At 59.6% G+C, this 113,870-nt stretch carries 111 protein-coding genes and 1 tRNA gene (2 of these 112 cut by a window edge); 41 read left to right on the forward strand and 71 right to left on the reverse strand.

Annotated elements, in window-relative coordinates; all coding sequences use genetic code 11:
• Positions 1–199, reverse strand: the start of a protein-coding gene (locus tag GSF27_RS06180; RefSeq protein ID WP_160966732.1) for an acetyl-CoA C-acetyltransferase. The gene continues 1,010 nt to the left of window position 1, outside the view; the window shows 199 of its 1,209 coding nt (coding positions 1–199); its start codon is at positions 197–199; its stop codon lies off the left edge, out of view.
• Between the two features lie 258 nt (positions 200–457).
• Here GSF27_RS06180 and GSF27_RS06185 point away from each other — a divergent pair, with 258 nt between their 5' ends.
• Positions 458–1,483 (forward strand): AraC family transcriptional regulator, encoded by a 1,026-nt coding sequence (locus tag GSF27_RS06185; RefSeq protein ID WP_160966734.1) that lies wholly within the window; start codon positions 458–460, stop codon positions 1,481–1,483.
• Positions 1,484–1,667: 184 nt separating this feature from the next.
• Positions 1,668–2,054, forward strand: coding sequence for a hypothetical protein (locus GSF27_RS06190; RefSeq protein ID WP_160966736.1), 387 nt, complete (start codon positions 1,668–1,670; stop codon positions 2,052–2,054).
• 118 nt (positions 2,055–2,172) lie between these two features.
• On the opposite strand, the gene GSF27_RS06195 is transcribed toward GSF27_RS06190, so the two are convergent.
• The 7 genes from GSF27_RS06195 to GSF27_RS06225 are packed head-to-tail and all read right to left on the reverse strand — an operon-like array spanning position 2,173 to position 9,979.
• Positions 2,173–3,498 (reverse strand): DUF58 domain-containing protein, encoded by a 1,326-nt coding sequence (locus tag GSF27_RS06195; RefSeq protein WP_160966738.1) that lies wholly within the window; start codon positions 3,496–3,498, stop codon positions 2,173–2,175.
• On the reverse strand, positions 3,495–4,490 hold the full coding sequence (locus GSF27_RS06200; protein ID WP_160966740.1) for a MoxR family ATPase: 996 nt from the start codon (positions 4,488–4,490) through the stop codon (positions 3,495–3,497). The genes GSF27_RS06195 and GSF27_RS06200 overlap by 4 nt, the downstream gene beginning before the upstream one ends.
• Positions 4,487–5,929 (reverse strand): DUF4350 domain-containing protein, encoded by a 1,443-nt coding sequence (locus tag GSF27_RS06205; RefSeq protein WP_160966742.1) that lies wholly within the window; start codon positions 5,927–5,929, stop codon positions 4,487–4,489. Before GSF27_RS06205 ends, GSF27_RS06200 begins: the two co-directional genes overlap by 4 nt.
• Positions 5,919–7,529: a hypothetical protein gene (locus GSF27_RS06210; RefSeq protein ID WP_160966744.1), complete on the reverse strand. Its 1,611-nt coding sequence runs from the start codon at positions 7,527–7,529 to the stop codon at positions 5,919–5,921. Before GSF27_RS06210 ends, GSF27_RS06205 begins: the two co-directional genes overlap by 11 nt.
• On the reverse strand, positions 7,519–8,472 hold the full coding sequence (locus tag GSF27_RS06215; protein ID WP_160966746.1) for a stage II sporulation protein M: 954 nt from the start codon (positions 8,470–8,472) through the stop codon (positions 7,519–7,521). The genes GSF27_RS06210 and GSF27_RS06215 overlap by 11 nt, the downstream gene beginning before the upstream one ends.
• Positions 8,469–9,164, reverse strand: a complete 696-nt coding sequence (locus tag GSF27_RS06220) for an RDD family protein (RefSeq protein WP_160966748.1) — start codon at positions 9,162–9,164, stop codon at positions 8,469–8,471. Before GSF27_RS06220 ends, GSF27_RS06215 begins: the two co-directional genes overlap by 4 nt.
• 26 nt (positions 9,165–9,190) lie before the next feature.
• Complete coding sequence (locus GSF27_RS06225) at positions 9,191–9,979, reverse strand: hypothetical protein (RefSeq protein ID WP_160966750.1); 789 nt, start codon at positions 9,977–9,979, stop codon at positions 9,191–9,193.
• Between the two features lie 456 nt (positions 9,980–10,435).
• Between GSF27_RS06225 and GSF27_RS06230 the strand changes: the two genes are divergently transcribed.
• Positions 10,436–11,338, forward strand: a complete 903-nt coding sequence (locus GSF27_RS06230; RefSeq protein WP_160966752.1) for a glucosaminidase domain-containing protein — start codon at positions 10,436–10,438, stop codon at positions 11,336–11,338.
• 67 nt (positions 11,339–11,405) lie between these two features.
• Here the strand turns inward: GSF27_RS06230 and GSF27_RS06235 are convergent, their stop codons facing one another.
• Both GSF27_RS06235 and GSF27_RS06240 read right to left on the reverse strand, forming a co-directional pair.
• Positions 11,406–12,263 carry a PA4780 family RIO1-like protein kinase gene (locus GSF27_RS06235; protein ID WP_160966754.1) on the reverse strand — a complete coding sequence of 286 codons (858 nt, stop codon included), beginning with the start codon at positions 12,261–12,263 and terminating at the stop codon, positions 11,406–11,408.
• Between the two features lie 330 nt (positions 12,264–12,593).
• Positions 12,594–13,556, reverse strand: a complete 963-nt coding sequence (locus tag GSF27_RS06240; RefSeq protein ID WP_160966756.1) for a 2Fe-2S iron-sulfur cluster binding domain-containing protein — start codon at positions 13,554–13,556, stop codon at positions 12,594–12,596.
• A gap of 645 nt (positions 13,557–14,201) precedes the next feature.
• Here GSF27_RS06240 and GSF27_RS06245 point away from each other — a divergent pair.
• Positions 14,202–14,519: a hypothetical protein gene (locus GSF27_RS06245; RefSeq protein ID WP_160966758.1), complete on the forward strand. Its 318-nt coding sequence runs from the start codon at positions 14,202–14,204 to the stop codon at positions 14,517–14,519.
• A gap of 86 nt (positions 14,520–14,605) precedes the next feature.
• Here the strand turns inward: GSF27_RS06245 and GSF27_RS06250 are convergent, their stop codons facing one another.
• On the reverse strand, positions 14,606–14,953 hold the full coding sequence (locus GSF27_RS06250) for a hypothetical protein (protein WP_160966760.1): 348 nt from the start codon (positions 14,951–14,953) through the stop codon (positions 14,606–14,608).
• Positions 14,954–15,371: 418 nt separating this feature from the next.
• Complete coding sequence (locus GSF27_RS06255) at positions 15,372–16,172, reverse strand: helix-hairpin-helix domain-containing protein (RefSeq protein WP_160966762.1); 801 nt, start codon at positions 16,170–16,172, stop codon at positions 15,372–15,374.
• Positions 16,173–16,383: 211 nt separating this feature from the next.
• Here GSF27_RS06255 and GSF27_RS06260 point away from each other — a divergent pair, with 211 nt between their 5' ends.
• Both GSF27_RS06260 and GSF27_RS06265 read left to right on the forward strand, forming a co-directional pair.
• Positions 16,384–17,331 carry an endonuclease/exonuclease/phosphatase family protein gene (locus GSF27_RS06260; RefSeq protein WP_202410274.1) on the forward strand — a complete coding sequence of 316 codons (948 nt, stop codon included), beginning with the start codon at positions 16,384–16,386 and terminating at the stop codon, positions 17,329–17,331.
• Between the two features lie 205 nt (positions 17,332–17,536).
• On the forward strand, positions 17,537–17,884 hold the full coding sequence (locus tag GSF27_RS06265; RefSeq protein WP_160966764.1) for a DUF5329 domain-containing protein: 348 nt from the start codon (positions 17,537–17,539) through the stop codon (positions 17,882–17,884).
• A gap of 51 nt (positions 17,885–17,935) precedes the next feature.
• Here GSF27_RS06265 and folK read toward each other — a convergent pair whose 3' ends face one another.
• The 5 genes from folK to GSF27_RS06290 form a co-directional block, all read right to left on the reverse strand.
• The gene (gene folK, locus GSF27_RS06270; RefSeq protein WP_160966766.1) at positions 17,936–18,358 is read right to left on the reverse strand and encodes a 2-amino-4-hydroxy-6-hydroxymethyldihydropteridine diphosphokinase; all 423 of its coding nucleotides are present in this window, start codon (positions 18,356–18,358) and stop codon (positions 17,936–17,938) included.
• On the reverse strand, positions 18,358–19,128 hold the full coding sequence (locus tag GSF27_RS06275; RefSeq protein WP_160966768.1) for an SDR family NAD(P)-dependent oxidoreductase: 771 nt from the start codon (positions 19,126–19,128) through the stop codon (positions 18,358–18,360). The genes folK and GSF27_RS06275 overlap by 1 nt, the downstream gene beginning before the upstream one ends.
• 49 nt (positions 19,129–19,177) lie before the next feature.
• The gene (locus tag GSF27_RS06280) at positions 19,178–20,194 is read right to left on the reverse strand and encodes a GTP-binding protein (RefSeq protein WP_160966770.1); all 1,017 of its coding nucleotides are present in this window, start codon (positions 20,192–20,194) and stop codon (positions 19,178–19,180) included.
• Positions 20,195–20,300: 106 nt separating this feature from the next.
• Positions 20,301–21,515: a multidrug effflux MFS transporter gene (locus GSF27_RS06285; protein WP_202410275.1), complete on the reverse strand. Its 1,215-nt coding sequence runs from the start codon at positions 21,513–21,515 to the stop codon at positions 20,301–20,303.
• 47 nt (positions 21,516–21,562) lie between these two features.
• Entirely contained in the window at positions 21,563–22,537 is a 975-nt protein-coding gene (locus GSF27_RS06290) for a sensor domain-containing diguanylate cyclase (RefSeq protein ID WP_160966772.1), read from the reverse strand.
• Positions 22,538–22,834: 297 nt separating this feature from the next.
• Here GSF27_RS06290 and GSF27_RS06295 point away from each other — a divergent pair, with 297 nt between their 5' ends.
• The 12 genes from GSF27_RS06295 (at position 22,835) to GSF27_RS06350 (ending at position 35,980) form a co-directional block, all read left to right on the forward strand.
• Positions 22,835–23,497 (forward strand): type II secretion system protein N, encoded by a 663-nt coding sequence (locus GSF27_RS06295; RefSeq protein WP_160966774.1) that lies wholly within the window; start codon positions 22,835–22,837, stop codon positions 23,495–23,497.
• 196 nt (positions 23,498–23,693) lie between these two features.
• The gene (gspD, locus tag GSF27_RS06300) at positions 23,694–25,514 is read left to right on the forward strand and encodes a type II secretion system secretin GspD (RefSeq protein WP_160966776.1); all 1,821 of its coding nucleotides are present in this window, start codon (positions 23,694–23,696) and stop codon (positions 25,512–25,514) included.
• Positions 25,514–27,022 (forward strand): type II secretion system ATPase GspE, encoded by a 1,509-nt coding sequence (gene gspE / locus GSF27_RS06305; RefSeq protein WP_160966778.1) that lies wholly within the window; start codon positions 25,514–25,516, stop codon positions 27,020–27,022. The genes gspD and gspE overlap by 1 nt, the downstream gene beginning before the upstream one ends.
• 2 nt (positions 27,023–27,024) lie before the next feature.
• Positions 27,025–28,248 (forward strand): type II secretion system inner membrane protein GspF, encoded by a 1,224-nt coding sequence (gspF, locus tag GSF27_RS06310; RefSeq protein ID WP_160966780.1) that lies wholly within the window; start codon positions 27,025–27,027, stop codon positions 28,246–28,248.
• A 35-nt stretch (positions 28,249–28,283) separates the two neighbouring features.
• Positions 28,284–28,703, forward strand: coding sequence for a type II secretion system major pseudopilin GspG (gspG, locus tag GSF27_RS06315; RefSeq protein ID WP_160966782.1), 420 nt, complete (start codon positions 28,284–28,286; stop codon positions 28,701–28,703).
• Between the two features lie 4 nt (positions 28,704–28,707).
• Complete coding sequence (gspH, locus tag GSF27_RS06320) at positions 28,708–29,301, forward strand: type II secretion system minor pseudopilin GspH (protein WP_160966784.1); 594 nt, start codon at positions 28,708–28,710, stop codon at positions 29,299–29,301.
• On the forward strand, positions 29,298–29,666 hold the full coding sequence (gene gspI, locus GSF27_RS06325; protein WP_160966786.1) for a type II secretion system minor pseudopilin GspI: 369 nt from the start codon (positions 29,298–29,300) through the stop codon (positions 29,664–29,666). Before gspH ends, gspI begins: the two co-directional genes overlap by 4 nt.
• The gene (gspJ, locus tag GSF27_RS06330; protein WP_160966788.1) at positions 29,666–30,340 is read left to right on the forward strand and encodes a type II secretion system minor pseudopilin GspJ; all 675 of its coding nucleotides are present in this window, start codon (positions 29,666–29,668) and stop codon (positions 30,338–30,340) included. The genes gspI and gspJ overlap by 1 nt, the downstream gene beginning before the upstream one ends.
• On the forward strand, positions 30,337–31,383 hold the full coding sequence (gene gspK, locus GSF27_RS06335) for a type II secretion system minor pseudopilin GspK (protein ID WP_160966790.1): 1,047 nt from the start codon (positions 30,337–30,339) through the stop codon (positions 31,381–31,383). The genes gspJ and gspK overlap by 4 nt, the downstream gene beginning before the upstream one ends.
• Positions 31,380–32,711, forward strand: coding sequence for a type II secretion system protein GspL (gene gspL, locus GSF27_RS06340; protein WP_160966792.1), 1,332 nt, complete (start codon positions 31,380–31,382; stop codon positions 32,709–32,711). The genes gspK and gspL overlap by 4 nt, the downstream gene beginning before the upstream one ends.
• Positions 32,712–32,716: 5 nt before the next feature.
• Positions 32,717–33,232: a type II secretion system protein GspM gene (gene gspM / locus GSF27_RS06345; protein ID WP_160966794.1), complete on the forward strand. Its 516-nt coding sequence runs from the start codon at positions 32,717–32,719 to the stop codon at positions 33,230–33,232.
• 228 nt (positions 33,233–33,460) lie between these two features.
• On the forward strand, positions 33,461–35,980 hold the full coding sequence (locus GSF27_RS06350; protein ID WP_160966796.1) for an EAL domain-containing protein: 2,520 nt from the start codon (positions 33,461–33,463) through the stop codon (positions 35,978–35,980).
• 92 nt (positions 35,981–36,072) lie between these two features.
• Here the strand turns inward: GSF27_RS06350 and GSF27_RS06355 are convergent, their stop codons facing one another.
• Both GSF27_RS06355 and GSF27_RS06360 read right to left on the reverse strand, forming a co-directional pair.
• Positions 36,073–37,014, reverse strand: a complete 942-nt coding sequence (locus GSF27_RS06355) for a GGDEF domain-containing protein (RefSeq protein ID WP_160966808.1) — start codon at positions 37,012–37,014, stop codon at positions 36,073–36,075.
• A gap of 210 nt (positions 37,015–37,224) precedes the next feature.
• Positions 37,225–37,707 carry an FAD-binding oxidoreductase gene (locus GSF27_RS06360; RefSeq protein WP_370462569.1) on the reverse strand — a complete coding sequence of 161 codons (483 nt, stop codon included), beginning with the start codon at positions 37,705–37,707 and terminating at the stop codon, positions 37,225–37,227.
• A 138-nt stretch (positions 37,708–37,845) separates the two neighbouring features.
• On the opposite strand from GSF27_RS06360, the gene GSF27_RS06365 reads away from it, so the two are divergent.
• Positions 37,846–38,175, forward strand: coding sequence for a hypothetical protein (locus GSF27_RS06365; protein WP_160966810.1), 330 nt, complete (start codon positions 37,846–37,848; stop codon positions 38,173–38,175).
• A gap of 141 nt (positions 38,176–38,316) precedes the next feature.
• On the opposite strand, the gene GSF27_RS06370 is transcribed toward GSF27_RS06365, so the two are convergent.
• From GSF27_RS06370 to GSF27_RS06380, 3 genes are all read right to left on the reverse strand, one after another.
• Positions 38,317–38,859, reverse strand: coding sequence for a hypothetical protein (locus tag GSF27_RS06370; protein WP_160966812.1), 543 nt, complete (start codon positions 38,857–38,859; stop codon positions 38,317–38,319).
• A gap of 192 nt (positions 38,860–39,051) precedes the next feature.
• On the reverse strand, positions 39,052–39,420 hold the full coding sequence (locus GSF27_RS06375; RefSeq protein WP_160966814.1) for a DUF2513 domain-containing protein: 369 nt from the start codon (positions 39,418–39,420) through the stop codon (positions 39,052–39,054).
• Positions 39,421–39,567: 147 nt separating this feature from the next.
• Positions 39,568–39,654: transfer RNA gene (locus GSF27_RS06380), tRNA-Leu, on the reverse strand.
• Between the two features lie 312 nt (positions 39,655–39,966).
• Here GSF27_RS06380 and GSF27_RS06385 point away from each other — a divergent pair.
• From GSF27_RS06385 to GSF27_RS06400, 4 genes are all read left to right on the forward strand, one after another.
• The gene (locus tag GSF27_RS06385) at positions 39,967–41,421 is read left to right on the forward strand and encodes an NAD-dependent succinate-semialdehyde dehydrogenase (RefSeq protein WP_160966816.1); all 1,455 of its coding nucleotides are present in this window, start codon (positions 39,967–39,969) and stop codon (positions 41,419–41,421) included.
• Positions 41,422–41,631: 210 nt separating this feature from the next.
• Entirely contained in the window at positions 41,632–42,561 is a 930-nt protein-coding gene (locus tag GSF27_RS06390) for an adenylate/guanylate cyclase domain-containing protein (protein WP_160966818.1), read from the forward strand.
• A gap of 360 nt (positions 42,562–42,921) precedes the next feature.
• Positions 42,922–43,425: a hypothetical protein gene (locus GSF27_RS06395; RefSeq protein WP_160966820.1), complete on the forward strand. Its 504-nt coding sequence runs from the start codon at positions 42,922–42,924 to the stop codon at positions 43,423–43,425.
• Between the two features lie 58 nt (positions 43,426–43,483).
• Positions 43,484–43,936: an RDD family protein gene (locus tag GSF27_RS06400; RefSeq protein WP_160966822.1), complete on the forward strand. Its 453-nt coding sequence runs from the start codon at positions 43,484–43,486 to the stop codon at positions 43,934–43,936.
• 18 nt (positions 43,937–43,954) lie between these two features.
• Here the strand turns inward: GSF27_RS06400 and lptG are convergent, their stop codons facing one another.
• Together lptG and lptF are read right to left on the reverse strand one after the other, a co-directional pair.
• On the reverse strand, positions 43,955–45,019 hold the full coding sequence (lptG, locus tag GSF27_RS06405) for an LPS export ABC transporter permease LptG (protein ID WP_160966823.1): 1,065 nt from the start codon (positions 45,017–45,019) through the stop codon (positions 43,955–43,957).
• Positions 45,012–46,133, reverse strand: a complete 1,122-nt coding sequence (gene lptF / locus GSF27_RS06410; protein ID WP_160966825.1) for an LPS export ABC transporter permease LptF — start codon at positions 46,131–46,133, stop codon at positions 45,012–45,014. Before lptF ends, lptG begins: the two co-directional genes overlap by 8 nt.
• A gap of 199 nt (positions 46,134–46,332) precedes the next feature.
• Here lptF and GSF27_RS06415 point away from each other — a divergent pair, with 199 nt between their 5' ends.
• The 4 genes from GSF27_RS06415 to GSF27_RS06430 all read left to right on the forward strand — a co-directional run bounded on the left by GSF27_RS06415 (position 46,333) and on the right by GSF27_RS06430 (position 50,019).
• Positions 46,333–47,817 carry a leucyl aminopeptidase gene (locus tag GSF27_RS06415; protein WP_160966827.1) on the forward strand — a complete coding sequence of 495 codons (1,485 nt, stop codon included), beginning with the start codon at positions 46,333–46,335 and terminating at the stop codon, positions 47,815–47,817.
• A gap of 14 nt (positions 47,818–47,831) precedes the next feature.
• Positions 47,832–48,263: a DNA polymerase III subunit chi gene (locus tag GSF27_RS06420; protein WP_160966829.1), complete on the forward strand. Its 432-nt coding sequence runs from the start codon at positions 47,832–47,834 to the stop codon at positions 48,261–48,263.
• An 18-nt stretch (positions 48,264–48,281) separates the two neighbouring features.
• Positions 48,282–49,178, forward strand: coding sequence for a hypothetical protein (locus GSF27_RS06425; RefSeq protein WP_160966831.1), 897 nt, complete (start codon positions 48,282–48,284; stop codon positions 49,176–49,178).
• A gap of 94 nt (positions 49,179–49,272) precedes the next feature.
• The gene (locus tag GSF27_RS06430) at positions 49,273–50,019 is read left to right on the forward strand and encodes an endonuclease (RefSeq protein WP_160966833.1); all 747 of its coding nucleotides are present in this window, start codon (positions 49,273–49,275) and stop codon (positions 50,017–50,019) included.
• A gap of 20 nt (positions 50,020–50,039) precedes the next feature.
• Here GSF27_RS06430 and GSF27_RS06435 read toward each other — a convergent pair whose 3' ends face one another.
• The 21 genes from GSF27_RS06435 to trmJ all read right to left on the reverse strand — a co-directional run bounded on the left by GSF27_RS06435 (position 50,040) and on the right by trmJ (position 73,331).
• Positions 50,040–50,807: a transporter substrate-binding domain-containing protein gene (locus tag GSF27_RS06435; RefSeq protein ID WP_160966835.1), complete on the reverse strand. Its 768-nt coding sequence runs from the start codon at positions 50,805–50,807 to the stop codon at positions 50,040–50,042.
• Positions 50,808–50,833: 26 nt separating this feature from the next.
• Positions 50,834–52,246 (reverse strand): ribosome biogenesis GTPase Der, encoded by a 1,413-nt coding sequence (gene der / locus GSF27_RS06440; RefSeq protein WP_160966837.1) that lies wholly within the window; start codon positions 52,244–52,246, stop codon positions 50,834–50,836.
• A gap of 96 nt (positions 52,247–52,342) precedes the next feature.
• A complete protein-coding gene (gene bamB, locus GSF27_RS06445; protein WP_160966839.1) occupies positions 52,343–53,476 on the reverse strand; it encodes an outer membrane protein assembly factor BamB in 1,134 nt (377 codons plus the stop codon).
• Complete coding sequence (locus GSF27_RS06450) at positions 53,473–54,189, reverse strand: tetratricopeptide repeat protein (protein WP_160966841.1); 717 nt, start codon at positions 54,187–54,189, stop codon at positions 53,473–53,475. Before GSF27_RS06450 ends, bamB begins: the two co-directional genes overlap by 4 nt.
• Positions 54,190–54,355: 166 nt before the next feature.
• Positions 54,356–55,621, reverse strand: coding sequence for a histidine--tRNA ligase (gene hisS / locus GSF27_RS06455; protein WP_160966843.1), 1,266 nt, complete (start codon positions 55,619–55,621; stop codon positions 54,356–54,358).
• A 50-nt stretch (positions 55,622–55,671) separates the two neighbouring features.
• Entirely contained in the window at positions 55,672–56,784 is a 1,113-nt protein-coding gene (gene ispG, locus GSF27_RS06460; protein WP_160966845.1) for a flavodoxin-dependent (E)-4-hydroxy-3-methylbut-2-enyl-diphosphate synthase, read from the reverse strand.
• A gap of 31 nt (positions 56,785–56,815) precedes the next feature.
• The gene (locus GSF27_RS06465; protein ID WP_160966847.1) at positions 56,816–57,730 is read right to left on the reverse strand and encodes a RodZ domain-containing protein; all 915 of its coding nucleotides are present in this window, start codon (positions 57,728–57,730) and stop codon (positions 56,816–56,818) included.
• Positions 57,731–57,748: 18 nt separating this feature from the next.
• On the reverse strand, positions 57,749–58,546 hold the full coding sequence (gene pilW, locus GSF27_RS06470; protein WP_160966849.1) for a type IV pilus biogenesis/stability protein PilW: 798 nt from the start codon (positions 58,544–58,546) through the stop codon (positions 57,749–57,751).
• 61 nt (positions 58,547–58,607) lie between these two features.
• On the reverse strand, positions 58,608–59,774 hold the full coding sequence (rlmN, locus tag GSF27_RS06475; RefSeq protein WP_160967550.1) for a 23S rRNA (adenine(2503)-C(2))-methyltransferase RlmN: 1,167 nt from the start codon (positions 59,772–59,774) through the stop codon (positions 58,608–58,610).
• A gap of 55 nt (positions 59,775–59,829) precedes the next feature.
• Positions 59,830–60,255 (reverse strand): nucleoside-diphosphate kinase, encoded by a 426-nt coding sequence (gene ndk / locus GSF27_RS06480; protein ID WP_160966851.1) that lies wholly within the window; start codon positions 60,253–60,255, stop codon positions 59,830–59,832.
• Between the two features lie 229 nt (positions 60,256–60,484).
• Positions 60,485–64,123 carry a bifunctional proline dehydrogenase/L-glutamate gamma-semialdehyde dehydrogenase PutA gene (gene putA / locus GSF27_RS06485; protein WP_160966854.1) on the reverse strand — a complete coding sequence of 1,213 codons (3,639 nt, stop codon included), beginning with the start codon at positions 64,121–64,123 and terminating at the stop codon, positions 60,485–60,487.
• A 196-nt stretch (positions 64,124–64,319) separates the two neighbouring features.
• Positions 64,320–64,730 carry a SufE family protein gene (locus GSF27_RS06490; protein WP_160966856.1) on the reverse strand — a complete coding sequence of 137 codons (411 nt, stop codon included), beginning with the start codon at positions 64,728–64,730 and terminating at the stop codon, positions 64,320–64,322.
• A gap of 224 nt (positions 64,731–64,954) precedes the next feature.
• Complete coding sequence (gene sufT / locus GSF27_RS06495) at positions 64,955–65,488, reverse strand: putative Fe-S cluster assembly protein SufT (RefSeq protein ID WP_160966858.1); 534 nt, start codon at positions 65,486–65,488, stop codon at positions 64,955–64,957.
• 35 nt (positions 65,489–65,523) lie between these two features.
• Positions 65,524–65,883, reverse strand: coding sequence for an iron-sulfur cluster assembly accessory protein (locus GSF27_RS06500; RefSeq protein ID WP_160967552.1), 360 nt, complete (start codon positions 65,881–65,883; stop codon positions 65,524–65,526).
• A 28-nt stretch (positions 65,884–65,911) separates the two neighbouring features.
• Entirely contained in the window at positions 65,912–67,147 is a 1,236-nt protein-coding gene (locus GSF27_RS06505; RefSeq protein ID WP_304627205.1) for an aminotransferase class V-fold PLP-dependent enzyme, read from the reverse strand.
• On the reverse strand, positions 67,144–68,388 hold the full coding sequence (sufD, locus tag GSF27_RS06510; RefSeq protein ID WP_160966860.1) for a Fe-S cluster assembly protein SufD: 1,245 nt from the start codon (positions 68,386–68,388) through the stop codon (positions 67,144–67,146). Before sufD ends, GSF27_RS06505 begins: the two co-directional genes overlap by 4 nt.
• Before the next feature lie 12 nt (positions 68,389–68,400).
• Positions 68,401–69,165 carry a Fe-S cluster assembly ATPase SufC gene (gene sufC / locus GSF27_RS06515; RefSeq protein ID WP_160966862.1) on the reverse strand — a complete coding sequence of 255 codons (765 nt, stop codon included), beginning with the start codon at positions 69,163–69,165 and terminating at the stop codon, positions 68,401–68,403.
• A 36-nt stretch (positions 69,166–69,201) separates the two neighbouring features.
• Positions 69,202–70,638 carry a Fe-S cluster assembly protein SufB gene (gene sufB / locus GSF27_RS06520; protein ID WP_160967556.1) on the reverse strand — a complete coding sequence of 479 codons (1,437 nt, stop codon included), beginning with the start codon at positions 70,636–70,638 and terminating at the stop codon, positions 69,202–69,204.
• A gap of 120 nt (positions 70,639–70,758) precedes the next feature.
• Positions 70,759–71,910, reverse strand: a complete 1,152-nt coding sequence (locus GSF27_RS06525; protein ID WP_160966864.1) for an aminotransferase class V-fold PLP-dependent enzyme — start codon at positions 71,908–71,910, stop codon at positions 70,759–70,761.
• On the reverse strand, positions 71,907–72,380 hold the full coding sequence (iscR, locus tag GSF27_RS06530; protein WP_160966866.1) for a Fe-S cluster assembly transcriptional regulator IscR: 474 nt from the start codon (positions 72,378–72,380) through the stop codon (positions 71,907–71,909). The genes GSF27_RS06525 and iscR overlap by 4 nt, the downstream gene beginning before the upstream one ends.
• 162 nt (positions 72,381–72,542) lie before the next feature.
• A complete protein-coding gene (gene trmJ / locus GSF27_RS06535; protein ID WP_160966868.1) occupies positions 72,543–73,331 on the reverse strand; it encodes a tRNA (cytosine(32)/uridine(32)-2'-O)-methyltransferase TrmJ in 789 nt (262 codons plus the stop codon).
• Between the two features lie 260 nt (positions 73,332–73,591).
• Between trmJ and GSF27_RS06540 the strand changes: the two genes are divergently transcribed.
• The gene (locus GSF27_RS06540; protein WP_160966870.1) at positions 73,592–74,389 is read left to right on the forward strand and encodes an inositol monophosphatase family protein; all 798 of its coding nucleotides are present in this window, start codon (positions 73,592–73,594) and stop codon (positions 74,387–74,389) included.
• Positions 74,390–74,639: 250 nt separating this feature from the next.
• Positions 74,640–74,828 carry a hypothetical protein gene (locus GSF27_RS06545; RefSeq protein WP_160966872.1) on the forward strand — a complete coding sequence of 63 codons (189 nt, stop codon included), beginning with the start codon at positions 74,640–74,642 and terminating at the stop codon, positions 74,826–74,828.
• Positions 74,829–74,901: 73 nt separating this feature from the next.
• Here GSF27_RS06545 and GSF27_RS06550 read toward each other — a convergent pair whose 3' ends face one another.
• A complete protein-coding gene (locus tag GSF27_RS06550; RefSeq protein ID WP_160966874.1) occupies positions 74,902–75,348 on the reverse strand; it encodes a hypothetical protein in 447 nt (148 codons plus the stop codon).
• Between the two features lie 365 nt (positions 75,349–75,713).
• Here GSF27_RS06550 and GSF27_RS06555 point away from each other — a divergent pair, with 365 nt between their 5' ends.
• Complete coding sequence (locus tag GSF27_RS06555) at positions 75,714–76,655, forward strand: EamA family transporter (protein WP_160966876.1); 942 nt, start codon at positions 75,714–75,716, stop codon at positions 76,653–76,655.
• 53 nt (positions 76,656–76,708) lie between these two features.
• Here GSF27_RS06555 and GSF27_RS06560 read toward each other — a convergent pair whose 3' ends face one another.
• From GSF27_RS06560 to GSF27_RS06595, 8 genes are all read right to left on the reverse strand, one after another.
• A complete protein-coding gene (locus tag GSF27_RS06560) occupies positions 76,709–77,293 on the reverse strand; it encodes a nucleoside deaminase (RefSeq protein ID WP_160966878.1) in 585 nt (194 codons plus the stop codon).
• Between the two features lie 65 nt (positions 77,294–77,358).
• The gene (gene yghU, locus GSF27_RS06565) at positions 77,359–78,210 is read right to left on the reverse strand and encodes a glutathione-dependent disulfide-bond oxidoreductase (RefSeq protein WP_160966880.1); all 852 of its coding nucleotides are present in this window, start codon (positions 78,208–78,210) and stop codon (positions 77,359–77,361) included.
• Positions 78,211–78,458: 248 nt separating this feature from the next.
• Positions 78,459–79,082: a 2OG-Fe(II) oxygenase gene (locus tag GSF27_RS06570; protein ID WP_160966882.1), complete on the reverse strand. Its 624-nt coding sequence runs from the start codon at positions 79,080–79,082 to the stop codon at positions 78,459–78,461.
• Between the two features lie 345 nt (positions 79,083–79,427).
• Positions 79,428–80,288 carry a pirin family protein gene (locus tag GSF27_RS06575; protein ID WP_160966884.1) on the reverse strand — a complete coding sequence of 287 codons (861 nt, stop codon included), beginning with the start codon at positions 80,286–80,288 and terminating at the stop codon, positions 79,428–79,430.
• Positions 80,289–80,441: 153 nt separating this feature from the next.
• The gene (gene recQ / locus GSF27_RS06580; protein ID WP_160966886.1) at positions 80,442–82,565 is read right to left on the reverse strand and encodes a DNA helicase RecQ; all 2,124 of its coding nucleotides are present in this window, start codon (positions 82,563–82,565) and stop codon (positions 80,442–80,444) included.
• Between the two features lie 81 nt (positions 82,566–82,646).
• Complete coding sequence (locus GSF27_RS06585; protein ID WP_160966888.1) at positions 82,647–83,183, reverse strand: DUF2058 domain-containing protein; 537 nt, start codon at positions 83,181–83,183, stop codon at positions 82,647–82,649.
• A gap of 161 nt (positions 83,184–83,344) precedes the next feature.
• Positions 83,345–83,785 carry a DoxX family protein gene (locus GSF27_RS06590; RefSeq protein ID WP_160966899.1) on the reverse strand — a complete coding sequence of 147 codons (441 nt, stop codon included), beginning with the start codon at positions 83,783–83,785 and terminating at the stop codon, positions 83,345–83,347.
• Between the two features lie 137 nt (positions 83,786–83,922).
• Positions 83,923–84,960: a ketopantoate reductase family protein gene (locus tag GSF27_RS06595; protein ID WP_160966901.1), complete on the reverse strand. Its 1,038-nt coding sequence runs from the start codon at positions 84,958–84,960 to the stop codon at positions 83,923–83,925.
• A gap of 158 nt (positions 84,961–85,118) precedes the next feature.
• Here GSF27_RS06595 and GSF27_RS06600 point away from each other — a divergent pair, with 158 nt between their 5' ends.
• The 4 genes from GSF27_RS06600 to GSF27_RS06615 all read left to right on the forward strand — a co-directional run bounded on the left by GSF27_RS06600 (position 85,119) and on the right by GSF27_RS06615 (position 89,378).
• Positions 85,119–86,078 carry a MoxR family ATPase gene (locus GSF27_RS06600; protein ID WP_160966903.1) on the forward strand — a complete coding sequence of 320 codons (960 nt, stop codon included), beginning with the start codon at positions 85,119–85,121 and terminating at the stop codon, positions 86,076–86,078.
• A gap of 6 nt (positions 86,079–86,084) precedes the next feature.
• Positions 86,085–87,434, forward strand: coding sequence for a VWA domain-containing protein (locus GSF27_RS06605; RefSeq protein WP_160966905.1), 1,350 nt, complete (start codon positions 86,085–86,087; stop codon positions 87,432–87,434).
• 86 nt (positions 87,435–87,520) lie between these two features.
• Positions 87,521–88,012 carry a hypothetical protein gene (locus tag GSF27_RS06610; RefSeq protein ID WP_160966907.1) on the forward strand — a complete coding sequence of 164 codons (492 nt, stop codon included), beginning with the start codon at positions 87,521–87,523 and terminating at the stop codon, positions 88,010–88,012.
• Positions 88,013–88,022: 10 nt separating this feature from the next.
• Positions 88,023–89,378, forward strand: coding sequence for a GAF domain-containing protein (locus GSF27_RS06615; protein ID WP_160966909.1), 1,356 nt, complete (start codon positions 88,023–88,025; stop codon positions 89,376–89,378).
• Here the strand turns inward: GSF27_RS06615 and GSF27_RS06620 are convergent.
• Positions 89,361–90,029 carry a hemerythrin domain-containing protein gene (locus GSF27_RS06620; RefSeq protein ID WP_160966911.1) on the reverse strand — a complete coding sequence of 223 codons (669 nt, stop codon included), beginning with the start codon at positions 90,027–90,029 and terminating at the stop codon, positions 89,361–89,363. The two genes, GSF27_RS06615 and GSF27_RS06620, sit on opposite strands and share 18 nt — an antisense overlap.
• A 397-nt stretch (positions 90,030–90,426) precedes the next feature.
• On the opposite strand from GSF27_RS06620, the gene GSF27_RS06625 reads away from it, so the two are divergent.
• Positions 90,427–91,206 (forward strand): transporter, encoded by a 780-nt coding sequence (locus tag GSF27_RS06625; RefSeq protein WP_160966913.1) that lies wholly within the window; start codon positions 90,427–90,429, stop codon positions 91,204–91,206.
• A 106-nt stretch (positions 91,207–91,312) separates the two neighbouring features.
• Positions 91,313–92,119 (forward strand): hypothetical protein, encoded by an 807-nt coding sequence (locus GSF27_RS06630; RefSeq protein WP_160966915.1) that lies wholly within the window; start codon positions 91,313–91,315, stop codon positions 92,117–92,119.
• A gap of 112 nt (positions 92,120–92,231) precedes the next feature.
• On the opposite strand, the gene GSF27_RS06635 is transcribed toward GSF27_RS06630, so the two are convergent.
• Positions 92,232–92,870 (reverse strand): hypothetical protein, encoded by a 639-nt coding sequence (locus tag GSF27_RS06635; RefSeq protein ID WP_160966917.1) that lies wholly within the window; start codon positions 92,868–92,870, stop codon positions 92,232–92,234.
• A 478-nt stretch (positions 92,871–93,348) separates the two neighbouring features.
• Here GSF27_RS06635 and GSF27_RS06640 point away from each other — a divergent pair, with 478 nt between their 5' ends.
• Complete coding sequence (locus GSF27_RS06640) at positions 93,349–93,690, forward strand: DUF1508 domain-containing protein (RefSeq protein ID WP_160966919.1); 342 nt, start codon at positions 93,349–93,351, stop codon at positions 93,688–93,690.
• A gap of 391 nt (positions 93,691–94,081) precedes the next feature.
• On the opposite strand, the gene GSF27_RS06645 is transcribed toward GSF27_RS06640, so the two are convergent.
• From GSF27_RS06645 to GSF27_RS06655, 4 genes are all read right to left on the reverse strand, one after another.
• Positions 94,082–95,473 carry a (Fe-S)-binding protein gene (locus tag GSF27_RS06645; RefSeq protein WP_160966921.1) on the reverse strand — a complete coding sequence of 464 codons (1,392 nt, stop codon included), beginning with the start codon at positions 95,471–95,473 and terminating at the stop codon, positions 94,082–94,084.
• A 16-nt stretch (positions 95,474–95,489) separates the two neighbouring features.
• Positions 95,490–96,041 (reverse strand): flavodoxin, encoded by a 552-nt coding sequence (locus tag GSF27_RS06650; RefSeq protein WP_370462570.1) that lies wholly within the window; start codon positions 96,039–96,041, stop codon positions 95,490–95,492.
• Between the two features lie 212 nt (positions 96,042–96,253).
• Positions 96,254–96,688 (reverse strand): hypothetical protein, encoded by a 435-nt coding sequence (locus GSF27_RS17725; protein WP_202410277.1) that lies wholly within the window; start codon positions 96,686–96,688, stop codon positions 96,254–96,256.
• Between the two features lie 132 nt (positions 96,689–96,820).
• Positions 96,821–97,918: a hypothetical protein gene (locus tag GSF27_RS06655; RefSeq protein WP_160966923.1), complete on the reverse strand. Its 1,098-nt coding sequence runs from the start codon at positions 97,916–97,918 to the stop codon at positions 96,821–96,823.
• Between the two features lie 117 nt (positions 97,919–98,035).
• On the opposite strand from GSF27_RS06655, the gene GSF27_RS06660 reads away from it, so the two are divergent.
• Positions 98,036–99,874, forward strand: coding sequence for an SLC13 family permease (locus GSF27_RS06660; protein WP_160966925.1), 1,839 nt, complete (start codon positions 98,036–98,038; stop codon positions 99,872–99,874).
• A 196-nt stretch (positions 99,875–100,070) separates the two neighbouring features.
• Positions 100,071–100,550 carry a NifB/NifX family molybdenum-iron cluster-binding protein gene (locus GSF27_RS06665; RefSeq protein ID WP_160966927.1) on the forward strand — a complete coding sequence of 160 codons (480 nt, stop codon included), beginning with the start codon at positions 100,071–100,073 and terminating at the stop codon, positions 100,548–100,550.
• Positions 100,551–100,578: 28 nt separating this feature from the next.
• On the opposite strand, the gene GSF27_RS06670 is transcribed toward GSF27_RS06665, so the two are convergent.
• The 6 genes from GSF27_RS06670 to GSF27_RS06695 all read right to left on the reverse strand — a co-directional run bounded on the left by GSF27_RS06670 (position 100,579) and on the right by GSF27_RS06695 (position 104,651).
• Positions 100,579–100,998 (reverse strand): DUF2007 domain-containing protein, encoded by a 420-nt coding sequence (locus tag GSF27_RS06670; RefSeq protein WP_160966929.1) that lies wholly within the window; start codon positions 100,996–100,998, stop codon positions 100,579–100,581.
• Positions 100,999–101,003: 5 nt separating this feature from the next.
• Entirely contained in the window at positions 101,004–101,807 is an 804-nt protein-coding gene (locus GSF27_RS06675; protein WP_160966931.1) for an SDR family NAD(P)-dependent oxidoreductase, read from the reverse strand.
• Positions 101,808–101,889: 82 nt separating this feature from the next.
• Complete coding sequence (sigJ, locus tag GSF27_RS06680) at positions 101,890–102,774, reverse strand: RNA polymerase sigma factor SigJ (protein ID WP_160966933.1); 885 nt, start codon at positions 102,772–102,774, stop codon at positions 101,890–101,892.
• A 2-nt stretch (positions 102,775–102,776) separates the two neighbouring features.
• Positions 102,777–103,319, reverse strand: coding sequence for a carboxymuconolactone decarboxylase family protein (locus tag GSF27_RS06685; protein ID WP_160966935.1), 543 nt, complete (start codon positions 103,317–103,319; stop codon positions 102,777–102,779).
• On the reverse strand, positions 103,312–103,698 hold the full coding sequence (locus tag GSF27_RS06690) for a hypothetical protein (protein WP_160966937.1): 387 nt from the start codon (positions 103,696–103,698) through the stop codon (positions 103,312–103,314). Before GSF27_RS06690 ends, GSF27_RS06685 begins: the two co-directional genes overlap by 8 nt.
• A 95-nt stretch (positions 103,699–103,793) precedes the next feature.
• A complete protein-coding gene (locus GSF27_RS06695) occupies positions 103,794–104,651 on the reverse strand; it encodes a class I SAM-dependent methyltransferase (RefSeq protein WP_160966939.1) in 858 nt (285 codons plus the stop codon).
• Between the two features lie 346 nt (positions 104,652–104,997).
• Here GSF27_RS06695 and glpK point away from each other — a divergent pair, with 346 nt between their 5' ends.
• Complete coding sequence (gene glpK, locus GSF27_RS06700; RefSeq protein WP_160966941.1) at positions 104,998–106,488, forward strand: glycerol kinase GlpK; 1,491 nt, start codon at positions 104,998–105,000, stop codon at positions 106,486–106,488.
• 17 nt (positions 106,489–106,505) lie between these two features.
• Here the strand turns inward: glpK and GSF27_RS06705 are convergent, their stop codons facing one another.
• Positions 106,506–107,294: an SDR family NAD(P)-dependent oxidoreductase gene (locus GSF27_RS06705; RefSeq protein ID WP_160966943.1), complete on the reverse strand. Its 789-nt coding sequence runs from the start codon at positions 107,292–107,294 to the stop codon at positions 106,506–106,508.
• Between the two features lie 454 nt (positions 107,295–107,748).
• Between GSF27_RS06705 and GSF27_RS06710 the strand changes: the two genes are divergently transcribed.
• The gene (locus GSF27_RS06710) at positions 107,749–109,347 is read left to right on the forward strand and encodes an ABC-F family ATPase (protein WP_160966945.1); all 1,599 of its coding nucleotides are present in this window, start codon (positions 107,749–107,751) and stop codon (positions 109,345–109,347) included.
• A 96-nt stretch (positions 109,348–109,443) separates the two neighbouring features.
• Here GSF27_RS06710 and GSF27_RS06715 read toward each other — a convergent pair whose 3' ends face one another.
• From GSF27_RS06715 to GSF27_RS06730, 4 genes are all read right to left on the reverse strand, one after another.
• Positions 109,444–109,962 carry a porin family protein gene (locus GSF27_RS06715; protein ID WP_160966947.1) on the reverse strand — a complete coding sequence of 173 codons (519 nt, stop codon included), beginning with the start codon at positions 109,960–109,962 and terminating at the stop codon, positions 109,444–109,446.
• Positions 109,963–110,564: 602 nt separating this feature from the next.
• Entirely contained in the window at positions 110,565–112,106 is a 1,542-nt protein-coding gene (locus GSF27_RS06720; protein ID WP_370462572.1) for an acetyl-CoA hydrolase/transferase family protein, read from the reverse strand.
• 462 nt (positions 112,107–112,568) lie between these two features.
• Positions 112,569–113,288: an ABC transporter permease gene (locus GSF27_RS06725; RefSeq protein WP_160966949.1), complete on the reverse strand. Its 720-nt coding sequence runs from the start codon at positions 113,286–113,288 to the stop codon at positions 112,569–112,571.
• Positions 113,281–113,870, reverse strand: partial view of an ABC transporter permease gene (locus GSF27_RS06730; RefSeq protein WP_160966951.1) — the 3' portion only. It continues 124 nt past the right edge of the window; only the last 590 of its 714 coding nucleotides appear in the window; its start codon lies beyond the right edge, outside the window; its stop codon occupies positions 113,281–113,283. The genes GSF27_RS06725 and GSF27_RS06730 overlap by 8 nt, the downstream gene beginning before the upstream one ends.

Here is a 113,870-nt window from a genome sequence, read left to right on the forward strand (position 1 = left end):
CGCCCTGCTCACCGGCCGGGGTAACACAGCCCATGATCACGTCGTCTACGTAGCTGGTGTCCAGGTTGTGGCGCTGTTGCAGCTCGGTCAGCAGGCCGGCACCCAGGGAGACGGGTTTGACTTCGTTCAGGGAGCCGCTTTGCTTGCCGGCACCCCGGGGGGTTCGAATCGCATCGTAGATGTATGCAGTGTGTGGCATCTCGGTGTCCTGTTGTTATGAGTGGAGAACGCGCATAGGCGAAGGCCGTCAGGAGCAGCCCCATGGGCAGAGGCGTGATTGTGACTCGGCCCACCACCCTATGCAATACGTGCATTTTGGGCACTATTCTGCCGCCAGATCGCCACAAAACAAGGATATTAGCGGACAAAAATTGACATTTTATCCCTCAGGAACCAGCATTGGCGTGTGAATAGACTGACTTTTTGACCCTTGGTGACCATTTACAGGTACTAGCCGATGCAGGAAATCTCCATTGCCCGCGACTTCCTGGAAGATATCCTCCTGCATGCCCGCCGTCAGGGGCTGGATACCCAGCGGCTGCTGCAGCGGGCAGGTATCGCCCCGGGGATGATGCAGCAGCGACAGGCACGCTTTACCGCCGAGCAATACACCAGCCTGCAAACAGTCACCATGCGCGAGATGAACGATGAGATGCTGGGCTACTGTCGCCGCCCCAGTAAAATCGGCACCTGGTCGGCGGTGTGCCACTGGATGATCCTGTGCCGCAACCTGAGCCAGGCGCTGAAGCGTTTCTGTTACTTCTACAGCATTTCCGAGTGTGCTTTTCAGGTAACGGTGAACAGTCGTGATGAAGAGCTGCACATCACCATTACCCCCTGGCATAACGACGACGTGGTTGGCCCCTACGGGTACATCCACTTTATCTACGCTCTCTACAAAGTGCTCTGCTGGCTCAGCGAGGAGCAGCTGCCCATGCTGGCCGTGCACCTCCCCTACCCGGCCCCCAAGGCACACAAGGAGTACCGGGCGATCTTTCCCGGCGCGCAACTGCTGTTCGATCAACCCGCAGGCGTTCTGGTGCTGCCGAGGCGTATCCGCGAACTGCCCATCAAGCAGACACCGGAGAGCCTGGTGCGCTTTCTTCGCAACCCCCTGCTGAATATCGTCATCAACGACTACAGCCAACAGACCTGGACCGGCCGCACCCGGGCGCTGCTGCAGGACCAGCTCACCAACATCCCTACCCTGGAGCAGGTGGCGGGAGAGTTGGGCGTGCACTCGAAAAAACTGCGTCGCGAACTGGAGCAGGAGGGCATCAGTTACGGAGAACTCAAAAGCCAGTTACGACGCGACATGGCCATCCGCCTGCTGACCCGTACCAGGACATCCGTGGAGCAGATCGCCTACCTGACCGGCTTTGCCGAGACCAGCACCTTTACCCGCGCCTTCAAACGCTGGACCGGCACCACGCCCTTCAGTTATCGCAAACTGGGCAGTCACTCCCAGGCCGGAGAGCGCTGACCCGTGACCAGCGATTAAGGTCCTACGCACAACACCACCGTCGCAGTTTCCCGTACAACAGGAAGATAACGGGCCGGTGTCCCAGTCTCCCGCACACTGCCTTGCACAACAAATCCCTTGCGATACTATTGGCCTCCCATGTCAGGTAACGACATTATTTCCAACAACAAAAACAGGGATAACTATGAATAAACTGGTTCTGGGACTGACTCTGGCTTCACTCTCCGCGGCGGCAAACATGGCAACCGCCAACAACCTGTGCCTGCTCTCCGGCACGCCTGGTCCCGAGCACGGCTACGACGAGATCAAACGCGTAAAAGTGGCAAAGCGTGGCTATGGCAGCGTCAACGAGATGATTCCCCAACTTCTCAACAAGGCCCGGGGATTGGGGGCAGATGCCGTTATTAACTACAACGGTTCCCAGCGTTTCGGCTTCTGGCCATGGCAGTTTGTACGCCCAACCGCCACCGGCACCGCCATCAAGTGGAAGCAGGCCGCCAACGTGGATTGTGAAAGCATGGGGGGGACCTACAAAACCCAGCTGAACGGGCCTCTCACCACCGACGTCTGATAACCGGCGCCGCAGGGTCGCCGGTGCGAGCTGTCGCGCCGCTGATCCTGCAACAACACCAACATCCGATAACCCACCACGGATTAACTACACAAGCTACGCGGATTAGCCAGCCAGGCTATAAGCGGTGGGATTTTTTCAAGCGCAGGTATTCACTGGCCAGTTGAATCGGCAAGCTGCCCGGCAAGGTGTCGATCACCGAGACGCCACTGACCACCAACTGCTCCATGACCTTGCGACGTTCAGCCAGGTAGCCGTGAGTGGCGGCGTAGCCGAGGGCATCGTCAAACGTCGCAACCGGCGCTGCCATGACCTGGTCAAGAAATTCCTCGCGCATGGAGGCGACAACCACCTCGTGACGACGGGAAAGCAGCTTGGTGGCCGCCAGCAGATCCCCGTAATCTTCATCTCGCACATTGCTGACAATCACCACCAGCGCACGCTTGCGATGACGGCTGGAAAAATCTTCGGCCGCCTGAATAAAGTCGCTGTGAGCCGGTGTACTCTGCAGGTCGTAGACCCGGTTAAGCAGGAGCTTGATACCCTGGTCGCCCTTCACCGGACTGAGCCAGCGCTCACGCCCGGCGAAGCTCAGCAAGCCCACCGCGTCACCCTGGCGGAAGGCGATCCAGGAGGTCAGCAGTACCGCATTCAGGGCATGATCAAAGTGGCTGAGTTCCCCGTCCTTATGCCTCATGCGCCGACCGCAATCCAGCAGGAAAAAGATATCCTGATCGCGCTCGTCCTGATACTCGCGGGAGATAGGTTTTCTGTGTCTGGCGGAAGCCTTCCAGTCCACCTGCCGCAGGGCGTCTCCCTCAATGAAATTGCGCAGTTGCTTGAACTCCATGCCCTCTCCACGCGCAAGAGCCTGGTGTATACCCAACTGACGCATCCGCTGCTCCATATCGATCTCGGCGAGATAGCGGACAGGGGCAAAATCGGGATAGATTTTCAGTTCCAACTCATCCCCGGGGCGCACACGGTGCTGCCACAACCGCAACCGCGACCAGATCCTTGCCACCGGCCTCGCCAGCAACAGGTCGCCGCGCAACACCGGTGTCACGGTGTAGCTGAGGGTCTGTTCGGTACCCGCAGGCAACACCAGCCGAGCCGGCATGCCCTCGATCTTCAGCGCCGCCACCGGCGCCTCACTGATGTATAAATCCAGCTGGCGCGACAACGGGTTGGCAATGGTCATGGAGACGTGTGAAGGCACCCCCAGCGCCAGGGATCCCGGCAGCTGACGATGCACGGCAACAGACGCCAACGGGCCCGGCCGCAGGGCATCCACCGCAGCGACAAGCAGCAGCAACAGCCCGGCGATCCACCAGCCAGACACCCACCCATCCGGCAGCTGGCCGGCGTAACGCAGCCCGGCCAACACAGCCGCCGCCAGCACCCAGGTAGCTGCCGCGGCAAGGAGCAGTAAGGCTGGCCTCATTTCCTGGGGGCATCCACAGTATTGAACAGCTGCTCGAGCACCAGGTCTTCAGACTGCCCGTCAATTTCCATTTCCGTCGCCAACTGGATGCGGTGGCGCATGACCGGCCAGGCCATCTTCTTTACATCATCCGGCAAGACAAAGTTGGAACCACGCAGCAAGGCGTTGGCCCGGGCTGCCCGCAACAGCGCGATAGAGGCCCGGGGCCCGGCGCCACGCTGGATAGCCATACTCTCGCGACTGGCCCGCACCAGGCGCACGGCATAGTCGAGCACCTGATCGTCAATCTCTACCGACGCTGCCGCCGCCTGCAACGCCACCACCTGCGCGGCATCAAGAATGGCGTCGCCGGCGCCCGCGCTGAGCGAATCGGAAATATGGCCGGTAGTGATGGAACGAGCCAGTTGTACCTCGTCCTCGTGGCTGGGGTAGTCGATAAAAATTTTCATCAGGAAGCGATCCAGCTCCGCCTCCGGCAGCGGGTAGGTGCCCTCCTGCTCCAGCGGGTTCTGGGTAGCCAGTACCATAAACGGCGCTTCCAGTGCGCGGGATTTGCCCTCAATGGTCACCTGACGCTCCTGCATCACTTCCAGCAGTGCCGCCTGGGTTTTGGCCGGCGCCCGGTTGATCTCATCGGCCAGTAACAGATTGGTAAACACCGGACCGGCGCGCATACGGAAGGCGCCCTCCTTCATATCGTAGATAGCGTGACCGGTGATATCCGCAGGCATCAAATCAGGGGTGAATTGAATACGTTTAAAATCGCCGCTGAAGCACTGAGCCAGGGTTTGCACCAGCAGGGTCTTGCCCAATCCCGGCACGCCTTCGATCAGGATATGACCATTGGAGATCAGCGCGGTCAGCACCTGATCCACCACCTCCGTCTGCCCCAGGAGCACACTATTGAGGCGATCCTTCAGCCGGTTAACCACCTCGACAGCCTGCTCGAAGGTCATGGGTTCAGTCGCGGTGGGTGGGGATAAATCCATCATAATGTTGACCTGATTTTCTGTAGGGATTGAATCATGAGGGTGAACTGTTCCGCCTGTCTCACATCCCTGGCGGAGAGGGCAAACAGCACATGCTGCAAATCCACACCGCTGTGGGCGGCCAGGATACGGGCCCTTTCGGACTCGTTTGAGCTGGCATAGTGACGCAGCGTCATGGCGGCACGCCTGTCAATTTCAGCGCGGATGCTGGCCACCAGGGTGCCACTGTCATGGCGCTGCCAGTGGAAGCGGGCCACCGCATTGATATGCTCTGACAGTGAGCGCCTGGCGCTGACAGTGGCGGGAACAGGAGGCAGGAAGCGCCGCCCCCTGTAGATAAGCCACAGCGTAAGCCACACACAGAATGCGATGATCAGTTCGCTGGCCGAGCGCCAGGCCAGGGTAAACAGCGTCGGCATGCGATTGCCGGAGAGAAACCAGACGCTGCCCCTGTCGCCTGCCAGTATGCTTAACAGATAGGCGTTATCGAACGCCCCGATCTCGTCCGAATGCCAGAGATAGGCATCCGAGGTCACAGTGATCAATCCACGGCCCAGCTCAAACTGCATAAAGTGCACGCCTTTGTGGCTGCCAGCCCAGTAGAGGGGAACCATGCCCTCATACTCATTCTCAGCGGTACCGTCCAGGTACGGGTGCCTGAGACCCCGCCCGGGTGAAAAATGAATCCTCAGTCCTGCGTCGGCATCATCAAAGTAGAGCGTAGTGAGATGATCAGGATCCACATCCTCGTCAGGGGACAGGTCATCTTCCTTGGGCAACCCGGAGCCCTCCTCACTCCCGCTCTCGCGCCTGAGCAACCAGTCGCCAAGCGGGCGGTGATCTTTATGCCCGTGCGTAACACCGCCTGCACTGCTGTTGTCGGCAGTTGTCGCGTCCCGGTTCTGCTCTGCCGTTACCTGATCACTGACGTCGTGATGCATTACGGCATCCGTAAGGGAATCACCTTCCTGTGTCTGCCCCTCAGGAGCGCCACCCTCACCATCTGCCGCAAGCTCATCTTCGGCAGCGTGTTTCTCCGCGCAACCACAACCGGTCTCTTCGGTGGTAACGTCCAGCATCAACAGCAGCGGATCCGCCTCTTCATACAGGTTGCCACCGGCGCCAACCACCAGGTTGCCTCCGGCTTCCACCCAGGCCAGTAGTCGCTCCGCCTGTTGCGACGTCAGCAGCGCCCGCCCTTCTTCAATAAACAGCGTGTCCATCTCTTCCAGCGACACTGTGTCGTTGAGACTGTACAGGGAGTGCGCCGGAATACCCTGCCGCTGCAGGTACTGCTGCGCCGCCAGATACGGGTTGCGGATAGCTTCCGGGCCCCAACCACCATCCCGCTCCGTGCTGTAGCGCTCAAACAACGCGAGGAAGAGATAGACACATCCCAGCAGCGCCAGCCCGTTCACAATCCACAGGCTCTTACTCTTCATCGTCGAAAAGCTCCTGCCAACGGATACAAAGATGATCAACGACCTGAGCGCCAGGTTCACGGTGACCGTAGGCGAGGCTCTGCCAGAAACCGGTCAGCTCCTCGGTGAAACTGCTGAGAGCCACGTTGCCGCCCACCCGGACCAGGGCAACGCACTCGCCTTCTGTATGGCTGTCGTTGAACACAAAGCCGTGGTTATGCATTAACCCGGAGAGGGTGGAACGATAGAGCAGGCTGAGGGCCTGGCGAAAGTCACCTTCACGACTGTAGTGCCGCACCAGCCCCGGAATATCGTCGGGCAAACTCTCACGGCTCACTTCCAGGCCGAAGAGCATCTGCGGCGTCTCCGGACGCGGCTGGCGCTTATCCCGATAGGCGATTACCGCGTTGCGGATCTCACGGCGATAGAAGAACAGAAACAGCACCAGCAGCAGAGCCATTGTGGCCCACAGGAACACCTCTATCACCGCTGCCAGCCACTCCAGGTCCGGCTCGTCACTCTCCTCATCGGCTGGAGCCTCCACCGAGAGCACCCTGTCCAACCACTCAACCAGGGTCACAAACCACTGTGGCAGGACCGCATTCCCCTCTTCACTCTCCGCCGGCTTGAGCCGCCAGCCGCTGGTTTCCACCACCTCATGGAAATCTTCACCGGCGAGGGTCTGGTTGATTAGTGTCTTTGCCTCTGCCGCGCTGCCGACGATTGCCGGTGGCTTGCTGTCATTCGTTCTGTCAATGGTTCTATCAATGGTTGTCTTACCCGTCGCGGCTTCACCGGCCCCGGCAACCGCAATCTCCGGCACAGCCACCGACGCAATGCACAGAACCAGCAACAGCAGTGAAAGCAACGACGATAGCGGCCGGGCGAGATATTTTTTAACCAGGTGACGGAAGCGGATCTCTATATCCCACGCCTCCAGTTCAATACGGCGACTGATGTACAGGGCAAAGCCTGCAGCGATGTAGAACGGCGCCACCAGCGCCATGGCCAGCACCGCCAGGGCAAAAAATGCCCAGTCGGTAACCTGCTCATGGGCAAAGACGAACTTCATCACCCTCCAGGTGAACTCGTCCGGCACCATCATCTTCAGCAAGAACACCAGACCGCAGACAATCAACAGCTCCACGCCCAGGCCGATCACCGTGAGCCAGAACGCCGCCCCGGTATTCTGCCGGTGCAGCACACTCAAGCGCTGGCGTCCCCGCGGGCCGGAGAGTCCCTCAAGCAGGGTTACCGGCATATCAAAGGAACGATTGAAATTGAAGCGACGCCACAACAACCAGGGGATACAGCCCTTGCGCCAGAGCGAGAACAGGCCCGCCAAACACTGCCTGATGGTGATGGGCTCATCAAACAGCGCCTGACTGAGAAAATAGAGCGGCGCACGGTCCAGCAACGGCTTCAACCACCAGACAAGCAACACCGCATAACCCGGGCTGCCAGGCAGCAGCGCCACCGCCAGCGTCGTCAGCACCAGGCAGGGCAAGGCCCAACAGGCAAACAGGGGCCAGTACCAGCGCCGCGCCATCAGAAAGCCCAGGTCGATGGCTTCCCAGGAGGTGCGTAGCCGCGGCGCTATGGCAATGCGATCAAGTTCCAACGCGACGCCCCGCAAACAGCAAATAAGCGCCCAGGAGCAACCCCATCAAAGCACCAACGCCATACTTCAATAACAATGGCAGCTCCCGGCTGGAGGACCAGAAGGCTTCAATAAACGCGGCCACCACCAGCATCAGGGCTGCGCCATAGACAATCAGCACCGCCTCACGCCCCGCCATGCGTATGGCATCAGCCCGGCTGTGCGGGCCCGGCGCCACCAGCGAAAAGCCCAGCTTGAGGCCGGCGGCCCCGCAGAGCACGATGGCAGTCAGTTCAAACGCAGCGTGCCCACTGACAAACCCGTAGAAAGTCTCGATATAACCGAGCTGTGTGAGATACCCGGCGATGCTGCCGATGGAGAGCCCGTTAAACACCAGAAAAAAGATGGAACCGAGGCCAAAGAAAATACCCGCCGCAAAAGTGCGGAAACCAATGCCGATATTGTTGTAGATATAAAAGCCAAACATGGCGACATCGGTTCCCGATCCCCGCTCCCGCCCGAGCACCGGGGACTCGGGGTTATACATGCTTTCATAACTGTGTACCGAGGCGCTGTCTGCCACGCTGTAAATGAGCTCACTGTTGCTGTAGCAGCCAATGCCCATTACCAGTAACGGCAACAGGAAAAGTGCGGCGGCGATAAACACATAGCTGCGGTTACTGCGCACCACCGACGGGAACCCGGCCACCAGGAACCAGAGCAGGCTGCGGCGCAGGTTATTGTGATGGCGATAGAGTAAACGATGACCTTCCACCACCAGGCGATTCAGGTAATTGATGAGATACGGGGTATAGCGGCGCCCCTTGGCCACAGACAGGTGCTGGCAAACGGCCCGGTACCGGGCCGGAAAATCCGCCGTCAGCATATCCTCCGGCGACGCCAGCATTGCCTCAAGCTGCCGCCACTGTTCGGCGTGCTGATCCTCGAAGACTTGTTGTTTCAATCCCTGTCACCCAAAAGCCAATTACCAATACCATGCAGCCGTCCCACCGCTTCGTCACCCGTCACCGACGTGACCGGTGCCAGGATATCTGCCAGCTCCTTTTGCCGCTCTGCACTGATGTCGCCATGCCGCTGTGAGAAACCGATGACCGCGATCTGGTCTTCGGCCTCCAGCGGAAAATCAGGTGCCCTGCCCACCACCTTCGACAGTGGTTTCTGTGGGCGCTGCATGTCCTTGTAGATCACCAGGGTACCAGCAGCCAGATCGCCAAGGCGCCTGAATCCGGGAGTGACCACCATGGCAATGATCCCGCCCAGATACATAAACGGCAGGAAATCGGCAGTGCGTAAAAGATTGCGAATGATTGAGCTGTTCCAGGTGACAGGCGTCAGGTCATCGTTAACCACAACGATATTGAAAACCTGTTTTCCCGGCGTCTGCCCGCCGCGCATCACTTCAAAATAGACGGGGTAAAACCACTCAACCATAAAGACGAGAAACAGGAAAATACCCATGCCCGCCTCACCCAGAACGGCCAGCACGATGAAGATCACCAGGATGGCTGTAAAGCGGATCGCCAGGTCAAGCAGATAGGCCAGAACCCGGGGTACCGGGCCGGCCATCGAGGCTTCGAGATCGATACCCTCAGGGGTCTCCACCCGGTAACGGGTATCGATTTTCTCCGTCATCATCAGGAATAGTGCGCGGGAATACGGAGTTAAATAAGAACGGTGTCCTTCTCCGACTCAACACCGAACATATTGCGGTAGGCTATGCCGAGGGCAATCATCAGCAACGGGTAGGTCCAGATCAGCCCGATGCCGAGCGGGATCATACCGATCAGGTTGAACAGCGCCAGCACAAACATCAGCCCGAACATCGGGAACCAGTGTTTGGTAACTGCCTTGCGCGAGGTCTCCAGCGCTCGCCAGGGGGACATCTTTTTATCCACAACCAGATAGAGCGCCATGGAATAGGCAATGGACAGGTAAATGCCCGGAATTATCAGCAGCAAAAAGCCGATTACCAGTAATACATACATGAGGATCATGGTAATGCCCAGCGGCACTATCGCACGGTAATACTGCAGAATATCGGTGCTTTTCAGGGGGCCATCCACCGCTCGCCTCACCCCCATCATTCCCAGGCCAACCCAGAGCGGCGTGGTCACGAACATCAGTATCATCGATTCAATAAATGTTCCCGCCAACATGATCTCCAGCATGCCCGGGGCCCCGGCCGCTTCAGAGTAAATACCGGAATCGAGTCCGATGGCATGGAAGACAAACCGGAGCCCCACCACAACGGCGACATAGATAAGCATATAAATGAGCAGTGCCAGCTGAAACTTCCACTTGGTGCCGGACACACGCGCCCAGGCCTCACTGATGACTTCACTGGTCTGCAGGGAGTACTCCCCACGCAATGCGCTCTCGACCGAGCCCCGGGTTATATCCTGGGGTGCATCTGTCAATTGGGCTTGGGGGGCTTGGTATATCTCACTCACCAGGGATCTCCTTTTTATCCTTGTGATCTGAAGCAGAATTCGCGCGTCGACATGGCCACTGTCCAGGGGTCATGAAGTCCAGCCTGCTTCTATTGATTTTATGGGCTGGTGTGACTAACGGCCGCCTATTATGCACAATATCCACGTCGATAATGAGTGATACAACGCAATAAATTTCACTTTGAACGCCACAGTCCGTCCCCTGCCGCCCGTGCTGTTATCCGTTGAACCCCGGTCAGTCACACCCTGGCTTCAACGCACACTCTCATCCCCGGTTTCCCCTGTACCGTTGTATTGAGCTATCTTTAGTTTCAGATTCCAAACCAGCGGCTGGCCGCAGACGAAGCAGTAATGCTGGCTTGCACCTGCCGCCACACAGAATACGCACATTTCTGACCAAATTTTAACCAAGGCGTCTCGCGGCGAACCGACACTTACCTCAAGGAACACGAGAAGATGAAACTACAACACCTGCTTGGAGCACTGCTGCTGACCTGCGCCTTTCACACCCATGCTGACGACCACAGCCGCACCGTCTCGGTCAGTAACTATCACGATGTGCTGAACCTGTTTAACGAGATCGGTTATACCGCCAAGCAGTGGCAGGCCGGGATTCGGGAGGTACCCCGGGTCGAGATCATGTCCATTCCCGCTCGCTGGCAGACAGAATCCCAGCATATTCCTGTAAAAGAAAAGAAGACCATCTTCTTCCGCCTCGCCGGCTCGGGCGTATTACTGGCCAATGAGAAGATCGCCGCTGAGCGCAAAACCCTGCAAAACAAAATTAAACAAAAGAGCGCCGCCTCTGACCCCTGGACACTGGAACTGGCCCGCAAGTACAAGGTGGCCAAGGATGAAACGCAGTCACTGACCCCCGAGCAACTGGACAAACTGCTGCTCCGGGTCGATACCGTGCCGCCATCACTGGCCCTGGCGCAAGCGGCCGAAGAGAGCGGCTGGGGAACGTCACGGTTTACCATTCAGGGCAATGCACTGTTTGGCCAGTGGGATTTCAGTGGTAAGGGGATGAAGCCCAAAGAGCAACGGGCCGAGCTGGGGAATTACGGGCTGGCCAGTTTCGACAAGCCACTGCTTTCCGTAGAGGCCTACCTGCTCAACCTGAACACCAACAGGGCCTATAAAAAACTGCGGGACAAGCGCGCCGCCATGCGCAACAGCGGCAAGAAACCCAGCGGCTGGGAGCTGGCCAAAACCCTGGACAAGTACTCCGAACGCGGCACTGCCTATATCGACACGCTGCACACCATCATGCGGGTCAACAAACTGGCTGCCACCGATGACGCCTATCTGTGGGAGAAAGGCACAATCCGGGTCGAGCCAACCCCGGACCAGCAATAACACCAACCAGCACGAATCGGCTCCGCCTGTGGTGCCAGACTACTGACCCACAGGCGCAGCCGCGAGTTTATTCCGACTCGTCCGCTTCCCGCAGGCGCGCCTGACGCGCCGCTTCTTCCGCCAGCACCGCCCGAATTTCCTGCAGCACGCTGTCGGTATCCGCCGCCTCTTCCGGATCGGTAAACTCACCACTGAGTTCACTGTCGGGATGCAGGTCACCACTTTCGAACAGATCCCAGATCTCATCGGCGTAACGACTGAATTTTAACTGTGGCGCAAATTGGGCGTAGTAGTTGGTCATGTTATCGACGTCGCGTTGCAGCATGCGTCTGGCGTTGTTGTTATCGGCCGCAAACACTGCCTGGGGCAGATCAATAATCACCGGCCCGTACTCATCCACCAGGACATTGAATTCAGACAGGTCGCCGTGCACCATGCCGGCACAGAGCATAAGCTTGATGTAGTGCATGACCAGTTCGTGATCTTCGATGGCCTGCTCTTCACTCATCATCACATCGTTGAGACGCGGTGCCGGGTCGCCCTCTTCATCGCGGATCAGCTCCATCAACAGCACTCCGTCAAAACAGCCGTAGGGCTTGGGTACGCGTACACCCGCCTGCGCCAGGCGGTAGAGGGCATCTACCTCGGCGTTTTGCCACAGCTCTTCCTGCTGCTGGCGGCCATACCTGGAACCCTTTTCCATGGCCCGGGCACGACGACTGTTACGGGTCTTGCGTCCCTCCTGGTACTGGACGGCTTTTTTAAAACTGCGCTTGACCGCGTCCTTGTAGATTTTGGCGCAGCGGGTCTCTGCCCCGCAGCGCACCAAAAACACGTCGGCCTCCTTGCCACTCATCAAGCGTGAGAGCACTTCGTCGATAATGCCATCTTCAATCAGCGGCTGGAGCCGTTTGGGAGCTTTCATACAGGCCTTACAGAAAAATACCGGAACCGCGGGAAACCAAAAATCGGAGTGAAAAGCTGTCGACCCCGGACTGTGGGACCAGCAGTGAGGGAGCCCCGGCACCGGCCTTCAAGAGTCGATAAGGATAAGGGATTGCAGTATCACCGGATAAGGATTGTATGCCCGGCCCGAACATTAACAGCGACTGACAATACCGCTCCTGCCGCTTTCACTCCAGGTCGCCATCTTACAATACATCCCCATGCGCTTATACGTCTGTGACCAGCCGGCCCCTCGTAAAGGGAACGGGACTGACATAGGAAGTGCGATCAGGTTAGGCCGCCGCTTGCGTTACCCCCCGGGTGAGAAGGTCTTGATAAACAGGTCCCCATCCATGACGCCGTTGAAAAAGCAGTGGTCCTTGAGCATATCCACCATATTCTCGGCGCCACAGAGGTAAACCAGAAAACGCCTCAGTTTGGGATGGCGCTGGGGAATCAGCTCTACCAGGTCCCCTTCCAGAATACCGGGGTCCTGGCTGGTATTGCGATGCACCACCGGGAAGTAGTGCAAATCCCGGTGTTTGTCTGCCAGCGCTTTCAGCTCATCCACCATATAGAGCTGCTGCGGTTCACCGGCGGCGGCGTAGAGATAGATCTCGCCGTGATGACCATCGTTCAGTGCCTGCCGCAGGATGCCGGAAAGCGGCGCCAGTCCGGTGCCGGTGCCCACCAGTAGCACCGGCTGTCCGGGCATGGCGGGACTGTAAAAGGTATCCCCGGTGGCCGGGCTCAGCTGGCACTGTTCCCCAACCTGCAGCTCATTTTCCAGCCAGTGGCTGACCAGGCCGTCCGGGCGACGCCGCACATGAAACTCCAGGTACCCATCTTCGGTGGTGCTGGCGATGGAATAGGTTCGACCGCGGGTCTCGGTGCGCCAGATGATGATGTGCTGGCCGGCACGCCAGTCCATCTCGGCGCGAAAGCGCGCCAGCAATACCCGCTGATTGAGTACCCGCTTTTCGATCAGGGTGGCCTGGCTGCGGGCTTCGAGGTTGCTGGCGAGGGTGAAATGCAGGTCAGTTTCCGGGTAGCACTGGCAGGTAAGAAAATAGTTGAGGCGGCGTTGGTTCAGCGTCAGTCCCTGCTGGGCCGCAAGTGGCAGGTCGCCTTCCAGCGCCTGGGCTATGCAACCCTGGCAGATGCCTGAGCTGCAACTGCAGGGCACCTTGAATCCCGACTTCTCCAGCCCCTCCAGCAGGTTTTCGCCGGCGTCCAGGTCAATCTCATGGTCTTCATAGGTGATTGTGGGCATACATCTACCACTCACAAATAGTTGACTGAGCTCCCGCAAGTTTTGCGCCAGAAGATCAGCCTGTCCGGTCACCATTTAACGATTTGCCAACTGGAGCCGGGATACAAGCCCCCGATATTCCCCACAGGTATCGTTAATTCCCTGAATTCAATTTAGCGGAGGCTTCTGCTGCTCCCCGAGGTATCCATAAAGGCGGTTTACCAGTCATCCGCCGCGACAATCGCCACCACCCTGTTCAGCGGAACCTAAAAACGTACCAGTGTGGTGCAGCGGTTGCTGTAACCCACCCGAGGCCCCGGCACCTGCCCCAACAGGGCCGCCCCCGGTCTGGTGCTGGCCGCCAGCGTGTTGCCCAACCCACCCGAAGCATTGTTCTGTTAGAAACAGAAACCGCAAAAAAATCGACAATTGTCAGTCGGAAGCCGGGCGACCATACACGCTCCCCGCCCCGACAGTCGCCCTGACCGCCCCCATAACCAACTGTTTTTATTTAAAATTCCAACCGGGAAACAACGTCCTCACCTGAGCACCCCCAGGCATCTGGCACGGAATATGGATAGCCCTTGTTAACAGCCTCTGTGGACATCCCCACAGAGTTCACCAACCCCGATTTCACACCACAACCCCGGGACGTTGCAGCCAACCATGTCCGAGATCATTCAGTTTCCCGTTACCAATACCAAACACAAATCCGACGTCGATTCGGTCATCGACAAGGCGCTCAGCTCCGTTCCAAAACCGGACCGGGAAAAGTTGCGTTTCGAACTGATAAAGACCATCGACAGCTACGATGCCTTTTTTACCGAGTGGAGCCTGGATGTGCCCCTGGACAGCAGCGAGATCCTGAAAAAGCAGATCTTTGACATTGCCCGGCAGGAACACGAGCGCAAGATGTTGATGCTGAAAGACATCATCCGCCTGAAGATCAAGGTGCTGGTGACGGAGTACCACCAGCGACGCTAGCTGACGGTCTCCAGAAACCCCTTCACAAACAGGCTCCCCACCCGGCCCTCACGCCACAGGGACCGGGCGCAATACCCGCCTACCGTCTAGCGGGCAATCCCCACCTGCCGCAGGCTCTCTTTCCAGCCCGCCGGATTGAACAGGCGCCCCCGATCCGCGAAGTAATCGGTGGCGTTGTCGAACATGTCTTCCAGTACCAGCGACACAAACTCACCGGCCCTGGAGGACTCCAGCAAATCCTCCGGTACGGCGCGCTCGAAGTAGAGGGTGTTTTCCTGCTCGGTGTAGCCGCCCATGCGCATACCGGTAAAGCCGGGGTTATCCGCCTTGTAGGTGAGCATAAAGGTGATATCCAGCGAAGGGCCCGGCGGCAACTTGCCCTTGCGATCGTGCTGGGTCAGCACGGCGGCGGCATTGGTGATAGCTTTGCTCATTTTGCTCTCCATCACCTCTCGGGCTGGAGATTTAATGCTGATCGATAGGCCCACTGTCGGATTCTCCTTTATCTCTGCTGTATTGATGCAACACATACAGAAGGTGGGCTGCAAGTTTCACTCCAGTCGCGGCTATCCATGGCCGCTTACGATTTGAGGGGAACGAAATCAAAGACTTAACGCGCAGACATTACCGTCGGTGCATGGTTACAAACAGCGTGTCTGTTGTCGCATTTACCTCACGCGACAGACAAACACTCTGAGCACCCACGATTCAGACGACAAAAGGGGCGGAAGTACTCCGGAAGGCTGAACATCATTAAACGACTAACAACGACGCTGCCGCACCGAACGACTATCCGACAGCCAACAGTTGGGGCCACTCCCCTTCCGGCGAGCTGCCCCATCCAGGGTCCAATCAGTGCTTGCTGTGTTTAGCCAGCTTATCCAGCAGCTTTTGTCCCATCCCTTTAATCTCAAGCAGTTCTTCATGACTTTTATAGGGACGACCATCTTCGATAGTGCGGGCCAGCTTTTTGGAAACACCCTTGATGTTTTCAAGTACAGAGCGGGAGGCGCTATTGACCAGCAGCAGTACCTGATCCCACTCCCCCGCCGGCTTGCCGGGCTGCTTGCTCTTCTTCTGCTTTTCCCCGGCCTCAGACTGAGCGGCCTTTTCCAGGGAGGGCTTGACTGCGGTTGCCGGTACCAGCTCACGGGGGTCGGCGGCATCCGCGTCTGCAGAGCTTTCCTTAAACGCCACGGTGATTACATTGCTGCTCTCACGGCGTGAAACCTCCACCTCCGGTCGCTCGTCAATAGCGGCTGTGTAAGGTGTAGAAAAGTTCACCGCATCGCGGGTCACGTAGCCAGCACCATCCCACTCCCGCAGCATCAGGCAGAGGTGCCAGCTGCCAGTCAGCGGCGCAAAAAAATTGAGATCGTAGTGGCAGCCTCGCAGGCAGTGCTGGCCGGTGAGTTGGCCGACCTGCGTCGCCGCTACCGCCAGACCATTGAAGTCGCCGCCCTGCCAGGGCTGGGAGAGCGCCCACAGCTCCAGCGACAAGGTGCCGCTGATATTGGCGACGTCACGGTTGTTGGCAATCTCATCGATGGTGACGATGACACGATCGCCCTCAATGCGATAACCGCAGTTACCTCCCATAACCAGGGAGGATGACAGCTGCCGGACAGCAGCAGGAGACGAAATCAGGTGCATGGGCTTTATCCTTTTATGGCTGGCGGGTTAAACACCACCATTGTAAAAAGCGCCATATGACAAAACGGATACACCCTGATGGCAGTGGCATGACAGGGAGTCGTTGCGGGCCCCCGGGGCTGCAGGTGAACAAATCCAGCTTTACCCGGTCCAATGCCCCCGACCCTTTCTGTATAATCGTCGACCACATTGGTCAACCCTGGAGCTTCTTTTGTCGCGCCTCATGTCGCACGCCAGACCACTTTCCCTGATTCTTGCCGTTGCCCTGAGCCTGTCCGGGCTGGCGGCCTGGTCGGGAGCAGAGTCGCTGCAATCCAACGAGCAAGTCGTGGTGGCCGGCCAGGCCATGACACCCGCCAGCTGTGTACAGCAGCTGCAATTAACCCGGCAACATGCTTACCCGGATCAGTATCGCCTGCCGCAGGAGCTCTCCCTGATCAGCTGGAACATCTACAAAGCCCAGCGCGACAATCTGCAAAGCGACCTGCAACACCTGAATGCCGAGGCCGATATCCTGCTGCTGCAGGAGGCCCTGCTGGACAACAACCTGCTGGAGCTGAAGCCCTACTGGCGCTTTGCCCCCGGCTATAAGGAAGGCGCCCAGCAGACCGGCGTTCTGACCCTGAGCCGCTGGCCTGCGGTTCTACACTGCCATTTCGAGCACACAGAGCCCTGGCTGCGCACCCCCAAGGCCACCAATATCGTCCAGTACCTGCTGCACGATGGCCGTCAATTGCTGGCCATCAACCTGCACGCCATCAATTTCTCACTGGGTTTGGAGGATTACCGCCAGCAGCTGGACGATGCCCTGGCGGTGGTGAATGAGCATCAGGGACCGGTGATTTTTGCCGGCGACCTGAACAGCTGGAGCCTGCGGCGGGGCAAACTGCTGGATCAGCGGCTGCAGGCGCTGGGATTGCAGCCAGCAACCTTTGCCGACGACAACCGCACCCGTTTCCGCGGCCAGCCGCTGGATCACGTGTGGTTGCGGGGGATCGCTATCCAGCACACCGCAGTGCCGGTGGTATCCAGCTCCGATCACAATCCACTGCTGGTCAGCTTTAACCTCCGCACGCCGGAGGCGAGTGCCCCGGCTGAATCGTTGGCGGTTGTTGGCCCCGCTCTCCCCCGAGACGCACAACCGCTGCAGGTCCAGTAAAATGCTGACACCCACCTGCTCACAAGTCATGTCCTTCCCGGGCAGAAACCGGTCATACCCGCGCGAACCCGGGTCATTCCCGCGCAGGCTGGAATCCACTGCTGGTACTGCTGACCTGGACTCCCGCCTGCGCGGGAGTGACGCCCTTGGGGTATCGGCCAGGCCTCTCAAGTTATTTCAGACATATCTGTGGTTGCTATTGGCCATGCTCGTCAGCAGCCACGCAGCAACAGCCGCCGACCAGCAGACAGAAGCGGAGCGGGAGATTCAATACCTGATTACATTTGTCGCAGACAGCGGCGCCTCGTTTGTCCGCAACGGGACAGCTCACGACGCCAAAGAGGCAGCGGGTCACCTGGCGATGAAATACCGCAATGCCTCGCGCTACGCCAAAACCGCGGATGATTTTATCGACAACCTGGCCAGCAAGAGCTCCATCACCCGCAGGCTCTATACCGTCACCACCGCCGATGGCCGGGAACTGACCGCCAGCGAATGGCTACATAGTGCACTGGATGAGTACCGCCAATCGGTCAGCGCTTCCAGCCCATGATTCCACAGCACGTAAACTCCAGTGGCTGCGCCGTGCAAATTCCCGCAACCGTTAGCCCGCAGCGTTCAGCGTCAGCGCAAATTGCCCAATCAGCTGATCCACCGGAATGGTGACGTAGGACTTGTGGTAGTAGTCGTTGTGCACCACATGCCCATCGACAGTGATAATGTCCAGGTCCATGGTTCGCGGCCCTGACTTGATCGGCCCTTTGACACGACCGAGTCGCTCTTCCACGGCTTTCAGGTAGGCCTTGAAATCGTCATGGGCCAGTGGCGAGGCAATGTAGTAAGCACCGTTCACAAACCAGGGCTGATCCTTGAAGCCGTCCGGTTCGGTATCGATATAGTCCGCGATGCCCAGCAGTTGAGTCTCTGCCGCCAGAATGGTTTCGCACTCGGCCAGGTGTTTGCGCGGTTCGATATTAGAGCCCACCGACACCAGGTAGTGATGCAGTTTTGTGTGTTCCACTGCCATCAGCGCTCATCCCCACCCTGCTGTGCCGCGTAGGTCTCAGCGTTACGGCCAATATGGTTAATGCCTTCGCCGCCATCCACAAACAGGCACTGCCCGGTGACAAAATCGTTATCGATCAGGTAGCCCAGCGCCTGGCACAGGTTATCGGTCTTGCCCTGATGTTTGAGGGGAATGCCGTCAATACGCCAGTCAATATAGTCGCTGGTGCGCACCACGCCCGGCATGACCACACCCGGCGCTATACCGTTCACACGGATGCGGGGCGCAAACTCCATGGCCGCCATGGTGGTGAAATCAGCGAGAGACTTCTTCGACAACAGATAGGCGCTGTAGTGGTACTGCTGGTAGGCAATCTTGTTATCGAGAATATTGATCACCTGTCCCTTACCGACTTTTTCGGCAAAGCGGGCGGTGAGCAGGAACGGGGTAAAGCAGTTCACCTTGAATTGCTGCTGCAGCAGTTCGAGGGTGGTTTGGCCGGTGGGTGCCGCATCGTAGACCGAGGCGCTGTTGAGCAACAGTTGCAGATTCGGGAAGGCCTGCAGGGTGGCATCCAGCAGGGCCGCGGGATCATCGCTGGCGAGAAAGTCCCACTGCAGCAAGTCGCAGCGGCGGCCGCGGGCGACGATATCCGCCTGCACTTGCTGCGCCTGTTCCCGGGAGCTGTTGTAGTGCAGCGCCACGTCGAAGCCCTTCTCCGCCAGGTAGAGCGCAAAGGCGGCCCCGAGGCGTGTGCCGCCGCCGGTAACCAATGCTGCGGGAGTGGTCATAAGCGTTCCTGTAACCTGTAATCTGGTGCGTATTATAACGACTGAGCTCTCAGGCGTCGCTGCGACAGGCAAACAGCTGCGCTTCCAGCGGCTGCCAGTCCATGGCCTCGGTGTGGATCATCTCCAGCCGGCTCTCCCGGGCTTCGGCAGTGGGCTCAACCGAGACGGTGGTGCGCATGCGATTAAACAGGAACCAGCCGCCGTCACAGCGCAATACCCCTTTTACCCGTGGTACAGGCACATTGCGCAGGAAGGCCAGCAGCGCGTCTTCGTTGAAGCACCAGTCCACCGGCAGGCGCCAGCCACAGCTGCTGCCAAACTCCGCCTCGTTTTCCAGCCGCAGGGGCTCGGTCACTGGCGGAGCCTCCGCCGCTTCCGTTACCTCGTTGAGCGCCGCCGCTGACGCCGGGCGCAGGCGATGTGAGGCCGACTGCACCTCCACCGCTGGCGTCTTGCGCTGGTGATCCTCACACAACCACTGCCAGGGCAGCTCACCATTGCGGATGGCCCCTACATGGGTTTTCTGCCCCCGCCAGGGCTCACAGTACTGTTCGAAAGCCGCGCGCTGCGCCTCATCGGCCTCATCGGCCTTGGTCATGATGAGGGCATCCGCCAGCTCTACCTGGCTGCGGAAGTTGGGCAGGCTGTTAATCTGCTCCTGGGTCACGCTCCAGGGGTCGATCAGGCACACCATGGTTTGCATGCGCAGCAGGCTTGCGTACTCGTCGCTGGTGAACTGGGTGAGGATCTGCTGCGGATGGGCCAGCCCGGTGGGCTCAATGAGGATACGGTCGGGGCGATGCTGGCGGACCAGCTGATTGAGGGCAACCCTGGATGGGATGCCCACGGCACAGCACATGCAGCCGCCGGGCACCTCCTTCACCGCAATGCCATCGGCCTGCAGCAGGGCACCGTCGATACCCACTTCGCCAAACTCGTTGACCAGTACGGCCCACTTTTCATCCACCGGCTTGCTCTGCAGCAGGTGGCGAATCACCGTGGTTTTACCGGCGCCGAGAAAGCCGGTGATGATATTGGTGGGTATATTGGCCAGTACTGCTTTCATAAATCCGGACTCGTCCCGTACTACGTGGTGTCATCAGCGCGCCATTGTAACGGAATGACAGCGGCTGTTGCGCACCCAAATCAAGCTTCGCCCAGGTTCGGCTGCATCAGGACTGGTGGGCATGAGGGTCGGATTTAACCGTCCAGATCAACAGCAGGCACAGCACCGAACAGGCCCCCTGGGCCAGAACGATATAGAGGACACTTGCCGGCAGCAGCGACGACAGCGCAGCAATCCCACCGGCGATGGCAAACTGACCCGCTCCCATCAGGGCAGCCGCAGTGCCAGCGTTTTGAGGGAAGTACTCCATAAAACAGGCCTGGGTATTGGAACCCACGCCCCCCAGGGCCCCCACCGTAATCATCATCGCCGGCAGGAACAGCCACAGACTCGGGGCAAACACCAGCACCAGTATCAGCAGCACAATACCGGCCGCCTGCATCGACAGCGCCGCCCGCAGCACCACCACCGACGTCACCGATTTCAGCAGCCAGCGGTTGATCAGGTTGATGACCAGCATCAGCACGATATTGGAACCGAACAGCATGGAGAACTGGGTCGGCGAGGCACCGAAGTGCTCCTGATAGATAAACGAGGCGTGACTGATAAACAGCAGCATCACCGAGAAGGCCAGTGATTGCAGCAACAGGAAACGCAGGGCCTGGGGTACCGCCAACACCTGCAGGTAGCGACGCAAGGCTGGTACCGGCTCACCGGTTGGCACCTCGGCCCCACCCTTGAACACGACCAGCCGCAGCATCACCATCTGCATCAACGCATAGACACCCAACATGGCAAAGATACTGCGCCAGCCCAGCAGCTCCAGCAGCAGGGTCCCCAGGGATGGCGCCAGCGCCGGGGCCGCCATCATGATCAGGCCGATCAGACTGAAGAAGCGCGCCGCCTCCTGTCCGGAGAGGCGATCCCGCACCAGTGCCGGCACCCCGACGATGGCCCAGCCACCGCCGAAAGCCTGCAGGGCCCGCAACAACAACAGTTCCCACACACTGGCCACTTGCGTCAGCATCAGGCTGGCAAACGCGAAGATTCCCAGTCCCACCAGCATCACCTGCTGGCGGCCACAGCGGTCAGACAGAGGCCCAGCCACCAGCTGGCCAATGGCCAGTGCGCCGATATAGACAGCAATACTGAGGGAGACAGCGTGAACCGTGCTGCCCAGACTTTCGGCAATGGCAGGAAAGGCGGGCAGATAGGTGTCTATCGCCAGGGGGCCAAGCGCGGTGGTCATCGCCAGCACGACGGCGAAACGAAAATGGGAGGGAGAAGAGCTGTTAACAGGGCTGTTCACAGGGGCATTCACAAGGGACTCCGTACAGGCTGGTCAGGTGGCCCGGTTATGGGCGGCGGCTATTGTGCCATACAGGAGCGGTTACGGCCCTCGCTTTTGGCCCGCAGGCAGGCGTGGTCCGCCAGGTTCACCAGTCGGTCCAGCAACACTTCGTCGGCGCCACTGCCCCAGCCCGCCAGCGCATCAGCCGGGTTAAAGCTGGCCACCCCGAGGCTGACCGTAGGGTTGACCTCGGCGTCTTCCACCGGGAAGTGCATCTCCTCGATGGCGAGGCGCAAACGCTCGGACATCACCCAAGCCTGGGCTGCGTCCGTGTCAGGCAGGACAATGGCAAACTCCTCCCCTCCCAGACGCCCTAACAGATCCGACTCCCGCACCGTCGCCCGGCAAACATCCGCCAGGCGGATCAGCACCTCATCCCCCGTGGCATGCCCCCACTGGTCATTCACCCGCTTGAAGTAATCCAGGTCAAACATGATCACAGATATGGGGTGCGGGTTGCGCAATGCCTGCTTGAGCAACAGGTTACCGAAGCGGAAAAAGGCCCGGCGGTTGTTGAGCCCGGTGAGCTCATCGGTATCGGCGAGGCGTTCAGCCCGCTCTTTCGCCTCCTCCAGCTCCAGCTCCATACGTTTGCGGTCGGTTATATCAGTGGCAATCTCCAGTCGCACCAGCCGGCCATCGGGCCAGCGAATCACCTGGTCATGGCACTCATACCAACGCTGGTTGCGGGTGTTCTGGAACTCCCAGATATGCACGCCGGCAGGCTTGCCATCCTCATCCAGCAACAGATGGTTGGTACAGAAGGCACAGGGGCTGGACTGCCCCTTCTGCAACAACTCGAAACAGCGCTTATTGGAGGATTTTCCCCACACACGCATGCCGTAGTCATTGATAAACAGCAACTCATAGGTATTCAGGTCCGCCACATAGACCAGGGCATCCAGACTATTGAGTACGGTAGCGATCGCCTCATAGCTGTAGGGCTCACCAGGTACGCTATGGGCAGATTCCGACGGAGGTTGCTGATTCATACAGGGGGACTTGTTAACGGCTGTCAGGCAAAGCATAGCACTAATGCAAGGCCCGGCCCCGAGTAATTATGCGCCACCTATCACCCTATTCCTCTAACGCCAGAGAGCCTTGCCGACATGCGAGCCCTCCGCCCAAGGCCCCTTCCAGCGGCACCCCAGCCCACTGACAAAAATCTTAAACATTAGGCGTGCAGAATTGCAGGATTAAGCGCTATCAGCGTGACCGCCCCCAGCCGGATACCCATTTGTCATGGATTAGAGCGGGCGCAGCAGCACAGGGAGTGAAGATCTGCAACGATGGAAACCGCAACGCAACAGCACCGGCTATGGCCACGGCCAACGCCTCCTCAGCTGGCTGCTGGTGCCTGCCTGGCGCTGTCTGCCGGCAGCATCGTGGTTCTGCTGACATGGGGTTGGCAGGACTGGCAACTGCTCCGCTCGGTCACACCTACTCCGGTTAACCTGACCACCGCCCGACCGCCATCAGCTGGTGCGCGCACACAATCCGCAGAGGTAAGCGCCCCAGCCACACACCTCTTCGGTAAACCCGGAGGGACTCCTGTAGCAGAAACACAGGAGGCCCCCGAAACCCGCCTGCAACTCGAGCTGCGTGGCATTTTCAGGAGCAGCGATGCGGATCGAAGTGCGGCCCTGATCGCCCAACAGGGCCAGCCTGCAAAACTGGTGTACGTGGGTGATGCCCTGCCCGGTGACGGCACGCTCTATACCGTGCAGGAGTCGCGGGTGCTTATCCGTCGTCAGGGTCGTATGGAGTCACTCAGCTTCGCCTCCGAGCGGGACGCCAAACCACGATCACCTGCGCCCCAGCCTCTCCCAGCCAGCAGCGCCAAACTGGAAACCGCTGCGGTGCCGATAGACACCGACACGTCCTACGAATCCGACTCCATCAAGGAGCGGCTGCAACAACTGCGAGAGATGCAGCGGGACAATCGTCCGTAATATGAGAAAGCTACAACCTTTATGGCAAACCATCGTTCCACACCTGTCACTGTTGATACGCCGGACCAATATTGTTACGGGCCAGGCATACCCACGCGAATCTGCGGGTTCACTTATGCTGTGTAAAGTGAATCGCGTCTGCAGAGTAATACTGTGCCTTGTGCTGTTCTGCGGTGGCCTGGTGCCTCAGCAGTTGATGGCACAGTCCACCGGCAAAAGCCAAACCGGAACATCCACAGGCCGCATCACCCTGGCACTGGACAACGCCGACATCCTCGACCTGATCCAGTGGGCCCGGGACGCCACTCAAAAAAGCATTATTGTTCACCCCAATGTGCAGGGTCGTGTCACGGTTATGGCAGGTACGTCCATGACTCCGGAAGAAGCCTACGACGTATTTCTGTCGGTGCTGCAGGTGCACGGCTTCGCGGTTATTGAAAGTAACAACACCATCAAAGTCGTGCCGGATGCACTGGCCAGACAATCTTCCGTACCTATCGCCAGTGCCAGTCGCAGCGGCACCCCCGAAGACGTGGTTGTACAGATCGTGAAGATCAACAACATCTCCGCCACCCAGCTGGTGACCCTGCTGCGACCGCTGGTGCCGCAGGTGGGACACCTGGCCGCCTACCCCGCCACCAACACCCTGATCATTGCCGACCGCGCCAACAACATCGCCAAGGTGATGGGCATTATTGCGGAGCTGGATACGGTGGGCGTGGTGGATATCGAATTGCTGGAATTGCAATTCGCCAGCGCCCGGGAGATGGCGGACATTATCGGCAAGCTGTTGCCGCGGCAGACCAAGGAGAGCGATGGCTCGGGGCTGGAGCTGGCAGTGGATGAACGTTCCAACAGCCTGCTGATTACCGGCGACCTGGCCATCCGCACCCAGATCCGCCAGCTGGTGCAGCGTCTTGACCAGCCCCTCTCCGGCGACGGCAACACCCAGGTGTTTTACCTCAACTACAGCAACGCCGAAGAGCTGGTGCCGATTCTGGAAAGCGTTGCCGGCAACCTGAAGAAGCAGCAGAAAGACAAGGAAGCCATCGACAGCGATGTAGGCATCCGCGCGGTGAAATCCCTCAATGCGCTGGTGATCACCGCCAGCCCCGCCACCCTCAACACCATGAAAGGTGTGATCGCCAAGCTGGACCAGCGTCGCGCCCAGGTGTTGGTGGAAGCACTGATTGTGGAAGTGAATGAGGACCTGGGTAACGACATCGGCATTGAGTGGTTTGGCAAGAACAGCGATACCAGCGGCGGCTTCCGCGACTTCCCGCGCACACCGGTACTGGACCTGACCCAGAATGCACTGGGCCCCACCGGCAGCGGCCTGGCGCTGGGCTACTTCCGCGGCGGTGAGCTGCGGGCGCTGATCAACGCCCTGGCGGCGGAGTCCAATGCCAACATTCTCTCCACCCCCACCATCATGGCACTGGACAACGAAGAGGCGCAGATACTGGTGGGTTCCAACGTGCCGTTTATCACCGGCAGTGAAGCCCGCGATAACGACGACCCCTTCCAGACCATCGAGCGTCAGGACATCGGTATCACCCTGAAAGTGAAACCGCGGGTCAACAACAACGAATCAGTCACTCTTGAAATCGAACAGAGTGTGGAGAGCATCAGTCCCGCTACTGATATCGGTGCCTCGGACATCATCACCAACAAACGCGAGATCAAGACCCGGGTGCTGATCGACAACAACGAAATCCTGGTACTGGGCGGCCTGATCCGCGACGAGGTGGAAGAGACAGAAAAGAAAGTGCCGCTGCTGGGGGATATCCCAGGGCTCGGCCGCCTCTTCAAGAGCACCAGTACCAGCACCGTCAAACGCAACCTGATGGTCTTTATTCACCCCAGTATCCTGCAGGACGCCAAGGCCAGTTACGAGATCACCCGCGAACGCTACCAGCGTATTCGCGAAGACCAGCAACAGTTCCGCGGCAAGATCGAACGCTACTTTGCCCCCGACCCGCTGCCGCTGCTGCCCGAGGTGGAGTCGGTGCGGTAATGAGTGACTCCTCGCCCCTGTCGCCACCACAGGATAACAACGCCGTCACGCGACTGCCGTTCGGTTTTGCCAAGCGTCATCAGGTGCTGTTGCGTGGCGGCGATGCGCCCGCCCTGCTCTGCACCCAACTGCCAGCACCCAACATCGTTGCGGAAGCGCAGCGAGTCACCGGTCAACTGCTCAACTGCGAACTGCTGCCCACCGAAGAGTTCCAGAAGCAGTTGCGCCTGGCCTACGAGCGTGATTCCAGCGAAGCCATGCAGATGGTAGAGGACCTGGGCGAGCTGACCGACCTCACCAGCCTGGCCAACGCTGTGCCGGAAACCGGCGACCTGCTGGAGCAGGAGGACGACGCCCCCATCATTCGCCTGATCAACGCCCTGCTGGCGGAAGCAATTCGCCAGAACGCCTCCGACATTCATATCGAAACCTTTGAGAAACGGTTGCTGGTGCGCTTCCGCGTCGACGGCGTATTGCGCGAAGTGGTGCAACCCAAGCGCGAGTTGGCGCCGCTGCTGGTGTCGCGCATCAAGGTGATGTCGCGACTGGATATTGCCGAGAAGCGGGTACCGCAGGACGGCCGCATCTCCCTGCGCATGGGCGGTCGTGAAGTGGACGTTCGTGTGTCCACCCTGCCCTCCAGCAACGGCGAGCGGGTGGTGATGCGCCTGCTGGACAAACAGGCTGGGCGGTTGACACTGGACAACCTCGGCATGCAACCGGACGAGCGCCGCCGTTTTGAAACCCTGTTGCACCGCCCCCACGGCATTATCCTGGTGACCGGCCCCACCGGCTCCGGCAAAACCACGTCGCTCTACGCCGGGCTGTCGAGCATTAACCAGCAGGACAAGAACATCCTCACGGTGGAAGACCCCATCGAGTACAACCTCGAAGGCATCGGTCAGACCCAGGTCAACACCAAGGCCGACCTCACCTTTGCCCGCGGCCTGCGCGCCATGTTGCGACAGGACCCGGACGTGGTGATGGTGGGTGAGATCCGCGACCTGGAAACCGCCGAGATTGCCATCCAGGCCAGCCTCACCGGCCACCTGGTACTCTCCACCCTGCACACCAATACCGCTATTGGTGCCGTTACCCGTCTTACCGAAATGGGTGTGGAACCCTTCCTGCTCTCCTCCAGTTTGATCGGTGTGATCGCCCAGCGGCTGGTGCGCCTGCTCTGCCCCCACTGCAAGACGCCCTATCAGGCGGATGCTGCCGAGTGCGAACTGTTGCGGGTGGATAACGCTGCGACTCCCCCCACCCTCTACCACGCCGCCGGATGCGAGCACTGCAACCAGCAGGGCTACCTGGGTCGCACCGGTATTTACGAAGTGATTGCGGTGAACGACAACCTGCGCGCCCTGATTCACCAGCGCGCCCCGGAAGCAGAACTCATCACTCTCGCCCGCCAGCGCAGCCCCGGCATTCGTGACGATGGCCGCGCCCGCATCCTCGCCGGCGACACCACGGTGGAAGAGGTGTTGCGGGTGACCCACGAGGATTAGCCATGGGAGCCTACGACTATCAGGCGTTGACGCTGGAAGGCAAAATACGCCGCGGCGTTATTGAAGCCGAGAGCAGTCGTCACGCACGGCAGTTGTTGCGCGAGCGCGGCCTGACACCGCTGGCACTGGACCGCAGTCACCAGGCGCAACCGGCCACCTCCCGCTGGCCACTGAACCTGTTGCTGAGCCCGCGACTGCCCGCCAAACAGCTGGCACTGGTCACCCGGCAATTGGCCACCCTGATCCAGGCGGGGCTGCCGCTGGAAGAAGTACTGCAGGCGGTGGCCAAACAGAGCGACAACCGCAAGCTGCAAACCATTTTGCTGGCGGTACGCAGCAAAGTGCTGGAGGGGCACACGCTGGCCGCCAGCCTCGCGGAGTTTCCCCGCGCCTTTCCCCATCTCTACCGCGCCACCGTGGCGGCCGGCGAACACTCGGGCCACCTGGACAAGGTGATGAACCGCCTCGCCGATCACACCGAAGAGAACCAGCAGTTCCAGCAGAAGATCACCATGGCCATGATCTACCCCTGCCTGCTCACCCTGCTCTCCATCGCCATGGTGAGCGGCCTGATGGTGTATGTGGTGCCGGATGTGATCGAGGTGTTTATCAACAGCGGCCAGGCGCTGCCCACCCTCACCGTGGCACTGGTGGCGCTGAGCGATTTTATCGGCGCCTATGGCGGCTGGCTGTTACTACTGCTGGCGCTGCTGGCCATTGCCACTAACCGTTTACTGCAACAACCGCGGGTGCGACTGCGCTTTCACCGCGCGTTGCTGCACTGGCCCTTTGTGCGACGTTTCAGCCGCGGCGTCAACACCTCCCGCTACGCCAGCACCCTGGCCATTCTTACCAGCAGTGGCCTGCCCTTGGTCGAAGCGATGCACATCGCCGGTGATGTGATCGGCAACGATCACCTCAAGCAGCAACTGCAACTGGCCACCCAGCGGGTGAAGGAAGGCGGCAGCCTGCACCAGTCGCTGGAGGCCTGTGGTTACTTCCCTCCCATGATGCTGCACATGATCGCCAGCGGCGAAGCCAGTGGCGAACTGGACCGCATGCTGGAGCGCACCGCCGATTACCAGTCCCGCGAGCTGCAGAACCTGATCAGTATCCTGGTGGCCCTGTTCGAGCCCGCCATGTTGTTGCTGATGGGATTGGCGGTGCTGCTGATTGTGATGGCGATACTGCTGCCCATCCTGAACATGAATCAACTGGTCAGCTAACCGGTAACAGACAGAACACGTACGAGGAACACACAATGAACAAGGCACGACAAACGGGCTTTACCCTGATTGAAATTATGGTGGTGGTGGTCATCCTCGGTGTGCTGGCAGCGCTGGTGGCTCCCAACATTCTTGGCCGCACCGGCGACGCCCGCATCACCGCCGCCAAGGCGGATATCAACAGCATTGGCAATGCGCTGGCGCTCTACAAACTGGACAATCACAGCTTCCCTTCCACCGATCAGGGACTGGAAGCACTGGTCAGCAAACCTGCGGGCTACCCGGAGCCGGCCAACTACAACCCCGACGGTTACCTGAAAGCCGTACCCAGGGATCCCTGGGGCAACGACTACCGCTACCTGAGCAGCGGCCAGGGCCAGTACGAACTCTACAGTTTGGGCGCCGATAAGCGTGAAGGCGGCGAAGGCGAAAACGCCGATATCGCCAGTCAGTAACATCATGTCCCTCCGCTCCGGTTCTGCACGCCACCATTCACACGGCTTCACCCTGTTGGAGGTGATGCTAGTGGTGGTGATTATTGCGGTGCTGACCGGACTGGCGACACTGGCACCGGGTGGCAACCAGCAACGCCAGTTGCAACAGGAGGCACAACGCCTGCAGCAGGTACTACAACTGTTGCGGGATGAAGCGGAGCTGCGACAGGTGGAGCTGGGGCTGCGATTCACCGCCGACGGTTATGAGTTTGTGCAACTGGACCCCGTCGCCCTGCGTTGGCAGTTGCTGCAGGAGGCACCGTTTACCCCCTACCACTTTCCACTGCCCATCCAGGTTGACCTGCAACTGGAGGGCAATCGTTTTACCGCCACAGCCACTCAACACGACAGCTTGCTGTCAGGCGCCGGGCAATCCGGCGCCGGGACATCCACCTCAATGCAACCGCAGCTGATGTTTTTAAGCAGTGGCGAGAACAGCGCCTTTGCCTTGAGCCTTTACCTGAACAACAGCCGTATTGACAGCAACACCACAGCGGTATGGCTGCAGTGTGATGGCTTTGGTCCGCTCACTTTGTCACAACAGGCGGTGACACCATGAACGCCGCTCGCCATCGCGGCTTCACCCTGCTGGAAGTGATGGTGGCACTAACCATCTTTGCGGTCTGCGCCGCGGTGTTGCTGCAACAGAGCGGTCGTTCGGCGCAACAGGCAGCAAGACTGGAAACCCACACCGTGGCGTTGTGGCTGGCGGGCAATCAGCTGGAGTTGTTACGCCTCGACGGCGACTTACCTGCACCCGGAAACCAGGAGCAACAAGTGGAGTACGGGCAGCAGACCTGGCTGGTCTCACAAGAGGTGAGCAATACCAGTAACCCGGACCTGCGCCAGGTCACCGTCAGTGTGCGGCCACTGGCGGCGGAAAAAGGCGGCACCCGCCTCTCCACCTTCGTGGGGCGTTACTGATGACAGCGTCGGCTTACCTCACCAACAGATCAGCCACACACGCCACGGACAGAGGCTTTACCCTGCTGGAAGTCATGGTTGCACTCGGCATCTTTGCCATCCTCAGTCTCGCCTCCTGGAAACTGTTGTCGCAAGAGCTGGACAACCAGCGCCGCCTGCAATCCCACAGCGAATCACTTAACCACTGGCGGCGGGCCATGGGTCGGCTGACCGAAGACCTGCAACAGGTAAGCGAGCGCTCAATCCGGCTGGAGTACGGCGAGCGACAGGCAGCGCTGGTTGGCGACAGCGATGCCCTGACCTTTACCCGGCGCGGCTGGAGCAACCCCTTGCAGCTGCCCCGCAGCGACCTGCAACGGGTCAGCTATCAACTGGAGTGGATTGACGGCCAACGCTGGCTGACCCGCCACTTCTGGCCACAACTGGACCGCGCCCCCGGCAGCGAGGCGGTGAGCCAGCGCCTGCTGCCGGATATCGAGCAGTTGCAGCTGCGCTACTTCGACACCCGGCAACAGCGTTGGCTGCCACAATGGGATGCTCGGCAGAACGCCAACAGCGCCCTGCCCCAGGCGATAGAGATCACCCTCCACAGTGTTGCCATGGGCGAGGTAAGCCGGGTCGTCACCCTGCGCCCCGGACCCGTGTCTGCTGCCAGCAGCGGGAGTGCCCCATGAGCGTGACGGCTTGCGGCAAATCCCAGCGCGGGGTAGCGCTGATCAGCATGCTGCTGGTGTTTACGCTGGTGGTGCTTTTGGTAGCAGGCGTAGTGACCCGCAGCAGCTTTGATATCCGCCGCACCAGCCAGCAACTGCAACGCGAACAGGCCTGGCAATACGCCCTCGGCGCCGAAGCACTGGCGCGGCAGATACTCCATCAGGACTGGCAGGATGACCAGCAACAACAGGACGGCGACAGCCTGGCAGAACCCTGGGCGCAGCCACGCCGCTTCGAGCCCGACGACGGCGAGATGCGCATGGTGGTTGAAGACCTGCAGGGACGCTTTAACCTCAACAGCCTGGTAAACGCTGGCGGCAATGCCAATGCAACCCGGGGAGCCGTCTGGCAACGGCTGTTGCTTCTGCTGGGTGTCAGCGGCGATACCGGCGCCCTCACAGATTGGCTGGATCGGGACACCACCCCCACCGCCAGCAACAGCGAAGACAGCTTTTTCCTCAGCCAGTCCCCCGCCTATCGCAGTGCCGACGGCGCGCTGGATTCGGTGCTGGAACTGCAGGCACTGCGCCAGTTTGATCAATCACAACTGGCAGCGCTGTTGCCACATGTAGCCGACCTGCCCCCGGCCACCAGCGCCATTAACCCCAATACTGCCAGCGCCGAGGTGCTCTCCAGCCTTAACCCGCGACTGGACGGCACGGCGCTGGTGGCGGCACGCAATAACAATGACGGCTTCAAGAACGTCGCCGAGTTGCTGCAACACCCGGTCACCGCCGGGGTGGAGCTGGACCCGCAACTGTTTACCGTGCAGAGCGAATATTTTCTGGTGTGGGTAGTGGCCCGCTACCAACAGCAGCACGTTTACCTGCGCTCACTGTTGCATCGGGACCCGGCCACCGGCGCCCTGCAACTGCTGTGGCGCAACCGGCAGCCACCCTCCAACGTCCACAACCCGCTACAGGCCGCCAGCGGCTATTACAGCGCCGCCATTGGCAATGAAAGTGGCAAAGGCAACCATCAGCAGGAATACCGTTCACCATGAGCAGCACACGCTATCTTCACCTCCGGCAGCTGCCAGAGAACCTGGCCGACAACCCAAACGGGCTTCTGCTTGCCTGCAGCGAGTCTCTGTCGGGGCCATTGTCGGGGCCATGGCAACAGCTCACACTGGAAACACTGTCCGAACAGCACAGCGACCCATCGTTGCAGTGGTTGCTGTTTATCCCGGGCCAGCTGGTGCTCTCCACCACGCTGCAGGTACCTGCCAAACAGCAGCGTCACCTCACCCGCATCCTGCCATTCCTGTGTGAAGAGTCACTGGCCTGCGACCCCGCTGACGTTCACATCAGTGCCGGGCGTCCGCAGGGCAGCGCGGTGCCGGTGCGCATCATGGATCGGCAGCTGCTGACCACATTGCTGGCACTGTTGCGTCAGCACGGTATCGAACTGGCGGGACTCTACAGTGAAAGCGAACTGCTGGCGGCCAGCGTACAACCGCCACACGCCCTGCTGTGGCTGGCTGATAACGCCTGCCACTGGTTGCATGAAGGCAACGTCCTCACCACCGCCGCTGCCAATGCCCCCCCGCTGTTGCAACAACTGCTGACCGAATCGCCCGGGACAACCGATAACGAGCGGCAACTGCGGGTGATCAGTAATAGCACCCTGCAACACCCGGTGACGGAGCAGCTCAACCTGCTGCGGAGCTCCGGCTGGCAGGTGCAGGAATCCATCATTGCGGCTGAGCTCCCGTCGCTGCTGCCACGAGTGCCTGCCTGTGCAGACACAGGCGGCAGTGATAGCGATACGGACAAAACAACGTCGGGTATCGAGCAAAACCTTTCGGCCTCATCAGCGATTAACCTGCTGAGTGGCGCTTTTGCACCACCACGCCGACACTCGCAAGGCCCACTACCCCTGCGGGCACTGGCCACCGCCGCAGCGCTACTGCTGACCCTGACCTGCGCTTACCAGCTGGTGAGCGGTTGGTACCTGCACCATCGCGCGGCGCAGTTTGCCCAGCAGAGCGAAGCGCTCTACCGGGAGTACTTCCCAGCCGACCAGCGCATTATCGACATCCGCCGCCAGACCGAGTCCCATTTGCGCTCGGCCAACACCACCGGCAGCGGTAGCTTCTTCCAACTGCTGGATGGCGTACGCCGCAGCTGGGATACCCACGGCGATCAGGTCAACCTGCGCACGCTGCTCTATCAGCGCCAACGCCAGGAAATGTTGCTGGATGTGGAGGCAGCATCCATTGCGCAACTGGATCAGCTGCAACAGAGCCTGGGTAGCCGGGCAGAGTTACTCTCGGCCATCGAAGTGGAACAGAATGGCGTCCGCGGACGCATCCGGATGAGCGGGGAGTAGATACCATGTTGAAACCAGTAGTGTTGCGCCTCCACGCCCTTTGGCAGCCACTCCCCCAACGGGATCGCACCGCCCTTGCCGGGCTGGCGCTGTTCGCGGCCGGGCTGTTGCTGGTCTTCGGGGTGTGGCTGCCCATCACCCACTTTCACCAGCAGGCCCGTGCGGAGTTTGACAGCCAGCACTCACTCTATCAGTGGCTGCAGAGTCAGGAAGCCATACTCCGTCCGTTGCAGGCATCCCGCGCCGCCAACAAACCTGCAACCAGTAACAGCCCTCCACTGACTATCGTTAACACCAGCGCCAGAGAGTTGTCGCTGACCATCAAACGGCTTCAACCGGAAGCCAACGGCGACCTGCGGTTGTGGTTGGAGAACGTCACCTTCGATGCCGGCTTGCACTGGCTGTACCAGCTCGAGAGCCAGGGGTTGACCATCAAGGATCTGCAGGCCGACCGCCAGCAAACCGGGGTAGTCAACTTGCAGCTCACCTTGCAAACCAACAAATCGGCCGCCACCTACTGACCATTTTGCCAACCAGAGCAACTATCCGGTCCCCGTAAGATGCTGCCGACGGCTCATTGCTGATGTTAGTATGATTAACAAAGGGCACTGACAGGCATGGCGAATGTTGAGAATCATCTGCATTCGGGCCTCCCCTACTCAATTGATCCCACGGGTCTTCCCCTGTCGGTGAACGCGCTCACCGGTTCCAGGGTTGTGTAAGGCAGTTGGCAGTACGGATTTGGCAATATGCAGGTAGACATCATTTCACTACAGGGTGGTGAATCCCCCGACCTGAGCGTCATCAATCGCTTTCAGGCATTTGACTCTATCCTTATCCAGGTCTTCTCATCCCTGCCCCGGCAAGAGCAGTTAATTGAAGTGCTCGACCTGCTGGCAGAACGGTTACCCCAGGCGGTCATTGTCGGCGCCTCCAGCGATGCCGTCGTCACCAACTCCACCATCCTCGACTACGGTTCTCTCAACCTGACCATCATCGGCTTTGAGAGCACCACACTGAAGTTCGCCTACCTGGAAAATGCCCCTGACAGCCATAGCGCCGGCGAGCTGCTGGCCCGCGAGCTGGGGGCGGAGAACGCCCGCCTGTTCATCACCTTCTGCGATGCCGAATCCATCAATGGCGAGGAGTACATCAAGGGTATCCATGCCGTTGCGCCCGACGTTTTAATCGCAGGCGGTGTGGCAGCCACGCCGACCTTTACCGATACCTTTGTGGTGGCGGGCACCCGCGTAATTCCCAACGGCGCGGTCATGATCAGCCTCAGCTCGGACAGCCTGCAGGTCTATACCGACCAGTCCTTCGGCTGGCAACCGGTCGGCCAGGAGTATGTGGTTACCAAAGCGACCGCCAACCGGGTGGATGAGATCTCCTACCAGACCCCCGCCGCCCTCTTCCGGCACTACCTGGGTGATGGCGTGGTGGACGCCATGCCCGGCGCCGGCTCGGCCTTCCCGCTGATGCTGAAACGGGGTAACGACCTGATCGCCCGGGGCATTATTGGAGTGGAGGGTGAATCGTTTGTGGTGTCGGGCAATATCTGCGAAGGGGACAGCGTCTATATCGGCTATGGCAACCCCAAAGCCATCGCCAACGAAAACCTGCTGACAGACCGCTTGCGGCAGAACTTCAGCCAGCCCGATATTATCTTTGCCTACTACTGCATCGGCCGAAAACTTTTTCTCCCCCGTAATGTGGTGGAGTATGAGATCGACAAGCTTGGCACCGTAGCCCCGACAGCGGGCCTGTTTACCCTGGGTGAGTTTTATACCCGGGATCAGCCACACTTGCTGAACTTCAGTTCAACCATCGTCTCGCTGCGGGAAGGCGCAAACCATCAGGAATACGTAGCTACCGGCGAGCGCCTTGAGCCCCCCATGCCGGACGTGTATGAGCTGGTGGCCGACGGCCTGTTTACCTTTATCGATGTGCGTACCAGGGAGCTGTCCAGCCTCGCCTATTACGATGACCTCACCGGCCTGCCCAACCACCGGTCGTTTAACAATGTCCTAAGTGACGCTATTGCCCGGGCCAGCATCAAAGCTACCCAGTGCGCGGTTCTGGTCATCGGTATCAACAAGTTCAGCCAGGCCCATGAACGGGGCGGCCACCAGGCGGGCGATGCCCTATTGCAAAGTGCCGCCAGGGCCCTGCACGAAGCCATCGGCGAGCAATGCGTACTGGCGCGACTGGAACACAGCAAGTTCATTGCCCTGCTGGAAAACATAACCTCCCTGCAGGACATTCAGGGCGTGATCGACCGGGTGGCCACCTTGCTGTCGGAGCCCATTAATGTAGGCAGCTCGGGCAAAAACAAATTTTACCTGTCCGTCAATATCGGCGCCGCTGCCTACCCGGATAACGGCCAGGATGCAGACACCATCATCAAGCATGCCACCATTTGCCACGGGGCCATCCGCGATGAGAGCAAGAACAACTTCAAGTTCTTCTCCCCCGCCATGCTGGATGACATTACCCGCCGCAGCCTGATTGAAGATGGTATGCGCGAAGCGCTGGAAGACGACCAGTTCCATCTCTGCTATCAGCCCAAGATTGACATAAAAACCGGTGAGCTGACCGGTGCAGAAGCGCTGATCCGCTGGGATCACCCAACCCTGGGCCCCATCCCTCCCACAGAATTTATCCCTGTGGCAGAAGAGTGCGGGCTGATAGAACTGCTGGGCACCTGGGTACTGCTGGAAGCCTGCCGACAGGCCAAGGTTTGGCAAGACGCCTATAAGGCCGGGTTAAAGATTGCCGTCAACCTTTCCGCCCGGCAACTGGACAGCAAATTCCTCTACCAGAAAGTGATGCAGGTGATCGATGCCACCGGCCTGCCGCCGGAGCTGCTGGAGCTGGAAGTCACGGAGTCCATGCTGCTCAACAATATCGAGCAGACCATCGAGTGTTTCGATAACCTCAGGCGCCACGGCATCACCATCTCGCTGGACGATTTCGGCACCGGCTATTCATCACTCTCGTACCTGAAGCGGCTGCCGGTTGAACACCTCAAAATCGACCGTTCCTTTATCAGCGAACTGGAACAGAATGAGAATGATGCATCCATTGTGTCGGCCATCATCCTCATGGGGCACATCCTCGGGCTGCGTATTATCGCCGAAGGTGTGGAGAATGAAGTGCAGTTAAACCTGCTGAAGCAGAACGGTTGCGATGAGTTCCAGGGCTACCTCTACAGCCCCCCGATTCGGCCGGAAGCGTTCGAAGCCTTTATCAAAAACAACAGGGCGTGAGTGTTGCAGGAAAGGGGATATCAACGGGCCCGCAAGGCGGATAGGGGTAATAACTTTACCGGGATTGGCCAATGCAACGGCAATCGGCAGACTTACCCTTCCACCGGCTCGTCACTGATCTCATAGAGATGAAAGTCGTTTTTCCCTGACTCTTTCACCCGGTACAACGCCAGGTCAGCACAATGCATCAGGCCATCCACATCGCTGGCATTGTCCGGGGCCACGGCGATACCAATACTGATGCGCAAATTCAGCATTGTCTTATCACCCAGCGCAATCGGTTGCTGATTGGCCTCCAGTATCCGATTTGCCAATTCAGCCAGGTCATGGGGCAGGTTAACCGGGTCCTGGATAAGCACAGCGAACTCGTCCCCCCCCAGCCGGGCCACCCGATCGATACTGCGTACGGACTGCTTCAGGCGCCGGGCCACTTCCGCCAGCACCCTGTCCCCCTGCAGATGGCCATAACTGTCATTGATGCTCTTGAAGTCATCCAGGTCGATCATCATCAGGGCCACCCGCCGGTTACCCTCTGACAGTTGCGCGATCGCTGTCTCGATGTTGTGCATAAACGAGAAGCGATTGTCGATCTGCGTCACCGTATCGGTATGGGCCAACCTGCGGTACTTGAGCTCTACCTTCTTGCGCTCGGTAATATCGAGGATGACCCCCACCAGGCCGGACAGGTTTTCGGTAAGGGCATTAAAGGTGGCCTTATGGAACATAACGTCCCGCAAAGAACCGTCGGCGTACCTTACCTGGGCTTCATAGATCTGCTCGCCATTGTTATCGAGCAATACCTGATCAGCTTCGGCATAGACACGAGCCAGCTCAGGGCTGAACAGCTCAAAGACCGTACGCCCCACCAGCTTCTGGCGGGTAAGGCCTATGTACTCTTCAAAGGCTTTATTGCAGCCGAGATAGCGCCCATCGATGTCCTTGTAGAAGATCGGCGCTGGCACGGCGTTAATAACCGCCTGCAGCAAGGTCTGTTCGGTTTTGGCATACCGAATTATTGATGAGTTATCCGCCATGAATACGCCGCAAACGTCACTGTTCCGGGTTGAGATGGGTGATGGTTGATCAAATTGGTCGCGCAGTATAAAGCATCAGGAGCGGAAAGGTGTGATAGCTGAATCAATCTTTACCGTTGGCCTGAGCCTTCAGGAGAGTGAGGCACTAAATGGCAGCAAGCGGGCTATCGGTGACGATACGGCAATGGCGTGCCCGGGGTAAGTAACCGTTTACTCAGCCGCCTCACCAGTATTGGCAGCCTCATCCCCTGCCCCACCCACCCGCACAGACAACGCCTGAATCTGGGCCAGCTCGTCAGCCGTCAGCTCGCCATACGCCCTGGGGTAAGACCAACCATAACCCCACCTGAAACGGGTGGGCAGATACGGTGTCCCCCCAACCCGCACCCCGGCCAGCATCAGCACCGCAATCTGCGGCTCACCCACCCGGGCCACACAGCTCTCCAGCGCCTTATCCGCCTCCAGCCGCTGCTCGTAGGTGCCGCCCTGCCAATAGGCATAATCGTGCTCATGGCAGCAGGACAGCCACAGTTCATTTTGCGCGAAGGTACCGTCGGGAAAGGCACTGCAGCCGTCGCTTGCGAAGGGTTGCAGTGTGTCAGCACTGACCAACATTGGTAGCAGGGCCAAGCCGGTGAAGAGCAGGCGTAATTTCATAAACAGAGTAGTGGCGAATACAATGGGCAGTTTCACAAGCGTCGCAGCATAATGGCCGGACAGAGGTTCAGGCAACCCACTGATCCCCACTCCTACCCGGTATCGAGCCCGGATTGAGTAAACTGGAGGAGCTGGCAAGCTACCCATAATTCAAAGAGACCGGAATTAGCCTGGATGAGAAAGAGTGACAAAAAAATCGAAAACGCCATCAGGACGGTACTGACCGAGGCCTGTGAAATAGCGCAACAGCAATCCCCGGGATTTCAGTGGTTAACCCACTTCGTCAACTATGACCAATTTCCGGGTTCGTTATCTGTGGTGTGCGTTTACGACACCAACGCCAATTTGGATATGGCAGATCTGGACGGCATGCGTACTCTGATCAAAGACAGCCTGGCATCTATTGATATCAAACTGAAAGATATTCGTCGGCAGGTCAGGTTTGATACTGAAGAGAATTGCGCGCTTGGGAATAATGGTAGGTGGGGTGAGCGTTTTGGATAGTCTGTAGCGGGAGAAGCCAGATACCCAAATGCCTCAATCAAAGACTCTGACCTCATTGATCCCTCAAAATCACGCCATCCGCCTGTACTTGGCGCCACTCTTTCACGGGCATGGGACAGTGAGCGGCCCGATCTAAAAACCTCAGTTATCGAATATTTCGTAGAGAGTGCCACCTAACGCCTCATAAGCCGAGGAAGACCCTGCCTTTAACTTCTCAACAATTTCGTCCGCTGTTGGTACAACTGTTCCGCAAACCTTGGCCCTATCTCCCGCCAGGTCTTCGCCATCCATCATGCTGGATAGCTCATCTAGATCTGTCATTGTGTCGCAAGCAAACTTAACATCCATAGCTGTTACACCCACGATAAACGCCACACCAACGAACGGTATAGCCTCTGCCGGGATCGACGCTACATTAGCAGAAACAGCACGTACTGCTCGTTTTGAGATATTGTTGGAAACCTTTCTGGTCTTAGCAATAATCCGTTTCTGCTTTGCGACCTGACTCTTCAGAGCCTTGTTTTTACTGGTAGGGCTGCTTTTAAGAAACTCAGAAATTGGAAGCCGGTTCAACAACCCATACAGCGCATCATGTACCGCTGAGCTGGTCAGCGTAAGTACATTCGTTACAAGCAGGCCCAAAATCAGTATCGTGTTTAGCACTTTCCGTAATGCAGCAATCATAGAATCCCCTAAAAGACACCTTATAAATATCCCAGCAATTCCAAGACTATTGGCCGGGGCGACAACCATTCTGCCTGAGGCTGCCAAACATCCACGGCTGGTAAACTCTACTTATGCATTGAGCACTGGCAGAGTGGGTAACAAAGGATAAGAAGAGTTAGGGAAACACTATTAAACGCATGGCTGATCCCTTCATTGATTAATAATTTGCTGAACTTTCCTTTTGGCCCAACCTTCGGCCAGATCCTTGGCAACGCTTACCACTGTACTGAAGCTGGCATCTTTAAACTCAGATTTGATGGTGTTCCAGACTTGGCTTTGCCTGACCTCATCAATGAATTCATGACCTTCCCAGGTGAGCTTATGGATGTGCACAATGTCTGGAACTTCTGTCGTGTTGTGGAGGTAGCGCTGGAAGCTGCCGTCTAATAGTCCAGCTTCTATGAGTAACGCTTGGTGGTACCTGGTCTGCTCATCGGTCGCACCATCGATTCTGTCGGGATCAGCCCCCTCCTCTACCGCCAGCAATATGGATCGGATTATCTCCATGTCCCGCTTCACACTTCACTCCCTGAACGCAAGTTATGGTGGCAGACGCTTTTATACGTCATGCATCAAGTTATATCACACGGCGCGCGCGAGACGGCAATAAATGGAAAGGCTTAATGGGGGTTAGCGCTATGACGAGCGTCATAGCGCTGAAGGAGATGGTACCAGAGGCCGGACTCGAACCGGCACGCTTTTAAGGGCGGGGGATTTTGAATCCCCTGTGTCTACCAATTTCACCACTCTGGCACAGGCGACAGGCTGAAGCTGTCGGCAAGCAAGGCGGCGATTATAGCAGGAGCGCCTGCTCCGTCAACTGATGCCGTTGCGCTTGTTTATCAAAGGCTTAGGGTTCCACCCTGGCCTCGCTGCTCCAGCTCGGATGTTCAATTTTTTTTACACCTGCAACACACTTCCGTACCACTTCCCCGGTCGGAGGTGGTAGTATTGCCGGTTTCTGTAATCCGGGGATTCTCCCGGGGGCCCTGAGGGTGCCAGCGGTTTCGCCGGCGTCCCGCTGGCAGGCATTTTGTACCACCCGATTATCAACAGGAATTCGATATGCTGAACCTTGATCGCCCTGATCTTCTGGCCAAAGGCTCCTATATTAACGGCCAGTGGTTGAACGAAAGCGATGACATGCTGCCCGTGTACAACCCCGCCACCGGTGAGCTGATTGTTGAAATCGCCAGCCACGGTGCTGCCGAGACCCGCGCGGCCATTGATGCGGCCGAAGCGGCCATGCCTGCCTGGGCGGCCAAGCCTGCCAAAGAGCGCGCCAATATCCTGCGCAAGTGGTTCAACCTGATTATGGAGAACCAGGCCGACCTGGCGAAAATCCTCACCGCCGAGCAGGGCAAGACCCTGGCGGAATCCGCTGGCGAGATCGCCTACGGCGCCAACTACATCGAGTGGTTTGCCGAAGAGGCCAAGCGTATCGACGGCGACATCATCCCTGCCCCGAGCAAGGACAAGCGTATCCTGGTGATCAAGCAGCCTGTGGGTGTGGTGGCCTCCATCACTCCATGGAACTTCCCCAACGCCATGATTACCCGTAAAGCCGCCCCGGCACTGGCCGCTGGCTGCAGCTTTGTGGGCAAACCTGCCAAGGAGACCCCGCTGTCTGCTCTGGCCCTGTGTGTGCTGGCTGAAGAGGCCGGTATCCCTGCGGGTATCTTTAATATGGTGTCCGGCAAGAGCTCCCGTGACATTGGCGGCGAGATGACCAGCAACCCCAAGGTGCGCAAGCTGACCTTTACCGGCTCTACCCCTGTAGGCAAGACCCTGATGGAGCAGTGCGCCGCTACCGTGAAAAAGACCTCCATGGAGCTGGGCGGCAACGCGCCGTTTATCGTGTTTGATGACGCCGACCTGGACGCGGCCATCAGCGGCCTGCTGGCCTCCAAATACCGCAACTCCGGCCAGACCTGCGTCTGTACCAACCGCGTACTGGTGCAGGACGGCATTTACGATGCGTTCGTTGAGAAGCTGACTGCTGCCGTATCCGAGTTCAAGCTGGGTAATGGTACCGACGACGGTGTCACCCACGGCCCACTGGTCAACGCCGGTGCGGTTAAGGACGTAGAGGCTCTGGTAGCCGACGCCATGGAGAAAGGCGCCAAAGCCTCTATCGGCGGCAAGGTGTCCGATCTGGGCGCCTGCTTCTATGAGCCCACCGTACTGGCCAACGCCACCCCGGACATGCGCGTCTTCCGCGAGGAGATCTTTGGCCCGGTAGCACCGGTATTCCGCTTCAAGACCGAAGAGGAAGCCATCGCCCTGGCCAATGACACCGAGTTTGGCCTGGCCTCCTACTTCTACACCCGCGATATCGGCCGTATCTTCCGCGTCGGCGAGGGTCTGGAGTACGGCATCGTCGGTATCAACGAAGGTATTATCTCCAACGAGATGGCGCCGTTTGGCGGTGTGAAGGAGTCCGGCAGCGGCCGTGAAGGCTCCAAGTACGGCATGGACGACTACCTGGAAATCAAATACATGTGCCTGGGCGGCATCTAAACGCCCTACACAGGCCCCTGGTTTTCCCGGTAAATAACTGATTTGCCGGGAAACCAGCAGGGGTTTTGCTTGTCAGACTGGTGTTATTACACCACGGGGAATCCCGGACGACCGGGTCATCCGAATAGATATAACAAATTCCCCTCCAATTTCTGTTAGTATTTCATGCGTCACGCCAAGCCCGACGGCACCCCTTACAAGGCAGGATTAATGACCCCCACGAGCCAGACCAAAGCCATCCTGTTCGCTGATATCAGCGGCAGCTCCGGTCTGTACAAGGCTCTGGGGAACGAGGGGGCGAAAAAGAAGATCGACCAGACGCTGCGCTCCATGACCGAAATGTGTGAGCATTTTGATGGTGTACTGGTTAAAACCATTGGCGACGAAATCCTGGTGACCTTCGACAGCGCCATGCTGGCCACCGACTGCGCCCAGTCACTGCAACAACAGGCCCCCCAGTTTGCCGCCCGCCTGCCCCTGCGCATTGGTATCGCCTACGGCGAGGTACTGGTAGACCAGTCAGATGTCTTCGGCGATGTGGTTAATGACGCCGCCTGCCTGACCCGTATTGCCCGCTCCGGCCAGGTCCTGATCAGTGATACCACCGCCGAGGCCATTGGTCATAACGTGCGCAGCGACTGCCAGCAGTTTGACCAGCTGCACCTCAAGGGCGATGCCGATTGCCGCACCATCTACCGCCTGCTGTGGGAGACCGTCACCCAGGTACAGCACGCCACCCGCGTCCTGACCCTCGACACCCCCATCAGCCACAACGGGTTGCTGCACATCACCCTGCGCTACGGCGATGACACCATTGCCATCATGCCCCAGCAGACCCCCTACGTATTGGGCCGCGACCACAACCGCGCCAATCTCTGCATCCGCCACCCGCTGGCCTCCCGCGAGCACTGTGAAGTGGTGTTCCGGCGTGGCAAGTTTGTGCTGGTGGACCACAGCACCAACGGCACCTACATCACCCAGCCCAACCAGAGCGAGATCTACCTGCGTCGCGAAGAGCTGCCACTGATCGGCGAGGGCACCATTGCCTTTGGCCAGCCAGCCCAGCAGAACGCCTCCGAGGTGGTGCACTTCTCTGCCAAGGCGCTGGACGAAGCGGAAGCCGCCTCCGAAATTGCCTAGGGCACTTAAACCCCCTGCCTTTATAAACAGCCAACGATAACGCCTGTTGGCGCCGGGCCGTTCCGGCCTGATTTTCAGATAAATACCTTCTAAGCAATTATCGCCAAATAACAGTTGGCGATCAGAAACCCTCCGGGTTGGCTCTCGGGACTCTTAATGGCTCGCCCGGAGGACCAGGCTCCTACGACGCTACCCCACGTCACTGTAGGAGCCCGGTCCTCCGGGCGAGCCTTTATGGTGGTAATTGATTTACGCCCCATCCTCATGGCCTCAAATGACTTCTCTTCCGGAAAATGGGAATTCTGCCCGCGTGGGCCATACTTCAGAGCAAAGGGAATTGAATTTATAAGGAGCGCTGTTGTGCTGCATAAGGCTGGTGCCCGCTTTGCGCTGACTGTCGTCGTTATGGCCGGGACTCCTCAGTTTACATACGCGCAGGAAAACACCGTAGTGCCGCCGCCCACCTATATTCCCGACCGCCCCAACTACTACAACCCCCTCAAGCACGCCCGCAGCAGCAGGCAGCACTACGACTCCGGCGCCAAAGGCATGAGCAACGAGCAACTGGCCACCATGGCGGAGTACATCCGCAATAACGAGATGAGCGCCGAGCAGAGGGCGCTCAACCATCAGTGGCTGGAACAGGAGCACTACAACGACGATATCCGCGTGGGCGGCAAGGTACTCTCCTACCTGTTTCGCATGGGCTTTCGCACTTACTGGGACGGGCTGCGCAACAAGCATTACAACAACACCAACCTGGTGCCCGATGGCGATGGCAACGGCCAGATTACCGAGGAGGTGGAGTACAAGCTGCGCCTGTCAGAGGATGAAGCCAGGCTGCTGGTGGAGTACGAATTTTAGCCCCCGCCAGCAGGTGAGTTTGGTACAATCCGGCCCGCACTCTCAGCGGGCTTTTTTTATGCAGGCAGATTACCCTAACGCCAGCCTCTTCAAACGTCTGGCCGCCCTGGTCTATGACTCACTGGTACTGACAGCGGTGGCCATGGGCTACGGCGCGGCGTTCCTGGGCGTCAAATATGGATTGTTCCACACGCCACTGGCCACCGACGAGCGCGCCTCCATGGGCACGGCTGGCTTTGCCGGGCTGGTACTGGTGATCGAGGCGTTCTACTGGTTTTTCTGGTGCCGCGGTGGCCAGACCATCGGCATGAAAGCCTGGCGATTGCAGCTGCGGCACGACGGTCGGGCGGCAACCATTTCCCTGCCGCAGGCACTGGTACGCGGTTTGGTGGGACCCTTCAGCTTGCTGCTGGGCGGGCTGGGCTACTGGTGGGCGTTGCTGGATCCAAAGCGCCGTAGCTGGCACGACCTTGCCAGCAACAGCCGGGTAGTGCAGCTGCCGAAGGGCTGATGGGCGGATTGCTGCGGCTTACTGACGCCGCAGCAGCAGCACCCCGAACACGACACACACCCCGATGGGCAACAGCACCGCAATCAGGGGCGAGAAGCCGAACACCAGGCTTGAAGGGCCCAGCAGGTCCTGCGACATGCGGAACACAATCCCCACGATCACACCCATAAAGATGCGATAGCCGGTAGTCACCTCCCGCAGCGGGCCGAAGATAAACGACACCGCGATCAACACCAGGCTGGCGGTGGCCAGCGGCTGCAACAACTTCTTCCAGAACGACAGCCAGTACTGCTTGCTGTCGAGCCCCTGCTGCTGCAGGTAGCTGGCGTAGGAGTAGAGGTTGCGGATCGACAGCGCATCCGGCTCCAGCACCAGGATATTGAGCAAACGTGGCGACAAACCGGTATCCCAGCGACGCTGGTTGTAGGTGCGGGTGGTGATGGTCTCCTGCCCTTCACCCATCAGCGTCTCGCGGCCATTCTCTTCCAGCCAGTAGTCACGCTGATAGATAGCGGTGCGGGCGAAACTGGCGGCACGCAGCTCACCCTCTTCGTCAAACCGGTAGCGGGTCACGCCGTAGAGACGACCGTTGGGCAGTACGGCGTTGAAGTGCATGAACTCATCGCCTTCCCGGTTCCAAAGACCGTGACGGGACTCCAGCGCTTTCTTGTCCCCCTGGGCGATGGCACGTCGGCTTTCGGCGAACTGATCCGTCAGCGGCGTGACATACTCTCCCAGCGCCAGGTTAAGCAGGATAAACACCAGCACCGGCTTCATCACTGCCCAGGTGATCTGCGCCACCGACACCCCGGCGGCACGCATCACCACCAGCTCGCTGGAACTGGCCAGCAGGCCCAGGCCGATCAGGCAGCCCACCAGCGCCGAGAAAGGAATGTTTTCGTAGATGCGCCCGGGCAGGGTCAAACCCACGTAGATCAGCGCTTCAGTGAAATCGTAGTTGGCTTCCAGCTCGCCCAGCTGATCCACCAGCGCGGCGATGGCATCAAGGGACACGATCACCAGCAGCACCATGATCACGGCACCGCTGACACTGCGGGCAATGTAGTGGTTGAGTTTACGCATGGCTGAGCTCCTGCAGGCGACGGGCGCGCAAGCGGCGCTTGACCGATGGCCACAGCCACAGTGCAGAGGCCAGCACCAGGGCCACAACGTGCACCAGCCAGATACTGCTCCACGGCGACGCGTCGCTCTCCTCCACCGCACCGCGGGCGGCGTTGAGCGAGACCAGGTAGATAATGTAGATCAGGATCGCAGGAATCATCTGCACATAGCGCCCCTGGCGGGGATTGGTTTTACTCAGCGGCACCGCCAGCAGGGTCACCACCACCACCAGCACCGGCAGCGACAACCGCCAGTGCAGGGCCGCTACCCCCTCGGAATCGTCGGCAGTTAACAGCTCACGGGTTGGCCGCGAGTCCGCTCGTTTGGAGCGCTTGCTGCTCTTGCTGTTAACCTCCAGCAACTGCCGGTAGTGATCAAAGTGCACTACCCGGTAATCAGCATCGCCGGGCTGGCCGCTGTAGCGATACCCGTCTGTGAGCTGCAGGTAACGCTGGCCAGTCGCCTCATCAATTACCTGTTCACCACTGGCCGCCCGAATCACTGCCAGGTCGATTGCTTCGCCCTCTTCGGCAGTATCCATCTCGGCAATAAACACCTTCAGCATCTGCTTGCGATCACTGCTCAGCTCGTCGGCGTAGGTAACGCTGGCACCGCCCTGGGTCTTCTGGAAACGGGCGGGGGTCAGGTGATCGAATTCACTGCGCTGGCTCTGCTGCAGGAAAATCGCCTCGGCGCGGGCAACCCCCAACGGGCTGATCACCAGGCTCAGGGAGGCCACCAGTAAAGCAACCACCAGGGCCAGGGAGAGGCTGTAGTACATCAGCCGTCGTGGGCTCATGCCACAGGCGGACAGTACCACCATCTCACTCTCCATGTAGAGGCGGCCATAGGCGAGCAGGAAGGCGATAAACAATCCCAGCGGCAGGATCAGTTCCAGGAAACCGGGCAGGCGAAAACCGATAATGGCGAATAGCACACCGGGGTCGAGTTTGCCGGCCGCTGCATCGGCGAGGTATTTAACAAAACGGCCGCTCATAATGATCAGCAACAGCACGCCGCTGACGGCGAACATACTGACCAAAACTTCCCGGGCGAGATAGCGGAAAATAATCAACGCTGGCTTCCTCTGAGTACTTGCTCTGCCGCAGGCATAACGTACACTGTGGTTATTATTTGCCATCGGTCTGCAGGCTGGATGCACGCATCCTCAGCAGGACAAACCGCCAGCAATCTGACCGAATTTCAGACACACGGGCCGTGCCGGTTGCGAGGCATTATCCCGTAATCCATCTTTTTTGTCTTGGGGAAGCACTATGGAATTTCAGGCTAAAACCTCCTCGCCTGTAGCACTGCGCAGCGGTTTTCTGGTTCTGCCGGTTTTTGAAAAGGGCGAACTACCCGCCGTTACCGCCGCTGTCGACAAAGCCTGTGGTGGCCAGATCAGCAAACTGATCAAGCAGGGCGACGTGGAAGGCACCCTGGCTGAAGTGTGCAGCCTGCCACAGCTGGAAGGCTGTGCTGCCCAACGCATCCTGCTGCTGGGCTTTGGCAAGAAGAAAGAGGCCATCAGTGGCGATGACTTTGACAAGGCCATCAAAAAAGCCGCCGCCAGCGTCAAATCCTCCCCCGCCAAGGACGTGGCGGTGGCCATTGCCGAGGTAGCCGTCAAAGACCGCGATGAAGCCTGGAAAGCCCGCCACACCGCCAAGCTGTTCGGCGACGCGCTCTACAAGGTCAACGCGCAAAAGAGCGGTAATGGCAAAGTGATCGCGCTCAAGAAAGGTTTCTACTGCTGCGACAGCAAAAAGACCAGCGCCATCAACAGCGCACTGGCTACCGGCACCGCCATCGCCAAAGGTATGGCGCTGTGCAAGGACCTGGGCAACCTGCCCGGCAACATCTGTACCCCCACTTACCTGAGCAACGAAGCGCGCAAGCTGGCCCGCGGCAACAGCAAGCTGACCGCGAAGATTCTCAACGAAAAGCAGATGCGCGAATTGAAAATGGGCTCCCTGTTGTCAGTTGCCGCCGGCAGCGACGAGGAAGCACAACTGATCGTACTGGAATACAAGGGCGGCGCTAAAACTGCCAAACCCACTGTACTGGTGGGCAAGGGCATTACCTTCGACTCCGGCGGTATCAGCCTCAAGCCCGGTGCGGCCATGGATGAGATGAAGTACGACATGTGCGGTGCCGCCAGTGTACTGGGCACGCTCAAGACCGTGGTGGAGCTGGCCCTGCCCATCAACCTGGTGGTGATTGTGGCAGCCGCCGAGAACATGCCCAGCGGTCGCGCCACCAAGCCCGGCGATATCGTTACCTCCATGTCCGGCCAGACCATCGAAATCCTCAACACCGATGCCGAAGGTCGACTGGTACTGTGTGACGCCCTCACCTACGCCGAGCGCTTCAAGCCCAAGGCAGTGGTGGATGTAGCGACCCTCACCGGTGCCTGTATTGTGGCGCTGGGCAATCACACCAGCGGCCTCTACAGCAACAGCGACGAGCTGGCCCAAAAGCTGTTCGACGCCGGCATCAAGGCTGGCGACAAGGCGTGGCACATGCCCCTGTGGGACGAGTACCAAAAGCAGCTGGACAGTAATTTTGCCGATATCGCCAACATCGGTACCCCCGGCGCCGGCAGTGTCACCGCCGCCTGCTTCCTCTCCCGCTTCACCAAGAGCTACGACTGGGCCCACCTGGATATTGCCGGTACCGCCTGGACTGGCGGCGCGGCCAAAGGTGCCAGTGGCCGCCCGGTATCCATGTTGGTGGAATACCTGTTGCAGCACGCCTGAGACCAGGTTCCGCCATGACCCGGGTTGATTTCTATATACTGCCGCAAACCGACACTGCCGATCGCCTCGACTTTACCTGCCGCCTGGTGCAGAAAGCCCAGGCGCTGGGCAGCAGTGTCTATGTGGCGGTTAACGACCAGACAGAAGCACAGCAGCTAGACCAGCTGCTGTGGAGCTTCCGTCCGGAGAGTTTTATTCCCCACGACTGTGAGGGCAGTGAAGAACGTCAGGCGCCGGTACTGATCGGTTACGGCGAGGATTGCGGCCAGCACCACGACCTGCTGATCAACCTGAAGCAGCAGATACCGGCCTACTTCAGCCGTTTCCAGCGCCTGGCCGAGGTGGTGTGCCAGCAGCCGGACGTGCTGGAAAGCACCCGCCGCAACTACGCGTTTTATCGCGACCGCGGCTACCCGATTCACTCCCACAATCTCCGCCGGGATTAACTTCATCGGACCAAAGGCATGAGCAGGCGAGGCGATACCAAAGACAAGTTGCTGGGCGAACTGGAGTCCATCAAGGCGTTGCTGAATGAAGACGAGTGGGACGATATCCCCCTGCTCAACGATGTCATTCAGCCCAACTCCGACACGCCTGCCGCAGCCGCCCCCGAAAGCACCCTGGAGGAGCTGGCACAGGATATCCTGCGTGAGCAGGAGGCCCCTGCAACGCCAGCCCCTGACGCTGCCATCACCGGCAACCGCAAGAACGCCAACAACGACATCGCCAAAGCCATTAACTCCCTCAACATGGATCTGGACCTGGATGAAACCGATCCCGGCCTTCCGGCGGTGGAACCGGCCCCTGCCGACACAGAGCCGGAGTCGGGGCTGGATGACGAAGCTGACGAAGAGACCGAAGGCGAGCTGGTTGATGAGGCCACAGACGAGACCGATGATGACTACGACATCGACGAGGAGACCCGGCAGGCGCTGCTGAGCATCGACGATGAGTGGGAAGAAGAGGACCGCCTCGCCGAAGCCAACCAGGTACTGCCGCCAGGTGTACTGCCCGGCCAGCGCAGCCTGTTTGAAAGCCCTTCCCAGGGGAGCCCCTACCAGGCAATTCCCAGCGAGGAAAGCCCCGGCAAACCGGCCACCACCCGCAAAGCCAGTGGTGAAAACCCCTTCCTGCCCCAGCACATTCGCGAGCGACTGCACATCAACCGCTCGCTGGTGGACGAACTCAAGGCCGGCACACCTTTCCAGCCCGATGCCAGCGCCGACATCCTCAGTGCCGTGCGCTTGCAGCAACTGGTGGATCAGGTGATTGCCACACACCTGCCCCGCATCGAAGCCGACCTGCGCGAACGCCTGTTCCGGGAGCTGCAAAACAATCCGCCGCGCAAGGATAAAAACTGACGGCGGGCGGCAAATCACATTCCGCGCAAGCTCGCTTTGTTCTCATACTAAAGTGCGACTATGATGCCCCTGTATCCATTTTTCAGGGGAATCTGTGGTGTATCCCACTCGCTGGTTACTGCTTTTGTTACTGGTTGCCAACGCCGCTTTTGGCCAGGGCAACACCCAAATCGACAGTTTTCAGAGCGCCAAACGCCTGCTGCACGAGCAGGTACACGTGCAGCATCGCTCTACCCTCTACTGCAACGCCAGCTACAACGACCGCAAGCAGGTCACTGCACCCAGCGGTTTCATCACCCCCGGCCATGAAAAGCGCGCTGGTCGAATCGAATGGGAACACGTAGTTCCTGCAGAGAACTTTGGTCGCACCTTCAGCGAATGGCGCGACGGCCACCCCAGTTGTGTTAACAGCAGCGGCAAGAGTTACAAGGGCCGTCGCTGCGCCGATCGGACATCCGCCGAATACCGCCTGATGCAGGCGGATATGTACAACCTCTACCCGGCCATCGGCGCAGTCAATGCGTATCGCAGCAATTACAACTTCACCCTGCTGCCCGGCAGCGAAGTGGACTTCGGCAGCTGCGCCATGAAAATCGACCAGCGCAAGGCAGAGCCACCGGAATCCGCCCGCGGCACCATCGCCCGCACCTATCTCTATATGGCTGAAAGCTACCCGCGCTTTCGCCTGTCGCCCGCGTCACGCAAGTTGATGGAAGCCTGGAACCGGCAGTATCCGCCGCAGGCGTGGGAGTGTCAGAGGGGGGAGAGTATTCGCGGCCTGCAGGGCAACGAAAACCGTGTGCTCAGCAGCGCCTGCAACCCGCAGGTGGCACAGCATTAAGGCGTAAGACGAAAACCCGATCAGGGATTGCAGTCGGAAGGCTGGTGCTGCTCCGCCAGCTGCGTGTAGCGGCCCTGCCGGTGGATACGCTGCAAGCCTTCGTCCAGCATCTCCGCATGGGCTTGTGACTGTTCATCATCACGGCGGAAGGCCACATAGATGTCACTGACGTGATTAACCGCACCGCGTTTCAGGGCGTCGGCAGGTAACTCCATTTGCGTCAGGGTACACTCCAGTACCTCATCGAACATGATGGCCATGTCGACGCGTCCGGCGAGCAGCATTTTGATAATCTGGCGCTGGCTGGCTACGCGATACTCCAGCAGTCGCAGGCGTTCCTGCTCGTAATCGTTACCGTATTCGTAATCAAGGATCAGGGCGATGCGGGTACCGGCGGGGATCTGCGCCGGGCTCTCAACGGGCAAGGCTTTGCCGGGTGCAAAGTAATAGGAGGCGGAAGCCTTCAGCAACGGCTCCTGGCCGAACAGGAAACGGGCCTCGGTGCTGGCCTGGCGGGTGACATTAAAGCCCCCGTCCAGCAGCCCGGACTCCACATCGCGCAGTACCCGGGCATAGGGCTTCACCACAAACTCAACCGGGTGTTCCACTGCCTCCATGGCGGCCTCCACCAGGTTGCGACTGATGCCCTGTCCCTTGCTATTGGCGTAGGGTGGCCAACTGTCTTCGATACCCAGTGTCAGGGGCTGCTTATCGGCAAACGCGGGTGTGGCCCAGAGAGCCAGCGCTGCCAGGGTGGCGAGAGTCCTGATTACGACCTGGTACACCACGGCATAACGCCTCCTGTATCCCTGGATTATTTGTTCTTGCTCTTCTTTTTCTGCTTCTGGTGGAACTGCGCCAGGCGCTGCTTCTTCTGCAGCTGTCGGTCGGTTAGTTTGTTCTTGCGTCCCTCGAAGGGGTTCTCTGTGGTCCGGTACTGTATACGCAGTGGCGTTCCATGCAGATCCAGTGCGCGACGAAACGTTTTCTCCAGGTACTTGGTGTAGTGACCAGGAAGCTTGTCGGTCTGGTTACCGTGAATCACAATAATGGGCGGATTCTGGCCACCGGCGTGGGCGTAACGCAACTTGATACGACGACCGTTATGCATGGGGGGCTGATGCACCGCCACAGCGTCTTCCAGAATACGGGTGAGCTGGTTGGTGGAGAGCTTGTCGGTGGCCGAGCTGAAGGCCTTTTCCACGGACTCATAGAGATGGCCCACACCGGTACCGTGCAGCGCCGAGATAAAGTGGACATCGGCAAAGTCGATAAAGCGCAGGCGCCGTCCCAGCTCCGTCTTGATGTACTCCTTCTGCTCCGCCTCCAGACCATCCCATTTGTTGAGCGCCACCACCAGTGCGCGGCCGCTGTCGATCACCTGCCCCATCAGGTGCAGGTCCTGATCCACAATACCCTCGCGCGCATCCATCACCAGGATCACCACATTGGCATCTTCAATGGCGCGCAGGGTCTTGACGATAGAGAACTTCTCCACCGTCTCACGGACATTTTTGCGCCGCCGCACACCGGCGGTATCAATGATGGTATAGGGCTGTTCGTTGCGCTCGTAGTCGATATAGATACTGTCCCGGGTAGTGCCGGGCTGGTCATAGACCACCACCCGGTCCTCACCCAGCATGCGGTTTACCAGCGTCGATTTGCCCACATTGGGACGGCCGACGATGGCCATCTTGATGCCGCGCTCCCGCTCTTCGTCAGAGGGCTCCTCCTGCGACGGGAACTCGTCCAGCACCGTCTGCATCAGGCCCTTCACGCCTTTACCATGGGTGGCCGTGGTCGGGTAGAGCTCACCCAGGCCCATCTCGTAGAAAGGCGCTACCGCCATATCGTAGTTCTGGCCGTCGACCTTGTTGGCCACCACGTAGGTGCGCTTGTGATTAACCCGCAGGTGGCGGGCAATCATCTCGTCGGCGGCGGTCAGGCCAGCGCGGCAGTCCACCAAAAACAGTACGGCGTCCGCCTCGTTGATTGCCTGCAGCGACTGCCCGGCCATGGCCTCGTCGATACCCTCCTCGTCACCGCTGATACCGCCGGTGTCGATGACCACAAACTTCTTGCCGAACATCTCGCCCTGACCGTACTTGCGGTCGCGGGTGAGGCCGGCGTAATCCGCCACCAGCGCGTCACGCGAGCGGGTGAGGCAGTTGAAGAGTGTGGATTTGCCCACATTGGGCCGCCCTACCAGGGCAATTACAGGAATCATTGACTGTCTCATGCAAGTCCGGGAGCCAGGACGGCCGCCCAATAAAAAAGCCAGAGCATACTGCCCTGGCTCCGAGTATACCCCATAAGCGGGATGTTAGCGGATGTTCAGCGCTTCCAGGTCACCACTGTTGCCGTAAACGTAGAGGGTATCCCCCAGCCCCAGCATGGGTGTCCTGACACCGTCACCATCCACTTTGCGGCGGGCCACAAACTGGCCATCCGACTGATTCATAATGTGCACATAGCCCTCAAAGTCGGCCACCGCCACAAAACTGCCAAAGGTTTGCGGGGCTCCCAACTTGCGGCGCACCAGCTGGTCGTTGCTCCACACCAGTTGGCCGGTGGCGGCATCGTAGGCCTTGACGCTGTCGTCGGCAGTAGCGATGAATACGTACCCTGCCGCTGCCGACAAACCGTTAAAAGTAGATTCCTGCTGTGCCCAGACTCCGCGACCGTTGTTGCGGTTGATGGCGACCAGCCGGCCCTGATAGCTGCCTACGTAAATCAACTCACCCACCAGCAGTGGCGCGGCATTGATATCAATAACCCGCTCCAGCTCGGAACGCCCCTGGGGTACTGCGACCCGCTGTTCCCACAAAGGAATGCCTTCGAGAGCGCTGAGCGCCACCACTTTGCCGGTATCAAAACCCGCATACACGGTCGAGGGGGTCACCAGCGGCGTCGATGTACCACGCAGGGTAAGGGCTGGCACCGCAGTATCATGCATCCACATCTGGCTGCCATCATCGGCACTGAAGGCGTAGAGGCGGCCGTCCAGTGTCTGTACCACCACTTCACTGCCATTGCCCTGGGGTGGCGCCAGCACTTCACTGCTCACCTTCGCCCGCCAGCGCTCTTCACCGGTTTCCGCGTCCAGGGCAATAACATCGCCTTTCAGGGTGCCGAGAAACACCAGGTCACCGGCGGCGCCAATACCACTGGCAACCGGCTGCTTAACATCCGCATCCCACACTTCCTTGCCGCGATCGGCGGTGTAGGCAATGACATCACCATCACTGTCGACGGCGTAGATGCGACCGTTGAGTGACGCCATCGGCAGCAGCTCATAGGTCTCACCTGCGCCACTGCCAACATCGTCTGACCATACCACTTTCACCTTGCGGGGCTTTTCAATGTCCACCAGCTCCGCCGGCGACAGATCCACCTCGTCATTGGATGAACAGGCAGCCAGCAAGGCGGCCATAGCGACGACAATCAGCCGCTTCATGAATCGGCTCCTGCCGGGGCACTCTCACCTTCGCTACCTGCCGGCGCAACCGGAACCGCGGCCTGCAGGTCCTGCAGTTTCATTTCCAGCAAGGGACGACGGCTTTCCAGATCCTGTACCAGGTAGTCGAGAGCCAGCTGATAGGCCGCACGGGCGTCACTGGTCTTACCCTGGGCAACCAGCACATCACCACGCACTTCGGCAAACGCACCCTTGTAGGAGATATCATCGGTATCCGCAACGGTCTGCAGAGCCGCAGCGTACTCTTCAGCAGCCATCTGCAGGCGCGCCAGACGCATTTTTGCGGTGTTGGTCAGCGCCGCATCGGTATTGCGGTCGATTACCCACTGCAGCTCGGCAGCGGCGGCTTCGGCTTCACCGCTCTCCAGCAGCGCCTTGGCCTTGACCATCGCGCCGAGGCTGGCGTAGAGACTGCCGCCACTGGCACTTTTCAGCTCATCGGCCAGGTGTTTGGCCGTGGCGAGCTTCTCTTCCGGCAATTTGGTGCCTGGCTGCACCTGCACGGCTTCCAGCAGCATCTGGTATTGGGCTGAGGCGGCCTCGGCACTGACCTGCTTCTGGTCCTGCCAGAAGTTCCATCCCAGGTAAGCCGCTACGGCCAGCACAACGCCGACTACGGTGGATTTACCATTCTCGGCCCACCAGCGTTTGAGGGTCTCAAGTTGTTCTTCTTCGGTGAGATGTACTGCCACTGCAACTCCTCGTTGTTATGGTTTTGTGCCATTCTGTGGGATCGACAGTCACTGCCAATCCCGGACAATTCTTATGGGTCCGTCAGCCCCTCCGGCCTGACGAAGTTATCGACCCGGCGGCGCCATGAAGGTTCACAGACCTGGCGCCGCTGCGGTCAAAGGGGCGTCAATCTTGCAACGCCCGCAACAGTTCTTCAACTGCCAGTGTCTGTTGGGGGCGATCTTCCCGCAGGAACTTGAGCGTCGCCTGGCCCTGGGCCACTTCATCCTCACCGAGGATAACCGCCACATCGGCGCCACTGGCGTCGGCTTTTTTCATCTGCTTCTTGAAGTTGCCACCACCGCAATGGCTCATCACCCGCAGGTGTGGCAACCCATTACGGATCTGCTCTGCCAGGGCAAACGCCTGTGGCTGCACGTCACCCATGGCCACCACATAGACATCCACGCTGCGATCCAGACCTTCCGGCAGCACCTGCAGCTCCTGCAGCAACAGCACCAGTCGCTCCACGCCCATAGCGAAACCCACCGCAGGCGTCGGCTTGCCACCCAGTTGCTCCACCAGGCCATCGTAGCGGCCACCGGCGCAGACTGTGCCCTGGGCACCCAGTTTGGTGGTGACCCACTCAAACACGGTCTTGCTGTAGTAATCGAGACCACGCACCAGGCGCGGGTTCACCTCGTAGCTGATGCCGGCGGCATCCAGCATGGCCTTGAGGCCATCGAAGTGTTCGCGGGACTCATCGTCCAGGTAGTCGTGCAGCGCCGGCGCACCGTTCAGCAATGCCTGGGTATTGGCATCCTTGCTGTCGAGAATGCGCAGCGGGTTGCTGTCGAGACGGCGCTGGCTGTCCTCATCCAGCTGATCCTTGCGCTCGGACAGGTAGGCCACCAGCGCATCGCGGTAGGCGGCGCGGGCGGCACTGCTGCCGAGGGTATTGAGCTGCAGGGTCACCGCGTCGATGATGCCCAGCTCACGCCACAGGCGCGCGGTCATCAGCAGCAGTTCGGCGTCGATATCCGGACCAGACATGCCAAAGGTTTCAATACCAATCTGGTGAAACTGGCGCAGACGGCCTTTCTGTGGCCGCTCGTAGCGGAACATGGGGCCCTGGTACCAGACCCGCTGGGTCTGGTTGTAGAGCAGGCCGTGCTGTTCACAGGCGCGCACACAGCTGGCGGTACCTTCGGGGCGCAGGGTGACGCTGTCACCGTTGCGATCGTCAAAGGTGTACATCTCCTTTTCAACGATGTCGGTCACTTCACCGATAGAGCGCTTGAACAGCTCGGTGGGCTCCAGCATCGGGAAGCGCATCTCCTGGTAACCGTAGCTCTGGACCACATCGGCAACCGTCGATTCGAGGTACTGCCAGAGGCCGGAGTCGGTGGGCAGCAGGTCGTTCATGCCGCGAATGGCTTGCAGTTTTTTCAAGCTCTGTTCCTTAACGGGTTGTGCAATTTGTCTGTCAGTCGGCGCCGGCTTCAGCCGCGGGCGATGAGGTCTTTTTCCTGCTCCGCCTTGGCAGCTGCCTTGGCGCGAATCAGGGCTTCCAGATCATCCACCAGGTTCTCTTTACCCAGTTTCTGGTTGGGCTCGCCGTCCACGTAGATCAGGTTATTGGGGGTACCACCGGCCAGGCCGATGTCCGCCTCTTTGGCTTCGCCGGGACCGTTCACCACACAGCCAATCACCGCCACATCCAGCGGCGTGGTGATGTCCTCGAGGCGGGTCTCCAGCTCGTTCATGGTCTTGATTACGTCGAAGTTCTGGCGTGAACAGCTTGGACAGGCAATAAAGTTGATGCCCTTGCTGCGCAGGCGCAGGCTCTTCAGCAAGTCCCAGCCTACCTTCACCTCTTCCACCGGATCCGCCGCCAGGGAGATACGCAGGGTGTCGCCGATGCCGTCCATCAGCAGCGCACCGAGGCCCACCGCGGATTTCACAGTACCAGCACGCAGGCCACCGGCTTCGGTAATGCCCAGGTGCAGCGGCTGCTCAATCTGGCGTGCCAGCTGGCGGTAGGCTTCCACCGCCATAAACACGTCAGAGGCCTTCACGCTGACCTTGAAGTTGTGGAAGTTGAGATTGTCGAGAATTTCAACGTGGCGCAGCGCCGATTCCACCAGTGCTTCCGGCGTGGGCTCGCCGTACTTTTTCTGCAGGTCCTTCTCCAGCGATCCGGCGTTAACACCAATCCGGATCGGGATATTGAGATCGCGGGCCTTTTCCACTACAGCCAGGATGCGCTTTTCACGGCCGATGTTGCCGGGGTTGATGCGTAGGCAGTCAACACCCAAGTCAGCCACACGCAGGGCGATGCGGTAATCAAAATGAATGTCTGCCACCAGTGGCACGGTCACCTGCTTGCGGATTTCACCAAAGGCTTCGGCAGCCTCCAGTGAAGGCACAGAGACACGCACGATGTCCGCACCGGCATTCTGCAGGCGCTGAATCTGGCCTACGGTGGCTGCAACGTCAGTGGTTTCCGTATTGGTCATGCTCTGTACGGAAATGGGTGCATCACCGCCAACCGGGACATTGCCCACCATGATCTGGCGGGACTTGCGTCGTTTGATGGGCGACTCGAAATGCATAGCGACACTTACCTCTTAATTGGATGCCACGTTACTCAGCGGCTGCAGCTGCGCCTACTTGCGTGCGCAGGGTCTTGCGACCAGGCTGCACCGGCAGCTGCACAGCGCTACCATTCAGTTCGACTACCGCGGCCCGCGCATTGCCAAGCATGACGTCAAACGGGGTGCGGCCCTGCAGGCTTACGGACTGACCGGGCTGGTAGAGGTCCGCCGCCAGCACATCACCGCGGGCATCGGTCACCTCCAACCAGCATTCGCTGCTGAACGTAAATGTCAGGGTATCCAGCGCCGCGGGTGCTTCCTCTGCCGGCGACCAGGCTTCCTCAGCCAACTCGTCGGCCGCTGCCTGCTCAGTGCCGCTTGCAGCCGCTTGCACTGTCTCTTCCACTACAGCATCTGCAACTGCGGCGTCAGCCACCGCATCGGATTCTGCCGCTGGCTCTTCAACACCAGCCGCCGCTTCGGCTGCAGCGGCTTGCGCTGTATCGGTATCTGCAGGGGAGACAGCTACATCTGCCTGCGGCGTTTGTTGCTCACTGGCCACATCCGGTGTCTCGCCTTTCTCCAGCAAAACGGTGCTCAAGCCCCACACTGCCAGCAGGGCGACAATAACAACCGGCACCATCAGTTTGCGCAGACCAGCGGAGCGTTTGGCAGCCGCTACCCGCTGCTCTTCATCAGCCACTGACTCCGGAGTGGATTGGTTCTGGTAGCTGGCCACCAACGGATCGCCGTCAAGACCCAGCAGGCGTGCGTATGCACGCAGGTAACCAATCACATAGGGTTTGGATGGCAACCGGTCGACGTCATTCTCTTCCAGCGCTTTGACATAGGTCGCGGAGATACGCAGCTGCTCCGCCACGTACTGCAGGCTGAAACCTGCCTGTTCGCGATGTTCCCGCAGAAATTCTCCGGGGGCGAGGAAGTCGGTGTTGAGATCATTCATGACAATTGCGGGTTAGCTCTATTTTTTCAGGGACTGCTTGTACTGCAGGTACTCTTCGGAATAGGGATAGAGGTTCTTCAGCGCCAGGCTGTAGCTTGCCTCCTTATCCTTGTCCCCGAAGACCCGCTCCAGACGAATTCCCAGCCACAGGCTGCGGGAACTCTGGCGCGACACCATTTTGATGTATTGACCGTAATGGAACCGTGACAGGGCATACTCCCTGCGGGTGTAGTAGATCTCCGCCAGTTCGATGTGTGCTGCCGGCAGGCGATAATGAATACTGACCGCCTGCTTGAGTGAGCGCACTGCCTCATCGGTCTGGCCCATTTTCAGCTGGGTGATACCCATGTTCGCCAGTGCCGCATGGCGGTTGGGATACTCCACGTCTTCAGCGGCAATACGCAGCTGTTCGATGGCTTCCGGGTAGCGCTGCTGGCTGTAGAGAAACAGGCCGTAGTTGTTGCGCGCCTGGGCAAATTTGGGATCGGCGCGCAGCGCCCGACGAAAGTGCTCCTCAGCCAGACTCCACTCCTGCTCCAGCTGGTAAACCAGCGCTATGCCGTTGTTGGCACCGGCGGAGTTGACGTCGTAGGTGAGGGCCTTGCTGAAGTGCCGGCGGGCAGAATCCTTGTCGCCACGACGCAGGTAGCCTTCACCAGCGGAGATGTGGGTTTGCTCGGCTTTCTTGAGATCCGCGTTTTGCTCCGGCGCATTGGTGGTTGTGACACACGCGGCCGTCAGTAACAGCGTGCCGACCAGTACTGCCCGCGTGGCTTTGGACAGCAGCTCTGACAGCAGCCCTGACTGATTTCGCACAGATTTCTCCTCCGGCTTATTGCTTATCTGTTTCTTCTCTGTCGGCTGCAGCGCAAGCTGCTCAACCGATAATACGCACCGGCTCGGCCTCGGTAGCGGCTGCACGGGCATTGCGGTAGCGCTCGCTGCGACGGGTGCGATCGTTAACAGCACCGGCCAGCTGACCACAGGCCGCATCAATATCATCGCCACGGGTGGTACGAACCGTGGTAATCAAACCCGCCTTCACCAGAATTTCCTGAAACGTCCGCAGGGCGTTGTTACTGACACGGCGGTAATCGGATTGGTCAAAGGGGTTAAACGGAATCAGGTTGATCTTGACCGGCACATCGCGCAGCAACCTCGCCAGTTCATGGGCGTGGTGAGGACGATCGTTTACCTGGTTGATCAGGGTGTACTCGATAGTGATCTTGCGGTGATTGTCCGGCAGTCCTTCGATGTAGCGCTGGGCGGATTCCAGCAGCATGGCAATCGGGTACTTCTTGTTGATCGGTACCAGCTCGTTACGCAGTTCATCGTTGGGCGCGTGCAGGGAGATGGCCAGGCAGACATCGGTGTACTGCCCCAGGCGATCCAGTTCCGGCACCACACCGGAAGTACTCAGGGTAACGCGACGCTTGGAGAGACCGTAGCAATTGTCATCCAGCATCAGGTTCATGGCATCGACCACATTGTCGAAGTTGAGCAGCGGTTCGCCCATACCCATCATCACCACGTTGGTGATAATGCGCGGACGCTTTTCGCCAAACTGACCGTAGGATTTGGCCGTCAGCCACAGCTGGCCAATAATCTCGGCGGCGGTCAGGTCGCGGTTAAAACCCTGCTTGCCAGTGGCGCAGAAGCTGCAATCCAGTGAGCAACCCACCTGCGAGGAGACACACAGGGTGCCACGGTCGCCATCGGGAATCAGTACGGTTTCAATCGCATTGCCGCCAGCCACTTCAATCAGCAGCTTGCGGGTACCGTCGGCGGAGTCCAGTTGTTTCAGGACCTTGGGCAGACGGATTTCAGCAACGGCCTTGAGTTTTTCACGCAAGGCCTTGCTGATATTGCTCATTTCATCGAAATCGATCACGCCCATCTGGTGAATCCACTTGAGCACCTGAGTGGCACGGAATTTCTTCTCACCGATAGATTCGAAGAACGCTTCCATACGCGCCTGTGTCAGGCCCATCAGGTTGACCCTGGTGGTTTCGACGTCGTGCTGTTGCACTTGTTGCTCGTTCATGGCTTCTTTCTCATTCATGGAAAGCACCTGCATTCACCAGATGGCGGCACGCGTATCAGCGTGGGCAGATCTCGCCAGCGGCGAAGAAGTACTCGATTTCGCGCGCAGCAGAAGCGGCGGAATCGGAACCGTGTACGGCGTTGGCATCGATGGTTTCGGCAAAGTCGGCGCGGATGGTACCAGGCGCAGCTTCTTTCGGGTTGGTGGCGCCCATCAGGTCGCGGTTGGCAGCGATGGCATTTTCACCCTCCAGAACCTGTACAACCACAGGACCGGAAGTCATGAAGGACACCAGATCCTTGAAGAATGGACGCTCCTTGTGCTCGGCGTAGAAACCACCGGCTTTCTCGTCGTCCAGGTGCAGCATTTTCATGGCTACCACAGTCAAACCGGCTTTTTCAAAGCGGGCAACGATGTCGCCGATGGCATTTTTGGCAACAGCGTCTGGCTTGATAATGGACAGAGTACGTTCAACGGCCATTTTAAGAATATCTCCGAGTAGGTTTTTCAGGGTTTTCAGTCCCCGGCAAGCGGGGTCGACAGACCATCAGGGCCCGGCCAATGCAACAAAAATGCCGCTGTCCGCGCCCGGATTGCCCGCCGAAAGGTTAAACCGCGGGATTATACGCAGGTTCCGGTCAATTTAACACGCAGACAACCATAATTTTGGCGGTGCCGCGCACATCCCCGGGAGCCCCGCCACACGGGGTTCAGGGGCCGCTCAGCAGGGCCAGATTACCCCCTGCCGCTGCCGTGTTAACGGAGACGGTTTTCTCGCTCAGGATACGCGCCAGCGCCAGCCCGTCGTCGCTGCAAATCAGGGGAACTCGAATGCGCTGGTGGCGACTCAGGGCCTGCCGGAAAGAACGCACCCACGGACACCCATCCACCCCCAGCAACAGGCGGCACAACTCAGGGTCCGGACGCGGCAGATAGCCATAGCAGGCCACCAGCAGCGGCCGGAATCCCGCCCGGTGCAAACCCTGCAGCAGCCGCTCCGCGCGACGGTGACAGGACTCGGACACCAGCCACTGCACCGTGTTCCCGGCCAGCAGGGCCAGCAGCAGCTGCCGCGCGGTGTAGTCGAGGTCCGCAGGGCGGGAACAGATCACCATCGCCAGCCCGCGGGCCTCCGCCTGCCAGCGGTTCTCCTCCCCCGTGGGCCCCGGCAGCAGCAACTGCCAGTGCACCATGGCCGCCTGCCGGGCCAGCCAGTCGCCACTGCCCACCGACTGCCAGCGCTCATCGGTCTCCAGCATTTTTTGCAGACGCTCACAACGGGACGCTACCGCCACAGGCCACTGCCCCGCACTACTCACGGGCTTCGGCCCTGCCCCGCCTGCCGCTGTCACCAGTGCCCTGAGGTAGTGAGGGCCGCCGGCCTTGGGGCCCGTGCCCGACAGCCCGCGCCCCCCGAAAGGCTGTACTCCCACCACAGCGCCCACCATATTGCGGTTGACGTAGACATTACCCACCGGTGCCTGCTGCGCCAACGTCTCGCAGCGCTGATGAATGCGGCTGTGTATCCCCATGGTCAAGCCGAAACCCAGCGCCCGAACCTGTCCCATAAGGGTCGGCAGGCTGGCGGTGCGGTAGCGCACCACGTGCAGCACCGGGCCGAACACCTCCTCCTGCAGCAGGCTGATGGCGGGAATCTCCAGTAGCTGCGGCGCAAAGAAATAACCGCTGTCACACGCCCGCGGCAGGCTGCATTGCGCCACCCGCCGCACGCCCGGCTGGCCCAGCACCCACTCCAGATGGGCCTGCAAGCGCTGGCGGGCCCCGGCATCAATTACCGGCCCCACATCGGTGGCGGGATCCGCCGGATCCCCCACCACCAGCGCCGCCATGGCACCGCGGAGCATTTCCAGCAGGGCATCGGCAACCTCTTCCTGCACCAGCAGTATGCGCAGTGCCGAGCAGCGCTGCCCGGCACTCTGGAAGGCTGAGCGCAACACGTCGTCGGTGACCTGCTCCGGCAGCGCGGTTGCATCCACCAGCATCACATTCTGGCCTCCGGTCTCGGCGATCAGCGGCACGGCAGGCCCCTGGCGCTGCGCCAGGGTCTGGTCGATGCGCGCCGCCGTCGCCACCGAGCCGGTAAACAGCACCCCGACAATACGCTCATCCGGTAGCAGCCAGGCACCGGCTTCCGCCCCCCGCGCCACAATCAGCCCCAGTAAACCCCGCGGCAAACCACAGGCCGCCGCCAGCTGGCACACGTATCGCGCTATCAGGGGAGTCTGCTCCGCCGGCTTCGCCAGTACCGCATTGCCTGTCACCAGCGCCGCCGCCACCTGACCGAGAAAAATCGCGAGAGGGAAATTCCAGGGACTGACACAGAGCACCACGCCCAGCGGCTGGCAGCCTCCACCGGCTTGCAGGCCTTCCGCCTGATCGGCGTAATAGCGGCAGAAATCCACTGCCTCACGCACTTCTGCCAAAGCATCATCCCAATTTTTACCCGCCTCGCGGATGCAGAGATCCATCAGTACCGCCCTGTGCTGCTCCAACGCATCAGCCAGTCGCCGCAGCCAGTCACTGCGCTCAGCCACCGGCCGTGCCAGCCAGGCGATCCGGGCCTCACAGGCATCGACCAACAGCTGCTCCACCTCACTCCCGGAGGTGCGGCGCACATGCCCCAGGGGCTCACCAGTGGCCGGATTAATGACCGCCACATCACCACCGGCTTCATCCAGCGGCAGCGCCGCAGGCATGGCCTGCTGCAGCTCCTGCAGAAAGGCAGGATCGTTGAGATTACCGCCACGGGAGTTGCGCCGTCGGCCCGATTCACTGGCAGCCCCCAGCAAAATATCAGCCGGCAGCGGGATGACTGCTGACGGCTCTTCCAGTTCTGCCAGGGGATTGCGCAGCAGCGCTGCCACCGGCACCCGGTCATCCTCCAGGCTGTGGACAAAGGAGCTGTTGGCGCCGTTTTCCAGTAACCGGCGCACCAGGTAGGCCAGCAGGTCGGCCTGCTCCCCCACCGGGGCGTAGATACGGCAGGCCACATCTTGCTGGCGCAGCAGTGGGTCATAGAGCGCCTGCCCCATGCCATGCAGCCGCTGGAATTCATAGCCCTGCCGGCGCCGGCCCGGATCGCGCTCATCCATTGCCAGGATGGCCGCCACCGTCGCGGCGTTGTGGGTGGCAAACTGCGGGTAGACCCACTCCCGCATCCGCAGCAGCTCATGGGCACAGGCCAGGTAGGAGGCATCGGTAGCCGCCTTGCTGGTAAACACCGGGTAGCCCTCCGCCCCCTGCTCCTGCGCCCACTTGATCTCGGAGTCCCAGTAGGCGCCTTTGACCAGTCGCACGGTAATGCTCTCGCCGCGCTCCCGCGCCAGCGCACAGGCCCAGCGCACCACCCACAACGCCCGTTTCTGGTAGGCCTGCACCGCCAACCCAAAGCCGTCCCAGCCCTGCAGCTCCCGCTCGCTCAACAGCGCTTCGATCAGGTCGAGGGAGAGATCCAGCCGCTCCGCCTCCTCCGCATCCACCGTCAGTCCGATACCGGCGTCGCGAGCCGCAAGCGCCAGCTGCCGCAGGCGCGGCAATAGCTCCGCCATCACCCGCTGCCGCTGGCGACCGCAGTAACGGGGATAGAGGGCAGACAATTTGACGGAAATCCCGGGGGTCCCGGCGGTGTCGCTGCTGCGATGGGCGGCGAGAAAGGTGATGGCCTGATGATAGAGCTGCAGGTAGCGATCCGCTGCGGTCTGGGTGCGGGCGGCCTCCCCCAGCATGTCAAAGGAGAGCCGATAGCCGCGACGGCGGGCACTGCGGGTATTACGCCACGCGGACCGGATGCCGGAGCCCATGACAAACTGGCGTCCGAGGGTGCGAATGGCGAGCCGTGTGGACTGGCAGACCGCGGCTTTCAATCGACAATCCAGCCAGCGATACCAGCGGGCGTGGTGCGGCGCGGCGTCAGCACTGGCCAGCACCTTCACCGCCAGACGAATTGCCAGGTGAGCCGCTGACTGCAACAGCGGCCGCTGCGCCGCAGAAACCTCCCAGCTGATGCCCTGCAGGTGGCTGCGAATCAGCTCTTCCGCCGTGGCCCGGTCCGGCACCCGCAACAGCGCTTCGGCGAGACTCATCATGGCCCGCCCCTGGGGGGAAGAGAGGGGAAACGCCTGCAACAGGCCTGCGACACCGCCGAAGCTGTACTTCTGGCGCAGGCGGTTGATCAACTCCGTCCCGCGGGCTTCAATCCATTGCTGCTCTGACTCACTGAACGTGGCCAGCGGCCGCAGCAACCCGAGTACTGTCTCGTCATCCTGCCGATAGCATTCCACCATCGCCTGGCGACAATGCTGCAAAGAGATCAAGTCCACATCGGTCATACGTCTGACTCCGCATTATGGAGACCGCTGTTACGACACCAAACCATTACCCGACAGCAACGGCGAAAACTGTGGAATTCAGACTACACCATAGCAGTGACGGGCCGGAAGCGCCGCCAACGACTCATCAGCCGGCACAGGGGGCGGCGAAGCAGGAGAAGAATAAAAAGGGGAAAACTGCCGGAAAGCAGTGCGTTCAGCGCACTGCCTCGGCGATGGTACGAATACGGCCAACAATGGCGCGCAGGCCGTTGCCGCGAGTGGGGCTCAGGTGCCGCTCGAGGTCGAGCTGGCGGAAGTAATCGTCAATATCAAAGGCGCAGATCTCCTGCGCCGTCTTATCGTGGTAGGCCGCCAGCACCAGTGCCAGCAGACCGCGCACAATGACCGCGTCGGAGTCGACGATAAACTGCAGCCGGTCAGCCTCCTGCTGCACATCCAGCCACACATTGCTCTGGCAACCTTTCACCAGCCGCTCGGGAGTGTGCAGAGATTCGTCCATGGGCGGCAGCTCCTTGCCCAAGTCGATGATGTATTTGTAGCGCTCTTCCCAGTCGTCAAAGAAGGCGATGTCGTCGAGAATTTCTGCGGTGTTGGCTAAAGACATAGTTACCCGGAAAATAGATATCGGTATTCAGGACTCAGTTAATGTTACTGACGGAGTTAATTCAGCCGTCATTGCGAGAAGCGCTTTTCAGCGCCGAAGCAACCCATGTCTGGCACTCTGTCCGTACCGGGCTTGCAACCATGGATCGCCGCGCTGCGCTCGCGATGACGGCATGAGAACCTGCAGCTGCGGGGCCACGCGATTATCCTGCGTTACACACGGGATTAAAAGAACAGGCCGGCTTCCAGCTGTGCTTCTTCCGTCATCATCTCACGGGACCAGGGCGGATCGAACACCAGTTCCACCTGCACACTCTGTACGTTGGGCACCTTGGATACACGGTACTCCACGTCGCTCACCAGTACCGGGCCCATCCCGCAACCGGGGGCGGTGAGGGTCATGCGGATAGCAACGGAACCACTGCCCTGCTCTACTTCGACACCGTAAATTAGTCCCAGCTGCACCAGGCTGATGGGAATTTCCGGGTCAAAGATGGAATCCAGTGCTTCCCACACCTGCTCTTCCGAGATCTTGCCACTGCCATCGTCAGCAAATTCCGGCAGATCCACCTGCTGGCCAATGGCATCGGCGTCGGTGCCATCAATACGGTACATGTTGCCCTGGAAGGTCACCGTAAAGTTGCCACCCAGACTCTGGTTGATGGTGAGAAACTGGCCAGCCGGGAGCACAGCCCGCTCGCCGGAGGGCACGCGCCGGGCCGGGCAGTCACGACTGGTGACAACCATGGATTGTTGCATAAGGGCTTTCCGTCGGATTCTGAAAGAGCGAGCCGTCAGCTGACGCTGAAACTCTCGCCGCAGCCGCACTCGGCCACAACATTGGGGTTGTTGAACTTGACCACCCGGTTAATGCCTTCGGTCACCATATCGATCTCGGTACCGCGCACCAGTTGCAAGGCATCGTCAGCAATAGCCAGGGTGACCTTGTCACCGGGGTGCAGCACTTCGTCGCTGGCTTCCGGCGCATCGGCAAAATCCAGCCGGTAGGCGTAGCCGGTACAACCACTGGTCTCTGTAAAGAGCCGCAGGATCTTGCCCGGCTGGGCAGCCAGCTTGCTTTCAAAATGGCGCAGGGCCGCCGCGGTGAGGGTCACCGCCGGGGCACTGGGGTCAAACACTTGAGGCGCATTCATATCTGTCACGATTATCACCTTGCTCGCATCAGGCCAGCATCATCTGGACCTTGCGCAGACCTTCAAACAGAACGTCCACTTCTTCCAGTGTGTTGTAAATGGAGAAGGACGCCCTGGCCGTGCCGGGCACGCCCAGGCGGTTCATCAGCGGCTCGGCACAGTGGTGGCCGGTGCGGATGGCAATGCCCTGGCGATCCAGCAAAAATCCAATATCGGCCGGATGTCCGCCGGCCATTACAAAACTCAGCACACCTACTTTATGTTTGGCCGTGCCGATCAATTTCAAGCCTTCGATGGAAGCAGCCAGTTCGGTGGCCTTCTGCAGCAGCGCCTGCTCGTGGGCAGCCACAGCCACCATATCCAGCTGCGAGAACCAGCGTACCGCCTCACCCAAACCAATAGCACCGGCGATGTGGGGCGTGCCCGCTTCCAGGCGGTAAGGCAGCTGGTTCCAGATGGCATCCTGGTAGGTCACGGTGGCGATCATCTCACCGCCGGTGATCCATACCGGCCACTCGGCCAGCAATTCCTGACGGCCCCACAACACACCAATGCCGGTGGGACCAAAAATTTTGTGGCCGGAGAAGGCGTAGAAGTCACAACCCAGCGCCTGCACATCCACATTGCCGTGGGCCACACCCTGGGCGCCATCCACCAGCACCAGCGCGCCGGCCTGTTTGGCCAGTGCGGTCAACTCGGCCACCGGGTTCACAGTACCCAACGAGTTGGAGACGTGGGGAAAAGCCACCAGTCTGGTGTTGCTGTTCAGCAGGGATTTAAACGCTTCCAGATCCAGCGATCCATCGTCGAAAATCGGCGCGATTTTCAGGGTGGCACCAGAGCGTTTGCACGCCTGCTGCCAGGGCACCAGGTTGGCGTGGTGCTCCATCTCGGTCACCACCACCTCGTCACCGGCCTTGAGCATCTGCGCCAGGCCGTTGGCCACCATATTGATGGACTCGGTGGTACCGCTGGTCCAGATCACCTCTTCGCGAGCGGCGGCGTTGATAAACCCGGCAACGATGTCACGGGCACCTTCGTAGCGTTGGGTGGCCTCGTCCGCCAGCTTATGGGCGCCACGGTGCACGTTAGAGTTGCAGGTGCTGTAGTAGTCCACCAGCGAATCGATCACGCACTGGGGCTTCTGTGTCGTCGCGGCGTTATCCAGATACACCAGCGGCTTGCCGTCCACCTCGCGGGACAGCACCGGGAACTGCTCACGCAGCGCCTTGATATCCAATGAAGGCATGACACTCATATTCATTTGACCTCCATCGCCGCAAAACGCTCACGCAGTTGCGGACGCAGCCAGTCGGCCAGGGCTTCGTTGGGCATCTCTTCCACCAGCTCATTGATAAAACCGAAGCTCAGCATCACCTGCGCCTGGGAACGGCTGATACCGCGGGACTGCATGTAATACAGTGCCTTCTTGTCGATGGCCGCCACGGTGGCGCCGTGGGCACAACGCACGTCGTCGGCGTAAATTTCCAGCTCAGGTTTAGTGTCGATCTCGGCGCGATCGGACATCAGCAGGTTGCGGTTATTCAGCTCCGCCAGGGTCTTCTGGGCGTTGCGATGGATATGAATACGACCGTTAAACACCGCACGGGAGTTGTCCGCCACAATGCCGCGCACGTTCTCTTCGGTGGTGCAGTTGGGCACCGCGTGCTCAATGGTACTGTGCAGGTCAAACAGCTCCTTGCCGTCCAGCAGGTAGATGGCATTGAGCTTGGCATTAGCCTGCTCGCCGGCGTGAATCACGTCCACGTCGAGACGCGACAGCTGACTGCCAAAGCCCACCAGGGTGCTGTTCAATTGCGCCTGCTGCTGCAATTTGAAATGAGCACCACCCACATTCACCGCCGCACTGCCCTGCAGGGCGAAGCGGTAGTGTTCCAGCGACGCACTCTCTTCCAGCAGATATTCAGCGTAAGCGGTGTTGCGGCTGGGGCCCTGCCCCAGCGACTCTTCAATCACGCTGACACGGGCACCTGCGCCAACGCGCACCAGCACACGGGTGTGAGCTTCTTCACCGGCGGAAACCAGGTTGACGATGCGCAGCGGTTGCTCGATGGCTGCACCGGCAGCCACCTGCACCAGCAGGCCGTCGGTGGCCAGCAGGTCGTTGGCCAGGCCGAACACATGGCGCCCCGGCTTGATCTGACCAAACAGCTCCGCAATCGCCTGCTGGCTGTCGGCATCCGCAAAGGTGGTGATGGTCAGTCCCGCGGGCAGTGACGCCGGCAGGTTTTGCAGACGGCCATCCACAAACACCAGGTCGATGCTGTCTACGCCTTCGATGGCCTGCAGTTGCGGCGTAGGGTTAGCCGGCGCGTCCAGCTTGATCTGTTCCCAGACATTAACGGGCAGGTATTTCCAGGCCTCGGTCTTGCGGGTGGGCCAGCGTGCGCCCTGCAGCAGTGGCAGCGATGCCTGCCGCCAGGCCGGCATCTGCTCGCCGAGGGCCTGCGCCTGCTCGACGGCGGCGCTTAACCAGTTACTCATGCTCTCGCCCTCTTACGCGGTTTCGTCGGCAGCACGCTGCTCTTTCAACCAGGCGTAGCCCTGCTCTTCCAGCTCCAGCGCCAGCGAGGCATCGCCACTGCGTACGATCCTGCCTTCGGACAGCACGTGCACATAGTCGGGCTTGATGTAGTCCAGCAGGCGCTGGTAGTGAGTCACCACGATAAAGCTGCGCTCACCGTCGCGCTGGCTGTTCACGCCTTCCGCCACCACCTGCAGTGCGTCGATATCCAGACCGGAGTCGGACTCATCGAGGATGCACAGCTTGGGCTGCAGCAGGATCATCTGCATGATCTCGTTGCGCTTCTTCTCACCGCCGGAGAAACCTTCGTTAACACCGCGTTTGAGGAAGTCCGCCGGCAGGTTCACCTGCTTGCAGGCCTCACGGGCCATCTTGAGAAAATCCTTGGAGCTGACGGCCTCTTCGCCACGGGCGGCGCGCTGGGCGTCCACCGCCGCTTTCAAAAATTCCAGGTTGCTGACGCCAGGGATTTCCACCGGGTACTGGAACGCCAGGAACAGGCCGGCACGGGCGCGCTCTTCGGCTTCCAGCTCCAGCAGGTCAACACCGTTCAGCTGTGCAGAACCGGACTCCACTTCATAACCATCACGACCGGAGAGCACATAGCCCATGGTACTTTTACCGGCACCGTTGGGGCCCATAATGGCGTGCACTTCGCCCGGCTTGATGTCCAGGCTGAGGCCCTTGAGAATCTGCTTCTCTTCAACGTTTGCGTACAAATCTTTAATCGACAACATCTGTGTGTTTCCTCAATTCTCTCTGCGCCTGCGGGCTTAACCCACCGAGCCTTCAAGGCTGATTTCCAGCAGTTTGCCCGCTTCCACGGCAAACTCCATCGGCAACTCTTTGAACACCTCTTTACAGAAGCCATTCACAATCATGGACACCGCTTTCTCCGGGTCGAGTCCACGCTGACGACAGAGGAACATCTGGTCGTCGGACACCTTGGAGGTGGTGGCCTCGTGTTCCACAATCGCGCTGGGGTTGCGGCTCTCCACATAGGGGAAAGTATGGGCACCGCACTGGTCACCGATCAGCAGCGAGTCACACTGGGTAAAGTTGCGCGCACCTTCGGCGGTGGCGGTCATGCGCACCAGTCCGCGGTAGGCGTTGTTGCTGCGCCCGGCGGAGATCCCCTTGGAGATGATGGTGGACTTGGTGTTCTTGCCCAGGTGGATCATCTTGGTGCCGGTATCCGCCTGCTGCTTGCCGCGGGTCAGGGCCACCGAGTAGAACTCACCGATGCTGTTGTCACCCTTGAGAATGCAGCTGGGGTATTTCCAGGTCACCGCCGAGCCGGTCTCTACCTGGGTCCAGGAGATCTTGGCGCTGGTGTGACAGATACCGCGCTTGGTTACAAAGTTGAAAATACCACCACGACCCTCTTCATCACCGGGGTACCAGTTCTGTACGGTGGAGTATTTGATCTCGGCATTGTCCAGCGCCACCAGCTCTACCACCGCAGCGTGCAACTGGTTTTCGTCCCGCTGCGGTGCGGTACAGCCTTCCAGGTAACTGACGTAACTGCCTTCGTCGGCAACGATCAGGGTGCGTTCGAACTGGCCGGTGTTCTGCTGGTTGATACGGAAGTAGGTGGACAGCTCCATGGGGCAACGGGTGCCCTTGGGGATGTACACAAACGAACCGTCGGTAAACACCGCGCAGTTGAGCGCAGCGAAGTAGTTATCCCGCTGTGGCACCACGCTGCCGAGGTATTTCTTCACCAGCTCCGGGTACTTGTGCAGCGCCTCGGAGATGGAACAGAAGATCACCCCTGCCTCTTCCAGCTTGTCGCGGAAAGTGGTCACCACCGATACAGAGTCAAACACCGCATCCACAGCCACACCCGCCAGCATCATCTGCTCGTGCAGCGGAATGCCCAGCTTTTCGTAGGTGGCAATCAACTCCGGGTCCACTTCATCGAGGGACTTGGGCTTGTCTGCCATGCTCTTGGGCGCGGAGTAGTAGGAGATCGCGTTATAGTCGATCTTCGGGTAGCTGACGTGGGCCCACTCGGGCTCGTCCATCTCCAGCCAGGCGCGATAGGCCTTCAGACGCCACTCCAGCATCCACTCGGGCTCACCCTTGAGGGCGGAGATACGGCGGATAACATCCTCATCCAGCCCGGGCTCAAAAGTATCCGACTCGATGTCGGAGACAAAGCCGGCTTCGTATTCCCGCGCCAGGGTTTGGTTGATCTGCTCTGTCATCATTCAACTCGCTAATCACCAGCGTGATTGTTGTGCCGTCCCCGGGGCTATCGGTCCGCGGGCCGGCTCTGCGTTGGACGCTCTGCATGGCGTCTTTGAAATTCTGTGTCCGGGCCAGGCTCAGCCTGCGCCGTGGAGCTTCTGTACCACTTCGCGAATGTGCGTCACCGCGCGCTCGATATCCGCGGCCGTGGTGTAACGGCCCAGCGACATGCGCACTGAACTGTGGGCATCGGCATCCGCCAGCCCCATGGCTTTCAGCACATAGGAGGGCTCCATGCTGGCCGAGGTACAGGCCGAGCCGGAGGAGACCGCCACCTGCCGCAATGAGAGCAGCAGGGTCTCGCCGTCCAGGCCACCAAAACAGACGTTGAGGTGGTTGGGAGTTACCTCACTGTCGCTGCCGTTGCGGCGCACCGCTGGCAGCTCTGCAATACCGCTCCACAGCTGTTCACGCAGCCCGGCAATACGCTCGTGCTCGGTGGTGGCCAACTCAGCGGCCAATTGCGCGGCCTCACCCATGCCCACCAGCTGGTGTGTGGCCAGGGTGCCGGAGCGCAAGCCACGCTCGTGCCCGCCACCGTGTATCTGCGCCACCAGCTGGCTCTGCACCGGGCGCCGTACATAGAGCGCGCCCACACCCTTGGGGCCGTAAAACTTGTGTGCCGACAGGCTCAACAAATCCACATGCAGATCGCCCACGTTAACGGCGATCTTGCCGGCGGACTGGGCGCCGTCGGTGTGCAGCAAGATGTCGCGACTGTGGCACCAGGCACCGATGTCGGCGATGGGGTTTACCGCACCCACTTCGTTGTTCACGTGCATCAGGCTCACCAGCCGGGTCTCCGGCCGCGTCGCTTCCTGCACCTGCTGCAGGCTGATACGCCCGTCAGCACCGGGCGTGAGCCAGGTCACGGCCACGCCACGCTTTTCCAGCCACCTGGCCGGATCGATGATGGCCTTGTGCTCCACCACCGAGGTAATCAGGTGACCCTCATAGTTGAGGGCCTCAAACACGCCTTTGAGGGCCAGGTTGTTGGCCTCGGTGGCGCCACTGGTCCAGACGATTTCGCGGGCGTCAGCGCCAATCAGGTCAGCCACCTGTCGTCGTGCCAGCTCCACCTTCTCCTCCGCCTGCCAACCATAGATGTGGGAGCGTGAGGCCGGATTGGCGAATACGCCATCCATGGTGAGGCATTGGCTCATGGCCTCTGCCACCTGCGGGTCAACCGGCGTGGTAGCAGCGTAATCAAGATAGACCGGCAGGCTCACTGCACCCCCGACACATCCAGCAGCCCCAGCTCCCGCGCGCTGTTCTGACGTACGGACACCTCCTGCACCTCATCCTGCTGCACCAGGCTGGCCAGGCTGATACTGCTGAGGAAGGCGTGAATACGATCACTCAGGTCAATCCAGAGATGGTGCGTCAGGCACTGCTGGCCCTGCTGGCAGTTGCCCTGACGCTCGCAATTGGTCACATCGAGGGACTCATTCACCGCATCGATAATCTGCGCCACCGAGATGGCTTCCGGCTCGCGGCTCAGTTTATAGCCGCCACCGGGGCCACGCACACTGCTGACCAGCGATTGCTGCCGCAACTTGGCAAATAACTGCTCCAGGTAGGAGAGCGAGATCTCCTGCCGTTTGGAAATATCTGCCAGGCTAATAGGCCCCTTTTCAGCGTTCAGGGCCAGGTCCAGCATGGCGGTTACGGCATAACGTCCTTTGGTAGTCAGGCGCATAAGCTAATTCCTTCAGAGGTTTAACTGAGCGTCAGGCTGCAAAACAGATACCACCGTGCCAGCCCGGCTGGGCGGCGATTATGGTAAACCCGACTAGTTTAGTCAAGTAAATACCCTACCACGACAGTGGGATATTTGTTAGTGGTATTTGTCAGCCTGGCGTCACTCTCCGTCCTGCTCCTTTTCCAGCGCCTTGATGCGGTTGTCCGTGTGGTAAATGTAATTCTGTACCGAGGTGAGAACCCCGCGCAGGATGCTCAGCTCCATCTCGTCCAGGCGGATACGACTGTAGAGCCGGCGCAGGCGGGTCATGGTCTGACGCGGGTTACCCGGCTCTATAAAGGAGAGGGTCTCCAGGGTCTGTTGCAGGTGGTCAAAGTACAACTCAAGGGCCTTGTGATCCGCCGGCGGCTGGTCCCAGTCGTCGAAATGGGGCAGCTGTCCCTCTTTGGCGGTCAGCCACGCCACACGCATCTCGTAGCAGAGCACCTGCACCGCGGTGGCCAGGTTGAGGGCCGAATACTCGGGGTTAGCCGGAATGTGCACATGGTAGTTGCACTTCTGCAGCTCTTCGTTGGTCAGGCCCCGATCTTCACGGCCGAAGACAATGGCCACGTCGTGGTGCTGTGCCTCCACCATGGCGCGCTCCCCGCACTCCCGCGGCGTCAGCAACGGCCAGGGGATGCGGCGCTCACGGGCACTGGTGCCTACCACCAGGCCACACTCGGCCACGGCCTCATCCAGCGTCTCCACCACAATGGCGTTTTCCAGTACATCCTGTGCACCGGCAGCCCGCCACACGGCCTTGTCCGCCGGGTATTCCCGCGGCTCCACCAGATAGAGCTGGGACAGGCCCATATTCTTCATGGCGCGAGCCGCCCCACCGATATTGCCCGGATGGGTGGTATTCACCAGAACGATGCGAATGCGTTGCAGCAGAGAGTCGAGCATGGCCAAAATCGGTACCTTTGGGTTGGGCTGGATAGCCACTAAAAGCGGAGTAGCGCGACACCCCGGACACGCCGACCATCGCAAAAGGCGCGCAGTTTACCAAAGTCCGGCTGCGGGTGTCACAGCGGAGCGGCCGGCAACGCCGCGAAACTGTATCCCCGATCAGAAGACGCTGGTATACTCTGCGACCCTTTCGCACCGCTGCTCCTCTGCCGGTGCCTGCTCTTTACACATTGTTTTTGCTGAACGGTTGGAATCCCATGGAACCCATGCTGAATATTGCCCTGCGCGCGGCGCGCAAGGCGGGCGAGCTGATTGAACGCGCCCTGGAACGTGTCGACGTTGTGGCGTTTGAAGAAAAAGGCCGCAATGACTTCGTTACCGACATTGACAAGGCCTCCGAGAAAGAGATTATCTTTCACCTTCGCAAGGCCTACCCCGACCACACCATTGTCGGTGAAGAGACCGGCCGTTCCGGCACAGAGAGTGACTACGAGTGGATTATTGATCCCCTCGACGGCACCACCAACTTTATCCACGGCATTCCCCACTTCGCCATCTCCATCGCCTGTGTCTACAAGGGCCAGCTGGAGCATGCCGTGGTATTGAACCCGGTTACCCGCGAAGAATTTACTGCCAGCCGCGGCAAGGGTGCGGCCCTCAACGGCCGCCGTATCCGCGTTGCCCCCCGCAATGGCCTCAAAGGCGCGCTGATCGGCACCGGGATTCCGTTTAACGGCTATTCGCTGGAGAACATCACCCCCTACCTGGCCGCCATGCAAGAGATCGCCGGCCAAACCGCCGGTATCCGCCGCCCCGGCGCCGCCTCCCTGGACCTGGCTTACGTGGCCGCCGGCCGCTTCGATGGCTTCTGGGAGATGAACCTGCAACCGTGGGACATCGCCGCCGGCCTGCTGCTGGTGAAAGAGGCCGGTGGACTGGTCAGCGATTTCCGCGGCGGCAACACCTGCATGGAAAAGGGCAACGTCGTTGCTGCCTCTCCCAAGGTGTTCAAGCCCCTGCTGCAGATCGTCGGCAAACACATGGGCAACGTCTGATGACAACCCTGCAGCGGGCATCCCAACGCCCGCTGCACCCCTCCCGACTGCGCCCCTGCACCGACAGGTAGCCACTTCCGGCCACGCCACACAATCCCCAATCCCCCGGCAGATCATCCCCCAGGCGTGACAGACCACTCAACACCACCCTGCTGACATCCCATCTATACTATTCCTTGCGCCAGATCATGTTGTAAAACGATGGCGACGCAGTACTATCGGGTCAGGTAGTCGAGAATGAGGTGGAGAGATGTTGCTCAAGGTGTTACAGCAGTGGCTGGATGAAACCTTCGTCAGCATGGCCCGCGCCCAGGGTCCGGAGCAGCGGCAAACCATTACCCCCACACTGCAGCGTGAACGCCAGTGCCCACTGCGACGGCTGCTACCCGCCAGTGAGTCAGAGCGCCTGATGGAGCGCCCGGCCGCCCCGGGCCAGTAACCGCTGCCACACCGGAATCCGCCACCACACCTTGGTGGCGGTAACTCCTCGCACCGCCGCAGTGCCAGCCGGATTAATCCTCGATCAATACACCGCGGTAATAGCGTTTTTTCTTTGCTGAGGCTGCCGGCTGTGGTTCGGCCGGGCGATCAGGCCCGTCCAGCGACGTCTCCACCACCTGCCCGCGATAGGTAACCGTTTTGGTCTTGCTCACCCGGGCATTGGCCGGCCGCGCAGCCAGGGCTTCTTTATTGACGTAGGCCCCCCGGTACAGGAGCACCTGATTGAGCGTTGCCCCGTTCTCCGGGGACGGCGGATTGGCCCGCATCACGTTTTCAAACCAGCTGACGGCATCCTCGGTCTGCGCCACCGCAAACTCGAACAACCGGTAGAGATCCAGCCAGGAACGAATGTTGGCATCCATCCCCAGTGCCGATTTCACATCCTTGCGAATAGTCACAATCGCGCGATGATTCCCCGGCCTGACCAGCCAATCATTGAAATCCAGGGTTTCGCCCATTTCCCCCTCCGTAGTCTCTCAGCGTTCCGCACTTATCAGTTGAATTGTCCTGCACCCCGGAGGCGCCAGTGACGGCTCCGGGGACGATTGCAGTTGCGGCTGAAGAGTTTATACGAAGAAGACTCCCAATAACCACACTTTAATTATGGTTATTAGGAGTCTTCCGATGAATAAACCCTTAAATGTCGGCCCCACCAGAGGTTACCGGCTAAATTGTGCCGGTAGATTTTATATATACGAAAACTACCTTTACTCACCTGTCACCTACCGCGACTGGTGATAGAATCGCCGCCGCCCAGGGTTCAGACCCGGGTCCGGCGTACCCCGCTGGACGCCCCACAGCTCAACACGCCCGGAAGTTGTCGATGTCCCCACAGCACTCCCCCATGCCCGCCAAAGATCTGCTCGCCGTGTTGCTGGTGATTGTGCTGTGGGGGCTGAATTTTGTGCCCACCAAATTTGCGCTAATGGATCTTACCCCGCTGCAGCTGGGCGCGGCCCGCTTCCTGATGATTTCTCTGCCGCTGATTCTGGTACTGCCCCGCCCGCAGATTCCCCTGAAGTGGCTGCTGCTCTATGCCCTTACCCAGGGGTTCGGGCAGTTCGGCCTGCTGTTCTTTGCCCTGCAGCAGGGAATGACCGCGGCCCTGGGTTCGGTGCTGATGCAGGTGCAGATTTTTATTACCGCGCTGATGGCCGCCACCCTGCTGGGTGAACGCCTGGCCAACTCCCTGCTGCTGGGTATGGCGGTGGCCGCTGCCGGCCTGGTCTGTTTTATCGTCAGCGTTACCAGCAACAGCGACACCTCGGGCATCACCGTGGTCAGTTTGCTGCTGACCCTGGCGGCAGCGTCAATGTGGTCCAGCTCCAACATTATCGTGCGCCAGATTCATGCCTCGGGCAGGGACTGCAAACCACTGGCACTGATTGGCTGGAGCAGCCTGATCACCGGAACCCTCTTCACCCTCTGCACCCTCTCAATCGATGGCGTGGCGGCACAGGCCAGCTGGAAGAACGTGTCGCTGACCGGCTGGCTCTCCCTGCTCTACCTCAGCCTCGCTGCCAGCGGCGTCGCCTATTGGCTGTGGGCTGTACTGCTCACCCGCCACCCCGCCAGCAGGGTGGCTCCGTTTTCGCTGGGTATTCCGCTGGTAGGACTGCTGGCCGGTATCTTTATTCTGGATGAAAAGGTCACCAACCTGCAGTGGATTGGATCCGCACTCGTGCTGTCGGCACTGGTGTTTGTGGTTGTGGGTGCCCAACGTGCCGCCCGGCGGGCCGCAAAGCGTTACGATGTTGAGCCTTGAGAGCTCGTGACGAGTAACGAGCAGAGTAAAATCTCCAGCCTGTCGCTGTGCGTCTATCTGTTACCTGGGTTGTAGATGGGTCGACCAGATTGCTGATAGTTGCGCAGCACCTCACGGGCAGCATCGGCTTCCTCCCTCGCGGTGACCTGAATCCCCCGCTGTCGCAATTCCGCCTGCCAGTCCTGTGGCTTGGGGCCTTCATCAAAGCCGACGGCACGGGCATCGGCCTCACAGGCACCCGTGATGACTCGCTGTACTCCCGACCAGCAGATCCCACCCAGACACATGGCACAGGGTTCGGTACTGGTAACCAGCGTCAACGGCGCTTGCGCAGTGCTGCTCAGGTCGAAACAGCCAAGCCGGCGCTGGGCCACCATCAACGCTACCATTTCAGCATGTAACACCGACAGCCCCTGATGGGTCACCAGGTTTACCCCCAGCGCCACCAACTCACCACTGGTCTGCACAAATACGGCGGCCGCAAACGGGCCGCCGGTGGCGGACTCCACATTGCGCTGCGCCGCGGCGATCACAAAGCGCATCTGCTGCGCCGGATCAGTGGTAGGAGCATACGCACTGCAAAAAAGTTGTACCCAATCCGGCAGGCTGAATTCAATGCGGTGCGGTACACATTCCATCGCTGTGCTTCCTTCTACAGAGCCAAAATGCTATCTGCTCCGGCCCGGTTCACGACAAGTCACCGCTACCGCAGGCGCTTGCCATCGAAATCACTGGCGGAGTGGCGCTCGGCCAGGCACTGGTCCGGATCACCGGAGGTGCGATTAACCATACGGCCACGCTGGTAGCCCGGACGGGCGAAGACCGCTTTGCGCCAGCGCTCCACATTTTTGTACTCCTGCACCTGCAGGAACTCCCCGGCCTTGTACGCCTCGCCCGCCTGCAACAGCCCGTACCAGGGAGCGATAGCGATATCGGCAATGGTGTATTCATCACCGGCCACATACTCGTGCTCAGCCAGTTGCCGGTCCAGCACATCCAGCTGACGCTTGACCTCCATGGTGTAGCGGTCAATGGGATAGCGGTACTTCTCGGGCGCATAGGCGTAAAAATGGCCGAAGCCACCACCGACAAAGGGCGCTGCGCCCACCTGCCACATTAACCAGTTGATGGTCTCAACGCGCTTTGCCGGCTCGGAGGGCAGGAATTCCCCGAACTTCTCCGCCAGATAGAGCAGGATGGAACCGGACTCAAAGACCCGCAGCGGCTGCTCGCCGGAGCGGTCCACCAGTGCGGGTATTTTTGAGTTGGGATTGATGGCTGTAAACCCGGAGGAAAATTGGTCCCCTTCGCCGATACGGATCAACCAGGCGTCGTACTCAGCTCCCTGGTGCCCCTTCTCCAGCAACTCCTCCAGCATCACTGTGGCCTTGACGCCATTGGGTGTGGCCAGTGAATAAAGCTGCAAAGGGTGCTTACCCACCGGCAAGGCCTTCTCGTGGGTCGCCCCGGCCACGGGGCGGTTAATACTTGCCCACTCACCGCCATTGGGTTGATCCCAGGTCCATACCTCGGGTGGTGTAAACACATCGTTCATCAGTTACCTCCTGAAATTAGCGCGTGCTGCTGCCTGATTCCCCGGCTAAGGCGCAGCCTTTTGGCTGCAGTCGTCAGCCGCCGGCAATTGGTACAACGAGACAGCCCTGCTGCTAATGGTAACAGGCAGGCCAATCGCAAACAGTGTCGATTGTGTCAGCCTTGGTCATGGCGAACCCGGCTGATGACCGGATGGGAATTGACGGGCCGGAACCGGCCCGCAATCGGGAGACGTGCTATCCCTGAAACTTACTTACCGCCAAACCACTTCTTCAGCTTGGCGGTAAAACCATGGCGGTTGTGGTGCTTCTTCACCGCATTCTCGTCGGCGACGAAATTGATCTGGATGGAGCGGCGCACACCATCAAACGGCGGATAACCGTGCCAGCAGTTGTCTGTCACACGGAACCCCAACAAGGTACCGGCATTGGGGATCACTTCGTCCGCCATATCCTCCAGGTTGTTGCTGTTGAGGATACGCAGTTTGCCGGTCTCCGCCGTCCAGTCGTCGTTAAAGTAGATGAGGATGGTAGCAATCTTGGATTTGGAGTCTGTGTGTACCCGACCATCCTTGGGGCGGGAGATGCCCCGCAGGGTGACAATCATCGGCAGGGTATTGAGATCCATACCCAGCTTGTCGGAGATAAGGCTGCGGAATTCCGGTCCGTTAAGCTCCTCGATCAGGGCGGTAAAGCCCTCCCCGCACTGCAGGCCCTCCAGGGTGAAACTGCCGCCGGCCTTAATCGCCGGGAACCCTTCCATCACGGACCCAATACTCTCCGCGCGAATGGCTTTATCCAGGACAAAGTAGGGAAATGGCGCCTGATGCACTTCCGCACCAGCCAGGGATTCGATATTGAGACAGGAGACCATAAAGCGTTTGCTCTGCAATTATTTGTATTAGTTATAGCCAATACTTGCAGGTTTCGGTGCATTTACCAATTGCCGGGCTGCATTCCCCAATCACCGGCAACTTCGCTGGCCACCACAACTGAACCTCTTTCCCCCCAGGACAGGATTCAATCGTTTGTAACCATGCAGGTCCGACCCCCAAGTATCCACCTACGGACACCCCGGCCAGACAGCCTAAACCCTGTCACACCGGGGATACGCCATCCCTGAGCCCGGCAATCGTCGCCGATCACAACCCGGGAGGCTGTGATCCGAATCAAGTTTTTCCATATCCTCACTGACAGGGACTCACATTCCCGCCCTGCCTCATACCAGTTGGCCGTTCTGATAGTCCGCCATGGCCGTGTTGATCTCATCCATGGTGTTCATGACAAAGGGGCCGTACTGGGCAATTGGCTCCCTGAGTTGCCGGCCGGACAGTAACAGCAATTGCGCGGGCTCATCCTGCGCCGCCAGCTGCAGGCGCTCTCCCGGGCCGAACACCCCCAGCTGACCTGCCGTGAGCTGGGGCAAGCCACCAGCCACCACCAGCACCGAGGCTGATGCACGGGCCTCCAGCAGCAACTCCAGCTGGCTGCCCGCGGGCAGGCGAATATCGGCAATCACGGCATCGGTCACTGTCCGGATCGGACCCTCCAGCAGGGCAACGGCGTCAGCACCAGCAATACCCAGCTTGCCCGCCAGCAAGGTGACCTGCGCACCACTGTCAGCCTGATGCCGCGCCATCTCACCAGCCTGCACATCACGCCAGCCGGGATTACAGAGTTTCTGATCGGCCGGCAGGTTCAACCACAACTGAAAACCGTGCAGGGAGCCATTATCGGCCTCCGGCATCTCGGAGTGGATAATGCCCCTGCCCGCCGTCATCCACTGCGCGCCACCGGCGCTGACCGAACCCACATTGCCGAGATGATCCTCGTGACGGAACCCGCCGGTGAGCATATAGGTGATGGTTTCAAAACCGCGGTGGGGATGAGGCGGAAAACCGCCCACGTAATCGCGGGAGTCGTCAGAGCGAATTTCGTCAATCAACAAAAACGGGTCCAGCGCCACGTTGTAGTGACGCCCGGCGATACGGGAAATCTTTACGCCGTCGCCGTCGCTGGTGGGACGGGACTGGATAACCTGCTGCAGCGCCCGGGTGGACGGCAATACTGAAGTACTCATGGTGACCTCCTCTGTTCAATGCAGCCAGTATAGAAAGGCACATAGCGCAAAAACAGGCAGGTTTTCAGTGCAATATATTCGGCTTTTCTGAATGTTGGGAGCTATCTGCAGACTGGGGTCAGGGCGTGGCCCGGGCCATAAATTCCGCCGCAGTTACTGTACCGCGGCCGCATTCAGCCAGGCACGCACACACTCCAGTACACCGTAATCGTAGGCACCATCCAGCTCGTCGTAGACGGGCTTGAGGCGACCACCCTCAGCCTGCTCAAAGGCAAAGCGCAGGGTATGCAACTCGGTATCGGACAGTTCCACCACGTCCGCCAGTTCCAGCTCGCCATCGGCAATGGCGGCCGCCAGGTGACGATACACCGTGGCCAGTGTCAGTTCCCGCTTATGGGCAATTTCCATGGGGGTCAGCCCCTGGCACAGCAGCAGTACGCTCTCCAGGCCACTGGCGCCGGCTTGTGGCGCAGCGGCAGTGGCGGCGTGCTCGGCGATAACCTGCAGGAACTGCGCACCGTAGGCGTCCAGTTTGCGCTGCCCCACACCGGAAATACCCGCCATGGCGTCGAGACTGTTGGGCTGCCGCTCGGCCATCTCTGCCAGGGTGGCATCGTGGAAAATAACGTAGGCGGGCACGCCCTGCTCCTCCGCCAGCTCCCGGCGACACTGGCGCAGGGCATGCCACAGCTCACCATGGGTCGTTTCATGCTTGCTGCGGGTTTTGCGCTCCTTGCTGCGACCACTGTCCAGCTGCCGCAGCATCAGGGTCTCTTCACCACGCAATACCGGCCGCGCCACCTCCGCCAGGCGCACACTGCCGTGCCCCTCCACATCCACAGTGAGCAGGCCACGGGCGATCAGTTGACGGAAAAGGCCCCGCCACTGGTTAGCGTTCAGCTCCTTGCCGATACCAAACGTGCTGATGGTGTCATGGCCGAACTGCTGTATGCGGTCGTTGTTTTTGCCCAGCAGCACATCCACCAGATAGGTAACACCAAAACGCTGGCCGGTGCGGTAGACACAGGAGAGTGCCTTCTGGGACGCCACTGTCGCGTCCCAGGTCTGCGGCGGTGTCAGGCAGTTATCGCAGTTGCCACAGGGCTCCTCCAGTGACTCGCCAAAATAGTGCAACAGGCTCTGGCGACGACAGCTGGTGATCTCACACAAGCCCAGCATGGAATCCAGCTTGTGACGTTCGATACGCTTGTAACTCTCGTCTGCGGCAGAGCCCTCCTGCATCTGCCGCAGGGTAATCACATCCTGCAGGCCGTAGGCCATCCAGGCGTTGGCGGGCATGCCGTCGCGGCCGGCACGGCCGGTCTCCTGGTAATAGGCTTCGATGCTTTTGGGCAGGTTGAGGTGGGCCACAAAGCGCACATCCGGCTTGTCGATCCCCATACCAAAGGCGATGGTGGCCACCATCACCACACCGTCCTCGCGCAGGAAGCGGGTCTGGTGGTGCTGGCGCAGTTCGGCACTCAGTCCGGCGTGGTAAGGCAACGCTGTCATGCCCTTGCTGCTGAGCCACTCCGCCACCTCTTCCACCCGCTTGCGGGACAGGCAGTAGACAATGCCCGCATCACCATCGTGATCATTGCGGATAAAGCGCAACAGCTGCTCGCGGGCGTTACCGCTGTTTTCAGCGATGTGGTAGCGGATATTGGGGCGATCAAAACCGCGATTGAATACGGCGCCGTTGTGTAATTGCAGCCGGTCCATGATATCCCGCTGCGTGGGACCGTCAGCCGTGGCGGTGAGCGCTATCCGCGGCACCCGCGGAAAACGCTCCTGCAACAGCGACAACTGGTGATATTCCGGGCGGAAGTCGTGGCCCCACTGCGACACACAGTGCGCTTCATCAATGGCAAACAGCGACAGGTGTACCCGCTCCAGCAGGGCCAGGGTACGGGGCAGCAGCAGTCGCTCGGGCGCCACGTAGAGCAGGTCCAGCTGGCCGCTCATGAGCTGCTGCTCCACCTCATCGGCGGCGGCGGCACTGAGGGATGAGTTCAGGTAGGCGGCACTGACACCATTCTGCCGTAACGCCTCCACCTGGTCCTGCATCAGGGCGATCAGCGGCGACACCACCACGGCGGTACCGGCACGCACCAGCGCCGGCACCTGGTAACAGAGGGATTTTCCCCCGCCGGTGGGCATCAGTACCAGGGCATCGCCGCCGGCAATCAGGTGCTCGACAATCTCCGCCTGCTGGGGGCGAAACTGGTCGTAACCAAAGACGGAGCGCAGGGTATCCAGCGCGGCGGATTGGGTCATGGGGCCTACAAGAGTTGCGGTTAGGGAATGGCTATAAGAACAGAGGCGGAGCTGGCTGACCAGCTCCTTTGGTATGGGGCGTTACCACATCAGGTCGTCAGGGATCTGGTAATCCGCGTAGGGATCGTCTTCCTCCGCAACCGCGCTGCTGCGTTGGTTGTGCAGCACAATGGCGCTCTCGTCCCGCTGGCGAATCTTGTCCGCTACCGCTGCCGGGATCAGCTGGTAATCCCCCCCGAAGCGGACGATGGCAATCTGTCCGGCCCCCAATTGCTGCTGCAACTTGTCAGTCACGTAGAGTTTTTTGATGGTTTTACCATCGGCAAACTGATAGGCCACCTCACCCTGCTGGCGATCGATGCGGTTGATACTGATCAGCTGCTGGATCTGCGCCTGTATAGCCTTGCGGTCAGCTTCAGCCTGACGCTGCTGGTTCAACTCGCGGTCACGGGCGCTCTTCTCTTCCAGCGCCTTGCGGGCCGCCAGTTTGGCTTCATCTTCCTGAGTGTGGCCCTTGGGCTGCTGCTTGGCCTGTTTACGCTTTTCCTTGCCCAGGGCCTTGGCTTTTTTCTGGTCCACCAGACCGGCTTTCAGCAGTTGATCCTGCAGGGATGACATGGACGAAACCTCGAGTGCATGAAGATGGCCCGCCATTATCGGCAGCCATCGGGGCAGAGGCAACCGCCAGTGGCCCCTTTTCCCCCACCCCCTCCCTTACCCCCAAAACGACTGCGCCCCGTCCGCAATAACGGACAGGGCGCAGCGAGAGGGGGATGCGGTTATTTGCCAACCAGAATCCGGTCCAGGGAGACAATGCCAGCACCGCGGATCAGCAGAGCCACACTGATCGCCAGCAGCGCCAGGCCGAACTCGTAGCCGTTATTCGCCATAAACAGTCCATTACCGATGTGGACACTGAGGATGGCCACCGCCATGGTCACCGCCAGCACCAGTGCCGCCGGACGGGTCAGCAGACCCAGCAGCAGGAACAGGCCACCGAAGAACTCCGCCGAGCCGGCCCCCAGGGCCATCAGGTAACCGGGCTCCAGGCCGATGGAGGCCATCCACTGCCCGGTACCTTCCAGGCCGTAACCACCAAACCAGCCGAACAGTTTCTGTGCGCCGTGGGCCATAAAAATAATGCCGGCCGGAATGCGCAGGGCCAGGTCATCGTAACCGCCGGTTGATGGGGAGAACTTGTTGATAATTTGCTTGATCATGATGGCTTCCTCGTTTCCATTTAGGTTGGGATTGGGGTCAGTATAGCCGTTACAGAAAGCCGAATAAGGGCCCAAAATTGCTCTATTAGTTCAATTTTTTTGACCACTTTCGGCCGACTGCAGCTGGCGCACCGCCATCAGCTCAGTGCCGCTGCCCCTGAGTGCCGGCGCCAGCGATTCACCAGTTCCCGGGTTGCACTCATATCCTGCCCCTGAGCCTCGCCAATATCGGCGCAGGCGATAACTGTGCCTATATCCTGCGCCTGCACCTTGCCGCCATGGTGGAAATGGTTGAACGCCAGGGTACCGATAGGCTCTCCATCCGTATCGGTCTGGCGGGTGGTTTTCGCCAGCCGCTCATCCGTCATCAGCCACGACATCAACTTGCCGGCAAGCCCGTGCTGCTTAAGGCGCAGGATCTCCCGCTGGGCCCGGCCAACCAGTGGCCATAACTCCGGATCGTTGATAACAGCATCGGTGCCCCGCCAATCGGTGAGCTCGCAGGCCGTGGTGTAACAGAAATAGGCACTGGTAAAGGCGCGGTAGAGTTTGACCGGCATGGTGGAGCACCTGGCCACGCCACAGCCGTTGAACAGTTCGGTAAACACTTTTGCCGGTCGCGCCGGTTTGGCCGTCACCATAAACGAGCGCCCGGGGTTGTGGTTCAGATAGGCAATATCTGCACTGTTGTGCAGCCCGGTGTTGGTGGTGGGTTTCAGCGGTGCGGTCCAGCGATCCACCTGATAGGCAAACATGGACATGGTGCCCTCCAGTATCTGACCGGCCGGGAGCCCTGTGGCCTGGCGAACATGATCGTAGAGCCCGATACCCACGCTGCAAATCAGTAGCACCGAGTGTGTGTTGGCCATGGCCTTACCCAGGGCCTTGAGCAGCGTACTGCCCTCTTCCGTCCGACAGGTGGCACCATCCAGCGTCACCATCACGAAATCAAAATAAGAGCCCTTCAGCTGGCTGACATCAGTAAACACCTGGTAACCGTCGAGGGTCTGCACACTGTGGTCGTTAAAGCAGTAGAGCTTTTGCGGGCGTGAGAGAGCCTGCTCGCGATTGGGCCGTACCAGAAAGCCGATATCTGCACCGGCCAGTTGAAGATGGTAGGCGGTGGTAATGCCCAGGGCACCGGCACCCACCACCAGAATCCGTTTGGTTTTCATGATCCTGCGCTTCACTCTGTAGTTGTTATGGCTGTCATTATTATGGTTCCGCTACACTCTAGTGGTATAGGAGTTTGGACACAATTGCCGGCGGTTGACCCGGCTCCCGGCCACCGCCATCATTAACCGCTAACCAGCAATACCACAGGCCACCCCCCTTGAGCAGAGTAACCCCTACCCCATTCCAGAGTCCGGACTCCATTCGCCAGCACTTCGAACAGCTGGGTTATATCTGCAGCGATGCCATCGCCACTGCTGTGTACCTGGCAGTACAGCTGGAAAAGCCGATCCTGATTGAAGGGCCGCCGGGTGTCGGCAAAACCGAGCTGGCGAAAAAAACCGCACAGCTGCTGAACAGCGACCTGATTCGACTGCAATGTTATGAAGGCCTGGACGAGGCCAAGGCGCTGTACGAGTGGAAGTACAGCAAGCAGCTGCTCTACACCCAACTGCTGAAAGACAAGCTGGGGGATGTGCTGCGAGGTGCCGAGGGACTGGAGGCGTCGGTGGAGCGACTGCACCAGTACGGCGATATTTTTTACTCCGAGAATTTCCTCGAAGCACGCCCCCTGCTGCAGGCCCTGCAACAGCCGGAAACCGCCGTGCTGCTGATCGACGAGATCGACAAATCCGACCAGGAGTTCGAGGCCTTCCTGCTGGAGATGCTCAGTGATTACCAGGTGTCCGTTCCCGAGATCGGCACCGTGAGGGCGCAGTCGCGTCCGGTGGTGATGCTCACCAGCAACAACACCCGCGAACTGGGCGATGCCCTCAAGCGTCGCTGCCTGCACCTCTACATCCCCTTTCCCGACGCCGGGCTGGAACAGCGGATTGTTGCCACCCAGGTACCGGAGCTGGGTGACGCCCTGCGTGAGCAGCTGGTGGCCTTTGTGGAGAGGCTGCGGGGTATGGCGCTGAAAAAAGTGCCGGCGGTGAGTGAAACCATCGACTGGGCGCGGGCGCTGGTACTGCTGAATGTGCAGCAGCTGGACAAGCAGTGGACCGAAGACACCCTCAACCTGCTGCTCAAATTCCAGGACGACATTGAGCTGGTCACCCCTGAGCTGCCGCAGCTGTTGAACGAGATCAACAACACCCTGCCCGGTATGAAAAACTAGTCCCCCATGGACAGCACCCTGGTGGATTTTATCCAGTCACTGCGTCACCACGGCCTGCCGGTATCACCGGCAGAAACCCTGGACGCCCTGCAAGCCGTGGCCGCCATTGGCGTCGGCAACCGCGAACGCCTGAAGATCACCCTGGGCCTGACACTGGCCAAGTCCCTCGCCCACCGCGGCCAGCTGGAAGAGCTGTTCGACCGTTTTTTTGACCCACCCAAAACCTCCGCCTCACCACTGATCCAGTTCGACGCACCCGCGGACATCGATACCCCGGCCGCGCCCGCTGCCAATAGCATCCACTCAGAGCTGGGACAGTTGTTGCTACGCAACGACCAGCCCACCCTGCAACGGCAACTGGTGATCGCCGCCGAGCAGGCAGGGGCGAAAGATATGCAGATGTTTCTGCAGAAGAAGATGGTGAGCAATCGTATCCTGATGGATATGGGCGACCGGCAACTGCAGAAAGAGTTGCGCCAGCTGGAGAGCCGTCAGCAGCAGCTGCAACTGGTGGCCGAACTGCAACAGCAGCGGCAGCAACTGATCGACACCATTAACGACTACGTTGAGCAGCAGTTCCTGCTCTACAGCCGCAACCGGGGCAACCAGTTGTCGGAAGCTACACTGCAACAGGCCAAACTCAGCAATCTCGACAGCGTGCAACTGCAGCAGCTGATGCGACTGGTGCTCAAGATCGCCAAAAAACTGGCCAGTCTCCACTCCCGCACGCGCAAGGTGAGCAAACGCGGTTGCCTGGATATGCGCCGCACCATCGCCGCCAATGCCGCCCTCGACGGACACCTGTTGCACACCCGCTGGAAATCCACCCGCATCGAACGCCCCCGGGTCATGGTGATCTGTGACATCAGCGGTTCGGTCAGCACCTACGCCCGCTTCCTGCTGCTGTTTGTCTACGCCCTGCAGGATGTGCTGCCGCGGGTGCGCTCGTTTGTCTTCTCCAACCAGATGCACGAAGTGACATCACAGTTCCGGGAGCTGCAGCCGGAAGCGGCCATCAGCCAGGTGATTGAGCGCTGGTCCGGCTTCTCCACCGATTACGGCCGTGCCCTGCAGGATTTCAGCGCCCTGGCGCTGTCGCAGGTGGACAGCAAAACCCAGGTCATCATGCTGGGCGACGCCCGTAACAATCACGACCTCGGTCGCGCCGACATCTGGAAGGAGGTACACAATCGGGCCCAGCGGGTGCTGTGGCTGAACCCGGAAGATCGCTCACGCTGGAACACGGGCGACTCCATCATGCGACTCTATGCCCCCTACTGCTCCATGCTGGAGACCTGCAACAGCCTGCGGGATATGGAACGGGTGCTGGGGCGACTGCTGAAGTACGCCAACTAGGCGCCTTTCGCTCCCAATAAATTTGCTTGCCTGACACACCCCGCCGGTCCTACCATTTTGGACTCTGACCGGTTCGAATTCTTACTATGTCTGCCCCCACCTGGCTATCAACGGACGATGCCCAATTCCTTACCCGGGGCCTGTCCATCAGTCTTGCCTCCCGCGACCTGCGCCATGTGCCGTCGCTGACGCGGGCGTTTGCCTGCCGCTATTCCGATGATGGCCGGCAGCTGATCCTGATCCTGTCCCGCAGCCAGAGCAGTGACCTGCTGCGCGACGTGGCCGCCTGCGGCGAGCTGGCGGTCGTCGTGACCGAACCCAGCACACACCGCACCCTGCAAGTGAAAGGCAGCGACGCTATCATCACTGACCTCGTTGCCGATGACCTCGCTGTGGTTGACCAGAGTCGCGCTCATTTTGGCACCGACATACTGCCGCTGGGTTTTGACAGCGACTTTAACCAACGCCTGTTTGCCTTTGACCCGGGCGATCTCTGTCGAATCCTGATGACACCCACCGACGTTTTCCAGCAGACCCCGGGGCCAGGTGCCGGTGAACGCATCGGGCCGCAGTCATGACCCGCCAGCCATGAACCGTCTGACCCTGGATCATATACGCCCCTGCCTGGAAGGTGCCGTTCCCGGCACCCTGGCTACCTGCGACGCCGACGGGACCCCCAACGTCTCCTACGTCTCCCAGGTGCACTATGTGGACGGCGAACACGTAGCCCTGTCGTTTCAGTTTTTTAACAAGACCCGGCGCAACATGCAGCAGAACCCGCAGCTGACCGCCTACCTGATCGACCCGGTAACCACGGCCCGCTATCGTCTCGCACTCCTCTATGTGCGCACCGAAACCGACGGTGCACTGTTCGAAAACATGAAAGCCCGCCTCGCAAGCATCGCTTCCCACACCGGCATGAGCGACGTGTTTGTATTGAAAGGTGCTGACGTCTGCCGCGTGCTAAACATTGAAACCATCGTTTGCGAAGTTGGACCTCCGGCAGCGAACAGCCTGCCATGGACGTCTCTGCTGCGCACACTCTGCCAGCGACTGGCAGCCCAGTACGATCTCGCCTCACTGCTGGAGACCACCCTCGACAGCCTGCATGAGTTAACCGGTGTACAACAGGGCATGCTGTTGATGGCAGATGAAGCCGGACAAAAGCTCTATGCCCTCGCCAGCATGGGTTACCCGGATTCCGGAGTGGGTACGGAAATTCCCTACGACTGCGGCGTGATCGGTGTGGCGGCCCGTTACCGCACGCCCATCCGCATCAACCATATGAGCTCCGATTATCTCTACAGCGAAGCCAGCCGCTGCGGCGCCAATGCCGACCCGCTGCTGGAAACCGGCATTCCGTTTCCCGGCCTCAGCGCGCCGCAGAGCCAACTCGCCATACCGCTGGTAAACGGACAGCGGCTGCAGGGTGTGCTGTTCCTGGAAAGCGAACAGGAACTGGCATTTGATTACCAGTTTGAAGACGCACTGATGGTGCTGAGCCACCAGCTGGCGCAGACCATGGCCAGCCTGCACAACCTGGAGAAAAGTCTGGAGAACAGCAGCACGGTCCAACCCGGTACCGCGACGATTCCGGACCCCAACCTGCCACCATTGCAGGTGCGCTACTTCAGCGCCAACCACAGCGTGTTTATTGATGACACCTACCTGATCAAGGGCGTGGCAGGCCGCATCCTCTGGCGGCTGCTGAATATCGCACAGTGTGAGGATCGCCTCGTTTTCAGCAACCGGGAGTTGCGACTGGACAGCAGCCTCGGCCTGCCGGAGATCGACGACAATCTGGAAGCCAGACTCATCCTGCTACGGCGCCGCCTGCAGGAGCAGTGCCCGGCGGTTCAGATTTGCAAGTCCGGGCGCGGCCGCTTCAGGCTGGAGCTGCAGCGGCCATTCGTCCTCAGCGCCGACTCAGCAGGCCAGGGCTAACTCCAGCTTGTCCCATTCCGGCAGCGGCAGATTGCTGCGGGCCAGGCTCAGAACCCCTTCATAGACCGGCGCCGGTGCCTGCTCCCGCATAGCGGTAAGCAACGTCTCACGTTCCTGGTGATTCATGGCCGTCAACATCCAGCGCATGTAGCGGGCGTTATCCCCGGGAGAGAGGCTTTGTACCAGGCGCTGCTCAATGGCATGAATTTCCTCATCAGAATAGTGGCGCCACAGCACCGCATTATTGTCCGTCTCTTCCTCATGCATGTGGGCCAGGTTATCTGCCACGAAGACAGCCAGTTTGCGGTACAGCTGCGCGGCGACCTGCGGGCGGGCTTCCGCTGCACACTGCTGCAGCTGCGCCAGTAACGACTGCAACTGGCCGATCATCACCACATGCTGGTCGTGATGGCTGTACATGCCGGCGGCCACACCGGGCTCACAGGCTTCCATGGCCGGATGGATAAAGGTGTTTTCGTGATGCAGGTGACCACGACAGATCTCCAGCAGGTCACCTACCTGAACCAGAACCGTGCCCAGCTCTGCCTCAGAACTGAGATCCACCCTGCCAAGATTGATCAGCGCCTCGGTGAGACAGGAGCGCAGCCCCTTGTGGATCAGGGAGTAAATGTCATAGCGTTGCGCGTTCATAAATCTTTCCTCCTGAAAGTGATTAACGCAGTGGCTACTCTATCTACCTGCAATGCGGGGCGATGCTAAATTGTGCCTAGCGGAATCCTAAATTTTTCCTAACCCGGTCTTCCAGACCGATAAGCGTAAAAAACGATAAATACAAAATCGAAAAAAACCGCTAAAGACCACCAACTCCAAAGAAAAGTTCACTTCGGTTTTCGCCGTTGCTAAGGAGTTGTGGCGCATTTCCCATCATTGAAACGGCGCTTTAATAAATTTCAGATCTTTGAAGTTGGGCTTTTTATTCCCCGAAAATTTAACGCAACATTTACTCGTACCGAAGGGAACCAGTTCATGTATTTTTGTCGCTGAATTCTTTACTCTCGTTCATTCAACCTTGCCATCCGGGGACAACATGCACGCACTTTGCAAACAAACGTCCATAGTCACTCTGCTCCTGCTGGCGTCTGCCACGGCCGCTGCCGCGGATGAACGCCCCTGGAAATACACCGCCGGCATCGACTACAGCACCGGTGATTATGGTGATCCAGCCGACACGGATATTTTTTTCCTGCCAGTCTCCGTCGCCTATACCGACGGCAACTGGACCTATAAAGCCACCGCCTCGCTGCTGGAGATTGATGGCCCCGGCACCGTAGTGGGTGGTGGTGGCGACGGTATTGTTGTGCCTGGCAACAGCACCCAAACCAAAACCGAAGATGGCCTGGGTGATACCTGGTTGAGCGCTTCCTATTTCGTGGAGGAGCTACCGACAGACGCGTTCTATCTCAGCCTTGGCGGCAAGATCAAACTGCCCACCGCCGATGAAGACAAGGGCCTGGGCACCGGCGAAACCGACTACGCCCTGGTGGCTGACCTGTTTAAGCCCATGGGACGCTACACCCCGTTCGCCACCCTCGCTTACAAGATCAAGGGCGACCCGCCACAGGGCAACCTGGATAATGTGTTCGCTCTCTCGGTGGGTTCCGACTACCGCTGGACCGACGATGCCAATCTGGGCGCATCCGTTGACTACCAGCAGTCCGCCACCAACAGCGACGACCAGCTGGAACTGTTTGCTTACCTGAACCAGCGCCTGTCACCGCAAACCAGCCTGATGGTTTACGGCTATTTAGGCCTGACCGACGGTAGCCCTGATCTGGGCACCGGCATACAGATCAGCTACCGCCCCTGAACCCTTGCCCGACTGCAAGAGCGACTACAATAACAACAACCGCTCATGCAGGCGCAAACCAACCGGTGCAGAAAGGTGACTGTGCCCTATCACCAGAGAGGTGTTTATGAAGTCAACAGCGTTCAAGAAATCAGCCTGGTGCAGCAGTGGACTGCTGGCACTGGCGTTGGCCTGCTCCCCCACATTCGCCCAGGATGAGCCTTTACCGGAAGACCCCACTCCGGAGAGCAGCTGGTCCACGGGCAACCAGAAAGTCACAGAGAAAATCGACAGTGACTTCGCTGAGTTGGGTGACGGCGACCACGAGGAGCTGATCAAAACCCTGCGCACCGGCAGCAGCATTACGGTCGAAGAAGAGATTGAGCAGGTGGTGGTCGATGACGCCGGCAATCCGGTGCTGAATGATGACGGCACCGAACGCACCGAGCTTGTCATTGTAGAAACCACACTCGATACGGAAGGCAACGCCCTTGGTTTTGGCGAGATCAGCCTGGCGCTGGGTCTGGCAGAAGCCATCAGCGAGGCAGGCATCAGCGATCGTGAGTTGTTACTGCTGCTCTCCAACGACGATGCCACCGGCATTCTCGACCTGCGCGCCGATGGTCGTGGCTGGGGTGAAATCTTCCGTGAGTATGATCTCAAGGTTGGTGACGTGATGCGCAACGTCAAATCCAATCGCCCGGACGCCGAAAAAGCAGCCCGGATTGAACGTAAGGAAAAGTCCCAGCGTCCTGAGCGCACGGAAAAGATCGCCCGCCTCGACAAGCCGGAAAAACCGGAAAAACCCGAACGGGCTGAAAAGCCCGAGAAGCCTGAGAAGCCTGAGAGGCCCGAAAAGCCTGAAAAACCAGAAAAACCAGAGCGCCCTGAAAAGCCCGAGAAACCCGAAAAGCCCGAGCGAGCCAACCGCTGACAGCTTGAGGACAAGGGAAGCGTGAACCAAAGGCCGGACTGAGCAATCAGCCCGGCCTTTGTTTTAGTCGCTGTTGCCAGTGCCTGGGCAATCCCCCCGGAAAAAGCTCATCTCAGACTACTGCGCTCATCGTCGCGCCCTCACGGCTCTCCGGCGACAACGCCGGCAAACTTTCCATGGCATCGGCAATAATGGCCAGGAAAGGCCCAAAGCCTCCCACCACCGACTGGCACAGTGCCAGGGCTTCCTCCCCGTCGCTCTTTTTCAGCAGCGCCACCTCATCCAACACCAGGTTCAGGTGCTTGAGCAGGACATCAATGCTCATGGCCAGCCAGATATCATTATCGATCCACTTATCGATAAAGTCGTGTAGTCGGGAGAAAGCTGCCTTCAGGGGTGGGTATCCGGTTTTCACCTCCTTTCGCTTGCGGAACTGCAGGTATTTTTCATAGGTGAACTCGGCGTTGAAACGCGGTTCACTGAGCGCCACCAGGTGACGCTCCCCGTACCACTGGTGCAAGCTATCGAACCGGGTGGTGAATATTTCCGCCTCCAGCAACGCCAGCAGCGGTTGCAGGGTATCCATGACAGAACCGTAGGTATTACGGATATCACTGATCAGGCTGTCATAGTCTGCACGGAACTCCGTCGACGGGATTTCAGCACACAGGATACGATTCACCGCCGACAGCTCGGTAATAGTGGCGCTGACAGTCGCCAGCTCCTTCAGCACTTTGAACTCTTTACCCATAGTGTTAATGCACCCCTTGCCACTGTTGGAAAAGCCAGCTTTCAGACCAGTTTTCAGAAAAACCAGGTGGTATTACCAGCCGTTAATTCAACCTTCTGAAAGCAGTCTGCAAAAAGCAGTCCCTTTCAAATCAACCAACTGCAGCCAGCGCCAGCACCACCTGACCACCAGATTCCCCCCGGTTATGCGCCGAAACCGGGGACTTTTTCCCCGAAGGGCCAACAACACCACCGTGCAGGTTGCGTCGCCACCTCGACACACGCTGAAAAACACCACGAAATTTGTAAGGTTCGCGACAAGGATAGCGCCACCACCCCGGAGACCAATAAAAAAGCAACCAATAAACAACCGCTTAGCTCGGGAGCACAGAGCCATCTTTATGGAGCAGCTATTGCAACAGCTCTCCAGCGGCGAGTGTCACGCCTCACCCGTCCGTCCTGTTCACGAAGCTTTTCAAAATCAAAAAGGAGCGATAGCCATGGTCGCAGTGTTCAAAGTCACCAGTAACGCAGACAGTCAGTTCCAGTTCGAGTTTGTTAACACCCAGGGTGAAGTGCTTTTAACCAGCCCTGAATTCACCAGCCAATCCGATGCCGAAAAAGCCATCCAGGATGTACGTGTCGGTTCGCTGATGAGCCAGTTAATCGCCAAATCCACCACCGCGGACGGTGAGCACTTTTTTATTATCAAGGACAACAGCGGCGCCCCCGTGGCCCGCAGCATGCTGTTCGACAACGAGATGCGTTTTAACAACGCCCTGCACAGTGTGCGTGAAAGCGCGTGCATTGCCGGTATAAACCTGGATGCCGTGATGCAGTAACAGAGCGCCTGAGCGCCTCCCGGCAGTCCTGGTAATCAGGGGGAGGCGAGGTTCGAGGTTCGAGGTTCGAGGTTCGAGGTTCGAGGTTCAGCATGATCACGGCTGTGGACTCCGCCCCTGTGTTGGATCCCCGCCTGCGCGGGGATGACAAAGGGAAAGCGGGGATGACAAAGGGGGAAAGCTGGGAAGACAAGGGGAAAGCCGGGAAGACCGGGGCAAAGCAGTGAATCCAGCCCCCCGGAGTGCTCTATCTTACAGCCAGGTTGCGATTCACTTTATGCTCGGGCATGGCGGCAGAAAAACCCTCGCCCTGGAGTCTCTGCCGGTCTCTTGCATCGTCGCCCCCGCGCAGGCGGGGGCCCAGTGATATCCAGGCAGGTGCCCCGTGATATCAGAGCCCCATCTCGGTACGCAGCCACTGCGCCAGGTGCTGCGGGCGCGGGTCACCGTGGGCTCGCATCTGCTGGCGGCAGGAGAAGCCGTTGCCAATGACCCGCGCCATGGGTTTCTGTTCCAGCGCCGGCAACAGATCCCTGGCCGCCATGTCATGACCGATGGCGTGATGCTCCGACTCCAGGCTGAAGGTACCGGCCATGCCGCAACAGCCGGATTCGATCATGCTGTACTGGCTGTCGGGAAACAGTTTCATGACCCGTCGCACCGCTTTCATGGCGCCCACCGCTTTCTGGTGGCAGTGTCCATGAATCAGCGTCTCGGGTTTCGACACCGGCGCTGTTGCAGCCTTTGTCTCACGCGCAGGGAGAGTAAAACGGCCAGCCATAATTTCACGGCCGATAAACTCTTCAAACAGCAGGGTGCTGTTGGCGATATTGCGCATCGGCTCTCCCAGCCCCAGCGCCAGTGCGTCGTCGCGCAAGCCTATGACACAGCTCGCCTCGAATCCTACCACCAGGCTGCCCAGTGCCACGTGTGGGCTCAGGGCTTCCACCAGGCGCTGCGCCTCCACCCGCGCCTGCTCCACCATGCCCTGCGCCAGGTAAGTACGACCGCAGCAGAGCGGACGGCCCGGATCGATAGTCAGCAGTTCGGTATTGGCAAAGGTGTAGCGGTAGCCGGCACTGTCCAGCACCGCCATGGCCGCTTCAATAATCTTCGGCTCAAAGTAGCGGCTGAAGGTATCCACCAGCAACACCAGCTCCGGCTTATCGCCGGCGACCTCATCACTGAGGCGGCGGTAAACCGAGGCCAGCAGGTCAATATCGGACGGCGGCCTTGCCACCGGTACCGGCAGCGGCATGACGGCACTGACGCCCAACCAGCGTTCGGTGAGTTTGCGCAGCGTGGCACTGCTGTTACGCCAGCGGATCAGGTGGCGCAACCCTGGCAGGCGGTGCAGCAGCAGCGGCACATTGGCAAACAGGCGGCTGCGCAATGAATGACCTTCACGCCGGGCGCGCCAGGCCAGGTATTCCACCTTGATCAGCGCCATATCGACGTTGTTGTCACACTCCCGCTTACAGCCCTTGCAGGAGACACACAGCTCCAGCGCGCGGGCCAGCTGGGGATCCTGCAGCGCCTCCTCCCAGTCATCGGCAGAGAGTGCTTCCTTCAGCTTGCGCACACGACCGCCGGTGGAGAGTTCTGCATCACCGGTAAACTTGAAACTGGGGCACATCAACTGCTTGCTGTCAGTCTCGCACTGACCACTGTTGATGCAGGCGGCAATGGCCTTGGCGTAATCACCACCCTGGCGGGGAATATCGGCATAGGCGTCACCCATGCCCGCGTCCTTATAGGCGGACCAGTCCAGCGATAACTTCATGGCGTTACGGTTCCGGTCAGGCGGCGTGATGCAGTTTCTGCAGCAGTTGGGGTTTCACCTGCTCCACCCATTCCCTGAGACGCTGTTCGGTCAGCATGCCCTGGGTACGCTGGTCGATCACCAGACCCACGAAGTGATCGCCTACCAGTGACGCCGAGTGCTCGAAGGTGTAGCCCTCCGCCGGCCAGGCGCCAATCATGTCTGCACCGAGCCCGGCGAACACCTGATAGAGGGCCATCATTGAACTGGCAAAACGCTCGGAATAACGCTCCTGCGCGCCAAGGCCAAACATCGCAATGCGTTTACCGCTGAGATCCGGCGCCCCGAACCGGGCCAGGAACTCTTCCCAGTTACGCTCCAGGCATCCCGCGCTGAGACCGGGAATCTCGCCTACGCCATAGCTGGGCGTTCCCAGGATAAGTGCGTCGTACTTGAGCAGATCAGCAGCTTCAATACGGTTGACGTTGAGGGGCTTGTCCGCCAGCTCATCGCCCAGCAGCTTATAAAGCTTTTTCGCAATCAGGCGCGTCGTGCCTGTCTCTGTGCCGAAAAAAATACCGATTTTCACGATGACCTGATCCTCACTCTGTAACCAAATGGCAGCCGTTCGACCCTGCCAGCGCTGTCGCGTAAACGACAATCCGAATCGTCCCGCTCCCGCTTGTCGCAGCGCCACTGTACCGAAGCAGACAAAACGCCGCCTGCGGCAAGGGCAAACGTCGATAACAGAAGGGTAATTGCAAGCGCTGTTCCAGCCACCGGTATCAGCTGCTCACAAGCTCAGGAAAGGGCGTCAGCCAGCAGTACCGCACCCATGCGCGTCCGGTGCCCGGCACACCACTGCTGCCAGCGGTTCTCCACCTGAATCAGGATGCGCTCAAGATAGGGACGGCCGGGACGGTGCTCCTCGCCAAAGTTGGAGAGTGCGCAGGAGCTGCGATTGAACTGCAGGGCGTAGGCCACCAGCTCGTCCTTAACCCCCGCCAGCCGCGCTGTCAGCGCCTCCGGGTTATCGCCACCCAGCCCCATACCCTCATCCAGCAGGCGACTGCAGACACCCAGCCAGTCGTCAACCAATGCCAGCAACTGACGTTCGAGTATGCCATCCACCAGATGGCGGGAGAGATCGACATTGATACCGCGCTGATAGCCACGCTTGAGAGCCGGCATCTCATTTTGCAGGGCATCGGTCAGGTACTTGAGGGAGTTTGTCATTGCAGTCACCACCGTATTGCTTACCTCACAATACGGATGGCTTTTTCAGTTTTCGTGCCAGCTGCCGGCTCCGCGGGGGTAAACGAAAGTAAATTCACCACCCTCGACCGCGGCAAGTGCGGATGAGATTGATCAGAATGCCTGACCGAAGCGCATGTAAAAGCCGTTATTCCCCCCTTCGCCCTGGGCATAATCCATGGTGATCACAATGCGCTCCGATGGCTTCAGCACATACTGGGCACCGATACCGAACGAGGAGTAGAGGTTGGCAGAGTCGTCACAGCTGAGTCCGTCGCCGTAGAGACAGGCCACGCCGGCAAACAGGTTGATACCAAACCGCCCCTTCACATGGATACGCTCTTCGAACTCCACCAGGAAGGAGTGCGGGGCCAGGTACTGGCCGCGGGTGTACCCCCTCAGGGTCACACTGGAATAACCACTGCTCGGAGCATCGTCCGTCCAGCGCCCGTCAACATGGGTCGCGAACACGTGGCCGTTGCCGTGGGGAAGGTAGTGAAGTCCCTTCAGGTTGTAGGCATCAAAACTGACTTCTCCCCCAAAGGATTCCCGGTAGGCGAAGTTGTTGAACAGCACATTCATACCGGAGAGCGGTGAGTTCTTGCTGTCGCGGGTGTCGTACTGTGCCACCAATCCAAGGCCGGCGGCATCATAGCCGGTAAGCCCGGTCAGCTTCAGCACCTCCGCGCTGGTGAAGTTATCACCCACGATCAGGTAGTTGGTGTAGATGGCCTGTGCCCCCAGGAACCAGTGGGGAACCACCTCCTGCTGATAGCGGCTGAAAAACATCTTCACCTCATCGGTGGAGGAGATGGGCAGGCCACTGCCAAGGAAATCCTCATAGTCATTACGAATGCGCCCGCCCAGTGCCACCGCCGAAAAGCGTCTTGCATCCGCATTCCAGAACGAGCGCAGGAAGAGGCCGGCAATGAGGGAGTCGGTGTTGCTGTAGGTGGCCATGGCCCCGGCCATGGAGGAGGTAGAGTCGGGGTCAATCTTGAAGAGGTAACCTCCGAGGCCACCGGCGGAGGTGCCAACCTTGGGGTCAGAGCTGATGGTAGGCGCCAGCAACCAGGGCGACTCCTGCTTTTTCTCGCCGCCCGCTCCGGGCTCAGCCGTGGCAGACTCCTGTGCGTGGACAGTAACGGCGAGCAGCATCAGTGCGGCAATCAACCACTGGCCCGTCCGCGCCGGGTATGACATGACCTTCATCCAACCTCCCTGTGATGCCGCAGCACCCTGTTTAACCTGCGCCCAGTATAGCTGGCGCGTTTGTTGTCTTCACAGACTCTGGCATTATTACCTTGCTGCCGGCAAGACGGAACCACCATGTTACTCATTCCCGAAACAGCACAATCCGGATTTGTGTTTGCGGTGATGGCCATTGCCATGGTGCTGATGGCCAGCAATCGGGTGCGCTACGACTTTCTGGCGCTGCTGGTGGTGCTGGCACTCATGCTCAGCGGGGTTCTCACCGTGGGCGAGGCTCTTGCCGGTTTTGGTAATCCGGTGGTCATACTGATCGGCGCCCTGCTGGTGGTGGGAGAGATGCTGGATCGCACCGGCGTTGCCCGCGCCGTTGGCGACTGGATCCTGAAACACGGCGGCCAGCGTGAAAGTTATTTACTGATCCTGATTATGCTCAGCAGTGCAGTACTGAGTGCGGTTATGAGTTCCACCGCCGTGGTGGCGATTTTTATCCCCATTCTGTTGCGCATTGCCCGCCAGTCGCAGGTAAACCGCTCAAGACTGCTGCTGCCCATGTCCTACGCGGCGCTGGCCAGCGGTATGCTGACCCTGATCGCCACCCCGCCCAACCTGGTGATCAGCGGTGAGTTGGAAGCCAGTGGCTACCAGCCACTGGGCTTCTTCAGTTTCTCCCTCATCGGGGTCCTCGTACTGCTGCTGGCCATCGCCTATATGCTGTTGCTGGGGCGCCACTGGCTGCCACGCACCAGCACCGATACCCATCACCCCTACGGCCGCTCCCTGCAAGCCCTGTGGCAGGATTTCAGCGTCCGGCGCCAGACCCTCACCCTGCGTATACCCGCCCACTCGCCACTGTGTGGGCGGCGCCTGAGTGAGTGCAGCATGAACAGCAGCTACCGTATACGGGTACTGGATGTACTGCGGCCCCGCCGCGGGGGACTGGAACACTACCCCGGCCCGGCAGCGGATTTTGTGCTGCGTGCCGATGACATCCTGCTGGTGCTGGGGGAGGAGGAACAGATCCTCCACTGCATCGGCGAACTGGGCCTCTACCGCCACAAACTGGGCGCGCGGGAACAGCAGCAGGTGCAGTGGGAGCTGGGCGCCATCACCGTGCTCATCCACCCCAATTCGCGCCTGATCGGACGCAGCGTGCGGGACAGCCAGTTCCGCGACACCTACGGCCTCGACGTGTTTGGCCTGCGCCGCAATCAGGAGGCGGTGGACGACTACGACGAGGTGCCACTGGCCGCCTCCGACAGCTTACTGGTGGCGGGCCCCTGGTACCGGCTGCGGGCCCTGAGCCAGCAGAATCACGACTTTGTGGTGCTGGAGTCGCCACAGGAGGCTGAGGAGGTGGTACCAGCGCGCCGGCATATGCCGCTGGCGCTGGCACTGACCGGCGCCATGGTGGTGGTCTCCATGCTCAACTGGCTGCCGCTGGTGGCCGCGGCCCTGCTGGCGGCACTGGGTGGCGTCGTGGGCCGCTGCCTCACTGCCCAGGAAGCCTACCGGGCCATCCACTGGTCCAGCCTCATACTGCTGGCCGGCATGTTGCCCCTGGCTGCCGCGCTGCAAAAAACCGGCGCCACGGACCTGATTATCGCCACCCTGTTGCAGGTCAGCGGAGGCTCACACCCACTGCTGGTGCTGACCATACTGTTCTTTGCCACGGTGTTGCTCACTAATATCCTCTCCAACACCACCGCTGCTATTCTCATGGCACCCATTGCCATTGGTGCCGCAGAAGCACTTAACCTATCCCCCTACCCCATGGCCATTGGCCTGCTGATGGCGGCTTCCTCTGCCTTTCTGACGCCAGTGGCATCACCGGTGGTCACACTGGTGGTAGAGCCGGGCAACTACCGTTTTATGGACTTTGTGCGCCTCGGCATCATCCCCGTACTGATCGTATTTGCAGTGGCCGTGCTGGTAGTGCCACTGCTCTTCCCCTGGTAAAACCGGCCGGGCATTGTCGGCTTTACGACAAAGCCCCAACCAAGGCTGCCTCCCTGCCCTCAGGCATACACCACAACTGATTGTTTTAACTCGGTTTTTTCTCAATCCATGAATCGAAGTACATGGCCGGGCTCTTGCAGTGGTGGAAACAGACGCTTTTACACGTGCCCCTGTACCACAACCCGGAGGAAAACCTATGGACACTACCGCCGCTATCACCTGTGTTGCCGATGCCGCCGCCGATGAGGAGGCCCTGCTGGTCGCCTTTGCCTCCCTCGATGGCGACATGGTGGACCAGCACTTCGGCTCGGCCCAGGCGTTCTACCTCTACGCCGTCACCCCTGACTCCGCCGATTTTCTGGCCTCCCACAATTTCGGCATTGAGAAGAAGGACGGCAACGAGGATAAGCTCAAGCCCAAGATGGCCTGGCTGGCGGGCGCTGACATCGTCTACTGCGGCTCCATCGGCGGCTCGGCGACCCGCCAGTTGCTGACACTCGGCGTGCACCCTGTGCAGGTGAAGGGCGGCCCCGATGTGGAAGAGCTGATTGAAGAGCTGCAGGGCCAGTTGAATGGCACCCGGGAGCCGTGGCTGGAGAAGCTGCTGCAGCGTAAGCAGAAAGCACAGAACGACGACCGCTTTGCCGACTTTGAGGATGAAGGCTGGGACGATTGAGCCTGCAGTAAATTCAGGAAAGCAGCCCTCAGCGGGCCGTCACATGCCCACAGCTGTTACACCGGTAACCATCACGGGTAGGAAACAGGGGGAAGTTCAGCCACAGAAATGCCAGGAAGGCTGCCCGGCGACCGACACGGTAGTAGCTTGTGGCCTGGCTGCCACAGCGGGGGCAGGCCGGATACTCCGGCTCATCCGCATCCACGTCGGCGACCGCCGCCGGGGCCGCACAGTGCTGTTCCTCCACCTCTGCCAGCACGGCACGGGCCTGCTCGGCGTAAGCGGCAGGCACCTGCAAACGCACCCCGCCGAGAGCGTTGGAGTAGAGCCAATCCATACTGATGGTGTGTTCGTCGGCAATAAACGCGGGAATGTAAGCCGCCTCCAGCAACCCCTTATGCAGGTGAGCCTCATAGGGAAAACTGTAACGCCCCACCGTTACCAGCATGTGCGTTACCCGATCCTTGCCGTCTGCCCGCCATCCACCGGCAGCACCACACCGGTTATGAATCCGGCTTCGTCCGAGGCCAGAAACACGGCTGCATGGGCCACATCCCAGGCCGAGCCCTGGCGATGACGCAGGGGTACCCGGGCATCGCGCTGCTGGCGCACCACATCCGCGTCCACCCCCATGCGCTGCGCCACCCCTTCCACTGCCACTGGCGTATCCAGCAGTCCCGGCATAATGGCATTCACCCTGACGCCATCGGCGGCGTAAGCCATGGCCATCTGGTGGGTCAGGCCATTGAGGGCGAGCTTGGTGGTACCGTACATCACCGGCTGCCCGGAGCAGACCGCCGCCATGGAAGATATGTTGATGATGCAGCCGCTTTTGCGCCCGCGCATGGACGGCAGAACCGCCTTGCTGGCGTAGACCACACTCTTGAAGTTGAGGGCCATGGCGCTGTCGATGATGCTCTCATCCAGTTCTGCCGGATCGAGACGGTCGGTACTCACGCCACCGACGTTGTTGTGCAGGATATCGACAGGCCCAAAAGCTTCGACACAAGCCTGCACCGCACGCAGGCAATCCGCCTCCCGGGTTACATCCGCCTGCAAGGCAATGGCGTCGCCACCCGCCCCTGCAATCTGCAGTCGAGTGGCTTCGGCTGCCGCCAGATCCAGGTCGACACAGGCCACGCGAGCCCCCTCACGGGCGTATTGCAGGGCGCAGGCGCGGCCATTACCAATATTGGGTCCCGGCAATTGCCCGGCACCAAACACAATTGCCACCTTCCCCTTAAGCCGTTCTGTCATCACGGAATCCTGTGCTTGCCACTGTCGATGAGTCAGCTTAGCGGCAGCGCAACAGGCTAGCAATTCACAAACCGTATCCGCCTCACAGACGTTCGCACAATGCCCGTAATTTTTGCGGATGATTGAGCAGGTAGATTGCGGCTATACGCCCGTCCCTGACAGAGACCGAGAGCAATTGCTCGGGCTCCCCGTCATGGCGCAGCAACAGTGCAGGCGCCCCGTTGGTCGTGAGCCATTCAGCACTGACCTGCGCCTGGGGCCTGAACTTGTTGGCCACGCCGAGAAACAGGCGCACAATTTTCTCCGCTCCCGCAATGGGTCTCCGGGCTGCCAGACGATAGCCGCCACTGTCTGCAGTAAAGACGGCATCTTCCCGCAACAGGGACGTGAGCGTATCGCTGTCCCCTTCTGCCGCCGCCCGCATAAACGCTCCCAACAAACGCCTGTGCTCAGCCTCCGGCGCACTGCGATCCGGCTGTTCAGCGCGAACGGCCTTGCGTGCCCTGGACGCCAGCTGCCGCACCGACGCCTCATTGCGCTCCAGTACCGCCGCGACCTCACTGAACGGCAGATCAAAAACATCGTGCAACAAAAATGCTGCACGCTCAGGGGCTGACAGTCGCTCCAGGGTCAACAGCAAGGCATAGGAGAGATCGTCCGCCAACTCCGTGGCAGCCTCCAGGTCCATGCTGCCAACGTCACTCACCGGATCCGGCAACCAGGGCCCGATGTAGGCGTCGCGCCGGACCCGTTCAGCTTTCAGACGATCAAGGGAGAGCCTGGTAACAATGGTAGTGAGGTAGGCCTGGGCATTGTCGACAGGAGCATCGGTTTGCGTATGCTGCGCCGCCGACCAACGCAACCACGCCTCCTGCAGAATATCTTCCGCATCCGCCCGGCTGCCCAGCATGCGATAGGCCAAGCCCAGCAGGCGACTGCGGTGTTGCTGAAAACTTGCCAGTGCCATTCTCAGGCCTCCGCGGCCATAAGGGCAGGCCTGCCACCAACCATCGCGCATGCCGCGCCGGGAGATGCAAAACCGAGAGCCCATTTCATCTGCGGATAGAGACGAGCGCCCAACACCGCCATTGCCAGGTCGATCACGCCCTGCTCTCCCCAACGCTGCCGCACCTCCTCCAGCACCCCGGCACTCTCCTCATGCCGAAGAACCGTTCGGGCATAGCGACACGCCAATGCCAGCTCCTCCTGCAGACCGTCCGCATGGCCACTCAACACCGTGTTGATCTCTGCCTCTTCCATGCCCGCCTCCCGGGCCAGTTTTATCATCAGTTCGGTGCAGCTCCCGCAGTCCTCAAACTGTATGGCAACCAATTGCACCGCCATGGCCACCTGCGGCGAGACCCGCTGGCGGTGCCATCCGAGTTTACAGGCTCGGGCAAAGGTGCGGAAAGCGCTGCCTGAGTGGTCTGCCAGATAGAGCTGATAGCTGACATCAAAGTCGTAGCGTCGACCGAAAGCGGTAATGAATTTACGGGCGATGGCATTAAACATACGCGCCTCCCTTCAGCCCGCGCCCATGAGGCAGGCTCGCCCAGATGGCAGCAACGGCAATCAGTGTCAGTACCAGTGTAGTAGCGGGAGCATCCGGGGAATGCAACAGTTCCAGCCCGTGGATTGCCGCGTGCAACAGAAGAAAGCCACTGCCGGCAGCAGCGGCAGGCCAGTACTGCTGACGCCAGCCGCGAAACAACAACCCCAGACCCGCAACCAAAAACGCGGCACCGATATCTACTACAAAGTGTGAATTGTAAGGACCGGAAGCGGGCACTCCCGGTGTACTGGCGTACCAACGCTGGCCATCTGCCATCATCAGTAACCCGTTAGCGGCTGTCATCAGCCCAATGAAAACAGCGATCGATCTTCGCAACATGGAACCCCCTTATGAACAAACAGTGTCTTTCAGGGGTAAGACGATTCAGGCAGCCAGAATGTGACAGGAGCGAGGAAAAATGTTGGCAACCGTCCTCAGCGTTTGCGTGCCAGCCAATGGCCGATGGGCATGCCGTAATCTGACTCCTGCAGCTCAAAGCCGCCTTCGTCCAACCACTGTGCCTTGTCGACCTTGTGCCAGGCCTCCACGAACGGTTCGTAAACAAAGTGAGCCAGCAGGTAAAAATAGAGATGCTGCCAACCTTTCGCTGTCAGCATTGAGCGCCAACGGGGCTTCTGCATCTGCAGGCTGGAGGGCTCGGCGATCGCCAGCAGACCACCGGGTTTCAGGCAGCGGTAGCACTCCGCCAGAATCTGGCGCCCATAGCGAGGGGGAACTTCGTGCAGGACGAAACAGAGGGTAATGGCATCAAAGCGTTCAGCCCCAAAGGGGAGATTTTCACCGATCCCCGGCACAAACTTGAGCCCGGGGTTACGGCGGGCGGCATGCTTCAGCAGGTAGGGTGATGGATCTATCCCCCACACATCCGGCACCCCCTGGCGCTGAACCGCAGCCGCGGTTTTACCACCGGCGGTACCGATATCCAGCACCGTCTGCGCCTTTGTCAGCCGCTCGGCGATCCACTGGCGACTGACCTCCACCTCACCCAGCATCGCAATATCAAAACCGGTGATATAACCGTGGCTCAGGTGGTTGGAGTAGTTGCCGTTGGGCAGGTTGTGAAACTCCTGCAGGATGTAGCGGGGGATTGATTCCGCCAGCTGCTGCGGCAACTCTACCGCCTGACGGCGGGAGAACAGGCTCTGCAGCAGCTTCCAGACATTACGGGGACGGGACAGCGGGTGCAGGCGATCAGGCCAGGTATCTTCCAGCACCAGATCGGCCCAGTCGGGAACCACGGGATCCTGCACCGGCTCCTGATGAGTCTGCATAGCCGCCGAACGCAGCCCTGAAATGACCGGTAGCCCTGAGTCCTCGACCTGACGAGCAGAGCCAACCCCAATTTTTGCGAACGCCAAGTCAGATAGCTCCATGTTGCCCATCAAACACACCCCGCCTCCATGCGGCCCGTCAACGCCGTTTTGAGCCAAGCGGAAGGTGGGGCAAACAGCCGCAAATATTACCACAGGATTACAATTGGCCCATGCCTGCAAGGCGATTAGATGGCGCCGGAAAGCACGGCCATTGATTCAGCACAAGGTTCCCCTTTACAGTGAATAGCTCGTCCACCGCAAAAATGCCTCATTCCGGGCCCGATAAATCCGTGGAGCCGAGTTGATGACATCCAATACCTGTGTGCTGGCTATTGACCAGGGCACCACCTCCAGCCGCGCCATTGTCTTTAATCAATCGGGGCAGGCCCTGCATGTCGCCCAACAGGAGTTTAGCCAGATCTATCCCCATGATGGCTGGGTCGAACACGATCCGGAGGAGATCTGGTCCACCACCCTGGCGGTGACCCGTGAGGTACTGCAGCAGGCCCGGGCTGCCGGCCTCAATGTTGCCGCTATCGGTATTACCAACCAGCGGGAGACAACGCTGGTGTGGGATCGCAAAACCGGTAAACCCCTCTATAACGCCATCGTCTGGCAGGATCGCCGCACCAGCACCGAGTGTCAGCGACTGCGAGAGCAGGTGACAGAAAACTTTGTGCGGCAACGCAGTGGATTGCTGCTGGATCCTTATTTCTCCGCCACCAAAGTCGCCTGGATCCTGGACAACGTTGAAGGGGCGCGGGAGCGGGCCGGGCGGGGCGAACTGGCGTTTGGCACAGTGGACACCTTTCTGATCTGGCGCCTCACCGCTGGCCGCCGGTTTGTCACCGACATCACCAACGCCAGCCGCACCAACCTCTTCAATATCCACACCCGCCAGTGGGATCCGGAGTTGTTGCAGCTGTTTCGTGTCCCCGGAAGCCTGCTGCCGGAAGTGCTGGAGTGCACCGCTGACTTCGGCACCACAGACACCACCGTGCTGGGCGACGCCATTCCCATTCTCGGGGTTGCCGGCGACCAGCAGGCGGCCACCGTGGGACAGTGCTGCTTCGACCCGGGCACCATCAAAAGCACTTACGGCACCGGCTGCTTTATGGTGATCAATACCGGCGCGCAGGCGGTGACCTCCAACAATCGCTTGCTCACCACCATTGCCTACACCATTCAGGGCACCACCCACTATGCCCTGGAGGGCTCCATCTTTGTTGCCGGCGCGGCAGTACAGTGGCTGCGGGACAGTCTCGGCATTATCGAAACCGCCGCTGAAACTGAAGCGCTGGCGCGCACGGAAGAGAGTAACGAGGGCGTCTACTTTGTGCCGGCCCTTACAGGGCTGGGAGCGCCCCACTGGGATCCGGACGCCCGTGGTGCGATCTTCGGCCTGACCCGCGCCTCAGGTCCGGCCCATATTGCCCGGGCAGCGCTGGAGTCGGTCTGCTACCAGACCCACGACCTGTTGGCGGCAGTGCGCGAGGACGGTATAGATACCGCACGCCTGCGGGTGGACGGCGGCATGGTGGCCAACAACTGGCTGATGCAGTTTATGGCGGACATCCTTGATGCCGAGGTGGACCGGCCTGCAGTACTGGAGACCACTGCACTGGGAGCCGCTTACCTTGCCGGGCTGCAGCTGGGACTCTACAGCTCCATGGAGGAGCTGCAGCAGCAGTGGCAACAGGAACAGCTGTTCCAGCCTGATATGAATAACGCCCTGCGGGATAAATACCTGGCGGGCTGGCACCGGGCACTGGGGCGGACCCTCGCCAGCCCCTGAGTCAGGACCAGTGACGGTTACCCGTGCAACATCACCCGCCCGCCATTCACCGGCAGTATCTGGCCATTGATAAAGTGGGAGGCGTCACTGGCCAGGAACACCATCACCGGTGCCATATCCCGGTCGGCATCCCCCATCTCCCCGCCCAGCGGCACCCGCTGCTTCTCACTGGCGAGAAAGGCCTGCAGCTGCTCCGGCGAGAGGCTGGCCTTGTACTCCTCGAACATGGGAGTCTTCATGGTGGGGTTCACGCTGTTGCAGCGGATGTTGTATTTCGAGGCCCACTCATGGGCAATGGTACGGGTCCACGACAGCACCGCGCCCTTGGAGGCGGCATAGATGGCCCCGTTGGGCATACCCGCCAGCGCCACGTCGGAGGCGAAGTTGATAATCGCCCCGCTGCCCTCTTTCTGAAACTGCCGGCAAGCGGCCTGGTTGCAGAGGATGGTGCCGTTGAGGTTAATACCCCACATGAGGTTCATATCTTCGAGAGTCCATGCCTCGGCGGGCTTGGAGCGATCAATCCCGGCAATATGGGCCAGCACATCCAGCCCTCCCAGCCACTCGACAGCTTGCGTAAATACCTCAAACACCTGCTCCGGCCTGCTGATATCGCAGCAGAAGAAAGTGGCCCGCCCACTCCCCTGCGCCTGGGCATTGGCAGCATCTACCACTGCCCTCCCAGCCGCCTCGGTAATGTCCAGCGAGGCCACCAGCGCCCCCTCCCGAACGTAAGCGCGCACGGTGGAGGCAGCGATGCCACTGGCTCCTCCGGTGACAATGATTCGTTTACCGCTGAGCTGCATGGTGAAGTCTCTCCTTATGGTTATTCGGCGATCACACCAGAATGGTCTGGTATGACCGGAGTCCATTAAAGCATCAGGGCGACCAACCGCCATGGACAATCCATATCATTATTTCGACATTGGTGTCGAAATTCAGCAGAGATCAACCCAGCCCCTCCCCAAGGCAACCAACGCTGCCCAATAATCACTCCCCCTGGCCCGCTGGCAGACCGTGTAACCTGCCCAATCTGTCTAAATTCTGCTCGACCTTGGGAGGCGGTATCTCTATAGTAGCGTCCCTTCAGATGGTAGCCTCCCGTGATTCTTCACACCCCAGCCAGTTGCTGGATCCAGCGTCTGTGGTTTCCCGTTTGCCCTGAAAGAGTCAGGCAACCGAGGGGCGCTCGTCGACACTCACACACCCGTCCTGCCGGCCGCTGGCCTGCCGGGCGCCCCGGATTTATAGGATCGTCCCTTGATTACTACCGCCAATATCACCATGCAGTTTGGTGCCAAGCCGCTGTTTGAAAACGTCTCGGTCAAGTTCGGTAACGGCAACCGTTACGGCCTCATCGGCGCCAACGGTTGTGGCAAGTCCACCTTTATGAAAATCCTCGACGGCAGCCTCTCCCCTTCCGCCGGTAACGTCAGCATTACCCCCAACGAGCGCGTTGGTAAGCTGAGCCAGGACCAGTTTGCGTTTGAGGCCTTCACCGTTATCGACACCGTGTTGATGGGCCACACCGAGCTGTGGGCCGTGAAGCAGGAGCGCGACCGTATTTACTCCCTGCCGGAGATGACCGAAGAGGACGGCATGAAAGTGGCCGACCTGGAAGTGCAGTTTGCCGAGATGGATGGCTACAGCGCCGAGAGCCGCGCCGGTGAATTCCTGCTGGGTGCCGGTATCGACCTGGAGTATCACTACGGCCCCATGAGCGAAGTGGCCCCGGGCCTCAAGCTGCGGGTATTACTGGCGCAGGCGCTGTTTTCCGAGCCTGACATCCTGCTGCTGGACGAACCCACCAACAACCTGGATATCGCCACCATCCAGTGGCTCGAGGGCGTGCTGAATGGTCTCAAGAGCACCATGGTCATCATCTCCCACGACCGTCACTTCCTTAACGCTGTCTGCACCCACATGGCGGACATCGACTACGGTGAGCTGCGGGTCTACCCGGGCAACTACGATGACTTTATGACTGCCTCCACCCAGGCGCGTGAACGCGTACAGTCAGAGAACGCCAAGAAGTCCGCCCAAATCGCCGACCTGCAACAGTTTGTCAGCCGTTTCTCCGCCAACGCCTCCAAGGCCAAGCAGGCCACCTCGCGGGCCAAGCAGCTGGAGAAAATCAAACTGGAGGACATCAAACCCTCCAGCCGTGTCTCGCCCTATATCCGTTTCAAGCAGGACAAGAAACTGCACCGCCAGGCCCTGACCCTGGAAGGGCTGACCCACGGTTTCGAAGAGACCCCGCTGTTCAAAAACGTCAACCTGCTGCTGGAGGCCGGCAGCCGCCTGGCAGTGATCGGTGAGAACGGCGCCGGTAAAACCACCTTTGTGCGCTGCCTGGTGAACGAGCTGTCTGCCAATGGCGGAGTGGTGAAGTGGGCCGAGAACGCCAGCCTCGGTTACTGCCCGCAGGACAGCAGTGCTGACTTCGACGTGGATATGAACCTGTTCGACTGGATGAGCCAGTGGCGCAAGCCCAACCACGACGACCAGATCGTGCGCGCCACCCTCGGCCGCCTGCTGTTCTCTGCCGACAGTTTCAAAAAGAAAGTTAAAGTTTGTTCCGGTGGTGAGAAAAACCGCCTGCTGTTCGGCAAGTTGATGATGATGGATTGCAACGTGCTGTTGATGGACGAACCCACCAACCACCTGGATATGGAATCCATCGAGGCCCTCAACCTGGCGCTGGAACACTACGAAGGCACGCTGATCTTTGTCAGCCACGACCGCGAGTTTGTATCGTCACTGGCAACCCGTATCCTGGAGATCCGGGAAGACGAGGTGGTGGACTTCCAGGGCACCTACGACGAGTACCTGGCGCACAAGGCGGCCCACGCCAACTGATACCGCGCCGACCGTTGCCCCGCTGTAAAACAAAAAGGGGCCCCGCACTGCGGGGCCCCTTTTTTTCGCCTTCCGAACGGGACGGCAACAAGGCGATCAGAAACTGTAACGAGCGCCTACGGAAATATTGGAAACATCGTCGCTGTCCAGCTCAAAATGCTGGTACTCAGCCACCACGGAAATCTCCGGGGTCAGTTCCAGGGAGGCGCCAAACCCGATGCTCAGGTCGATGCCGTCATCGCTTTCCACCTGGCCATAGCCTGAGCGGTGCACACTGGCATCCCAACCGAACAGACCCAGTTTGCCAAACACTTCAAACTGGTCATTGATTGGCAGGATACCCACGGCGGCGAAGTTGAAACCATCCGCTTCGATGGTCCAGGGGCCGTCCTCGGCTTCACCCAGGTCAATATAGGATCCTTCCAGAGCCAGGTTCTCATTCACTCTGTAGCCGCCCACCAGTGCAATGGAGCGTCCCTTGTCAAAGCCTGAGACATCCACATCGGTCAGGCCGAGGGAGACGCCGGCATAGAAGCTGCCGGTCTCCCCGCTCTGCGCAGTGGCAGCGGCGGACAACAGCAGAAGAGTTGAAGCCATCACGGTCTTCTTAAACATACACGAATCCTTTTTGGTCTTGTTGCAAAGTGCAATATCTGCTGGCAGCGAAAGATGCTGTACGGGTACCCGTGGGCAGTCGCTGACGCAGTAATGTTGTAGGCTGAGCACAATTGAAAAGTCAGGAGCCGGGACACCCCGGAAAGAGAAGAATAAACCTGTAGAGTTCCATACCTTCTGCTGGCACCGGGCTTCAATTGCGGCGCGCAGTGTAACCAATAAAAAATGCGCCAAAGGCTAAGCGTGTCATAAAACCGAAAAATAAAAGTCACGTAAAGGGGAGTGAATTTTTACGCTGCACATACCCTGCAGCCACTCCCTGAACCCGGCGTGGAAACAGAGAATAAATGACGCCACATTCGCGATTCCCATCGCGTTTAGCAAAGAACATTATTGACCCGGCCAGAGAAAACCTTGCGACGAGTCCGGCACAAAAATCAAAGACCCTCTAACCGTCGCAACACCAACACCTGCCGATCACGTGCAACCTCCCCACCGGCTATGGCAACCACCTGGCAATGACCCGGAACGGCCATATTGGCGAAGCCGGCGGTTGAAAAAAGTCCGGGTGTGGACAGTGTCCGCACCCGGACCAAGCCACATTACGCGGTGGATTTGAGCCCTCTCAAACGGTGCATGGTGCCGTGTTTTTCATAGCGCTCATGCCAGCTGAGCGCCTCGGAGAGAATGTGTGGTGTATGCAGGCCCGCACCGATGGCACAGGCACGCTCAAAGTAATCCCAAAGCTCGTCGCGAAAATCAGGATGGGCACAGTTTTCAATGATCAGCCGGGCCCGCTGTTTGGGCGACAGTCCCCGCAAGTCCGCCAGCCCCTGCTCGGTCACAATCACTTTGACATCGTGTTCGGTCTGATCCACATGGGACACCATGGGCACGATCGAGGAGATGGTGCCACCCTTGGCCGTGGATGGCGTCATAAAGATCGACAGATAACCGTTGCGGGCAAAATCCCCGGCGCCGCCAATGCCATTCATCATCCGGGTACCCATGACGTGAGTAGAGTTCACGTTGCCATAGATATCCGCTTCCAGCAGACCGTTCATGGCAATAACACCCAGGCGGCGGGCCAATTCAGGATGGTTACTGATATCCTGTTGTCGCAGGATAATTCTCTCCCGGTAGAAATCGATATTGTCGGTAAACTCCCTGATGCCCTCCGGGCTGAGCGAGAAGGAGGTCGCAGAGGCGACACGCAAGGTGCCGGATTTGAGCATCGCCAACATGCCATCCTGTATCACCTCGGTAAACGCCGTCAGGTTGCGATAAGGGCCGGAGTTGAGACCGTCCAGTACCGCATTGGGTATATTGCCAACCCCGCTCTGGATCGGCAGCAGCTCTTTGGGCAGGCGTCCGCGCTTAACCTCGTGATCAAAGAACTCCAGGATATGGCCCGCGATCTGCCGTGAGTTATCATCGATGGGGGCAAAGGCGCTGTTGCGGTCCGGCGCTGATGTCTCCACCACCGCAATCACCTTCTCCAGCGGACAGCGGAACAGCGTCTCGCCAATACGGTCGTCCGGCTGTGTCACGGCGATTGGCAGGCGATGAGGCGGAAGGGCCGTGCCGTAGTAGATATCGTGCATGCCCTGCAGCTGCAGGGGCTGCTGGTGGTTAACCTCGAGAATGATCTTTTTGGCCTGTTCCATCCAGGTTTTGTTGTTGCCCACCGACGAGGACGGCACCAGAAGACCCTCTTCGGTAATGGCTGTCACTTCAATCACAGCAATATCCAGGTTCCCCAAAAAACCCGACCACACGTACTGCGACACTTCCGACAAATGCAGGTCCAGGTATTCAATCCTGCCATCATTGATTTGCTGGCGGCACAACGGGTCCGACTGGAATGGCAAACGGCTGCTGATGCCACCCACTTCCGCCAGCAGGCCATCCAATTCCGGTGCCGTAGACGCGCCGGTCCAGAGGTTAACCTTGAACTCCTCTCCCCGCGACTGAAACTCCCGCATGCGCCGGGCCAGCGCCTGGGGTATGGCTTTGGGATAGCCGGCACCGGTGAAGCCGCTCATACCAAGGGTCGCCCCGGCGGGGATCAACGCCGCAGCTTCTGCAGCAGACATCACCCTGCCCTGTAACTGCGAACACAACATTCTTGAACTATTGGTCATGAAAATTCCACACAACTTGTCTGAGTTAGACACACCACCCGAGCGGCGGCATGATTAATAGCCCATGGTAAAGGCACAACGCTGCCACAGCCCTGGCAGGTGTTCTGCCGGGAACAGACAACAGTCATAGCAATCCAGAATCTGGACGGGGATTTGTTATTTTGAGGAGTGGCTGCGGCGACAATCGAGGGGGTAATACGGATCTCCCCCTGCAGCGCAGGCGGGTAAATTCCGGTTCGCAAAAGGCCGCGAAAACAAGCGGTTAAGTAAAGGTTAAATGCGCCATAAAGACCATTCGACTTTGGTAGACCACACCCGGATTGTGCCGGGTTCACCACCAAAAAAGAATAAAACCCAATCAAATCGAACAGCTAATTCGCACAGTGCAGGCGGTGCAAAATATCGCCCCCTGCAGTCGGTGTGACGTCACAGGAAGGCTAACTCGCTGCGACAGAGACGGCGTTATTGACGCGGGCGGGTGTAGGCCAGCAGCCGGGATTCCAGCCTGCGGAAGCCATAGAGAATGGTGAAGGTAATCACCAGATAGAGGCAGGCGGCGAAGATAAACGCTTCGAAGGGCGCGTAGTGGCGCGAGTAGGTGTTCTGGGCCGCCCCGGTAATATCAATGATGGTGATGACACTGGCAATGGAAGTGCTCTGCAACAGCAACACCACTTCGTTGGCGTAGGCCGGCAGCGAACGCCTGATAGCCCCGGGCAATACCACACGGTGCATGCTGGTCCACCAGCTCATGCCGTAGGCGCGGGCCGCTTCCAGTTCGCGATGATCGGTTTCCGAGATTGCACCATAGAGGATTTCGGTGGTGTAGGCGCAGGTATTGAGGGTGAATGCCAGCAGCGCCGGATAGAACGGATTTTTAAACCACTCCCACCAGAAGGTCTCCTGTATCCCATCCACATAGGTAATACCGTAGTAGATGATATAGAGCTGGATCAACAGGGGTGTGCCGCGAAAAACATAGCAGAAGAGATAAATAGGCCAGCTGAGTATCGGTTTTCGGGTGCTGCGCAGTACCGCCAACACCACAGCCAGCAACAGGCCCACCAGCAGTGAAATAACACTGAGCTGCACGGTCGCCACAAACCCGTCCCAATACATAAACAGCGTATCGGCGGTAAAAATTTTATTCTGGCTCAGCAGGGAATCCAGCCAATTATCCATGCTGTGATCCCCTCACCACACCGCTACTGTACTTCCTGGTCAGGTACCTGATCACCAGTTCTGACACAAAGGTGATCAGCAGATAGATCGCCGCCACAGGAATAAAAAACTTGAAGGGTTCGTGCACCGCACCGGAGGCCTCCTTGGCCAGCCTGACCATATCGGCCAAACCAATCACGGAGACCAGTGCCGTGGTCTTCAGCAGCACCGCCCAGTTATTGCCGATGCCCGGCAACGCAAAGCGCATCATCTGCGGAAACAGTACCCGCCGGAACACCTGCCAGCCATTCATGCCGTAGGCGACCGCGGCCTCCAGCTGTCCCTTGGGCACAGACATATAGGCGCCCCGGAAAGTTTCGGCCATGTAGGCACCGAAGATAAATCCGATAGTGGCGACGCCGGCCACAAACGCATTGATATCAAAATAGAGCCGGGTGCCGAAGTTGCGATTAATCCAGCCCGCCAGATCATTGGCCAGAATCTGGGCGCCGAAGAAAATCAGCAACATCAGCACCATATCGGGAACACCACGGATAACCGTGGTGTAGAAGGTCGCAATGCCGCGCAGCCAGGCGTTGTGGC

Source organism: Pseudomaricurvus sp. HS19 (genome assembly GCF_009857815.1).
Lineage (GTDB): Bacteria > Pseudomonadota > Gammaproteobacteria > Pseudomonadales > Cellvibrionaceae > Pseudomaricurvus.

What these genes read in the sequence shown, in the direction of transcription:
- GSF27_RS06185 (WP_160966734.1), top strand. Translation starts at nt 458, where the DNA reads ATGCAGGAAATCTCCATTGCCCGCGACTTCCTGGAAGATATCCTCCTG.
- GSF27_RS06190 (WP_160966736.1), top strand. Translation starts at nt 1,668, where the DNA reads ATGAATAAACTGGTTCTGGGACTGACTCTGGCTTCACTCTCCGCGGCG.
- GSF27_RS06195 (WP_160966738.1), bottom strand. Translation starts at nt 3,498, where the DNA reads ATGAGGCCAGCCTTACTGCTCCTTGCCGCGGCAGCTACCTGGGTGCTG.
- GSF27_RS06200 (WP_160966740.1), bottom strand. Translation starts at nt 4,490, where the DNA reads ATGATGGATTTATCCCCACCCACCGCGACTGAACCCATGACCTTCGAG.
- GSF27_RS06205 (WP_160966742.1), bottom strand. Translation starts at nt 5,929, where the DNA reads ATGAAGAGTAAGAGCCTGTGGATTGTGAACGGGCTGGCGCTGCTGGGA.
- GSF27_RS06220 (WP_160966748.1), bottom strand. Translation starts at nt 9,164, where the DNA reads ATGATGACGGAGAAAATCGATACCCGTTACCGGGTGGAGACCCCTGAG.
- GSF27_RS06230 (WP_160966752.1), top strand. Translation starts at nt 10,436, where the DNA reads ATGAAACTACAACACCTGCTTGGAGCACTGCTGCTGACCTGCGCCTTT.
- GSF27_RS06235 (WP_160966754.1), bottom strand. Translation starts at nt 12,263, where the DNA reads ATGAAAGCTCCCAAACGGCTCCAGCCGCTGATTGAAGATGGCATTATC.
- GSF27_RS06240 (WP_160966756.1), bottom strand. Translation starts at nt 13,556, where the DNA reads ATGCCCACAATCACCTATGAAGACCATGAGATTGACCTGGACGCCGGC.
- GSF27_RS06245 (WP_160966758.1), top strand. Translation starts at nt 14,202, where the DNA reads ATGTCCGAGATCATTCAGTTTCCCGTTACCAATACCAAACACAAATCC.
- GSF27_RS06250 (WP_160966760.1), bottom strand. Translation starts at nt 14,953, where the DNA reads ATGAGCAAAGCTATCACCAATGCCGCCGCCGTGCTGACCCAGCACGAT.
- GSF27_RS06255 (WP_160966762.1), bottom strand. Translation starts at nt 16,172, where the DNA reads ATGCACCTGATTTCGTCTCCTGCTGCTGTCCGGCAGCTGTCATCCTCC.
- GSF27_RS06265 (WP_160966764.1), top strand. Translation starts at nt 17,537, where the DNA reads ATGCTCGTCAGCAGCCACGCAGCAACAGCCGCCGACCAGCAGACAGAA.
- folK (WP_160966766.1), bottom strand. Translation starts at nt 18,358, where the DNA reads ATGGCAGTGGAACACACAAAACTGCATCACTACCTGGTGTCGGTGGGC.
- GSF27_RS06275 (WP_160966768.1), bottom strand. Translation starts at nt 19,128, where the DNA reads ATGACCACTCCCGCAGCATTGGTTACCGGCGGCGGCACACGCCTCGGG.
- GSF27_RS06280 (WP_160966770.1), bottom strand. Translation starts at nt 20,194, where the DNA reads ATGAAAGCAGTACTGGCCAATATACCCACCAATATCATCACCGGCTTT.
- GSF27_RS06290 (WP_160966772.1), bottom strand. Translation starts at nt 22,537, where the DNA reads ATGAATCAGCAACCTCCGTCGGAATCTGCCCATAGCGTACCTGGTGAG.
- GSF27_RS06295 (WP_160966774.1), top strand. Translation starts at nt 22,835, where the DNA reads ATGGAAACCGCAACGCAACAGCACCGGCTATGGCCACGGCCAACGCCT.
- gspD (WP_160966776.1), top strand. Translation starts at nt 23,694, where the DNA reads ATGGCACAGTCCACCGGCAAAAGCCAAACCGGAACATCCACAGGCCGC.
- gspE (WP_160966778.1), top strand. Translation starts at nt 25,514, where the DNA reads ATGAGTGACTCCTCGCCCCTGTCGCCACCACAGGATAACAACGCCGTC.
- gspF (WP_160966780.1), top strand. Translation starts at nt 27,025, where the DNA reads ATGGGAGCCTACGACTATCAGGCGTTGACGCTGGAAGGCAAAATACGC.
- gspG (WP_160966782.1), top strand. Translation starts at nt 28,284, where the DNA reads ATGAACAAGGCACGACAAACGGGCTTTACCCTGATTGAAATTATGGTG.
- gspH (WP_160966784.1), top strand. Translation starts at nt 28,708, where the DNA reads ATGTCCCTCCGCTCCGGTTCTGCACGCCACCATTCACACGGCTTCACC.
- gspI (WP_160966786.1), top strand. Translation starts at nt 29,298, where the DNA reads ATGAACGCCGCTCGCCATCGCGGCTTCACCCTGCTGGAAGTGATGGTG.
- gspJ (WP_160966788.1), top strand. Translation starts at nt 29,666, where the DNA reads ATGACAGCGTCGGCTTACCTCACCAACAGATCAGCCACACACGCCACG.
- gspK (WP_160966790.1), top strand. Translation starts at nt 30,337, where the DNA reads ATGAGCGTGACGGCTTGCGGCAAATCCCAGCGCGGGGTAGCGCTGATC.
- gspL (WP_160966792.1), top strand. Translation starts at nt 31,380, where the DNA reads ATGAGCAGCACACGCTATCTTCACCTCCGGCAGCTGCCAGAGAACCTG.
- gspM (WP_160966794.1), top strand. Translation starts at nt 32,717, where the DNA reads ATGTTGAAACCAGTAGTGTTGCGCCTCCACGCCCTTTGGCAGCCACTC.
- GSF27_RS06350 (WP_160966796.1), top strand. Translation starts at nt 33,461, where the DNA reads ATGCAGGTAGACATCATTTCACTACAGGGTGGTGAATCCCCCGACCTG.
- GSF27_RS06355 (WP_160966808.1), bottom strand. Translation starts at nt 37,014, where the DNA reads ATGGCGGATAACTCATCAATAATTCGGTATGCCAAAACCGAACAGACC.
- GSF27_RS06365 (WP_160966810.1), top strand. Translation starts at nt 37,846, where the DNA reads ATGAGAAAGAGTGACAAAAAAATCGAAAACGCCATCAGGACGGTACTG.
- GSF27_RS06370 (WP_160966812.1), bottom strand. Translation starts at nt 38,859, where the DNA reads ATGATTGCTGCATTACGGAAAGTGCTAAACACGATACTGATTTTGGGC.
- GSF27_RS06385 (WP_160966816.1), top strand. Translation starts at nt 39,967, where the DNA reads ATGCTGAACCTTGATCGCCCTGATCTTCTGGCCAAAGGCTCCTATATT.
- GSF27_RS06390 (WP_160966818.1), top strand. Translation starts at nt 41,632, where the DNA reads ATGACCCCCACGAGCCAGACCAAAGCCATCCTGTTCGCTGATATCAGC.
- GSF27_RS06400 (WP_160966822.1), top strand. Translation starts at nt 43,484, where the DNA reads ATGCAGGCAGATTACCCTAACGCCAGCCTCTTCAAACGTCTGGCCGCC.
- lptG (WP_160966823.1), bottom strand. Translation starts at nt 45,019, where the DNA reads ATGCGTAAACTCAACCACTACATTGCCCGCAGTGTCAGCGGTGCCGTG.
- GSF27_RS06415 (WP_160966827.1), top strand. Translation starts at nt 46,333, where the DNA reads ATGGAATTTCAGGCTAAAACCTCCTCGCCTGTAGCACTGCGCAGCGGT.
- GSF27_RS06420 (WP_160966829.1), top strand. Translation starts at nt 47,832, where the DNA reads ATGACCCGGGTTGATTTCTATATACTGCCGCAAACCGACACTGCCGAT.
- GSF27_RS06425 (WP_160966831.1), top strand. Translation starts at nt 48,282, where the DNA reads ATGAGCAGGCGAGGCGATACCAAAGACAAGTTGCTGGGCGAACTGGAG.
- der (WP_160966837.1), bottom strand. Translation starts at nt 52,246, where the DNA reads ATGATTCCTGTAATTGCCCTGGTAGGGCGGCCCAATGTGGGCAAATCC.
- bamB (WP_160966839.1), bottom strand. Translation starts at nt 53,476, where the DNA reads ATGAAGCGGCTGATTGTCGTCGCTATGGCCGCCTTGCTGGCTGCCTGT.
- ispG (WP_160966845.1), bottom strand. Translation starts at nt 56,784, where the DNA reads ATGCATTTCGAGTCGCCCATCAAACGACGCAAGTCCCGCCAGATCATG.
- GSF27_RS06465 (WP_160966847.1), bottom strand. Translation starts at nt 57,730, where the DNA reads ATGAATGATCTCAACACCGACTTCCTCGCCCCCGGAGAATTTCTGCGG.
- rlmN (WP_160967550.1), bottom strand. Translation starts at nt 59,774, where the DNA reads ATGAACGAGCAACAAGTGCAACAGCACGACGTCGAAACCACCAGGGTC.
- ndk (WP_160966851.1), bottom strand. Translation starts at nt 60,255, where the DNA reads ATGGCCGTTGAACGTACTCTGTCCATTATCAAGCCAGACGCTGTTGCC.
- putA (WP_160966854.1), bottom strand. Translation starts at nt 64,123, where the DNA reads ATGACCGATGTGGACTTGATCTCTTTGCAGCATTGTCGCCAGGCGATG.
- GSF27_RS06490 (WP_160966856.1), bottom strand. Translation starts at nt 64,730, where the DNA reads ATGTCTTTAGCCAACACCGCAGAAATTCTCGACGACATCGCCTTCTTT.
- sufT (WP_160966858.1), bottom strand. Translation starts at nt 65,488, where the DNA reads ATGCAACAATCCATGGTTGTCACCAGTCGTGACTGCCCGGCCCGGCGC.
- GSF27_RS06500 (WP_160967552.1), bottom strand. Translation starts at nt 65,883, where the DNA reads ATGAATGCGCCTCAAGTGTTTGACCCCAGTGCCCCGGCGGTGACCCTC.
- GSF27_RS06505 (WP_304627205.1), bottom strand. Translation starts at nt 67,147, where the DNA reads ATGAATATGAGTGTCATGCCTTCATTGGATATCAAGGCGCTGCGTGAG.
- sufD (WP_160966860.1), bottom strand. Translation starts at nt 68,388, where the DNA reads ATGAGTAACTGGTTAAGCGCCGCCGTCGAGCAGGCGCAGGCCCTCGGC.
- sufC (WP_160966862.1), bottom strand. Translation starts at nt 69,165, where the DNA reads ATGTTGTCGATTAAAGATTTGTACGCAAACGTTGAAGAGAAGCAGATT.
- sufB (WP_160967556.1), bottom strand. Translation starts at nt 70,638, where the DNA reads ATGACAGAGCAGATCAACCAAACCCTGGCGCGGGAATACGAAGCCGGC.
- iscR (WP_160966866.1), bottom strand. Translation starts at nt 72,380, where the DNA reads ATGCGCCTGACTACCAAAGGACGTTATGCCGTAACCGCCATGCTGGAC.
- trmJ (WP_160966868.1), bottom strand. Translation starts at nt 73,331, where the DNA reads ATGCTCGACTCTCTGCTGCAACGCATTCGCATCGTTCTGGTGAATACC.
- GSF27_RS06540 (WP_160966870.1), top strand. Translation starts at nt 73,592, where the DNA reads ATGGAACCCATGCTGAATATTGCCCTGCGCGCGGCGCGCAAGGCGGGC.
- GSF27_RS06545 (WP_160966872.1), top strand. Translation starts at nt 74,640, where the DNA reads ATGTTGCTCAAGGTGTTACAGCAGTGGCTGGATGAAACCTTCGTCAGC.
- GSF27_RS06550 (WP_160966874.1), bottom strand. Translation starts at nt 75,348, where the DNA reads ATGGGCGAAACCCTGGATTTCAATGATTGGCTGGTCAGGCCGGGGAAT.
- GSF27_RS06555 (WP_160966876.1), top strand. Translation starts at nt 75,714, where the DNA reads ATGTCCCCACAGCACTCCCCCATGCCCGCCAAAGATCTGCTCGCCGTG.
- GSF27_RS06560 (WP_160966878.1), bottom strand. Translation starts at nt 77,293, where the DNA reads ATGGAATGTGTACCGCACCGCATTGAATTCAGCCTGCCGGATTGGGTA.
- yghU (WP_160966880.1), bottom strand. Translation starts at nt 78,210, where the DNA reads ATGAACGATGTGTTTACACCACCCGAGGTATGGACCTGGGATCAACCC.
- GSF27_RS06570 (WP_160966882.1), bottom strand. Translation starts at nt 79,082, where the DNA reads ATGGTCTCCTGTCTCAATATCGAATCCCTGGCTGGTGCGGAAGTGCAT.
- GSF27_RS06575 (WP_160966884.1), bottom strand. Translation starts at nt 80,288, where the DNA reads ATGAGTACTTCAGTATTGCCGTCCACCCGGGCGCTGCAGCAGGTTATC.
- recQ (WP_160966886.1), bottom strand. Translation starts at nt 82,565, where the DNA reads ATGACCCAATCCGCCGCGCTGGATACCCTGCGCTCCGTCTTTGGTTAC.
- GSF27_RS06585 (WP_160966888.1), bottom strand. Translation starts at nt 83,183, where the DNA reads ATGTCATCCCTGCAGGATCAACTGCTGAAAGCCGGTCTGGTGGACCAG.
- GSF27_RS06590 (WP_160966899.1), bottom strand. Translation starts at nt 83,785, where the DNA reads ATGATCAAGCAAATTATCAACAAGTTCTCCCCATCAACCGGCGGTTAC.
- GSF27_RS06595 (WP_160966901.1), bottom strand. Translation starts at nt 84,960, where the DNA reads ATGAAAACCAAACGGATTCTGGTGGTGGGTGCCGGTGCCCTGGGCATT.
- GSF27_RS06605 (WP_160966905.1), top strand. Translation starts at nt 86,085, where the DNA reads ATGGACAGCACCCTGGTGGATTTTATCCAGTCACTGCGTCACCACGGC.
- GSF27_RS06610 (WP_160966907.1), top strand. Translation starts at nt 87,521, where the DNA reads ATGTCTGCCCCCACCTGGCTATCAACGGACGATGCCCAATTCCTTACC.
- GSF27_RS06615 (WP_160966909.1), top strand. Translation starts at nt 88,023, where the DNA reads ATGAACCGTCTGACCCTGGATCATATACGCCCCTGCCTGGAAGGTGCC.
- GSF27_RS06620 (WP_160966911.1), bottom strand. Translation starts at nt 90,029, where the DNA reads ATGAACGCGCAACGCTATGACATTTACTCCCTGATCCACAAGGGGCTG.
- GSF27_RS06625 (WP_160966913.1), top strand. Translation starts at nt 90,427, where the DNA reads ATGCACGCACTTTGCAAACAAACGTCCATAGTCACTCTGCTCCTGCTG.
- GSF27_RS06630 (WP_160966915.1), top strand. Translation starts at nt 91,313, where the DNA reads ATGAAGTCAACAGCGTTCAAGAAATCAGCCTGGTGCAGCAGTGGACTG.
- GSF27_RS06635 (WP_160966917.1), bottom strand. Translation starts at nt 92,870, where the DNA reads ATGGGTAAAGAGTTCAAAGTGCTGAAGGAGCTGGCGACTGTCAGCGCC.
- GSF27_RS06640 (WP_160966919.1), top strand. Translation starts at nt 93,349, where the DNA reads ATGGTCGCAGTGTTCAAAGTCACCAGTAACGCAGACAGTCAGTTCCAG.
- GSF27_RS06645 (WP_160966921.1), bottom strand. Translation starts at nt 95,473, where the DNA reads ATGAAGTTATCGCTGGACTGGTCCGCCTATAAGGACGCGGGCATGGGT.
- GSF27_RS17725 (WP_202410277.1), bottom strand. Translation starts at nt 96,688, where the DNA reads ATGACAAACTCCCTCAAGTACCTGACCGATGCCCTGCAAAATGAGATG.
- GSF27_RS06655 (WP_160966923.1), bottom strand. Translation starts at nt 97,918, where the DNA reads ATGAAGGTCATGTCATACCCGGCGCGGACGGGCCAGTGGTTGATTGCC.
- GSF27_RS06660 (WP_160966925.1), top strand. Translation starts at nt 98,036, where the DNA reads ATGTTACTCATTCCCGAAACAGCACAATCCGGATTTGTGTTTGCGGTG.
- GSF27_RS06665 (WP_160966927.1), top strand. Translation starts at nt 100,071, where the DNA reads ATGGACACTACCGCCGCTATCACCTGTGTTGCCGATGCCGCCGCCGAT.
- GSF27_RS06670 (WP_160966929.1), bottom strand. Translation starts at nt 100,998, where the DNA reads ATGCTGGTAACGGTGGGGCGTTACAGTTTTCCCTATGAGGCTCACCTG.
- GSF27_RS06675 (WP_160966931.1), bottom strand. Translation starts at nt 101,807, where the DNA reads ATGACAGAACGGCTTAAGGGGAAGGTGGCAATTGTGTTTGGTGCCGGG.
- sigJ (WP_160966933.1), bottom strand. Translation starts at nt 102,774, where the DNA reads ATGGCACTGGCAAGTTTTCAGCAACACCGCAGTCGCCTGCTGGGCTTG.
- GSF27_RS06685 (WP_160966935.1), bottom strand. Translation starts at nt 103,319, where the DNA reads ATGTTTAATGCCATCGCCCGTAAATTCATTACCGCTTTCGGTCGACGC.
- GSF27_RS06690 (WP_160966937.1), bottom strand. Translation starts at nt 103,698, where the DNA reads ATGTTGCGAAGATCGATCGCTGTTTTCATTGGGCTGATGACAGCCGCT.
- GSF27_RS06695 (WP_160966939.1), bottom strand. Translation starts at nt 104,651, where the DNA reads ATGCAGACTCATCAGGAGCCGGTGCAGGATCCCGTGGTTCCCGACTGG.
- glpK (WP_160966941.1), top strand. Translation starts at nt 104,998, where the DNA reads ATGACATCCAATACCTGTGTGCTGGCTATTGACCAGGGCACCACCTCC.
- GSF27_RS06705 (WP_160966943.1), bottom strand. Translation starts at nt 107,294, where the DNA reads ATGCAGCTCAGCGGTAAACGAATCATTGTCACCGGAGGAGCCAGTGGC.
- GSF27_RS06715 (WP_160966947.1), bottom strand. Translation starts at nt 109,962, where the DNA reads ATGTTTAAGAAGACCGTGATGGCTTCAACTCTTCTGCTGTTGTCCGCC.
- GSF27_RS06720 (WP_370462572.1), bottom strand. Translation starts at nt 112,106, where the DNA reads ATGACCAATAGTTCAAGAATGTTGTGTTCGCAGTTACAGGGCAGGGTG.
- GSF27_RS06725 (WP_160966949.1), bottom strand. Translation starts at nt 113,288, where the DNA reads ATGGATAATTGGCTGGATTCCCTGCTGAGCCAGAATAAAATTTTTACC.